Origin of the sequence: Intrasporangium sp. DVR, from assembly GCF_040365325.1 — a bacterium.
Taxonomy (GTDB): Bacteria; Actinomycetota; Actinomycetes; order Actinomycetales; family Dermatophilaceae; genus Intrasporangium.
Genome location: NZ_BAABZW010000003.1, coordinates 1 through 112,071, shown reverse-complemented (window position 1 = coordinate 112,071; position 112,071 = coordinate 1). Strand labels below are relative to the sequence as shown.

Genomic DNA, 112,071 nt, shown 5'->3' with positions numbered 1-112,071 from the left:
TGCCGAGGAGCGCTTCGACTCGGAGCTGCGCACGGCCTTCCGCCGCGCGCTGGCCGACGTGGGCCTCGAGGTGTTCCGCGGCTCCCCGGCGACCGACCCCGCGCAGGTCGCGGCGGTGGTGTGCTGGCTCGTCCTCAAGGCCAACGGCCTCAAGCCGCCGATGGGGCCGGTGACCCAGAAGGAGCTCACCACCCGCCTCGGGCTGGCGTCCTTCCCGACCTCGAGGGCGCAGGCGGTCATTCGGCTCCTCGGGGCCCCTCAGCCGCCGTGGGTCCGTCGGCCCCACGGGCTCATCGAGCTGGAGCCGCTGTCCCGGACGGACCTGCTCCTCTCGCGGACGCGGCGCGAGATCGTCTCCCTGCGTGACGCCGCTCGGGCCGCCGAGGCCCAGGCGGTCACTCGGGAGGCGCAGGCGCAGGACCTCGAGCTCCACCTGCGACACGTGTCATGACCCCGGTGCCCGCTCGGTGCGGCGCCGCGCGGCGCCCAGCCGGACCTCGCGCCCGTCGTCGACGGCGCACGCGATCCGCTCGCGGAAGTGCTGGCGCATCTCCGGCAGGGCGTCCAGCCGGAACCACCGAGCCTCGCTCGCCTCGTCGTCCCCGGGACGCGCCTCCCCCGACAGCCAGCGGCAGCGGAAGGTGTGGTCGAGATACTGCGCCACGTCGCCGTTGGGGTGTCGCACCGGCTGCCCGGCCGACACCCACACGAGGCGTTCGACCTCGACGACGACCGACGCCTCCTCCAGGGCCTCGCGCTCCGCCGTCACGTGCGGGTCCTCGCCGGGGTCGACGATCCCGGTGATCGGAGCCCACTCGCCGCTGTCGCTTCGCCTGATGAGCAGCACCTCCTCAGGGCCTCCGCGGCCGTCCGCCGTGGGACGCAGCACCACAGCGGTCGCCCCCGGCAGCCAGAGCAGCTGCTGCCCCACCATGGTCCGCAGGTGGGCGACGTAGGGCGGGACGGGCATGGAGCGACCCTAACCGCCCGCTAGGGTCTGGACTCGTGAGCAGCGAGATCTTCGACCCGAGCGAGTGGGACGTCGTCCCGGGCTTCGACTTCACCGACATCACCTACCATCGCCGCCGCCACGTCGAGGGTCGCCCGCGCCCGGAGTCGGGTGTGGTCCGGGTCGCGTTCGACCGTCCGGAGGTGCTCAACGCCTTCCGCCCTCACACGGTCGACGAGCTCTACCGCGCCCTCGACCACGCGCGGATGACACCCGACGTCGGCGTCGTCCTCATCACCGGCAACGGTCCCTCGCCGAAGGATGGCAAGTGGGCCTTCTGCTCGGGTGGCGACCAGCGGATCCGGGGCCGTTCGGGATACCAGTACGCAGCGGGTGAGACGTCCGACACCGTCGACGAGGCCCGCGTCAAGGCCCAGGGTGGGCGGCTCCACATCCTCGAGGTGCAGCGCCTGATCCGGACCATGCCGAAGATCGTCATCGCCGTCGTCAACGGCTGGGCGGCGGGGGGCGGGCACTCCCTGCACGTCGTCTGTGACCTGACGATCGCCTCGCGGGAGCACGCCCGGTTCAAGCAGACCGACGCCGACGTGGGCTCGTTCGACGGCGGCTACGGCTCGGCCTACCTCGCCAAGTCGGTGGGCCAGAAGTTCGCGCGCGAGATCTTCCACCTCGGCCGGACCTACACCGCCGAGGACATGCACCGGATGGGGGCCGTCAACATCGTCGCGGACCACGCGGACCTCGAGAAGGAGGCGCTCCAGGCCGCTTCCGAGATCATGGGCAAGAGCCCGCAGGCGCAGCGGATGCTGAAGTTCGCCTTCAACCTCACCGACGACGGGCTGATGGGCCAGCAGGTCTTCGCCGGCGAGGCGACGCGGCTGGCCTACATGACGGACGAGGCCGTCGAGGGCCGCGACCAGTTCCTCGAGAAGCGGGACCCGGACTGGACCCCGTTTCCCTGGTACTTCTGACGTCGCCGCCCACCGGGCGAAGGACGGGTGCCGCTGGCTCGCTCCCAGCGGCACCCTGCCTCCTGCGGGTGGCTCAGCTCGACGAGCCCCCGGTGTCGGGTCGGGCCAGCTCCTCGGTCGTGCGGCCGCTCAGCTCCTCCACCGACACCTGGCGGGTCGTTCCGTCGCGCAAGGTCACCGTGGCACCGGTGATCTCCGGTGCGGCGGCAGCGTTCTCCTTTGCTTCCGTCGTCGGGGCGTCCGGCCACCATGCCGCGAAGTGCCCCCCCGTGACGGTCGCGGTGACCGGCCCCTTGGCCACGCTGTCGAGCACCACCGCGACGACGTCCGAGCCCACGTCGCCCGTGACACCGCGGATGCTTCCGCCGGACGTGCTGTAGACGGCACCGAGGTCGCCGTGCAGCGAGTCCGCCGCGAGCGCCGGCAGCGGCTCGCTCGAGGCCGTCGCAGCCGAGCCGCCAGAGGCGACCACCTCTCCGTCCCTGACGTAGCACGTCACGGTGGAAGGGGCGGGCTTCGAGTCGGTGGCGTAGACGAGGACGAGCGACCCGCGCAGCTCGGTGATGACCGGGCGCAGCTCGGTGACGACCGGGCGCTGCTCTGCTGGGAGGTCGAGCCCCGCGGCGTGCTCCTGTGACTCGCGGATGCTGGCGTCACAGGCGGCCTCCGCCTCCTCGACCTGCTCCGCAGTCAGCGACTGCGGCTCGGCCGACCATGCCAGCGCTGTGCTCGCTCCGAAGAAGTTCGGTGCCACGACGGACCCGACGGCCAGGGCGGCGGCCACCGCGCCGACCGTGACCGCGCGACGGGCCACGGACTGCCGTCCCGACGTTCGGCCGTCGCGTTGGCCCCCGGCCCCGCCGCTCACCGGGGCCGGTGCAGGCGCCGCCTCCCGGGTCGCGACGATGCGCGCGAAGACGGTACGAGCGCGCTCGCTCCCTTCCGGGCCGACACGTGGTGACTGCGCTGCATCGAGGTCGCGCAGGAGGACGTCAACTGACTCGTTCCACTGGGTCTTGCTCATGAGGTGCTCCTCGGTGCTGCGGCTTCTGCCGCACGGACGGGCGTGGGATGGGGCAGGGACTGGAGATGGGCCCGGAGGGCCTTGCGGGCGCGGCTGAGGCGCAGCCGGTACGCCACCGGGGAGATGCCGAGGACCTTCGCGGCCCGCGGCGCGTCGAGCCCGTCCCAGACGGTCAGGGCGAGGGCCTCCTGGTGCACGGCGGACAGCCGCTTCCACGCCTGCGCGACGTCCAGCCGCCGGGCCATGAAGTCCACGTCGATCTCGGCGACGTGCTGCCCCAGCGGGTTGTCGGCGATCCGGACGGCCAGCACCTGCTGCCGCTGCTGGCCCCGCGCCCCAGCCATCAGCGTGCGTCGAGCGACGCCGAAGAGCCAGGCCCGAGCGTCGTCGAGGTCGGGCGGCAGCTCGTCCAGGCGGCGCCACGCGACGAGGAACACGTCGGCGACGACGTCCTCGGCGTGGCTGGGGTGGACGCGGCGCTCGACGAACCGCAACACCGGGGCGTAGGCGTGGTCGAACAGCCGCGCGAACCGTTGCTCGCGTCCCGGCGGTCCCGTCTCGTGAATGCTCATGCCTCCTCATGTCGCCTGAGGACACGAGTGTGTCGCACGAGGAGCCGCCCCGAGCGGGCAAGATGGCAGGGTGACCACTCCCAGCGACGGCCGGCAGCGCGAAGGTCCTGACGCGCCAGTGGGTGGACACGCGGCGAACCACCGCCAGCCGGCCCGCACGACGGCACTGCACGCGACGAAACTGGCCGGGCGCGGCATCGGCAGGGCGGCCGTCGCCGGTGCCAGGATGACGGCGGCGACCTCGCGCTACGCCACCGCGAGGTTCCACGCCTTCACCCACTCCGGCGGGGCGGGCGAGACCGGGCTGGCTCGGGTGACGGAGCTCCACGCGAGCCACACGGCGGGCGACGCGGCGATGATGCTGGCTCTGGCCGGGACGCTCTTCTTCAACCCGCAGACCGCCGAGGTGCGCAGCCAGGTCGCCCTCTTCCTCGTCCTGGCAATGGTCCCGTACGCCCTCGTCGCCCCGCTGATCGGACCGCTCCTCGACCGGTTCAGCCACGGCAGACGGTGGGCCATCGGCACGACCATGGCGAGCCGGGCGTTTCTCTGCTGGGTCCTCGCCGAGGCGATCTCCAACGACTCCAGCTGGCTCTACCCCGCGGCCCTCGGGTGCCTCGTCGCGTCGAAGGCCTACAACATCAGTCGCTCCGCTGCGGTGCCGCGGTTGCTGCCCGCCGGGATCTCTCTCGTCAAGGCGAACTCCCGAGTGTCCATCGCCGGTGTCATCGGCGCCCTGGTCGGGGGCGGGCTGGCCGCCGCGGCCCTGAAGCCCGGGCCCGAGTGGGCGCTGCGAGTCGGCTTCGTCCTCTTCGTCGTCGGCACGGTCCAGGCCATCCGGCTGCCCGAGGCCGTCGACAGCGCCGTCGGCGAGGTCTCCGTCGGCGACACCCAGCCGGTCGACCAGCCGGCGGGCCGGCGTCAGCGAGCCCAGCGGCATACGGCCACCCCATCGCGCGAGGGTGCGGCGCTCGAGGTCGACTCAGCAGGACTCGTCGGGCGCTTCCTCCGGCGGCTGCACGCCATCCCGTGGCCCGTGCGGCACGCCATGTGGTCCACCGGCGGGACGCGGCTGCTCACCGGCTTCCTGATCATGTTCATGGCGTTCCTCGCCAAGGAGCACCCGATCAGCGGGATGCGCGGGGAGCTCGTCCTGGCCTTCACCGTCGGCGCGATCGGCGTCGGCAACGCCCTCGGCAGCCTGCTCGGCAACACCCTGCGTGAGCATCGACCCGAGCGCGTCGCGATGGTCTCGGTCCTCGCCGCCACCGCGGTCTGCATCGCGACGGCGATCTGGTACGGCGTGTGGACGCTCGTCGCGCTCGGAGTCGTCCAGGGCCTCACGGCGCAGCTCTCGAAGCTGTGCTTCGACGCGCTCGTCCAGCGCGAGGTGGCCGAGAACGTCAGGGCGTCGGTCTTCGCGTGGTCCGAGACGATGCTCCAGATGCTCTGGGTCCTCGGCGGGGGGCTGGGCATCCTGCTGCCGCTCAACCCCTACGTCGGGTTCCCCGTGTGCGCGGTCATGCTCGCGTGGACGGTGATCATGGCGGCGCGCCAGCGGACGATCGGGCCGGGTGCCGTGCGCAGAGCCGGTCGGGTCGCGGGGACTGCCTCGGGGACTGCCTCGGGGACTGCGCGCTGACGCGCGCCGGCACGGCCGGGACCTTCGACTCTGGGCGCCGAGCCGGGACCGGACGACACTCCGCTCAGGCACCGAGCGAGGGGCTCCGGGGCCCAGCCTCCCGGGAGGGGGACATCCGATGACGACCGAGCCGCAGCATCCGGGTCAGCACCGACTGCACGACGGGCTGTTTCTCCGGGACTTCCTCGTCCTTCAAGGGGGATTCCTGCTCCTCCTGCTCATCGCCAGCATCAACGAGCCGCCCTCCCCCTACAACCCGGCGCCCGCCGCGACCCAGATGGCCCTCGTTGCGAGCCTGTGGGCCGTCACCGACGTCGCGACCCTCGCGATCCATGCACTCCGTCTCCGCGCGAGACGGGCCGCTCGGTGACGCGGCGCCGCCACCGCGGCCACCCCTCGGCGTCGCCCGACGTCACCGGCACAATGTGGCCATGACCCCGCCGCGTCCGTTGCCCGTCCCAGCAGGCCCGGACGCCCTGTCCGTCCTCACCGACCTCGAGGCCGCGCTGGCCGGACGGTCCCCCGTCGTCCCGTATGCCGCTGAGCTGGCTCCCCCGGTCATCCCTCCGCACGATCCGGCCGACCTCCCCGAGGGGCTGGCCCTGGCCGTGGGCACATCGGGCTCCACCGGCCGGCCGAAGCGAGCCCTGCTCACCGCTCCGGCGCTGACCGCCTCGGCGACGGCGACGCACCACGTCCTCGGCGGCAGCGGTTCGTGGCTGCTGGCCCTGCCCGCCCACCACATCGCAGGCCTCCAGGTCCTCCTGCGGTCGCTCATCGCGGGTACCCGCCCGGTGGCCCTCGACCTGCGCGGCGGGTTCACCGCGGCCGCGTTCGCCCGCGCCGCAGAGACGCTGACCGCGTCGCAGAGCTCGCCGAGCCGTTACACCTCGCTGGTTCCCACCCAGCTCAGCCGGCTCCTCGACGACGCCGCCGGTCTCGAGGCGCTCACCGCGTTCGACGGGGTGCTCGTCGGCGGCGCCGCCACACCCACGGCGCTCGCAGACCGGGCACGCGAGGCCGGAGTCGCGCTCCACCTCACCTACGGGATGAGCGAGACCGCCGGCGGGTGCGTCTACGACGGCGTCCCCCTCCCCGTCACCCGGATGCACATCGACAACGACCGGCACATCGTCCTCGGAGGCGACACCATCGCCCACGGTTACCTCGGCGAGCGGGAGCTGACGGCCGACTCGTTCTCGACGGACGTCGACGCGGTGCGCTGGTTCCGCACCGACGACCTCGGGCACATCGACGACGACGGTCGGCTCGTCGTCGACGGGCGCGCCGACGACGTCATCATCACGGGCGGGATCAAGGTGACCCCCGGCGTCGTCGAGGACGCCATCGCTCGCCACGTGCGCGACGTCGCCGACGTCGTCGTCCTCGGCATCCCCGACCCCGAATGGGGCGAGACCGTGTGCGCCGCCGTGACGCTGCTCGACCCGACCACCCACCTGACCGCGGGTGACCTGCGCACCCAGCTCAGCGGCATACTGCCCGACGCTGCCCTGCCGAAGCGGGTCGTCGTCCTTCCCACGATCCCCCTGCGCGGTCCCGGCAAGCCGGACCGGGCGGCCATCCGGCTGGCGGCCGAAAACCACGCATGATCGTTTCGTGACCCCGGGGTGGCAATATGGAGGGGTTACTTCCCGAAGGAGTCCCCGTGCCCCGCGTGATACTCGTCGCCCTCGTGGTTTTCGCGACGATCTACGCCCTCGTCGACTGCATCCAGACCGACGGCAGGCTGATGCGGGTCATGCCCAAGCCCGTGTGGCTGCTCGTCTGCCTCATCCCGGTCCTCGGCCCCATCATGTGGCTCGCCGCCGGCCGTTCGGACACTCCCGGCTCCCGGGGCCTCGGCCTCGGTCCCCGAGGTGGTGCGCCGCGGCGACCGAGGCCCTCGGCACCAGGCCCGCGCGGGCCTGACGACGACCCGGACTTCCTGCGCCGGTTGCGCAAGCCCAAGCCCTGACCCGCACCACCGACCCACAAGGACCCATGGCCACGCTCGCCCAGTGGATCGAAGGTGCGCGCCCTCGCACCCTGCCCGCCGCCATCTCGCCGATCCTCGTCGGCGCCGGAGCCGCCTACCAGACCGGTGAGTTCGTCTGGGGCTACGCCGCGCTCGCCGCGCTCGTCGCGCTGGCGCTGCAGGTCGGCGTCAACTACGCGAACGACTACAGCGACGGGGTCCGCGGCACGGACGAGGTCCGAGTCGGCCCGGTGCGCCTCGTCGGGCAGCGCCTCGCCGCGCCCCGGTCGGTCAAGGTGGCCGCCTTCACCGCCTTCGCGATCGCCGGAGTGCTCGGGCTGACGCTCGTCACCCTCTCCCGGCTGTGGGTCATGATTCCCGTCGGTGCGGTCGCCATCCTCGCTGCGTGGTACTACACCGGAGGCTCCCGCCCCTACGGCTACCTGGGCCTCGGCGAGGTCTTCGTCTTCGTCTTCTTCGGGCTCGTCGCGACGCTCGGCACCATGGCGACGATGACGTCGCTGACTGCAGCCGGGTGGTGGGGTGCCATCGGCGTCGGGGCGATCGCCTCAGCGATCCTCGTCGCCAACAACCTGCGCGACATCCCCACGGACTCCGTCACGGGCAAGCGCACCCTGGCCGTGCGTCTCGGCGACAGGCGGACCCGCATCTTCTACGTCGCCCTGATCGGGGTGGCGTTCGTCATGACGGCACTGGCGGCGCTGACGTCGCCCTTCGCGCTCCTCGCCCTGCTCGCCGCACCACTGGTCGCGCGGCCGGCCCGGGCCGTCCTCAGCGGCGCGACCGGTCGTGACCTCATCCCGGCCCTCGTCGGCACCGGGGTGCTCGAGCTGGCCTGGTCGGCCCTCCTGGCGGTCGGCCTCGCCCTGGGCCACCACTCCTGACCCATCCCTGACCTATCCCTGACCTATCCGCCTCTCCCCCGGCGTAGGCGGCCGCACCGTCCCCACCTCGAGTGGCCCCGTCGTCCACAGGGCAGGTGGGGACTGCGGGGCCACTCGAGTGGAAAGGCGCGCCGCTGGGTGGGGACTGCGGGGCCACTCGAGTGGAAACGCTCGCCGCTGGGTGGGGACTGCGGGGCCACTCGAGTGGGGGAGGGTTCAGCGCGCGGTGCCGGGCTCGCCCGTCGCGCCGGTGGCGCCGGTGCCGCCGGCTCCGTTGGCTCCGTTGCTCTCACCGGCCCCCTCGACCTCGGCGTCCTCGGCGGCCGCGTCGGCGGACCAAGCGTCGGCCGTGGCGCGACCCTCCTGCTTGGCCTGCAGCTTGGCCTCGTGCTTCTCCATCAGCTTGGCGGTCATCTCGTCACGCATGCCGCGCAACAACGCATAGGCGATGGCCGCGGACAGCACCGCGGAGAGCCCGACGAGCAGGACCGGGTTGTTCCGGATGCCGACGAGCCACACGGTCATCAGGACCCCGAAGAAGATGAGCAGCCGAAGAATGGTGTAACGGACCACGGGTCACATCCCCGAGTAGTTGTGCATGCCGACGAAGGTCGTCACGAGGTTGACGAGCGTGAAGTTGATGATGACGCAGGCGAAGCCGGCCAGCGCGATGGCGGTCGACTTGCGCAGGTCCATGCCGGCCGTCGCACGCCCGTGCATGTAGGCGGCGTAGACGGTCCAGATGACGAAGGTCCAGACCTCCTTCGGGTCCCACTGCCAGTAGGCGCCCCAGGCCTGCTTCGCCCAGATCGAGCCCGCGATGAGGGTGAAGGTCCAGAGGATGAACGCCACCATGTTGAGGCTGTAGGCGGTCCGCTCGAGCGCGGCTGAGGTCGGCAGTGACTCGATGAAACCCGGCTGGGCCGGAGGCTTCTCCTCACGGCGCAAGCGGATCAGGTACAACGCCCCGATCGCCGCGCCCAGCGTGAAGAACGCCACGGCGAGGAACGCGACACCGACGTGGATGGCCAGCCAGTACGACTTGAGCGCCGGCATCAGCTCGCCGGCCTCGGTGTAGAGCACGGCCAGGGACAGGCCGAGGACGAGCAGCACCGGCGTCACGACGAACACGCCGAGCCACTGCCAGCTGTTGCGCTTGGCCAGGACCGAGTAGGTCAGCCCGACGGCAGCGGCGGCCGCGGTGGCGAACTCGAACATGTTGCCCCACGGCGGCCGCCCCACCGCGAAGCCGCGCAGCACCACCGAGGCGACGAGCAGGGCCGTCGCGAGGTAGGTGAGCATGAGGGCGATGTTTCCCCGCTGCGACGAGGCAGCGCTCTCGTGGAACGCCGATGGGCCGGCCGGGCCGGCCGGCGAGGCCGGCGAGGCCGGCGAGGCCGCGGACCCCGGGGAGGCGGGGCCTTCGCCGGCGGAGCCGACGAGCACCGCCTCGCGGTCGACGGCACGCGCAGGGGCCATCTGGGCCGATCGGGCTGCGAGGTGCCAGGTGAACATCAGCATGGCGAGCGTGTAGACGATCATCGACGCGTAGAGCGCCATGTTGGCGTTGCTCGCGAGCGTGAGGTTCGCGGAGGCAGCTGGGGCGGCGAAGGTGGGTGTCACGAGCGGTCTGTCCGTTCTGGCTCGGGGTCGTGCACGGCTGCCCCGATCGACTGCACGATGGCGGCGAGCCCGGGGTCGGAGTCCTTGGAGAGGCCACCGACGGTGACCACGGTAGCGCTTTGACCGGGGCCCGCCTGGGCAGGAACGTGGCGGACCCGCACGAAGACGCGGCGGCGCTTGATGGTCAGCCCGAGGATGAGGCCGAGGGTGGCGAGGAGGGCGCTGACGAGGCTGATCGGGGCCCCTGGGTCCGTGCGGATCGACAGTCCGGCGAAGCGCTTGACCTCCTCGAAGGTGATCGACCCGCGGCCGTCCGGTAGGTCGTAGGTCTGGCCGGGCTTGAGTCGCACCAGGGCCGGCTGGCCGTCCGCGCCCGCCACCTGGGTCATCTGCTCGGTGTTGAGGGTGTAGACGGACTGCGGGGCGCCGCCCGGGAAGAGCGTCCCCTCCCAGATCGACAGGGCGAGCTCAGGGTTCTGGGCGTCCGGGAACAGTGAGACCGGGCCGTTGGTGAACGTCGGCTCGGCCGTCGGCAGGAAGAAGCCGGTGAACCCGAGCTGCTTGGGGCTGGCCGACGGGACCTTGACGACGCCGACCGACCGGTAGTTGCCGTCCTGCGCGAGGAACGGCGTCGCCTCGCGGTACAGCACCTCCCCCGCTGCATCCCGAACGGTGATCACCGGGGTGTAGCCGTTGCCGAGGAGGAAGACGTCGGCACCCTCGATGGTCAGTGGATGGTTGACGGCGATGTCGGCCTCTCGGGGCTGCCCGCCCGGCTCGTCGGCGACCGTCACGTGGGCGGTGAACTCCCGGGGCGTGCCGAAGGACCGTCCGGGTGTCTCGATGAACTGGACGTCGAGGTCGTCGAGCTTCATGACGAAGCCGGGGACCGCGTCGTCGCCGACGAGCGGTCCCGGCGAGAAGGTGTTGTAGGTCGTCGCGCTCGAGGCGAACTCCTCGCCCTCGGGCAGGATGAGGTCACCTCGCCAGCCGAAGAGGTGGCCGACGGCCATCCCGACGATGATGCCGGTGAGGGCCAGGTGGAAGAGCAGGTTGCCGGTCTCGCGGAGGTAGCCGGACTCGCCGCTGAGGGTGGTCGCATCGTGGCTGTGCACTCGGAAACGCTTGGCGCGCAGCGCGGTCCGGGCGGCGGCGAGAGCCTCGGCCGGCGGCAGCGAGGTGGTGACCTCCACGTGCTCGTCAAGCCGGGCCAGACGGGCCGGCGCCCTCGGCGGCGTCGACCGCAGCGACCGCAGGTGCTGGCGGCTGCGCGGGAGGATGCAGCCGACGAGCGAGACGAAGAGCAACAGGTAGATCGCCGAGAACCATGGCGAGGCGTAGACGTCGAAGAAGCCGAGCCGGTCGAGCCACGGCCCGGTCGTGGGGTTCTGGGCGAGGTAGTCGGCGACCCGGCCGGCGTCGATGGTGCGTTGCGGGAACACCGAGCCCGGGACGGCAGCGACGGACAGGAGCAGGAGGAGGAAGAGCGCGGTGCGCATGCTCGTCAGCTGCCGCCAGGCCCAGCGCGCCAGGCCGAGGGGACCCAGCTGGGGCAGCTGCGGCTCGCGCGGCGCCGTGGACAGGGACGACCGGGACGATGCCGTATGCCGGCGGGCGCGCTCCTCGTCGGCAGTGACCTGGGTGGTCGGCTCGGTCATCAGAGGGCCACCTGGAAGGTCGCGATGAGGTTGGTCTGGAGCCAGACGATGACCGACTCCCACAGGCCCGTCACCATGAGCAGCCCGACGGCGATGAGCATGAGCCCCCCGAAGGCCTGGATGGCGCCGTGGTGCCGTCGCAGCCAGGCGCTGGCCCGACCGGCCCGCTCCCAGAGGGCCGCCATGAGGATGAAGGGAAGGCCGAGTCCGAGCGAGTAGACGGTCGCCAGGATGAGACCACGGCCGATGGAGCCGGACTGTGCCGAGATGGGGGCCGCCATCGCCTGGATCGCCCCGAGCGTCGGCCCCCAGCACGGGGACCACCCCACGGCGAAGGCGGCGCCGAGCAACGGAGCCCCGAGCAGGCCGGCACGGGGACGCCAACCGAGCTGAGCGGCATACGACTTGCCGAGGCCGAGGAAGAGGACACCCATGACGATGACGACGGCCCCACCGACGCGCAGGAGGACGCTCTGGTGCTCGCGGAAGGCGACCCCGACCGCCGACAGCGCAGCTGCGGCGACGAGGAACACCACGGTGAAGCCGAGCACGAAGAGCAGCGCCCCCAGGACGAGCCGACCTCGGGACCGGCGCTCCAGGGACTCGTCGGACAGGCCGGTGACGTAGCCGAGGAAGCCGGGGACGAGCGGGAGGACGCACGGCGACGCGAAGGAGACGAGCCCGGCCGCCAGGGCGATGACGGAGGCGAGGACGAGCGAGCTTGTCGCGAGGTCGACGTTCACGGGAGGGTGCTGCTCACATCAGGCCTCGGCGAGCACGTCGTCGACGAGCGCGGTGAGCGTGCTCGTCGTGACCGGGCCCGACACGCGCGCGGCGATGCGGCCGGCTCGGTCCAGCACGAGGGTGGTCGGCGTGGCGGTGGCCTTGCCCTGGAGGGCGAGGATGGGCAGGCCACCGTCGTAGGCGAGCGACGGGTAGGTCACCCGGTTGGCCTTCTGGAAGGCGAGACCGGTCGCCGGGCTCTCCATCTTGTCGAGCCCGATGAACTCGACATCGAGGCCGTCTGCCTGGACCTGCTCCCACGCGCGCTGCAGGTCGGGGGTCTCCGCGATGCACGGGGGACACCACGAGCCCCACACGTTGACGACGAGGACGGTCCCGGCCCTGCTCCCCATGGACCACGGCTCACCCTCGAGCGTCGTGCCCTCCAGCCGCACGGGAGCGCCCCGGTTGTCGGGGGCGAGGCGCTCGATGGTGCCGTCGCCGGAGACGTAGTTCTTGCGGTCGCCGGCCTTGGCCTGGGCGGCGATGGAGCTCGGGTCCTCGGAACAGGCGGCGAGCGACGTCGCCAGGCCGCCCGCGAGGGCGATGGCCCCCCACCGCAGGGCGGAGCGTCGGTCGGGCTGCCGCATCAGGCGCCCACGCTCTTGCTGGCCCGGTGGAGCAGCGAGGCAGCCGGCTCCGAGTAGCTGACCGACTCGAGCTCGCCGTCCTCGTAGGTCAGTGACGTGAGCGAGGCGAGGGTGCACTCGCGCCGGCGCGGGTCGTGCCAGAGGCGCCGGCCCTCGAGCTGGTTGCGCACCGTCCAGATCGGCAGCTGGTGGGAGACGATGACGGCCTCGTGCCCGGCCGCCGCCCGCCGGGTGTCCTCGATGGCCGCGAGCATGCGGGCCGCGACGAGGTCGTAGGCCTCGCCCCACGACGGCTTGAGCGGGTTGCGCAGCATGTGCCAGTGGCTGGGGTGGAGCAGGTCCTTGGTGGTGACCTGCCGGCCCTCGAAGTAGTTCGTCGACTCGAGCACCCGCGGATCGGTGCGGACCTGGACGTGGTGCGAGGCCGCTATCGGCGCCGCCGTCTGCTGGGCCCGCTCGAGCGGCGACGCGACGACCACAGTGATGTCGTTGGGCTCGAGGTGGCGCGCGACGAGCTCTGCCATCTCCCGCCCGAGGTCGGACAGGTGATAGCCCTCGAGCCGGCCGTAGAGCACGCGCTCAGGGTTGTGCACCTCGCCGTGCCGCATCAGGTGCACCACCGTGCGCGTCGGCGCGGGCGCTGTCGAGTCTGCGGGCCGGGCGGTCATGGCCCCCAGTCTCTCAAACGCAGCGCCAACGTCCGAATCGGTGTTCGGTGTTCGGTGTTCGGTGTTCGCGGAGCGTGACACCCGATCAGTCCGGGGTCGCCGCCGCCCGCGCCGCGTGCGGGAGGGCCGCGAGGACGTGCGCCACGGCGTCGTCGTCGTGGGCCGCGGACACGAACCAGGCCTCGAACGAGCTGGGCGGCAGGTGGACGCCACGGTCGAGCATCGCGTGGAAGAAGCGCCGGAAGGCGTCGACGTCCTGCCCCTTCGCCTCGTCGTAGTTCCGGACCGGGCCCTCGCGGAAGAAGATCGAGAACATCGACCCCGCCCACTGGACGGTGTGCGGGACCGAGGCCGCGGTGAGCGCCTCGGACGCGGCGTCGGCGATCGCCCGGGCCGCGGCGTCGAGCCGTGCGTAGACGTCGTCGGTGCAGCCGCGGAGCGTGGCCAGCCCCGCTGCCGACGCGACGGGGTTACCGGACAGGGTGCCGGCCTGGTAGACGGGGCCGCCCGGTGCGAGCAGGGCCATCACCTCGGCCCGTCCGCCGAAGGCGGCGGTCGGGAAGCCGCCTCCCATGACCTTGCCGAAGGTGAACAGGTCGGCCGGCCCGGCGGCATACGGCCCCTCGACCCCGTAGAAGCCCGAACGGGAGCAGCGGAAGCCCGTCATCACCTCGTCGCTGATCAGCAACGCCCCGTGCTCCCGGGTCACCCGGCGCAGGCCCTCGGTGAATCCCGGGGCGGGCGGCACGACCCCCATGTTGCCCGGCGCCGCCTCGGTGATGACCGCGGCGATCTCCGACCCCCGCTCCGCGAACGCCGCCTCGACGGCGGCGAGGTCGTTGTAGGGCAGGACGATGGTCTCGGCGGCGCTCGACCGCGGCACGCCGGCCGAGTCGGGCAGGGCGAAGGTGGCGACTCCGGAACCAGCCGAGGCGAGCAGGGCGTCGACGTGGCCGTGGTAGCAGCCGGAGAACTTGACGATGACGTCGCGCTGCGTGTAGCCACGGGCGAGGCGGATCGCCGACATCGTGGCCTCGGTGCCGCTGTTGACGAGGCGGACCTGGTCGACGGGCTCGATGCGGTCGACGATCTCCTCGGCGAGCGCCACCTCGTTCTCGGAGGGGGTGCCGAAGGAGAAGCCCCGGGCGGCGGTCTCCTCGACCGCCCGGAGCACGTCGGGGTCGGCGTGGCCCAGGATCATCGGGCCCCAGGAGCAGATGAGGTCGACGTAGCGGTTCCCGTCGACGTCGGTGAGCCACGCGCCCCGGCCGGACGCCATGAACCTCGGCGTCCCGCCGACGGCGCGGAAGGCCCGCACAGGAGAGTTGACGCCGCCGGGGATCACCGCGCTCGCCCTGGCCAGGAGCGCCGCTGATGCCGCGAGCCCCTCGCCTGTCGCCGAACCCGGACCGGACACCGCGCGTGAAGTCATGGCGTCATTGTCCCAGCGCCCGTCCACGGACCTCAGGGCGGGTCAGGCGTCGGTGAGCCCGAGGGGGTCGAGGTGGTCACGGACGATGGCCATCGCGTCGCCGATCGCCTGGAACTGCTCAGGGGTCATGATGTCGACGAGGTTGTCGCGGACGCTCTGCACGTGGACCTTGGCGATCTCCTGCACGGCGTCGAGACCGATCGGCGTGAGGACGAGCTCGACGCCGCGGCGGTCGCCGAGGCACTGCTCGCGAGCGACCCACCCGCGCGCCTCGAGGCGCTTGGCCGTGTGCGTCAGCCGGCTGCGCGACTGGACGACCATCGCGGCCAGCTCGGACATCCGCAGGCGGTGCGAGGGGCTCTCGGAGAGCATGGAGATGATCTCGTACTCGCTCAGCTGCAGCCCCGAGTCGTGCAGGGCGTCGTCGAGGGCCGTCTCCAACAGTCGCGTCCCGCGGAGGATCGCCCGCCAGGACCGCTGCTCGGGCTCGGTGAGCCATGCCACGCCGTCGCTCTCGGACATCGCCTCGATCACCCCCTTCGACCAGATAGGAGCACGCCGGGACTGCTCGGCTGAGCCGATCCTAGTTGGCATGGTCCGCTGCACAGGTCATGACGTGCGGTAAGGAGGCTACCGAATCCCCGCAGCGCCCGTCGCACGTGGTCCGGCCGCTCAGCCGATCCAGTCCGCGGCATCGAGGGCGAAGTAGGTCAGGACGACCTGGGCGCCGGCCCTGCGGATGGACACCAACGACTCGAGCGCGGCCGCCCGCCGGTCGATCCAGCCGTTGGCCGCGGCCGCGGAGATCATGGAGTACTCCCCCGACACCTGGTAGGCCGCCACGGGAACCGAAGCCCGCTCGGCGGCTGCGGCGACGACGTCGAGGTAGGACATGGCCGGCTTGACCATGACGAGGTCAGCACCTTCGGCGAGGTCGAGGTCGATCTCGCGGAGCGACTCGATGACGTTGGCGGGGTCCTGCTGGTAGGTCCGGCGGTCGCCCTCCAGGCTCGACTGGACGGCGTCGCGGAAGGGGCCGTAGAAGGCCGAGGCGTACTTCGCGGCGTAGGCGAGGATGACGGTGTCGGTGAGTCCCGCCTCGTCGAGCGCCTCGCGGATCGCGGCGACCTGGCCGTCCATCATTCCGGAGGGGCCCACGACGTGGGCGCCGGCGCGGGCCTGGGCGACGGCCATCTCCGCGTAGATCTCCAGTGTGGCGTCGTTGTCGACGCGGCCGCGGTCGTCGAGGACGCCGCAGTGCCCGTGGTCGGTGAACTCGTCGAGGCACGTGTCCGCCATGACGACCAGGTCGTCCCCGACGGCCGCGCGGACCTGCTCGAGCGCGACGTTGAGTATGCCGCTGGGCTCGGTCCCGCCCGAGCCGCGGGCATCCTTCGTGGTCGGCACGCCGAAGAGCATGATCCCGCCAACGCCGGCGTCGACCGCCCGCCGAGCCTCACCGACGAGGCTGTCCAGGGTGTGCTGGACGACGCCGGGCATGCTGGCGATCGGCCGGGGGGAGTCCGCGCCCTCGGCGACGAAGGCAGGCAGGACGAGGTCCTTGGGGTGCAGGCGGGTCTCCGCGACCATGGCCCGCAGTGCAGCGGTCTGTCGCAGCCGCCGTGGTCGCTCGATCACCGTGGGGCTCCTGACGCCGTCAGCGGGCTCGGCGCCGGGAGGCCGGGCGCTTGTCGCTGGGTCGCTGGAGGGGCTGGCCGGTCTCGGTGGCCGCCACCGCGAGACCGACACCATGGCCCGCGAGAGCGTCGACGAGACTGAGGGCAGAGGCTTCGGGTGCGAGGACATCGACGCGCAGTCCGTGCTCCTCGGCGGTCTTGGCCGTGGCGGGCCCGATGCACGCGACGACGGTCGCGGGGTGCGGCTTGCCGGCGATGCCGACGAGGTTGCGCACTGTCGAGCTCGACGTGAAGAGGACCGCGTCGTAGTCCCCGCCCTTGATCGCATCACGCACGTGCTGGGCCGGAGGAGCTGCCCGGACCGTGCGGTAGGCCGTGACGTCGTCGACCTCCCAGCCGATGTCGCGCAGCCCGGCGACCAGGGTCTCGGTGGCGATGTCGGCCCGTGGCAGCAGGACGCGGTTGATGGGATCGAGGACCTCGTCGAACTCGGGCCAGACCTCGAGCAGGCCTGCGGCGGACTGCTCGCCGACCGGGACGAGGTCGGGGTTGATGCCCCAGTCCCGCAGGGCTTCGGCGGTGACGCCACCGACGGCGGCGACCTTGAGCCCGGCGAAGGCGCGCGCGTCGAGGCCCAGCTCCTCGAAGCGCTCACGGACGGCCCGCACTGCGTTCGTCGAGGTGAAGCCGATCCACTCGTAGCGGCCGGTGACCAGGCCGCGGACGGCCTTCTCCATCTGCTGCGGGGTGCGCGGCGGCTCGACGGAGATGGTCGGCACGACGTCGGCGACGGCGCCGTAGCCGGCCAGGCGCTCGATCATCGGGCCGGCCTGGGCCTGGGTGCGGGGGACGAGAACCTTCCAGCCGAAGAGCGGCTTGGTCTCGAACCACGAGAACTCGTCTCGCATGGCGACGTTGGGCGAGACAACCGCCGCCGAGACCGCTCCGGTGAGCCGGTCGAGCGCCGCCTCGGCGTCGCCGAGCGTCGTCGTCCACGAGGCCTGCCGGACCGTCGTGCCCTGTTCGACGATGGCGACCTGGGACTCTGCGGGGCGTCCGCACTCGAGCAGACCCGTCAGCGCGTCGCCGATCGAGCGGGGCGAGCCGAGGATGACGAGAGTGTCGTCGTCGGTGCAGTAGCGGGTGAGGTCGTGGCCGGCCTGGTCGGCGTTGAGGACGTGGACCGACGAGGTGCCCTTCGACGTGAGCGGCACTCCGGCATACGTGGCCACCGCGGTCGCGGCCGAGACACCGGGCACGACGTCATAGGTGATGCCGGCCTTGCGGCAGGCACGCACCTCCTCGACGAGGCCGTTGAAGGTTGCCGGGTCGCCATCCATGAGGCGCACGACGAGGCCGCCCGTGACCACTGACTTGGCGGCCTTGACGACGAGCTTGGCCCGCACGGCGTGGGTCAGCTCCTGGCCGTTCTCGCCGTGTGCGGCATCGACGAGCTGCACGTCCTCGCGGGTGTGCCGCAGGACGGCGTCCTCGCGCATCATCCCGTCGAGCACGACCACGTCAGCCGCGGCGAGCAGGTCGCGAGCACGCACCGTCAGCAGCCCGGGGTCGCCGGGGCCGGACCCGACGAAGGCGACGCGCGCCGGCGTGGTCGGGACCGTGGGGATCGTCGCCGTCTGCTCTGACGGCTGGCGTGTGCGAGTCACGAAACTGGCTCCGAGGGTCGGGATGCGGTGGTGGAGGGCCGATCGAGGTCGGCGGCGCCGTCCTCGAGCAGGATCTGGGCCAGTCGTCGGCCCAGCGCCTCAGGATCGTCATACCGACCCGTGAGGGACCGACGCAAGTCGATTCGTCCGTCCTCGGTCCCGGCGAAGGCCCGGAGCGACAGCTCGAGCCCCTGCTCGCCATCCACGACCTCGGCGAGCGCGCCCACCGGGGCCGTGCAACCGGCCTCCAGCGCGGCGAGGAGTGCCCGCTCGGCCGTGATGCTCGCGCGGGTGTCGGCGTCCTCGAGGATGCTGACCGCCTCGACGACGTCGGGCCGGTCGACGCGGCACTCGATCGCGAGTGCCCCTTGGCCGGGGGCCGGGAGGATCTGGATCGGGTCGAGCACCTCGGTCACGACCTCGAGCCTGCCGAGCCGCGCCAGACCGGCTCGGGCCAGGATCACGGCGTCGACCTGGCCCGAGCTCACCAGCCGGAGTCGGGTGTCGACGTTGCCACGGATGGGACGGATCTCGATGCCGAGGCCGAGCGCAGCGAGCTGCGCTGTGCGACGGGGGGATCCGGTGCCGACGATCGAGCCGACGGGCAGCTCGCCCAGCGTCAGCCCGTCCCGGGCGACGAGGACGTCCCTGCTGTCCTCCCGGACCGGCACGGCAGCCACGACGAGCCCGGGCTCCGGCGCGGTGGGCAGGTCCTTGAGCGAATGGACCGCGACGTCGACTCGCCCGTCTGCGAGCGCCTGCCGGATCGCCGCGGCGAAGACGCCGGTGCCGCCGATGGACGTCAGCAACCCGCCCGAGACGTCACCCTCCGTGGTGATCTCGACGAGCTCGACGTCGTGGCCGGCGGCCCGCAGCTGGTCGGCCACCCACCCGGACTGGGTGGTGGCGAGCGCGGAGCGACGGGTGCCGAGCCGCAGAGCCGTCATCAGGCACCTCGCTTGGGTGGGGAGGACACGTTGGCCACATCGGTGGGCTCGAGGTCGAAGAGCTCGCGCAGGGCTGCGGCGTAGTCGGGGCCGTTGGCGTCGACAGCGAACTCCTTGACGCGCGTCGTGGGGGTGTGGAGGAGCTTCTCCACGATGCGGTGGACGGCGCGACCGACCTCCGAGCGGGTCGACTCGTCGAGCGCGGGCAGCCGCTGGTTGAGCCGGTCGAGCTCGGCGGCGACGACGGCTGCGGCGCGGGAACGCAGGGCCGCGACCGTGGGGGCGACCCTCTTCTCGAGCCGGCGGGTGAGGTACTCGGCGACCTCGGCGGTGACGAGCTCACCGACTCGGTCGACCTGCTGGAGGTCGGCACGGCCGGCGAGTCGCTCGCCGAGCTCCTCGAGGTCGATGACCCGAACGCCGGGCAAATCCTGGGCCCAGGTGTCGGTCGGTGCGACGTCTCGGGGCAGGGCGAGGTCGATGAACACCTGCGGGCGGCCGTCCCGAGCCGTGACGGTGCGCACCAGCAGGTCCTCGGTGATCACGTGCCCCACGGCGCCGGTGCAGGTGATGACGAGGTCGCTCTCGGCGATGACGTCGTCGAGCGCCGCCCAGGGCCGGGCGCGCCCACCCACCGAGTCGGCGAGCCGCTCGGCTCGCGCCGGCGTCCGGTTGACCACGGTGAGGTCGGTGAGGCCCGAGCGCGACGCCGTGGCCACGGCGAGCCCGCTCATGGCTCCCGCACCGATGACGGCGGCGCGGCGGCTGCGCAGGTCGCCGAGGACCTTCTCGGCCTCCTCGAGGCCCATCTGCACCAAGGACAGCGAGTGCTGGTCGATGTCGGTCTCGGAGTGGGCCCGCTTGCCGACCCGCAGGGCGTGCTGGAAGAGGGAGTTGAGCGACTCCCCGGCCCGTCCGGTCTGCTGGGCCAGGGCGAGGGCGTCACGCATCTGGCCGAGGATCTGGGCCTCCCCGACGGCCATCGAGTCGAGCCCGCACGCGACGGTGAACGTGTGGGCCACGGCCCCGTCGTCGTAGCGGACGTAGAGGTGGTCGGCGATGCCCTCGGCCCGGACGGCGAGCTCCTCGGCCGGGTCGGTGGGATGGACGTCCATGCCGCAGGGCAGGCCCTCCGGGCGGGTGCCCGCCGCCATGGCGAGCGCCTCTCCGATGGCCGCGACGGCGGGGTGGAACGCGGGCACCTCTGCGTAGACCTCGAGGCGGTTGCACGTGGACACCACGACGACCTCGGTGGCGGTCGCCGACGAGAGGATCGCGGTGGCGATGTCGTGGGCGCGGTCCGGCGACTCGGCGAGACCCTCGAGCACGGAGAGGGGCGCAGTGTGGTGGGACAGGCCGATGACCAGCAGGCTCATGTCGCGACCGCCGTTTCCGTCGCCGTGCGACCGTCGAGGGCCCGAGCCGCTCCGACCGCCTGCAGGCCGCCGTCGGCGAGCACCTTCTGCTGGGCGTGGAAGGCGAGGATCTGCAGCTCGGTGGACAGGTCGACCCGGCGGACGTCGACGTCCTCCGGCACCGAGAGGACGGCAGGGGCGAAGTTGAGGATGGACTTGACGCCGACGTCGACGAGGCGGTCGCAGACCGACTGGGCCGCCATTGCCGGCGTCGCGATGACCCCGATGGCGATGGGGTCGGCGGAGTGGCGCAACGGCAGCTCGCGGAACGGTCGGATCGCTACCCCCTGCACCACCTCGCCCTGGAGCGACGGGTCGTCGTCGAAGAGCGCGACGATGCGGAAGCCCTTCGTCACGAAGCCGGAGTAGGAGGCGAGGGCGTGACCGAGATTACCCATCCCGACGATGGCCACCGGCCAGTCCTGGGTCAGCCCGAGGGCGCGTGAGATCTCGAGGGCCAGGGTCTCCACCTCGTAGCCGACGCCCCGGACGCCGTAGGAACCGAGGTGGCTGAGGTCCTTGCGCAGCTGGGCCGAGCGCACCCCGACCGCAGCCGAGAGCTCCTCGGACGACACCGACAGGACTCCCTCCTCCGCCAGTCGGGAGAGGGTTCGCAGGTACTCAGGGAGCCGCGCGACGGTGGCGTCGGGGATCTCGCGACGCACTGCTGGGTCGGCCGACACGCTTGGTCACCGGCTCCTCTCATCTGAGGCGGTCGGACCTGGGGCTGTGCCCGGGAGGCCACGAACGCGGAGCACGTGGGTACCTGTTCAGGCTAGACGTTTGTGAACCCATGCACAAAGTGAACGACCATTACCTCCGCCACATGGACAAACCGCCTCCGGGGTGCTGCGTGGCGCTGGGCCGGTCCGCGCCCTCCCAGCCCGTCCGCGGCCTTCCCAGCGGTCCAGGGCGGGCTACGACTCGAGCGCGGCGCGCAGCCGCGCCTCGTCGACACGCCAGAAGTCGTGGCGCCGCCCGTCGACCAGGGTGACGGGGATCTGCTCGGCATACGCCGAGCGCAGCTCGGCATCGTCGTCGATGGAGCGCTCCTCCCACGCGACTCCCAGCTCCGACGTGACCCGCTCGATGACCACCTTGGCCTCGTCGCAGAGGTGGCAGCCGGGTCGGCCGATCAGTGTGACGCGGGGCTCGGGTCCGTGCATGGCCCCATGCTAAGCCGGGCGCACAGAGCCGTCGTTCCAGCGCAGGATGGCCCCGATGCCGTCCTTGGCCTCGAACGGCTGGGCGATCAGGGACAGCTCGGCACCCACTGTGGCGAGCGCCCACAGGAGCGCGTCCTGGTCGTGGTCCTGCCTCGGCTGCTCGCTCGGGCTCTGCCGCAGCTCCTGGCCGCCGCCGGTGCCCCGCTCCGGCTGGCCCTCGTCGTCCCAGGCGTCGGGGCAGAGCAGCACGTGTGCCACCTGCGCCTTCGCGATCGCCGCCTGCACGGCCTCCCACCCCTCGACGGCCGACCCCGCGCCGGTCGCGTCCCCGAAGCGCTCGACGAGCTGCGCGTCCCGCTCTGCGCGACGTCGTGCGAGCTCCCGCTCGCGGGCCGCCACCTCGGCGGCCTCCGACGTCCCCGCCGCCCGACCACCGGTGCCGAGCCGGACGATCCGGTCGCCCAGCATGCCGGGCGCCTGCTCGACGAGGTACGAGGTCATGTGCTCCTCGCCCTCGAGGAAGACCACGCCGGGACGGACCCTGCGGACGAGGCGGTCGAGCTCCGCCGCGACCTGGGTCGCATTGTGCTTCCAGGAGTCCTCGGCGCGCGCCTGGAACCTCCGCTGCGACGCGCCCCCGGCGGCCACCTTGCGCAGCTCGTCGTGGTCGCCCGTCACGTCCGTTGCCGAGACGAGGGCACCCGTCGGGTCGATCACCTCGATGTCCGCGCCCTCGCGGTCGAGCTTCACCACCGCGTAGGTCTCCTTGCCGTCAAGGCCCCGGACGACGTCCATGAGCCTCGGCACGGCGCCGAACGACGACGCTTCCCGACGCGGCCGTCCGTCGAGACCCATGTCGAGCACGAGACTGCCGTTGCTGGCGCAGGCGACGTGCGTGCGCTCGCCGACGCCGTTGGCGCCCCCGGTCATCGCCTCCTCCAGGACCGCCAGCGTCGCCTCGTCGGCACCCGACCGCTCGAGCTCGCGGCGAGCCGAGCCCCACGAGGCCAGTCGATGGCTCCGACTGGTCGGGTCGAGGTTGCTCGCGTCGATCGTCGCGCAGGCGAAGGGCCCTTCGAGGTCCGCGAGCGGTTTGAGCCAGTCGAGCTGCATCGGTGCCTCCCACGAGTGCGTCACCAGTCGTCACGAGTTTGTCCCGAGTTGTCTGGGGCTCGTCTCCTCGAGCGTCTCAACGAAACGCTACCCCTCAGGGATGCCCCCCAAAAGGCCCGCGATGACGGGTCATCCGACCCAGAAGGGCGGGAGGGGACAGAGCCGCCGGCCCGACGGGAGCGAGCTCAGCGGCATACGCCCTGTTTGGGATCGGGCCGCCCGGGGCAGATGCGTCCATGGAACTCATCCAGGGAGGAACCATGACCAGCAACTCTGGCGAGGTGAGGCGCCGACCGGGTGCCCACCGATCAGTCGAGGGCGTCCACAGCCGGACCGCGGTGAAGACCGCCGCGAAAGCGGTGTCCATCGTCTTCCTGCTCGTCGGAGTGCTCGGCTTCATCCCCGGCATCACGACGGGCTACGACACCCTGACGTTCGCGGGCCACGAGTCCGAGGCCATGCTCCTCGGCGTGTTCCAGGTGTCGATCCTGCACAACATCGTCCACCTGCTGTTCGGGGTCGTGGGATGGACCGTGTCACGGACGGTCTCCGGCGCCCGCAACTTCCTCATCGGTGGTGGCATCGTCTACCTCGTGCTGACCGTCTACGGCTGGGTCATCGACAAGGAGTCCGCTGCCAACGTCATCCCGGTCAACGCAGCGGATGACTGGCTGCACCTGCTCCTCGGCCTCGGCATGATCGGCCTCGGCTTCGTCCTGCGACCGCATCCCCGTGACGTGCAACCGGGCTCCGGCACCGTGCGCTGACCCCGCATCCGGACTCGGCGACCGGGCCCGGGGGGTTGACAGGTCGGCGACACTGTCGGGATGCACGGCCCCCTGATGGCGCACCTCCGCCATCCCAGCCCCGCGGCGGTCGCACCGGCCGCGGCGCTGCTGGCTGCCCGGGGAGCGGCGACGACGTGGCTGCCCTCGTGGCGCACCGCCCTGGACCACCTCTGGGCCGCCGTCGAGGGGGACGGCACGAGTGGCTCCCTCGGGGCCGGTTGGGGCGGTGCCCCGAGGTCCGGGGAGCTGGCCGGCTCCGCCCCGGCGGGGCGGAGGGTCGGTGGGTCTGCCGGACGCGGCGCCCGGGACGAGGCTGTCCAGGCGCGGACCGAGGCCCTCGTGCGGCTCGCCCAGGACGGTGACCGAGAAGCCTTCGCCCAGCTGTACGACGCCTACGTCGACCTCGTCTTCCGCTACGTCCTCGTCCGGGTCGGCAACCGGCCCCTCGCCGAGGACCTCACGTCCGAGACCTTCATCCGGGCCATGCGACGGATCGACGGCTTCACCTGGCAGGGCCGCGACATCGCCGCGTGGTTCGTCACCATCGCCCGCAACCTCATCGCCGACCACGTCAAGTCCGCCCGGTTCCGCTTCGAGGTGACGACCGCTGACATGCGCGACGCCGACGAGCACGTCGAGGCCCCCGAGGCCGAGGTCCTCGCCCGCCTCCGTGACGAGCGGCTCGTCTCAGCCATCCGGCAGCTCGCCCCCGAACAGGCCGAGTGCATCACCCTGCGCTTCCTCCAGGGCCTCAACCTCGCCGAGACCGCCACGGTGCTGGGCAAGTCCGAGGGCGCCGTCAAGCAGCTGCAGCTGCGCGCCACACGAGCACTGCGCAAGTCCCTGGAAGGAGTGGAGCTGTGACCGCGTAACCCCGGGGCACCCGGCCTCGTTTCCCGAGCGCCGCTGCCCGCGACGGCGGAGCCCGACCCTCACCGCACCCCCCACCCCTGCTCCCACCCTCACCACCACCACCACCACGACCCCGACCCCGACAACAGCGACCAGACCTGGAGGAGCGCATGGACCTCGGCCCCGGCACGGACGCCGACCTCCTCCAGCGCGCCCTCGACGGGGAAGCGGTCGACCGCCCGGGCATCGTGGAGCTCGTCACCGTGCTCCACGCGGTCTCGTCCCTCGAGCGGGCTGGGCTCGCACCGCGCGACGAGTTCATCACGGACCTGCGGGCCCGCCTCCTGTCCGAGTCGCATCCGATCGCGGCGGGCAACGAGGCCGGCGAGGCCGAGCCGAGCGAGGCGGACGGCGGCGTGGGTGCGCCGGTCTCGGTGCTGCACCTCCCCCGGCCGATCCGCCAGCTGGCGGCCGCTGCGGCCGCGGTCATCCTGCTGGCCGGCGGGCTGGGGGTCATCTCGAGACAGACCGCCCCGGGTGACCTCCTCTACCCCATCAAACAGGTCCTCGACCGCGCTGCCGTACAGCTCGCCGACGGACCCCTCGAGGTCGGCCTGACCCACCTGGCCCAGGCCGAGCAGCACGTCGGCGAGGCCCGTGACCTGATCGACCGCGGCGACCCCGACCCGGCAGACCTCACGGTCGCCTTCGACGCCGCCGCAGGCTCGACGAGGACCGCCCAGTCCCTCCTGCTCGAGACCTACCGGAGCGAGCGGCGGGCGGTGGCCCTGACCGAGCTCGCCGACTTCGTCACCCGAGCGCTGCCACAGGTCGAGGCGATGCGTCCCGAGGTTCCGGAAGCCGCGCTTCCCGCCTGGCAACGGCTGCACGACCTGCTCGCCCAGGGTGAGCTCGAGGCGCTCCGCGAGCTCGCCTCCTGCTCGGTGTGCGGCGAGCGGGCGGCAGCCGCCCGGGAGTCGCTGGACCTCCTGCTCGCGCGCTCCACTGCCGCGACGGCCTCCCCGGACCAGAGCCTGCCGACCCCCTCGCCCACGGGCGCCACGTTCCCTGCACCGGTCCCCACGGTCCCCGGGCCCTCGGCGACCGACGCCGTGCCGGGGGTCGAGGTGGCGCCGCCGGCCGTCACGATCGGTTCCGCGACCGTGGGCCTGCCCGGGGCCGGCATCACGCCGAGCGACGTGAGCGTCGGTGGCGGCGGCGTCACCCTCCCGAGCGCGACGGTCAACCTTCCCTCGCTGTCCGTGTCGTCGACCGTGGCCGTCGGCGGTGGCGGCGTCACCCTGCCCGGGGCGACACTGCCGGCGCCGACCCTCTCAGCGCCGGCCCTCTCAGCGCCGACCCTCTCAGCGGGACTCGAGCCCACCCTCCCCTGACCAGGCGTCAGCGCCGGTCAGATGAACACCGACCGCCGCTGCATGAGCAGGCTGTACAGAGTCTGCTGGATGGTCTCTCGCACCTGGTCGGTGAGGTCGAACACGAGCATGGGGTCGTCTGCGGCCTCCGGGCCGAGCGTCGTCGTCTCGATCGGCGGCCCGAACTCGATGAGCCACTTGCTCGGCAGGGGGATCGCCCCGAGCGGCCCGAGCCACGGGAAGGTCGGGGTGATCGGGACATAGGGCAACCCGAGGAGCCGGGCCAGCGTCGGCATGTTGCCGATCATCGGGTAGATCTCCTCAGCGCCCACGATGGAGCACGGCACGATCGGCACACCGGCGCGCAGGGCGGCGGACACGAAGCCCCCTCGGCCGAACCGCTGGAGCTTGTAGCGCTCGCTGAACGGCTTGCCCACGCCCTTGAAGCCTTCGGGCCAGACACCGACGAGGTGCCCGTCGGACAGGAGGCGCTCGGCGTCCGTGTTTGCGGCGAGCGTCGAACCGGAGCGGCGGGCGATGGGCCCGACGAACGGTGTCTGGAAGACCAGGTCCGCCCCCAACATGCGCAGGTGCCGTCGGTTGGGGTGCTCGTCGTAGACGGCGACCTGAGTCATCATGGCGTCCAGCGCCACCGTGCCCGAGTGGTTCGCGACGACGAGCGCCCCGCCCGTGGCAGGGATGTTCTCGATCCCCTTGACCTCCACCCGGAACCACGAGGTGTAGAGCGGGCGCAGGATCGGCAGGTGGACATGGACGGTGTAGTCCTCGTCGAAGCCGAACTCGTCGACCGCGTAGTCACCCGTCAACCGGCGCCGCACGTAGGCGAGCGTCTCCGCGACCTGGCGCTCGACGTCCTCGGCGGGGACCCCGGCCGCGGTCGCCGCCGCGCGCAGCAGGTTGACGGCGAGCTCGACGAGCTCGGCGGGGCCGGGGCGGGCCTCGGAGGAGAACTCGGCGGCCTCGAGGACCGCGCCGACCAGCCGCTCAGCCGTCGTCTGGAGACCGGCGGCCAGACCCGCACCTCCCCCTCTGGGCTCCGCCGAGGTGTCCGTATGCCGCTGAGCTGGCTCGGCGGGCAGCGCGACCTGCTCGTCCGGCGGAGCTGGGGACGGCACGGGGCGCAGAGCCCGCTCGCGCGCTCGCAGCTCGCGGCGCTCCCGGATCGCCTTGCGGGGCGGGCGCCTCCGCGCGGGAGGCGCGCCGGTGCTCGCCTCCACGGTCGAGCTCTGCTCGGCAACACTTTCGCCTCGGGCCACGGGGCCTGCCGTCGCGTCCCGTCGGGCGGCACTGAGCTCCACCGGCTCCGCAGCCGAGATCAGGGGGGTGCCCGACCGGCGACGCCGTTCGCCGGAGGCCCGCGCGGCCCCTGCGGCGAAGGCGGTCCGGGAAGCAGGCACGGGGCGGACCGCCTCAGCGCTCGCGGTGGGATCCGCGGAGGGTCCGGCGACGGTCCCGTCCGACCTGGTGGGGGCGCTCCTGGCCTTGTCGACGGTCGCCGCCGCCCTCGAGTTGGTGCGGGGCGAGCGCTTCGCACCGGCACGTGGGGGCTTCGTGCGTGGCGGCTCGGTGCCTGGCGGCTTCGCAGCGGAGTCCTCCGGCGCGGCCTCGGTCGCGGCCGGCTTGCTCGCGCGGGCCTTGCCAGCCTCGGTGGCGGCCCGGGCGCGGTTCCTGCCCGGGGTCGTCGCGTCGTTGTTCGCGGTCACGGGTAGAGCCTCTCGAACACCCGGGCGAGGGCGGCGGCTCCACTGCCCGCAGCGCCACTGACCGCGCCAGTGACCGCGTCGCTGACGTCGTCGACGCCGGGCACGACGGAGTGGAGGCTGCCCGCGAAGCTCTCGAAGGTCTGCCGGGTCGTGTACTGCGGCTCGAAGGACAGGACCTTGCGCATCCGCGTCGTGTCCAGCCCGCGGCCGAAGGCGAGGAAGGCGACCTGGTCCGGGGAGAAGTCAGCCAGGCCGCTCCGCTTGACGAGGTTGCCGATGACACCGGCCGTCATCATCGGGACCGGAAGGACCGGCCGCCGGACGATGGCGAGGCACTGCAGGAGCGTGACGAAGCCGTCGCCGGCGACGTTGACGATGCCTGCCGAGGGCCCGGTCGTGGCCGTGACCATCGCAGCGATCGCGTCCTCCTCGTGGAGGAACTGGAGCCGGGCGTCGAAGCCGAGCGGGACGGGGATCACTGGGAGGCTGAAGTAGTCGGTGACCGCCGTCTGGATCTGGGGGCCGATGACGTTGGCCAGGCGCAACATCGTGATCTCGACGTCGGGCCGCCGCCGGGAGAAGCCCCGAACGTATCCCTCCACCTCGATGGAGTCCTTGCCGAAGCCCGTGCGCGGCGTCGACTTGGCGTTCATGTCCTCGGCGAACATCGCCGGATCCCGTGCGGACGAGCCGTAGATGGCCGAGGACGACTTGACGACGAGCCGCTGGACGGTGGACGACTTCTGGCAGGCAGCGAGCAGCTGCATGGTGCCGATGACGTTGATCTCCTTCTGCGTCACGCGGCCGCCGGTGTCCTTGGGGGTCGCGATGACGTTCATGTGCACGACGGTGTCGACCGCAGCCTGGTTCATGATCCGGCCGATCATCGGGTTGCGGATGTCGGCCCGGACGAACTCGGCCCGGCCGACGGAGTGCCTCGGAGGGATGACGTCGACGCCCAGGATCCGCTCGATTCCCGGCTCGGCGCTGAGCCGCCGCGCGTAGAGGCCCCCCAGGTAGCGGGACACGCCAGTGACGAGCACGACCTTGGCCATCGGCTCCTCCTGTCTGCACGTCCCGGCGGGAGGGGGCGACCAGCCCCCCGGCGGTCATTGCGTGGGCTTCGACCCCACCCTATCGACGTGGAGGTGGCAAGGCGGGAGGTGTGGGTGGTGACATCCATCAACCCGCTGGTGGGTCTCCCGGAGACGCGGACGAGCGAGGAGGAAAGCAGTCGACCCCCGCCGTTGGGACGAGGGTCGAGAAGTGCCGGGCCGAGCCCGCTGCCTGAACGTTTGTCAGATCACTTCTTGTTGCGACGCTGGTGACGCGTCTTGCGCAGCAGCTTGCGGTGCTTCTTCTTCGCCATCCGCTTCCGGCGCTTCTTGATGACAGAGCCCATGGTTGTCCTTGATCCGTTGACGGTGCTGGGTGCCGACCTGCGCCGACCGCCCGTCAATCGGGAGAGTCGACTCTTCGAGCCGAGCCGAGTGCCAAGCGTAGCGTGTCCGCGGGTCCGACCCCAAAAGCACCGGCTCGATCGACAGAGCAGTCTCTCCCCCTTCGCGCTCGGGTCACCTCGAGTGTCACGGGAAGAGACTGCTCTGTCGATCTGTCACGCGGTGTCGATGTATGACGTCTGCAGGTACTTGTGCACGGCGTCCTCCGGGACCCGGAAGGATCGCCCGACCCTGACGGCCGGAAGCTCGCCACTGTGGACCAGTCGATACACGGTCATCTTCGACACGCGCATGATCGAGGCGACCTCGGCGACGGTCAGGAACCGCACCTCGGCGAGCTGACGCTCATTCGACATGTGATACCTCGATCTCTCAGACACACGCATGTCGCCGGCTTCCCCTCCGGCGAAACATCACACGGGTGCAAAAGGCAACCTTAGGGGCTGATGTGACTGGAGGGGAAGGGTCCGAGCGCTCGAGGTCCTCTCGCGCAAGACGACACGCCGGTCAGTTGCCGGCGAAAAATCGTCCGTATGCCGCTGGGCTGGCCTCCGCGGGACGACACACCCGGCGTCGCCGGAGTCCACCAGCCTCCCCTCCACGGCGGCCGGGGTTGTCTCGAGGACCCCGAATCTCTTTTCGGGACAGCGTGGTTCATGGAAAGAGCCGCTGCACGTCCCGCGGGAAGAGCGTCACCTCCCGGACGTTCTCGGCACCGACCACGCGCGCCACCCACCGCTCCAGCCCGATGGCGAACCCTCCGTGCGGTGGCATGCCGTGCTCGAACGCGGCGAGGTAGCCGCGCAGCACCTCCGGGTCCTGGCCCACCCGCTCGAGGGCCGCGCGGTAGTCACCGGGGCGATGCAGGCGCTGCCCTCCGGTCGTCAGCTCCAGACCGCGGAAGAGCAGGTCGAAGCTGTTCGAACCCGCTGCCGGCTCTGCCCCCCGGACGCCCTCGGCGTCCGAGAGCGGCTGGGCTCCAGCGTGGGGGTAGCCCTCGGGCGCCGTGTAGAACGGCCGCTTGGACATGGGATATCCCTCCACCGCAAGGAAGTCGGAGCCATGGGTCGCACGGGCCCACTCACCGAGGGCGCGCTCGTGGGCCGGGCTGAGGTCCGGCTCGCCGGGGTCGGCGCCCACCAGGGCGAGCGCGTCCGTGAAGTGGATGACGGGGAACTCCTCGGGCACCCGGGGCAGGTCGACGCCGAGGAGCGAAGCGGCCTCAGCGGCATACGACTCGATGGCCTCGACCATCCCGGCGAGGGCAGCCCGCAGGACCACGAGCACGTCACGGTGGTCGCGGACGAACCCCAGCTCCGCGTCGAGTGACGTGTACTGGGCGAGGTGACGAACGGTGTCGTGCGGCTCCGCCCGGAACACGGGTCCCACCTCGAAGACGCGCTCGAAGACGCCCACGAGCATCTGCTTGTAGAGCTGGGGCGACTGCGCGAGGTAGGCAGGACGGCCGAAGTAGTCGAGGCCGAAGACGTTCGCCCCCGACTCGGTCGCCGTCCCGACGATCTTCGGCGTCGCGATCTCGGTGAAGTCCAGGGCGGTCAGGGCTGAGCGGAACCCCCGCATCGAGGCACTGGCGATCTCCCAGGCGGCTCGGCGCCGGGGATGGCGGAGCGTCACGGCGGCGTGGTCGAGCTGCGTCGGCAGTCCCGCGCCGAAGGTGGGTCGCCAGAGCTCGGCCGGCGCTGGGGCGGCCGGCTCGGTGAGGGCCGTGATGGTCGGCTCGACGAGCTCGGCACCTCCCGGGGCAGCAGGGTGGTGGAGGACCCGACCGGTGACCTCGACGACGGTCTCCTCCGGGACGTCGGCGAGGCCCGCGATGACTCCGGGGTCCCTGACCACGACCTGCGCCAGACCCGACCGGTCGCGAATGACGAGGAACGTCACCCTGGCGAGGGGCCGGCGGCGGTGGACCCAGCCGGCAAGGGTGGCGCCGGCTCCGTCGGGAAGCGTCGCGAGGTCACGCGTGAGGACGCGGGACGGGTTGCCGATGGACGGCCGTGGAGTCGTTGGTCGGACGGGCATTCCTTCACCTCCTGGGATGGTGCCCCGGAGGTGTGGGCGATGGGGAGAGTCGCTGTGCCACCACACCTTCGCCGCCGCGAGCTCGCGGTCGGCCTCTGGTCACGCTCGGCTCAGGATCGTCAGGCCCGTCGACGCCGTGCGACCAAGGGTAGGCAGCCGCGGTAGCGCCGGTCCATCGGGATTTCCGACCGCCCCACCGAAAGAGCACATCGCGATGATCGAAAGAGCACATCGCGACACGTCACCGACGAGGTGACGCAGCCACGAACCGGTGTCGCGAACTGCTCTCTCGATGGGTCGGCAGTCGGTGTCAGTCGAAGTGCACGTCCAGCCCGTGGTGCGGGAACACCGCGGACCTGGTCGCCATGATCGCTCGATCCACCTCGCTGGCCGGGTCGTATCCGAGGTCCCAGGAGCGCCACCACAGGGGCCCGTCCTGGGTGGTCAGATCACCCATCCGCAAGGGCGCGGGACGACCCGTCACCCGCTCGACGTGGTCCCGCCAGTCCTGCGGGATCTCCGTGCCGGTCGGGATCGGCCGGTGCGCCGCGATCGCGGTCAGGTGGGTCCACGTGCGCGGCACGACGCCGACGACCTCGTAGCCCCCGCCGCCCAGGGCGACCCACTTGCCCTCACAGACCTCGTGGGACAGGCGGTGCAGCGCGTCAGCAGCCGACCGCTGGGCATCCACCGTCATCGCGAAGTGCGCCAACGGGTCCTCGGCATGCGTGTCGCACCCGTGCTGCGTGATGAGGATCTCCGGCTTGAACGACCGGACGATCGGCATGACCGTCGCGTGGATCGCCCGGAGCCACCCGGCGTCGGAGAGACCGGGAGGGAGTGACACGTTGACGGCCGTGCCCTCGGCGTTCGGACCCCCGATGTCGGTCGGCCACCCGGTCCCCGGGAACAACGCCCGGCCGGTCTCGTGCAAGGAGATGGTCAGGACCCGCGGGTCGTCCCAGAAGATCCGCTCGACCCCGTCGCCATGGTGCACGTCCACATCGACGTAGGCGACCCGCTCCGCACCGTGGTCGAGCAGCCACCTGATGCCGACCGCGATGTCGTTGTAGATGCAGAAGCCGCTGGCCCGGTCCGGCATCGCGTGGTGCAGGCCCCCCGTGAAGTTCACGGCGTGGCTCGCCTCGCCCTCCCAGACGGCACGGACCGAGTCCACCGTTCCGGTGACGATGCGCGCACTCGACTCGTGCATGCCCTCGAAGGCGGGGTCGTCGTCGGTGCCGATGCCTCTGCCCGGGTCAGCCTGGTCCGGGTCGTCCGACGCCGCCTTGACCGCGGCGACGTACTCGGGGTCGTGCACCGTCTCGAGGAGCTCGTCACTGGCCGGCTCTGCACCGCGGACCTCGACGCCCGGCGCGTCGAACAGACCCAGGGCTTCGCAGAGGCGAGCAGTCAGGTCCAGTCGGATGGGCGCCATGGGGTGGGTCGGACCGAAGTTGTACTTCGTGAACGAGGGGTCCCAAACGATGCGGGCCTGGGTTGGCATGATTGAGACGCTATCGCGTCCTCCGTGGGCGCGGACTGTGGACGAAGGGAATCCCATGGCGCGGAACAAGCTGTTCGAGGACGACGTGCTCGTCATCGGCCTCGGACGTTTCGGCTCAGCCGTCGCCATGGAGCTGACCAAGCTCGGCCACCGCGTCATCGCCGTGGAGCGCAACAACGCCCTGGCCGAGACGTACGTCAACAAGTTCGCCAAGGTCGTGCACGCCGACATGGCCCAGTCGTCGGCCATCGACATGATCCGGGCCGCCGAACCCAAGATCGCCGTGGTCGGGATCGGCTCCTCGGTCGAGTCGTCCGTGCTGGCCTCGGCCAACCTCGTCGACGCGGGTGTTCCCTCCATCTGGGCCAAGGCGCTCTCGCAGGAGCACAAGAGGATCCTCGACCGGATCGGCGTGCACCACGTCATCTCCCCCGAGTCGGACGCGGGCCGACGGGTGGCGCACCTGGTCAACGGCCGGATGCTCGACTACATCGAGTTCGACGACGGTTTCGCCATCGTCAAGATCAAGCCGCCGTCGGAGACCATCGGCTTCACCCTGGAGCAGAGCCAGATCCGGCGGAAGTACGGCGTGACCGTCGTCGGCGTCAAGGCGCCCGGCGAGGACTTCACCTACGCCGTCCCGCAGACGAAGGTCTCGGCCCACCACATGCTCATCGTCAGCGGGCCGACCGAGCTCATCGAGCGCTTCGCCGCGCGGCCCTGACGCCTCAGACCCCGATGACGCCGGGGTCCTTGCCGAGCGGCAGGACCATGGCGATCTCCTCCTCGCCGTCCTCCTCCGAGGCGAAGCCCATGTGCCGCCGCTCGTCCGTCGGCCGGAAGCCCATCCCGCTGGCGAAGGCCACCGCGCGGCCGTTCTCCGTGCCGACCCAGTAGTAGAGATGACTCTGGCCCCGCCGCTGGGCGAGGGCTGCACCGCTCTTGACGAGGCTCGTGGCCACGCCGGTGCCGCGCAGGTCCGGCTTCACCCAGAGCCCGAAGAGCTCACCTGCGTCGGCCCCGTCGTCCGTCGCTGCGGTGCCCACGCTGACGACACCCACCGCTGTGCCCTCGCGCTCCGCGATGAGCCGGGCCGAGCGCTTCATCCGCGTGCGCCAGGAGTCCTCGTCGAGCGACTCCTCCTCCTCGACGGTCGCGGCAAAGGCCTCAGGAGATTCGCGTAGCGCCTCGAGCCGAACTGCTCGATAGTCCTGCCACTCGTCCTCACCCAGCGGACGCACGGTGATCTCGCTCATGAGACCACCTTTGCATGGTGCGACCGCCGGCCGCACGCGAGGGTCGGTGAACTCACGGTGACCCCGGTCGGTCCGGTCAGAGGCGGTGGACCATCTCGATCTCGTGGACGTCCTCGCGGCGCGGGTGGGGGTGCGTGGCACCGGTCCTGACGAAGCCGCACCGCTCGTAGAGCGCCACGGCCGCGCCGTTGTGGCTGCCGACCTCGAGCACGACCTCGCTCTTGCCGAGGCGCCTGGCCTCACGCACCACGGCATCGACCAGGGCCTCCCCCACGCCGAGGCCACGAGCACGCGGGGCGACGTAGAGGCCGAAGAGCGTGGCCGTCGTGGCTCGACCGGGCTCCCAGTGCGACCCGAGGCCCGCGCTGCCGACGACACCGGCGGCATCCCGCGCCTGCACGAGCCAGGCACCCTCGATCCGCTCCACCCAGTCCGCCTCGTCATAGACGGCCTCGTCGGCGTAGGTGAACCAGAACGCATCGGGCGCGTCCCGCAGCATCTCGAGCCGGATGTCCCGGTGGCTCTCCCAGTCGTCGGGGCGCACGACGTGCAGGTGCATCCGGGGAGGCTCAGTCATGCATCAAGCCTCCCACGAGACGTTCGAGTGGCGAGTGTCACAGCGCGACAGTAGGTTCGCGACCATGCGCGACCTGACCGGTCGCCATGCAGTCACCCCAGCCTCCCGATAGGAGCACCGTTGAAACCCACCCCCACCCGGACGCTCGCGGCCGCCGCCGCAGCAGCCCTGAGCCTGTCCGTCCTCGGCGCGACAGGCGTGGCCACCGCAGCCCCCACCGGCGCCGACACCACCTACCTCGTCCTCGCCCCCGAGGGCGCGTCGACCGCAGGAGCCTCGGCGCGCGTCGCTGCTGCGGGCGGCACCGTCGTCGCGGACTACGCGAAGATCGGTGTCCTCGTGGCCCGCTCGACCAACCCGAGCTTCTCGACGGACGTCAAGGGCCGCGGTGTCGACTCGGTCGCCTCCACCGAGGGCCTCGGCTCGATGCTGGAGGAGTCGGAGACGCTCGCGGAGATCTCGGTCGACGAGGCCACCGCCTCCGGCGACCCGACCGCCGAGCCCCTCTGGGGCCTCCAGTGGGACATGCCGCAGATCGACGTCCCCGAGGCGCACGCCGTCACGACCGGCTCCGACAGCGTGGTCGTGGGGGTCCTCGACAGCGGCATCTCGAGCACCCACCCCGACCTCGCGACGCAGATCGCCAAGGACAAGAGCGCCTCGTGCCTCGGCGGTGTCGCCGACACGAGCGAGGCCGCCTGGAACCCGACCACCTCCGACCACGGGACCCACGTCGCCGGGACCATCGCCGCGGCGATCAACGGCGTCGGGATCGCCGGCGTCGCCCCGGGCGTCAAGGTGGCCTCCGTCAAGGTCGTCAGCGACGCGGGCTACATCTTCCCGGAGGCGGCCGTCTGCGGCTTCATGTGGGCTGCCGACCACGGCATGAAGGTGACCAACAACAGCTACTACATCGACCCGTGGGAGCTGAACTGCCGCAACGACGAGCGGCAGCGTCCGGTGTGGCTGGCCGTCCAGCGGGCGATCCGGTACTCCCAGAGCAAGGGAGTGCTCAACGTCGCCTCCGCCGGCAACTCGAACTACGACCTGCAGAAGAAGAACCACGACGACGGCAGCCCCAACGACGGCAGCGCCCCCGTCGAGGACCGCGTCGTCAACTCCGCCTGCCTCGTGCTCCCCGGTGAGGCCCCCGGCGTCGTCACCGTCGCCTCCACCGGGCCGACGCAGGAGAAGTCGTACTTCTCGTCCTACGGCCAGGGTGTCGTCGACGTGACGGCTCCGGGCGGCGACGCCCGGTCTCGGACCGACGGCGCGACCGTGACCATCGAGGACGCGATCCTGTCCACGACGTTCAACACGAGGACGAAGACGAACGGCTGGGGCTACAAGCAGGGCACGTCGATGTCGGGTCCGCACGCCGCCGGCGTCGCTGCACTCGCGATCTCAGCCCACCCGAGCCTGGCGCCAGGCGCGCTCGCAGGGCACCTCGAGCGCACCGCGACGCCGCTCGCCTGCCCCGAGGGCGTCTACGACCCGGTGCCGCTGCTGCCGAACGGCAACGGCGCGCACTACCAGGCGACCTGCTCCGGCGGCCTGCGCAACTCCTTCTACGGCGCGGGTGAGGTCAACGCCTTCGCCGCAGTGAAGTAGCGGGTCGCACTCATCGAGGGTGCGGTCCGGGCCGACACCGGCCCGGGTCGCACCCTCGACGGCGTTCCGGCTGGCGCGGCTCAGACGTGCCCGGAGGCCAGCTGCCGGGACCGCGCCGCCGCGGCCTCCATCGCGTTGACGAACGCGGCGCGGACCTTGTGGTCGTCGAGCTGGCGGAGCGCCGCCACCGTAGTGCCGCCCGGTGAGCTGACCTGCTCGCGCAGCACCGTGGGGTGCTCGTGCGTCTCCTTGAGCATCGTGGCCGCGCCGTACAGCGTCTGCACCACCAGCTCGGTCGACGTCGCCCGGGGGAGCCCCAGCACCACGCCGGCCTCGATCATCGCCTCCACCACGTAGAAGATGTAGGCGGGACCGCTGCCGGAGATCGCCGTGACCGCATCGAGGTGCTTCTCCTCGAGACGCACCACCTTGCCGCAGGACGACAGGAGCGCCTCTGCCTCGACGAGGTGCTCCTCCGTGCAGTGCCGCCCCGGCGAGACCCCGGCCATGCCCTGGTCGACGAGCGCCGGCGTGTTGGGCATGACCCGCACCACGGAGGATCCCTCCGGCAGCCGGGCCTCGAGGAACTCCGTGGTGATCCCGGCCGCGAGCGAGACGACCGTGTTGCCCTCTCGGACGTGGTCGCGGATCTCGTCGAGCAGGCCCTCCATGTCCTGGGGCTTGACGACGAGGACCAACGTGTCGGCCAGGTCGGCGGCCTCGGCGTTCGACAGCACCCGCACGTCGTACTTCTGGGCGAGGGACGCCGCCCGGTCGGCGTTGCGCTCGGTGATGACGAGGTCCCCGACGTCGCGGCCCGATCGCAGCAGGCCCGACAGGAGGGTCTCGCCCATCACGCCGGCGCCGAAGATCGCAGTGGTTCCCATGGCTCAGCCTTTCGTCGCCAGGCCGCGGAGGAAGAACATGACGTTCGCCGGCTTCTCGGCCATCCGCCGCATGAGGTAGCCGTACCACTCCTGGCCGTAGGGGATGTAGACGCGCATCTGGTCGCCGCGGTCGGAGATCCGCCGTTGCTCGTCCGGCCGGATGCCGTAGAGCATCTGGTACTCGAACGACGTGGCCGCCCGGCCGGCCTGCGCGGCCAGCGCACCCGCGATCTCGATGAGGCGAGGGTCGTGGGTGGCCACCATCGGGTACCCCTGCCCGTGCATGAGGATCTTGAGGCAACGGACGTAGGACTTGTCGACGTCGGCACCCGACTGGAAGGCGACCGACTCCGGCTCCTTGTAGGCACCCTTGCAGAGACGCACCCGCGACCCTGCCGTCGCCAGGTCCCGGCAGTCGGCCTCGGTCCGATGCAGGTAGGACTGCAGCACCGCTCCGACCGTCGGGAAGTCCGCCCGCAGCTCCCGGACGGCGTCCAGCGTGAGGTCCGTCGTCGTGTGGTCCTCCATGTCGAGGGTCACCGTCGTGCCCGCGAGGTCGGCCAGGGTGCAGATCTCGCGGGCGTGCTCGAGGGCGATCCGGTTGCCGTCACCGGGCAGGGCCTGCCCGAGAGCGCTCAGCTTGAGTGAGACCTCGACGGCGCCGTTGTCGGTGAGGCCGTCGTCGCGCAGGGCGGTGAGCAGCTGGAGGTAGGCGTCTCGCGTCTGCTTGGCCCGGGTGAGGTCCGTCGTGTCCTCGCCGAGGTAGTCGATGGTCGCCATCCGACCGGTGCCCGCCATGTCCGCCGCGGCCCGCACGGCGTCCGCGTGGTCGGCGCCCGGCACGAACCGCCTCACCACCGAGCGGGAGACCGGCGCCTTCTGGATGACATCACGGATCGTCTCCTGCTTGGAGAGCTGAAGGAGTGAGTTGCGCAGCACGTCGCTGGCGTCCACTGGGACCTCCCGGTCTGTCGTCGGTCTTCGTCCGTCACGGTGGTGGCTGCCGCAAATCTACCGCCGTACGGCAGACTCACCGCATGGACGCTCGACTGCCCCTCGACGACCTCGGCACCGCCCTCGGCGAGGCCGCGACCGTGCTGCGCGCCAACGCCGTGGCGGCCGGGCTCGACGCGCCCGTCCCCACGTGTCCGGGCTGGACCGTGGCCCGCCTCGTCGCCCACGTCGGGATGGCCCATCGGTGGGCGGCCGGGCACGTCACCGGCGCCGAGATCGACAGCCCCGAGGCGATGGAGGCGGCGGCCCTCTCGCAGCCGGACCTGCTCGGCTGGTTCGACGACGGCGCCACCGCGCTGCTCCAGGCGATCGTGGACGCGCCCGAGGACCTTCGCGCGTTCGTCTTCCTCAAGAACGCCCCACCCCCCAAGGTCTTCTGGACCCGCCGCCAGTGCCACGAGACGACCATCCACGCCGTCGACGCCCTCGCGGCGCGGCTGGGCCGCGCCCCGCATCGCTCCGAGACGTGGATCGGCCCGGCCCTCGCCCTCGACGGCATCGACGAGCTGCTCAATGGCTTCGTCCCGCGCCGCAGCCAGGGCATCCACCCGCCCGAGGAGACCGTCGTCGTCGTCAGCCCGGACGGCTGCCCCGTGTCGTGGCGGCTCCGGATGGGACCCGACCACCCCGTCGACGTCACCGTCCTCGACGGAGCGAGCCCAGCGGCATACGGCACCATCGACCGCAGCCTCACGGGACACCCGGTGGACCTCTATCTCCAGCTGTGGAACCGGAGCGCCCAGCTCGACCCATGGTGGCACGATCTGGTCACCATCACCTGGAAGTGAGCTGCCATGCCAGCCCTGGACCACCTGGTCAAGGACGCCTACCCGCGGTCGACCAAGTACGACGCGACCTGGCTCGTCGACCTCGACATGGGGCCGCACCCGCTCTGGCTGCTCGAGGACCTCGCCGGTGACCTCGACCTGCGCCCCGGCATGCGCGTCCTCGACCTCGGGTCCGGGCTCGGCGCCACGTCCGTCTTCCTCGCCAAGGAGTTCGGCGTCCGCGTCATCGCGGCCGACCTCTGGGTCGACCCCACGGAGGCCGGCGAGGTGTTCCGCAAGGAGGGGGTCGACGACCGCGTGCTCGCGATGCGCGTCGATGCGGGGCAGCTGCCGTTCGGGGCCCGCTCGTTCGATGCGATCGTCAGCATCGACGCGTGGGAGTACTTCGGCACCGGCGACCACTACCCGCCGTACCTCGCCACGTTCCTCAAGCCCGGTGGGCAGCTCGGGGTCGCCACACCGGCCCTGACCACCGAGGTGCGCGAGCTCGGCGAGATCCCTGACCACATCGACAAGGTCGTCGGCGCCGAGACCGCCGCCTGGCACACCGCCGGCTGGCTCCGCAGCCAGTGGGAGTTCTCGCGGGCGTTCTCGTCGGTGACCGCCCGCGAGCAGGTCGACGGCTGCGCCAACTGGCTGCTCTGGGAGCGCGCCGTGATGGAGCTCAAGGGTCGGATGAGCTCGCCCGTCCAACAGATGCTCGAGGCGGACGGCGGAGCGTTCGTCACCTTCGCGATCGTGACCGGGAGGGTGCCGTGACCCTCGACGAGCGGGACCTGGGCTTCCTGCGACGCGCGGTCGACCTCGCCCGCCTCGCCCTCGAACGAGGCGACGAGCCGTTCGGGTCCGTCCTCGTCGGGGCCGGCGGCGAGGTGCTCTTCGAGGACCACAACCACGTCATCGCCGTCGACCCGACCCAGCACCCTGAGCTCGCCATCGCGCGCTGGGCCGGGAGCCACCTGGCCCCGGCAGAACGGGCCGCTGCGACGGTCTACACCTCGGGCGAGCACTGCCCGATGTGCAGCGCGGCGCACGGGTGGGTCGGCCTGGGGCGCATCGTCTACGCAGTGAGCTCGGCCCAGCTAGGGCAGTGGCGGGACGACTGGGGCCTTCCGGCCCCGCCGGTGCGTCCGCTGTCCATCCGTGACGTCGTGCCGGGGCTCGCGGTCGACGGGCCGGCCCCCGAGCTGGAGGACGAGGTCAAGGCGCTCCACGCACGCTGGGTACGGCCGACCTGACGGCAGCGGCCACAGCCGGCGTGGCCGCGAGATGGGTACGGGTGGAGGCACGAGGGCACCGTTCCGCTGAGGGCGAACAGGAGGTGGAACCTGAGGCGGACACGCTCAGGATGGGAACACTCACGCACGGGCTCGCGTTGTGCGGGGTGCCTGCTGACAGCGGGCGCGGATAGCATCGAGGTATCTCGATCAGGCAGGAGTAGACATGTTTGAACGGTTCACCGATCGGGCCCGACGGGTGGTGGTCCTGGCGCAGGAGGAAGCACGCCTGCTCAACCACAACTACATCGGCACCGAGCACATCCTCCTGGGTCTGATCCACGAAGGTGAGGGCGTGGCCGCCAAGGCTCTCGAGAGCCTCGACATCTCGCTCGAGGCCGTGCGGGCGCAGGTCCAGGAGATCATCGGCCAGGGCCAGCAGGCACCCACCGGCCACATTCCCTTCACGCCGCGCGCGAAGAAGGTCCTCGAGTACTCCCTCCGTGAGGCGCTGCAGCTCGGCCACAGCTACATCGGCACCGAGCACATCCTCCTCGGCCTGATCCGCGAGGGTGAGGGCGTCGCCGCCCAGGTCCTCGTCAAGCTCGGCGCCGAGCTCAACAAGGTGCGCCAGCAGGTCATCCAGCTCCTCTCCGGCTACCAGGGCCAGGGCGGCCAGGGCGAGAAGACCGGCGCCGGTGTCGGCCAGGCGACCGGAGAGGGCACGCCTGCCGGCTCCCTCGTCCTCGACCAGTTCGGCCGCAACCTGACGCAGGCCGCCCGCGAGGGCAAGCTCGACCCGGTCATCGGGCGCGAGAAGGAGATCGAGCGGGTCATGCAGGTGCTGTCCCGCCGCACCAAGAACAACCCGGTCCTCATCGGCGAGCCCGGCGTCGGCAAGACGGCCGTCGTCGAGGGCCTGGCCCAGGACATCGTCAAGGGCGAGGTGCCCGAGACCCTCAAGGACAAGCAGCTCTACACGCTCGACCTCGGGTCGCTCGTGGCCGGCAGCCGCTACCGCGGTGACTTCGAGGAGCGCCTGAAGAAGGTCCTCAAGGAGATCCGCACGCGCGGCGACATCATCATCTTCATCGACGAGATCCACACCCTCGTCGGCGCCGGCGCGGCCGAGGGCGCCATCGACGCGGCGAGCATCCTCAAGCCGATGCTCGCCCGTGGTGAGCTCCAGACGATCGGCGCGACGACGCTCGACGAGTACCGCAAGCACATCGAGAAGGACTCGGCCCTCGAGCGGCGGTTCCAGCCGATCCAGGTGCAGGAGCCGACGCTCCCCCACACGATCGAGATCCTCAAGGGCCTGCGGGACCGTTACGAGGCGCACCACCGCGTGACGATCACCGACAGCGCGCTCGTCGCGGCGGCCAACATGGCGGACCGCTACATCAACGACCGCTTCCTGCCCGACAAGGCGATCGACCTCATCGACGAGGCCGGCGCGCGACTGCGCATCCGCCGCATGACCGCGCCGCCGGACCTGCGTGAGTTCGACGAGAGGATCGCCCACCTCGTGCGCGAGAAGGAGTCCGCGATCGACGGGCAGGACTTCGAGCGCGCCGCGCGCGTGCGCGACGAGGAGAAGAAGCTGCGCGCCGAGAAGGCCGAGCGCGAGGCCCAGTGGAAGTCCGGCGACATGGACGTCGTGGCCGAGGTCGACGACGAGCTCATCGCCGAGGTCCTCGCGGCGAGCACCGGCATCCCGGTCTTCAAGCTGACCGAGGAGGAGTCGAGCCGGCTGCTCCACATGGAGGACGAGCTGCACAAGCGGATCGTCGGCATGAACGACGCCGTCAAGGCGCTGTCCCAGGCCATCCGCCGCACGCGGGCCGGCCTCAAGGACCCGCGCCGTCCCGGCGGGTCGTTCATCTTCGCCGGCCCCACCGGTGTCGGCAAGACCGAGCTGGCCAAGACGCTCGCCGAGTTCCTCTTCGGCAGCGAGGACGCGCTCATCCAGCTCGACATGTCGGAGTTCTCCGAGAAGCACACGGTGAGCCGTCTGTTCGGGTCGCCTCCCGGCTACGTCGGCTACGAGGAGGGCGGCCAGCTGACCGAGAAGGTCCGCCGCAAGCCGTTCTCCGTCGTGCTCTTCGACGAGGTCGAGAAGGCCCACCCGGAGATCTTCAACTCGCTGCTCCAGGTGCTCGAGGACGGTCGACTCACCGACTCCCAGGGTCGGATGGTCGACTTCAAGAACACCGTCATCATCATGACGACGAACCTCGGCACGCGAGACATCTCGAAGGCGAGCATGGGCTTCTCCGCCGGTCCGGACACGCGGTCGGACTACGAGCGGATGAAGGCCAAGGTCATCGACGAGCTCAAGCAGCACTTCCGGCCGGAGTTCCTCAACCGGGTCGACGACACCATCGTCTTCCCCCACCTGTCCAGGGACGAGATCATCCAGATCGTCGACCTCGAGATCGCCAAGCTCGACAAGCGGCTCAAGGACAAGGACATGGGCATCGACCTCACCCAGGCGGCCAAGGACCTGCTCGCCAAGAAGGGCTACGACCACGTGCTCGGTGCGCGCCCGCTGCGTCGCACCATCCAGCGCGAGATCGAGGATGCGCTGTCCGAGAAGATCCTCTACGCGGAGTTCACCTCGGGCCAGTACGTCAGGGTCGACACCGAGGGCGAGGGCAAGGACGAGAAGTTCACCTTCTCCGACATGGCCCACCCGGATCACCGGCCGGCCGACGACCTGCCGGAGCTGCCGGAGGGACCTGCCCTCGACGAGGCCCTCGGCGCCGAGTTCGTCGCGGTGCCCGACCCATCGCGTGACGTCACGGGCAGCGCGGGACCGGCCGCACCGTCAGGCACCGAGACCGCCTGACGTCGCGGCGGCAGCCGACAGCACGCAGACGAAGGGGCCGAGGACAGATCCTCGGCCCCTTCGTCTCCCCTGGTTCCTCCCCTGACCTTTCCCCCAAGGCGTCATACCCGGAACGGACGGCCCCGTAACGCGACCAGACAACCCACTCGTCCCACGCCTCAGGCTGCCCCGCCCCTCGGCTCGCATCCGCCGAGGTCGTCTACGGTGGCCCTGTGAGCCTCGGACCCACCCGCCCACGGCCCCTCGCCGTGCTCGCCGCGACGGCCGTCGCGGCGACCCTCCTCGCCTCCTGCACCGGTGAGCCGGCGCCGCCGAGGTCCACCTCGTCGGCTGCCGCCCCCAGCAGGTCGCCCGGAACGCCGGCCGCGCAGCCGACCCCCAGGGTGGCCGGCGCCCCGGCGCAGCTGCAGGCCCTCATCGAGCGGCTCTACTCCGGCTCGGACCTCGGCAAGGCCGCCAACGCCGACACGACGAAAGCGCTCACCGGCCGCACCTCCCGTGGCTCCGGTGGCTCCGGTGGCTCCGGTGGCTCCGATGTACCGCCCGGAGCCGAGGCCGCGCTCGGCTCGTGGTTCGGCACGCCCATCGCCGTGGTGACAGCGGGCAAGGACGTCAGCCTGGCGGTGGGTCCGACGTGGAAGCTCGTCGGCGGCTGGTGGCCCTCGCTCGGCGTGGACGAGGCCGTCGTGGGCGGTGGGCCGAGGTGGGTGCTCGCGGTCGGCTCGGACGCGCGCCGCGGCCAGAACCTCGAGCGGTCGCGGGCCGACACCCTCCAGGTGATTGGCACCGACGGCGCAGGCGGCGGTGGCGTCATGGGTATCGCCAGGGACCTCTGGGTGACGCTGAGCACCGGCGGCAAGGGCAAGATCAACTCGGCCATGTCCCTCGGGGGCCCGGAGGCCCAGCTGCGGACGGTGCGCACCGCGACGGGCCTGCCCATCGAGGGGTACGCCGTGATCGGCTTCGACGGGTTCATCCAGCTCGTCGACCACCAGGGTGGGATCCGCATCGTCGTCCCGGAGACGGTCGACGCCTCGCACGCTCACATCGTCATCAAGAAGGGGCCACAGACCCTGAGCGGCAAGCAGGCGCTCGCCTATGCGCGAGAGCGCAAGACGCTCCGCGACGGCGACTTCGGTCGGTCGAGGCACCAGGGCCAGCTGCTCCTCGCGGCCGCGGTGCAGGCCAGGCTGGCCGGCCCGGAGGCGGTTCCGGGGGCCCTGATCAGCTTCAGCGACGTGGGGGTCAGCGACCTGTCTGCCGAGCAGATGCTGACCTTCGCGGCCGGCCTCTACCGGCTCAACCCGACGAAGGTCGGCCGCGACGTCGCCGCCGGTCCGTTCGGTTGGGCCGGCGCGCAGTCGATCGTCGTCCTCGGGGAGCAGGCCCGCCGCCTGTTCGCCTCGTTCGAGGACGGCAACCTCTCGTGACCAGCCCATCACCGGACCTCGTCATCCGTCGGGCGCGCACGTCCGACATCCTCGGCATCCGCGCCCTCGTGGCCCCCCTCGCAGAGCGACGCGTGCTCGTGAGCAAGGAGGCCGTCACCTACTACGAGGCGGTGCAGGAGTTCCGCGTCGCCGAGCGCGAGGGCGAGGTCGTGGGGTGCGGCGCCCTGCACGTCATGTGGGAGGACCTCGCTGAGATCCGCACCCTCGCCGTCGCCGACGGCCTCCTGGGCACCGGGCTCGGCGGCCGCATCCTCGAGGCGCTCGTCGAGGATGCCCGTGAGCTCGGCATCCGTCGTCTCTTCTGCCTCACCTTCGAGGTGCCCTTCTTCACCCGGCACGGCTTCTCGGCCATCGAGGGGCAGGCCGTGTCCGCGGAGGTCTACGCCGAGCTGCTGCGCTCCTACGACGAAGGCGTGGCCGAGTTCCTCGACCTCGAGCGGGTCAAGCCCAACACGTTGGGCAACACGCGCATGCTGCGGACCCTCGAATAGCCCGTATGCCGCTGAGCTCGCTTCCAGCGCAAGCCAGCTCAGCGGCATACCCCCGTTGTCGGGTGTGCGGGCCTCAGGAGCCTGCGTAGATCCGGCGGACCACGTCCTCGATGTCGGGCTCCTCGATGGTCAGGTCCCGCACCGGAGCCCGTCGCGACACCTCGGCGAGAACCGCGGCTGCTGTGGTCCGGGCTGCGTCGAAGGCGAACCGCTGTCGCAGGCCGTCGGACTCGGAGGCCACGAGGCGCGCACCGGGGATCCCCTCGATCGGCGGGGTGGGCTCGGCCAGGTCGATGACGATGAGCCGCTCCACGCCGACGGTCGCGGCGAGACCCGCGAGAGTCCCGTCGAACGCGAGCCGCCCGTGGTCGACGACGAGGACCCGGTTGCACAGTCGCTCGATGTCTCCCATGTCGTGCGTCGTGAGGAGCAACGTCGTGCCGCGCTCCTGACGCTCCTCGACGAGGAACTCGCGCAGACGCTGCTTGGACAGGACGTCGAGGCCGATCGTTGGCTCGTCCAGGACGAGAAGGCGGGGCGAGTGCAGCAGGGCCGCGGCGATCTCGGCGCGCATCCGCTGCCCGAGCGACAGGGACCGGACGGGGGTGTCGAGCTGGGGACCCATCTCCAGCTGGTCGACGAGTCGCGTCGTCCGGGCGCGGGCGCGGGCCGGGTCGAGCCGGTGGATCGCGGCGAGGATGGTGAAGGAGTCGCGCAGCGGAAGGTCCCACCAGAGCTGGGAACGCTGGCCGAACACGACTCCGACCTGTCGGGCGACGTCGACCCGGTGGCGCATCGGGTCGAGACCACAGGTGCGGACCAGCCCGGACGTCGGGCGGAGGATGCCCATCAGCATCTTGATCGTGGTGGACTTCCCGGCGCCGTTGGCTCCGATGTAGCCGACCGCCTCGCCGGGTCGCACCGCGAAGGTCATGTGGTCGACAGCGCGGACGTGCCTGCTCCTGCGCCGGCGGCCGCCGTAGTCACGCACGAGGTCACGGGTCTCGATGATCGGCGCCGGGTCCTGGCTGGACGCTCGGCCCGGCTCGAGCGGCTGCATCGTCATCCGCCTGCTCCTTGGTAGTGACGGGTGCCGGCCCGCCAGCAGCCCGCCGCCATCAGCCAGGCGAAGCCGGCGGCGACGGGGCTGCACCAGGCGAGCCAGGTGGGGGCGAGGAACGCCCCGGGGAGGTCGAGGATGGTTACGGTCGGCAGGTAGGCGATGAAGGCCGTCGGCACGACGAACGTCCAGAAGATACGGAAGGGGTCGGGGAAGACGCGCTGCGGCTGCTGGGCGGCGTAGGAGCCGCCGTAGGTGAACGCGTTGGTGAACTCGGCGCCGTCGACGATGAAGAACTGGAGCCCTCCGGCCGTGGTGAAGAGCGCCGAGAAGATGGCTGTGCCGCTGACCAGGGTGAGCGCGACGAGCAGGACCGAGCCGGGCCCCCAGGTGATGTCCGCGACCGACAGCGCGACGACGAGCGTCACGAGTGCGACGGTGAGCCGCCCGATCCGGCGCAGGGAGATCTCGCTCGTCATGAACTGGGCCAGAAGGGGCAGCGGCCGCACATAGAAGGCGTCGACCGTGCCGGCCCGGATGTAGGTCGGCAGCTGGTCGAGGTGCCCGACGGCCATGTCGGCGAGTGAGAAGCAGACGTTCGACAGCGCGAAGACGAGAAGGGCGGCCGTGAAGTCGAGGCCCCCGAGGACGTCGACGTTGTGGAAGATGACCCACACCTCGGCGAGCTCGGTGAGACCCACTCCGAAGGTGCCGAGGATGTCGGTGGCGAACGAGGCGGGGTACTGCATCTGGGCCCGGATCCGGGACCGGAGGATGGCCCGGTAGGGCGTCAGGTCGGGCCGGTCAGCCACCCTGGACCTCCAAGCGACGTCGCCCGCGCTGGAGGACGGCTTGGCCGGCGATGAGCAGGGCCACGGCCCAACCGGACTGGGACGCGATCGTCGTCCAGATGGCGTTCCCGTCGACACGTCCGGAGAGGATGTCGAGAGGGTTCTGCAGCATCGCCGGGAACGGCGTCCACTGGGCGAAGGTCCGCAGCCAGTCGGGGAACCACGGGACGGGGACATAGAGACCACAGAGGAAACCGCTCGTGATCATCCACATCAGGCGGATGCCCCGCACCTCGACGATCCAGAAGGCCAGCAGGTTGACGATGAAGGTGCCGGCGAAGGCGACGACCACCGCGAGGACGATTGACACCAGACCGAGCACCCAGGAGTCGAGACCGGGCGGCCGGGCCAGGTCGAAGAAGAGCGCGCCGACCAGCAGGGCGGGAATCCCGCGCCCGATGACGTTGACGCCCGCCCGGCCGAGATCCTCGGCGAGGTAGACCAGCTGAGGCGGGACCGGTCGGAGGAAGTCGACGGCGATGTCGCCGCTGCGCACCCGGAGGCCGACCTCCTGGAACCCCCAGAGGTTGACGACACCGAGGAGTGCCTGGCCCCACCAGACGAAGGCGAGCACCGTGGGACCGTCGTAGCCGGCGATCTGGGCGCCGGCGGAGCTGACGGCTGCAACGAGGACCGAGGCGCGGATGAAGCCGAAGACGGAGTTGGTCGTCATGCCGGCCAGCAGGGCCAGCCGGTAGGTCGAGTGGCGCCGGAACCCCGCCCTGACGAGAAGGAGGAAGGTTCTCATCGGTCCGTGGCCAGCATGGTCGCCGACCCTACCGTCGGGGCGCCCCGGGGCCAAGTGGATGATGGTCGCGCGGTGATCCCGGAGTCTGCACCGAACGAGTCCGAAGGCGACCACGTCACCGCACCATGGTCCGGCTGCGCCGCAGCCGGCAGACCGTGAAGAACCGGGTAGCCCGAGGAGGCGTGCCGATGGCGCGGATCGAGGCCAACTGCTCACAGTGCGGTGGCGTGGAGTTCGAGGACGGTTTCATCGAGGACAACGGGCAGGGCTCCCAGGGCTACGCCCGGTGGATCTCCGGGCCGCTGCAGCGGGGTCCCTTCGGGGGCGCCTTCCGCTTCGGGGCGCCGCGCTGGGTCGTCGACGCCATCCGCTGCACCCAGTGCGACCACCTCGAGCTCTACGCCCGCGACCGCAGCTAGGACGACTGCGCGCGTCTCAGGCGGGAAGCCGAAATCGCTTGCGCGACAGGGGCTCCACCAAACCGTCGGCGACGAGCGAGTCCAGGCACCGGATGACCTGCGCGTGGTCGGGACCCGCCGCCTCGAGCGCTGTGAGAGGCACCGGTCGGTGCTGCTCCCGGAGCCGATGCAGGATCTCGCCTCGGACCTGACGATCCGTCCCGTGCCACGCCTGTCCACGTCGCGGCGGCCCCTCGTGGGCCGGACGCCCGGCGAGGTTCCAGGCGCAGAGGTCGGCGACCGGGCACACATCGCACCGCGGGCTGCGCGCGACACAGACGAGCGCTCCGAGCTCCATCGCGGCGACGTTCCAGACGTTCGCCTCCGCCCGCGCCGAGGGTGCCGTATGCCGCTGGGCCGGCATCGCGCGTCGCGCCAGGTCGGTCTCGGCCCGGGTGAGCGTGGGGTGCGCGAAGGCCTTGCCCTCCAATGCCCGCGCGAGAACCCGGCGGACATTGGTGTCGATGACGACCTCCGGGATGTCGAAGGCGAAGCACGCGACCGCGGCGGCCGTGTAGGCCCCGACTCCGGGAAGCTCGAGCAGCTCGGCGTGAGTCGCGGGGACCTGGCCGCCGTGTCGCTCGACCATGACGGTGGCCGCCTCGTGAAGGCGCAGGGCCCGGCGGGGGTAGCCGAGCCGACCCCAGGCGCGCACCGCCTCCCCGGGCGCTTCGGCTGCGAGCGCCCCGGGCGTCGGCCAGCGCACCATCCACTCGCGCCAGACCGGCTCCACCCGCGCGAGCGGGGTCTGCTGGGCCATCACCTCGGACAGGAAGACGCCCCACGGACTGCAGTCGGCCGCCCGCCACGGGAGATCGCGCCCAGCACGGGCATACCAGCCGTTGACGCGCCGGCGCAGCGCCTCCACGGCCATCCGGTCCAGCGCAGCGTGATCGTGCGCGTCCGTCGCCTCGCCGGTCATGCCCTGACTCAGACGTACCGCTCGAGAATCGACGACTCCGCGAGGCGCGAGAGACCCTCCCGCACGGCTCGGGCCCGACCCTCACCGACGCCGTCGACGAGCATGAGGTCCTCGATGCCGGCAGCCAGCAGTCGCTGGAGCGACTCGAAGTGGTTGACGAGGCGCTCGACGATGGCGGACGGCAGGCGCGGCACCTTGGTGAGCAGCCGGTAGCCCTGGGGGCTCACCGGCGCATCGAGGCTGTCGCCGACGATCGAGAAGCCCACCGCCCGAGCGCCGGCGGACAGGTCGAGCAGCTCGACCGAGTTGAGCGCCTCGAGGTTGGCGAGCGCGTCGTCCGCGGTGAGGTCGGACTTGGTCGAGGGCAGGTAGTCACGGATGACCAGCTCGCGGTCGTTGCCGAGGCCGCCGACGAGCTCCTCCAGCTGGAGGCTGAGCAGCCGGCCATCCGTGCCGAGCTCGACGACGTAGTCCTGGATCTCTGCGGAGATGCGCCGGACCATCTCCAGACGCTGGAGCACCGAGGTGACGTCGCGGATGGTGACGAGATCCTCGATCTCGAGGGCGGACAGGGTGCCGGTCACCTCGTCGAGTCGAGCCTTGTAGCGCTCCAGGGTCTGCAGGGCTTGGTCCGCTCGGGACAGGGTCGTCGGGGATCCCTCGACGACGTGCCGCTTGTTGCGGACGTAGAGCGCAACCACGCCCATCGACTGGCTCACCGAGATGACGGGGAAGCCGGTCTGCTTGGCGACGCGCTCGGCGGTGCGGTGCCGGGTGCCGGACTCCGAGGTGTCGATGCTCGAGTCGGGGACGAGCTGGGTGGCAGCGCGCAGGATGCGGGTGCCCTCACGGTCGAGGACGACCGCGCCGTCCATCTTGCACAGCTCGCGGACCCGGGTCGCCGAGAACTCCACGTCCAGCTGGAAACCGCCCGTGCAGATGGCGTCCACCACCCGGTCGTAGCCGAGCACGATGAGGGCCCCGGTGCGACCCCGGAGGATCCGCTCGAGGCCGTCACGCAGCTCCGTGCCGGGAGCGACCGCGCCGAGGGCCGCGCGAAGCAGCAGCTCGTCGTCGTTCCTGTCCATCACATCCCGTTCAGCTGGTGGGCGCCGCTGGTCGGCCCTTCGCCGCCCCTGTGTCGATGTCGGTGGGATCGCCTGACCACACCGAGGTGTCCCGAGGTTGAAGAGGTCGGTGGTCCGCAGTCTAGGCGGTGTCGCGCGCCAATGCGGGCGTCGGCTGCGCGACGGCGAGGCGACGCATCGTCTCGATGGCCTCGGCGACGTTGCTCACCTCGATGACGTCGATTCCGTCGGGGACCGCGGAGTCGGCCCGGCTGCCCTGCGGCACGACGGCGTGACGGAAGCCGAGCCGGGCAGCCTCGGCGAGGCGCCGGCCGATGCCCGTCGCCCGACGGACCTCCCCCGCCAGTCCGACCTCACCGATGGCGATGGCGTCGACCGGCAGCGGTCGGTCGAGCACCGACGACGCGAGCGCACACACGAGGGCCAAGTCGGCTGCCGGCTCGGTGACGCGCACTCCCCCGACGGTCGCGGCGAAGATGTCCTGGGCGCCCACCGGTGCGCCGGCCCGCTTGTCCAGCACGGCGATCACCATGGCCAGCCTCGACGCGTCGAGACCGCTGGAGGTGCGTCGAGGGGAGGGGAGGGTCGACGGTGCGACGAGCGCCTGGACCTCCGTGACCAGCGGGCGACGGCCCTCCAGGGTGACGGTGACGCACGTGCCGGCGACGGCAGTGACCCGGTGGGACAGGAAGAGCCCGCTCGGGTCTGGCAGCCCGATGATCCCCGCCTCCGAGAGGTCGAAGCACCCGACCTCATCGGTCGGGCCGTAGCGGTTCTTGACCGCGCGCACCAGTCGCAGCCTCGAGTGTCGATCACCCTCGAACTGGACGACGACGTCGACCAGGTGCTCGAGCACCCTTGGCCCGGCGATGGACCCGTCCTTCGTGACGTGGCCGACGAGGAGCACCGCGATCCCCCGGTCCTTCGCCATCCGGATGAGGCTCGCAGCCACCTCGCGGACCTGGGAGACGTTGCCCGCCTGCCCGTCGACCTCGGCGCTCGCGATGGTCTGCACCGAGTCGACGACGAGGAGCTGAGGGGCGCTCGCCTCGACGTGGCCGAGCACGGTGGCCAGGTCGGTCTCGGCCGCCAGGTAGAGCGAGTCGGCGAGCGCGTCGATGCGGTCAGCGCGGGCCCGCACCTGTGCTGCGCTCTCCTCGCCGCTGACGTAGAGGGTGGCGGCGCCCTGGCGCGCCGCCCGCGCGGCCACGTCGAGCAAGAGGGTCGACTTGCCGATGCCGGGCTCCCCCGCCACCAGAACGACGGCGCCGGGCACGAGGCCGCCGCCGAGCACCCGGTCGAACTCCGCCACCCCGGTCGGGCGGGCCGCGGCGCTCGTCAGGTCGACCTCGCCGATGGGTGTCGCCGGCCGCAGCACCTGACCCGGCGACGTGCGCGGCGCGGAGGCGCCGGCTGCCTCGGCGACCGTCCCCCAGGCCTGGCACTCACCGCAGCGGCCGACCCACTTGACCGCGGTCCAACCGCACTCCGCGCAGCGGAAACGTGATGATTGCCGGGCAGTCGACGTGGTGGCCATGCCGTAACCGTAGAGGGGCGCAGCGACAGTGACGGTTGACAACGCCGACGAGCCGCCATCCGGTGAGGCGTGGGATCATGGGACCCATGCAATCGGTCCTGCCCTACGTCCTCGCGCTCCTCCCGACGGTGGGCGTCACCTGGCTCTTCTTCGTCATCATCCGCAACATTCTCGAAGGCGACCGGAGGGAACGAATTGCGGTTGCCAAGTGGGAGGCGGAGCGTGAGGCAGAAGCTCCGAACAATAGTGGCGACAAAAGCCAGCAGCATACCTGACCCGCTCCCGTCCTTGATTCATCCACAATTGTTATCTCCATTTCCGCTGGAATGCTGATTGCGTGTAAATTGGCTGGCGACGCGAATGCCGGGCATTCACGCCGCACCAATTACCATCACGACACCAGATGGAGAAACATGGCTCAGCGAGTCGAAGTCGTCCTCATCGACGACGTTGACGGCGGTCCCGCCGACGAAACCGTCAGTTTTGCGATCGACGGGGTCTCGTACGAGATCGACCTCAGTGACAAGAATGCCAAGAAGCTGCGCGAGGGAATGGCCTCCTGGACCGGCCACGCCCGTCGCAGCGGGGGGTCGCGGGGGGGACGGCGCCGTTCCTCCGCCGGAGGCGGGGCGAAGCGCAGCGATCTCGCGGCCGTCCGTGAGTGGGCCCGCGCCAACGGTCACCAGGTCTCCGACCGTGGCCGGATCTCCGCGGAGATCCAGGCGGCCTACGACAAGGCCCACTGACCGGCGTTCGTCAGCCAGCCGAGGGGCCACCTCCCACGTGGAGGTGGCCCCTCGCGGCTGTCCGGCCCCAGCTCCACCCGAGCTCCACCCGCTCCCCTTCGATGGGTCAGCCGGAGGGGGACGGCCCGGCGATCTCGGCGGCGAGGTCTCCCACATCGGCGACTCGGTCCAGGACCTCCTCCGACCGAAGCTGTCGGAGCTCGGCGCCCTCGATCCCGGCCTCGACCTCGTCCCAGCTGCGCGGTGCGGCCACGGTGGGCTCGTCGCGACCGCGCAGGGAGTAGGGGCAGATCGTCGTCTTGGCCGCGACGTTCTGGCTCCAGTCCAGGAAGATCCTGCCCGGCCGCAGGTCCTTGGCCATCTTCCAGACGATGAGCTCCGGGTGCTGCTTGGTCAGCTCCTGGGCCAGCTGGTGGACCGTGTCTCGGATCTGGTCACTCGTGTGTGCCCCGCCGGGCAGTCCGGCGTAGAGCTGCATGCCCTTGCTGCCACTGGTCACCGGCAGCGTCGCGAGCCCGATCTCGGCGAGCCGGTCCCGGACGATCAGCGCCACGACCGAGACCTGACGCAGGCCGGTCCCGGGCCCCGGGTCGAGGTCGATGACGAGCCGGTCGGGGTTGAGGGGCACGGCGTCGCGGCCCTCCCCCTGGAAGCGCCATTGGGGCACGTGGAGCTCGAGAGAGTTGAGATTGGCGAAGAACGTGAGCCCGGCGAGATCGTCGATGAAGGGGAACACCGGATCGCGACCGGCCCGCCGAATCCAGTCGGGGGTGCCCGCCGGCACGTTCTTCTCGAAGAACTGCATGTCTCCCACACCGTGCGGATACCGGATCCGGGTGACCGGGCGATCAGCCAGGTGCGGCAGCAGCACCGGGGCGATCCGGGCGTAATAGTCGATGACCTGCGCCTTTGTCGTGCCGGTCACTGGATACATCACCTTTTCGAGGCTGCTCAGCCTCATCCGCCGGCCGTCGACCTCAACGGTCACCCTGGGACCGCTGGCCTGCCGCGGGGAAGCCGGCATCACTCATCCCCGCCGAAGAGGTCCTCGACGTCTTCGGGGGTCAGGTCCTCGCGAAGTCGCTTGAACGCCGGCTGCCGCAGCCGTCCCTGGTGGCCCAGCCCGAGGGACTCGACGTCTGCGACGACGACCGGGTGCACCCAGCGCGCCTCGAGAGCGTCCTCCCTCGGGACCTCGGTCGCGAACGGCGGGCGGTCCACCTCCAACGGGGCAAGGATCTTCCGGAGGGCGTCGCCCGCACGCCCGGCCAGGCCGGCCCCGACCCGCCCGACGAACCGCAGGCCCTCCGGTCCGGGGACGCCGACGAGCACGGCTCCGAGCCGGTCGCGGACCGTGCCGGTGGACTCCGGCCGCCACCCGCCGATCACGACGGACGCGCTCCCCCGGTGGGGGGACTTGAGCCAGTCCGGCGAGCGCACCCCGGGACGGTACAGCGAGCTGATGCGCTTGCTGACGATCCCCTCGAGCCCCTGCTCGCGGGTGGCGGCGTGGAGCACCTGCCCGTCCTCGAAGGTCGGTGGAGTCTGCCAGCGCGGACCGTCGAGCTCGAGACGCTCGAGCGTGGCACGACGGTCGCTCCAGGCCCGGCCGAGCAGCTCGACACCGTAGAGGCGGAGCAGGTCGAAGGTCATCAGGGTGACGGGGCTCCGCTCGGAAAGCAGCAGGGCGCGCCTCGGGTTGGTCACGTGGAACCGCTCCGCCAGCAGGCCGAAGGATGGTTTGCCGGCGTCGAGGCAGACGATCTCGCCGTCGAGCAGCATGTCGGCGTACTCGCCCGACAGCGCGGAGAGCTCCGGGAACGCGACCGTGACGTCCCGTTCGGTGCGTGATGTCAGCCGAAACGAACCCTCACTGACATCCGCCAGGATGCGCATCCCGTCCCACTTCACCTCATGAACCCAGGCGTCACCCGACGGAATGGTCGGTGTCGGCGTCGCGAGCATGGGGCGCATGGGTGCATTCTGGTTGTCATGCGAGCCATCTGGAAAGGCGCAGTGTCCTTCGGACTCGTCAACGTGCCGGTCCGCCTCTTCTCCGCGACCGAGAATCACGACGTGCAGTTCCGACAGGTCCACGTGAAGGACGGAGGGCGCATCAGATACCAGCGGGTGTGCTCGATCGACGGCGAGGAGGTGCCCTATTCCGACATCGCCAAGGGGTACGAGACCGCAGACGGACAGATGGTCGTCCTCACCGACGAGGAGATGAAGACGCTTCCCTCGCGCTCGTCGAAGGAGATCTCCATCGAGAAGTTCGTCCCGGCGGACCAGATCGATCCCCTCGTGTTCGACCGCTCCTACTACCTCGAGCCGGACAAGACGGGCCTGAAACCCTACGTCCTGCTGCGCGACGCCCTGGAGAAGGCCGACCGCATGGCGCTCGTGACCGTCTCGATCCGCACCAGGATGACGCTCGCGGTGCTCCGGGTGCGTGAGGGCGTCATCGTCCTGCAGACGCTGCTGTGGGCGGACGAGGTCCGAAAGCCGGAGTTCGACTTCCTCTCCGAGGACACCCACGCAACCGACAAGGAGCTCGCCATGGCCTCGTCCCTCGTCGACTCCCTTGCCGGGGACTACGAGCCGGAGGAGTTCGAGGACGACTACTCCGAAGCGGTGGAGGCGCTCGTCGCGAGCAAGATCGAGGGCGGCGAGATCAAGGAGGCGCCGGCGGCGCGCGCCGAGGAGACCGAGGTCGTCGACCTCCTCGCGGCCCTCCAGCGCAGTGTCGACAAGGCCAAGGCGGCCAAGTCGGGCGGCACCTCGACGAGCGAGATCCGGAAGGAGACCGAGGCGGCGGAGGAGCCGGCTCAGCCCGCCGAGAGGACGTCGTCGGCGAAGAAGACCACGGCCAGGAAGGCCGCTGCCAAGGCTCCCGCGAAGACGTCCGCCGCCAAGCAGACGGCCACCAAGAAGTCGACGACGAAGAAGGCAGCCGCCAAGCGCAAGGCCAGCTGACCGGTTCGCCGAGGACAGCACGGGGGTCGCCGCCGCGGTCGGGCGTCCGTCGGCAAGGATGTGGTCATGCAGACCGTCTCCGTCGAGGAACTCAGCTCCAGGGTCCAGTCACTCCCGCCGAACCCGCGCATCGTCTGCTCCGGGAACATGGCCATTCCCTGGGACGCCGTCACGGTGCTCGACCAGGCTCTGCCGTCGTACATCCTCCACGCGCTCAACGCCCCACCGGGTCTGCCCGAGCGCGAGGGGGTCACGGTGGAGACGTGCTTCGTCGGTGCGGGGATGCGCCGTCACCCACGGCTGCGCTACGTCCCCTCTCGCCTCTCGCTGGTGCCGCTGCTCTACACGCGGACCCTCCTGCCCGACGCGGTTCTCATCCACTGCGCCCCACCCCGCGACGGCCAGCTGAGTCTTGGTGTGGAGGTCAACGTCCTCCCGGCTGCGATCGAGGCCTGCCGGGCGCGCGGTGGCCTCGTCATCGCGGTCGTGAACGACCGGATGCCCTACACCTTCGGCGATGCCCAGGTGCCGGTGGACCACGTCGACCTCGCGCTCGAGGTCGACACTCCACTCGTGACACCCAAGCCCGTCGCACCCGACGACGAGAGCTCCGCGATCGGCGAGCGCGTCGCCTCGATGGTCCTCGACGGCTCGACGATGCAGCTCGGCATCGGAGCGGTGCCGGACGCGACCCTCAACGCGATCATCGGCCGCAAGGGCATCCGCGTCTGGACCGAGATGTTCTCCGACGGCATCCTCGCTCTCGACGCCGCCGGGGCGCTCGACCGGGACCACCCCCTCGTCACGTCGTTCGTCTTCGGCAGCCAGGAGCTGTACGACTGGGTCGACGGGAACCCCTGGGTGCGGATGCTGCGCACCGAGAAGACCAACGACCCCGGCCTCATCGCCCAGCAGCGCCGGATGACCTCCGTCAACACCGCGCTCGAGGTGGACCTCTTCGGGCAGGCCAACGCCTCCCGGATCAACGCCCGCATCCACTCGGGGTTCGGCGGGCAGACGGACTTCATCGTCGGGGCACTGCACTCCCCCGGCGGGCAGTCTTTCATCGCCCTTCGCTCCTGGCACCCGAGGGCCGACGTCTCGACCGTCGTGCCCCTCGTCGACGAGCCCGTGACGAGCTTCCAGCAGAGCGCCATCGTCACCGAGAACGGCGTCGCCCTGCTCTGGGGCCGCGACGAGCGCGAGCAGTGCCGCGACCTCATCGACGAATGCGCCCACCCGCGGGTGCGGGAGGAGCTCTGGGAGGAGGCGGCAGCCCTCGGGCTCGCCTGAGAGCCAATCCCCTTCGGGAGCAGACGTATGCCGCTGAGCCGGCTCAGCGGCATACGACCCTTGTCGTCCGGCCGGGGTCGTACTCTGGGGGCCATGACCGTCCCCGCCCGTCCCGACAGGCCCGTCGCCGTGGTGACCGGAGGGACCAGGGGCATCGGCCGAGCCATCGCCGAGGACCTCGCCCCGCGCCATCACGTGGTCATCGGCGGCCGCAGCGAGGAGTCGGTGGACCGGGTCGCCCAGGGGCTGCCCTCCGCCGAGGGTTTCGTCGCCGACCTGCGCGACTGCGGCCCCGGTGGGTCGCTGGACTCCGCCCTCCGCGGCCTCGTGGAGCGCCTCCCGCGGGTCGGCGTGCTCGTCCACTCCGCGGGCGTGCTCCACCGGGGACGGATCGCCGACCTGTCCGTGGACGACTGGGACACGGCCATGCGCGTCAACCTGATTGCCGTGGCGGCGATCACGCGGGCGCTCCTGCCGGCGTTGCGGGCGGCCCACGGGCTCGTGGTGGCCATCAACTCGGGCGCCGGGCTCACCTCAGCACCGACCATGGGCCCCTACAGTGCGTCGAAGTTCGCACTCCGCGCGTTCACGGATGCGCTCCGAGAGGAAGAACGGTCGAGCGGCGTGCGGGTCACCTCGATCCACCCCGGCCGCGTCGACACTGACATGCAGCAGGAGATGATCGACTTCGAGGGCGGGTCCTACCGGCCCGATGACTACCTCCGCGTCGAGTCCGTCGTGAGGGCGGTCCGGCTGGCGGTGGACGCAACCGACGAGGCGTGCATCGACCAGGTGAGCGTCCGGCCGCGAGGCTTCCCCGGCTGAGGACTTCGTTCCTCGAGGATCAGATGCGGCTCGCCCCGCGGGTCGGCATGATGGCGAACTGGGCGAAGGCGAGCGCCTCCACCAGCGCCGCCTCCCGGCGGTCCGGAGCCATCTTGCGGGTCCCGACCTCAACGATGACGTCCCCCGACCAGGCGGCCTCGACGAGGTGCTCGAGGACCTCCGAGCACGGCTGGGTGCCGCGGCCGGGCACGAGGTGCTCGTCCTTGAACGAGCCGAGGCCGTCGGCGAGGTGCAGGTGCGCGAGGCGGCTCCCGAGCTCGCGGACCATGTGCAGGGCGTCGGACCCCGCCGTGGCGGTGTGTGACAGGTCGATCGTCACGTTGTCGTACGGCTGGTCGACCGGGTCCCAGTGCGGCAGGTAGGCGAGCATCTCGCGGCGAGCGGTCCGCCAGGGGAACATGTTCTCCACGGCGAGGCGGATCCCCGTGTCGTGCTCGCGCAGGGCGATGCCGTCGACGAAGGTCGCTGCGTAGTCGCGCTGCCAACGGAACGGCGGGTGCAGCACCACCGTCCCTGCGCCCACCTCGAGAGCCAGCTCGATGGAACGGTCGACCTTCTCCCACGGGTCGGTCCCCCAGACGCGCTGGGTCAGCAACAGGGTCGGAGCGTGCACCGACGCGATGGGCAACCCGTGGTGCTCACTCAGGGCGCGCAGGGCTCCCGGCTCCTGCGTGACCGGGTCCGTCCAGACCATGACCTCGACCGCCTCGTAGCCGAGCCGCGCGGCCGTCGCGAACGCCGTGGCCGCGTTGTCGGGATACATCGCGGCCGTGGAGAGCCCGATGCGGATGGTCATGGGGATCATTCTGCGGCACGGCGCCCAGCCCGACGCGGTGAGGGCCGCAACGGCCGCGCCTATCCGGGTCCGAGATGGTCCAGGCGGCGCAGGATGAGACCCTCCCGCAGCGCCCAGGGACAGATGTCCAGGCGGTCGACGCCCAGCAGGTCCATGGCAGCCTCCGCGACGAGCGCCCCGGCCAGCAGCTGGTGCGCTCGGGCCGCCGAGACCCCCGGGAGCGAGGTGCGGGCTGTGACGTCGAGGCCCTTGAGCTTGTCGACGATGGTGCCCAGGTCGGACCGGCGCAGCTCACGTGGGACGAACGGACCGTCGTCACGCGGCGCCGCCCCGGCGATCCGGGCGAGCGAGCGCATCGTCTTGGACGTCCCCACGGCCCGGTCCGGCGTGCCGGCCTTGAGGAGCGGGCGCACCTGCTGGGCCAGGGAGGTGCGGATGTAGGCGCGGACGGTGCGGGTCTCATCGGGGCTCGGCGGGTCACCGGCCAGCCGTTCCCGCGTCAGGCGGCCGGCTCCGAGCGGGAGGCTGATCGCCACGTCGGGCTCCTCGTCGATGCCGCTGGCGAGCTCCAGGGAGCCACCACCGATGTCGATGACGAGGAGGCGGCCGCTCGACCAGCCGAACCAGCGCCGGACGGCGAGAAAGGTCATCCGCGACTCGTCCACACCGCTCAGCACCTCGAGGGAGACGCCGGTCTGCTGGCGGACCCGGTCGATCACCGCCTCGCCGTTCGGAGCCTCGCGCATGGCCGACGTGGCGAACGCGAAGAGGTCCTGCACGCCGTGGTCCTCGGCGATCTCGAGGCACTCCAGGATGAACTCGACCAACGCCTCCACGGTGCGCTCGCCGATGAGGCCCTCCGGGGTGATGTTCTCGGACAGCCGCAGGTCGATCTTGTGCGAGGACGCCGGGAGCGGATGGGCGCCCGGGTGCGCGTCCACCACGAGGAGGTGGACCGTGTTGGACCCGATGTCGATGACGCCCAGGCGCATGCCTCGACCCTACCCGCAGGGCCCCTCAGCGAGCCGTCGCACACCGGCCCCCGTCAGGGCGTGCGACGGCTCAGCGTGAGCGACGCGAGAGCCAGGGCGAGGACGATGAACCCCACGACGATGGCCATCGACCAGAGGCCGGCGCTGGTCGCCTCGGCATGGGTGGTCACCTCCTTCATCGCGTCGACGGCGTAGGACAGGGGCAGCACGTCGGAGACCAGGCCGAGCACGTCGGGCAGCTGGTCGCGGTCGACGAGAAGGCCGCAGAGGAGGAACTGCGGGGTGATGAACGCCGGCAGGAACTGGACCGCCTGGAACTCGGTGCGGGCGAACGCACTCGCCAGCAGCCCGAGTGACGTGCCGAGCACCGCGACCAGCACCGCGACGAGCACGAGCATCCACAGCGGGCCGACGACGTCGAGGTCACAGACCCAGATGGCGAAGGACGTGGCGAGGAGGGCCTGGACGACCGCGAGGGCACTGAACGCTCCGGCGTAGCCGAGCATGAAGTCGGCCTTGCCCATCGGCGTGGTGAGCAGCCGCTCCAGGGTGCCGGACTGGCGTTCCCGCAACGTGGCGACGGAGGTGACGACGAACATCACGATCATCGGGAAGACGCCGAGGAGGGCCGGCCCGATGGCGTCGAAGACCGGCGTGTTGTCGTAGATCCACGCGATCAGGCCGATGGAGACCATCGGGACGATCATGATGAGCGCGATGGTGCGGTGGTCGGTGCGGATCTGCCGGAGCACGCGCTCAGCAGTGGCCAGCGTCAGTCCGGGGTTCACCAGGTCTCCTCTCCACCGGTCGACTCGACGAGGGCGAGGAAGGCCGCGTCCGCATCGGTCTCACCGGTGCGCTCGAGCAGCTCGGCCGGCGTCAGGTCGGCGAGGACCCGGCCACGGCGGAGCAGCACCAGGCGATCGCACCGCGTGGCCTCGTCCATGACATGGCTCGACACGATGAGCGAGCAGCCCTGCTCGGCGAGCTGCCGGAAGTGGCCCCACAGGTCGCGTCGCAGGACCGGGTCGAGGCCGACGGTGGGCTCGTCGAGCACGAGGAGACTGGGGCGCCCCACCAGAGCGCACGCCAGCGAGACCCGTGACTCCTGCCCTCCCGAGAGGTTGCGGATGAGGACGTCGGCATGGTCCTCGAGGTCGACCTCGGCCAGGGTGCGGGCGACCGCGTCGCGCAGGACGCGTCCGGTGCGGCCCATGGCCCGGCCGAGGTAGGAGATGTTCTCGCGGATCGTCAGGTCCGGGTAGACGCTCGGCGACTGCGACACGTAGCCGACCTGGTTGCGCAGCTCCGCCGCACCGGCTTCATGGCCGAGGACGGTCACCGAGCCGGACTCGATGACCTGGACCCCGACGATCGACCGCATCAGGGTGCTCTTGCCGGAGCCTGACGGACCGAGCAGACCCACCACCTGACGGGCGGGGATCTCCAACGACATCGCCGGAATGACCTGCCGTCCACCACGCACGACGCGGAGGTCGCGGATGAGGACCGCGGGCCCTGCCTCGGTCTCGGTCATGCCCCGAATGTACTGGTGCGCCGCTCCCGTCACCGAGTTCCACGGCAACGGGTCCGCCACACCTTGACGTGATCTTGACGGCACGTTGACCCCCACGCCGAGCAGATCGACAATCGAGGTGTCCGGTCCGCCTCGGATCGACGGACCCCGTGTGTGAAAGAGGGTCGATCCCACCATGAAGCGAGGGATGCAACTCCAAGATCTGCTGCCCCTCATTGCCGGCGTCTACGCCTTCCTGTCGCCGATCTGGACGACGACAACCGACCGCGCAACCATGACGATGGTTGCCCTCGGCATCCTCACCGCGCTGGCTGCGATCGCGGAGCTGGTGCGGCCGGATGCCATCCCCCTCGAGGGGCTCCTCGTCCTGCTCGGCGTGGCGTTCTTCGTCTCGCCCTGGGTGATGGGGTTCAGCGACACCGTGGCGATGGCCTGGACGGCCTGGATCGTCGGTGCCGTGACGTTCCTCGTCGGCGCAGCTGACATCCAGCTGACACGTGTCCACCACCGGGACGCGATGGCAGCGCAGCACTGAGGGCCGGCCGACCCGGAGCACCTGCGGGCGGGAGCCCCGTCGCAGGTGCTCCGACCGTTCCGCGGACGGTGCCCGACAGGTCCGCACCACGACGTAAGGTGTGGCGGTGGCCGAAGCATCGCTCGATCTCCCCCGTGTCTGGGTCGAGTTCACCGACCCCGCGGATTCGGGTCAACGGTTCCGGTGCGACCTGACCTGGCTCACGAGCAGCTGGACGTGCATCTTCGGCAGCGGCTGTCCGGGGATCTATGCCGATCGTCCCGACGACGGCTGCTGCACGCTGGGGGCCCACTTCACGGACAAGGACGACCTCGAGCGCGTCGCCGCGGTCGCCGCGGAGCTCGGTGCCGACGAGTGGCAGTACCGTGACATCGGCACCGCGACCGGGCGCCGGGCCGACTGGGTCGAGAAGGAGGACGGCGCGCGCAAGACCCGCGTCGTCGACGGGGCGTGCATCTTCCTCAACCGTCCCGGGTTTCCGGCCGGCGCCGGCTGCGCCCTGCACCAGCACGCCGTCCTGACCGGGGTCCAGCCGCACACGGCCAAGCCCGATGTGTGCTGGCAGCTGCCGCTGCGCCGCTCCTACCGCACCGTCGAGCTGCCCGACGAGACGAGCTACCTGGAGATCACCATCACGGAGTACGACCGGCGCGGCTGGGGGCCCGGTGGCCACGACCTCGACTGGTACTGCTCGGGCAACCCGGATGCGCACGTGGGGCGCGAGCCGGTCTATCGCTCCAGTGCCCCCGAGCTCATCGAGCTGATGGGCCAGGCAGCCTACGAGGAGCTCGCCATCCGAGCCGAGGCCCATCTGACCCAGGTCAGGGCGGTGCGCGCCCGTGGCGCGCACCAGCTGCTCCCGCTCATCGTGCACCCGGCGACGCTCGCGGCACCCCGCGCGAGGCGGTCCACGGCATGAGCGACGTCATCCCCTCCCCCAACATCTGGGACACGCCTGACGTCTACGAGATCGAGAACCGCGGCGTCGACCGGGCCGGTGTCATCGAAGCGGCGATGCTCTCGATCCACGACTGGGCGGGGCACGACGTCGTCGACATCGGGTGCGGCACCGGCTTCCACCTGCCGATCTTCGCCGCCACGGCCCGCTCCGTGCTGGGGGTCGAGCCACATCCACCCCTGGCCGCCCTTGCGGCACAACGAGTCTCCGGCCTACCGCAGTGCTCCGTCCGCGAGGAGAGCGCTGCCTCGATCGGTGTCGCCGATGCGTCGTTCGACGTTGCTCACGCACGGTGGGCCTACTTCTTCGGGCCGGGCTGCGAGCCGGGGCTGGCCGAGCTCGAGCGGGTCATGCGACCCGGAGGCACGGCCTTCGTCATCGACAACGACGCGTCCCGCTCGACCTTCGGGACGTGGTTCCGGCGCGCCCTGCCATCGTACGACCCGCGAGCAGTGGAGCGGTTCTGGCAGCGTCACGGCTGGTCTCGCGAGCGCCTCGACATCCGCTGGGACTTCGACTCCGAGGATGACTTCGAGGCCGTGGTCCGCATCGAGTTCGCGCCGGACCATGCCGACCTCATCCTCGCGGAGCACCCGAGAGCGACCGGCATCGACTACGCCGTCAACGTGTGGTGGCGCCGCTACTGAGGTCCCTGCCGCAGCACCCTCCGGTCGGCGGTCCCCCGGTCGAGGCGCCGGCGCTGCAGCGCAGACCCCGACCCGACCTCGACGGCAGGACTCACGCGGGACCGAGCCCAGCGGCATACGGCCGCCTCCGGTGTCCGACGCTCAGTCGACGAGGTCGAGCGCGAGGTCGATGATCGGCGAGCTGTGCGTCAGGCCCCCGACCGAGACGAAGTCGACCCCGGTGGCCGCGTAGTCCGCCACGACGTCGAGCGTCATCCCGCCCGTCGCCTCGATCTCGACCGGCTCGCCCGCCGCCCGGAGCAGCTCGACCGTCTCGCGCAGGACGGGCACGGACATGTTGTCGCACATGATGAAGCGCGCGCCGGCCGCATAGGCCTCGCGTGCCTCCGCCGGCGTCTCGACCTCGACCTCGATCGTGACGTCCGGGAACCGCTCACGCACGAGGCGGTAGGCCTCGCCCACCGACCCCGCGGCGAGCTTGTGGTTGTCCTTGATCATCGCGACGTCGTAGAGGCCGAGGCGCTTGTTGGTGCCGCCCCCGGTGCGGACGGCGTACTTCTCGAGCAGCCGCATCCCGGGAGTCGTCTTGCGCGTGTCGAGCACCATCGTGCCCGTCCCCTCGAGGGCATCGGCCCAGCGCCGCGTGTGGGTGGCCACCCCCGAGAGCCGGCACAGGATGTTGAGGATGGTGCGCTCGGCCATCAGGACGACGCGGGTCGGCCCCTCGAGCCGGGCCACGACGTCGCCCCGGTCGAGGCGGGTGCCGTCGGCAGCGACGGTCTTGACCGTCGGGAGGTCGGCGCCGAGCAGCCCGGCCACCGCCTCGAGCACGATCTCGATCGCCGGACCCCCGGCGATCACGCCGGGTTCCCGGGCCACGATCTCGCCGACGCGGACCTGCTCCTCCGGAATGGTTGCGAGCGTCGTCACGTCGAGACCGTCGGGACCCAGGTCCTCGCGCAGGGCCCTCGCGACGAGCTCGCGGGCTGCGGCCTCAGGGAAGTCGTTCATGCTGCTCCTCGGGGTGCGGCTGGTCGAGGTCGAGCCCGGCGAGGTTCGCGGCCGGAACGGGCTCGATGGTGACGGTGAGGTCGCCGTCATCTCGGCGGCGGATCACCGTGTGGTGCAGGAAGCTCTGGTCGTCGCGCTCCGGGAAGTCCTCTCGCACATGGCCGCCCCGTGTCTCCTCGCGCAGTGACGCGACCAGCGCGAGAGCCTGCCCGAGGTGCAGGAGGTTCGTCGTCTCCCAGCTCCGGGGGCTGCCCTTCCTGCCGTCGTCAGCGGCAGCCAGCTCGGCAAGCCGGGCCTGGGTCTGGGCCAGGGACTGCGCTGACCGCACCGAGCCCGCGCCCGCCGTCATCGCGCGCTGCACCGCCAGGCGACGCTTGCCGCGGATCAGGGCGGGTCGGTCCGACGCGAGCGCGGGCACCTCGACAGGGTCCGGCTCAGGGAGCTCTCCCGCGGCGAGGCGGCGAGTCAGGTCCTCGGCGATCCGACGGGCGAAGACCAGTCCTTCGAGCAGCGAGTTGCTGGCCAGCCGGTTGGCGCCGTGGACACCGGTGCACGAGGTCTCACCGCACGCGTACAGCCCCTCGAGGCTGGTCCGGCCGAGCAGGTCGGTGCGCACGCCTCCGCTGGCGTAGTGCTGGGCAGGGGCCACGGGCAGCAGCTGCGTGGCCGGGTCGAAGCCGAGCTCGCGGCACCGCTCGACGATGGAGGGGAACCGCTGCTCGAGGAAGGCGGCCCCGAGGTGGCGGCAGTCGAGGAAGACGTGGTCGGTGCCCGTCGCGCGCATCCTCGCGATGATCGCGCGGGCCACCACGTCGCGGGGTGCCAGGTCCGCGAGCGGGTGCAGGCCCTCCATGACGCGGCGGCCCTCCGCGTCGACCAGGAAGGCCCCCTCCCCGCGCACCGCCTCGGAGATGAGCGGCTGTTGTCCCGTCGACCCGTCACCGAGGTAGAGGACCGTGGGGTGGAACTGCACGAACTCGAGGTCGGCCAGCTCCGCGCCGGCCCGGAGGGCGGCGGCCATGCCGTCGCCGGTGGCGACGGCCGGGTTGGTCGTGGACGCGTAGATCTGGCCGAGCCCGCCGGTGGCGAGGACGACGGCTCGGGCATGGGCGGCGCCGACGCCGTCGACCTGCCCTTCGCCGATCACGTGCAGCGTCACCCCACAGACGCGGCCGCCCGCGTCGGAGAGCAGGTCGACGACGAGCGCGTGCTCGATGACCTCGATGCCGGGGTCGTCACGCACCCGGTCGAGCGCGGCGATCAGGGCCCGGCTGATCTCACGACCGGTCGCATCTCCCCCGGCATGAAGGATCCGGTCGCGATGGTGCCCGCCCTCCCGGGTCAAGGAGATCTGCCCCGTCTCACTCCTGTCGAAGTCCGCGCCGATGGCGATGAGGTCCCACACGGCATCGGTGCCCTCGGTGACCAGGGCCCGAACGGCCTCCACGTCGCAGAGCCCGACACCCGCGACGAGCGTGTCGTGGATGTGCTCCTGGGGGCTGTCGTCCGGCGACATGACGGCCGCGATGCCCCCCTGGGCCCAGGCGGTCGACCCCTCGTCGAGCACCGTCTTGGTGACGAGCAGCACCCGCGCCACCCGACGTCGGAGGCGCAGCGCGGTGGTCAGTCCGGCGATGCCGGAGCCGACGACGATGACGTCCGCGGTCGTCGTCCAGCCGGGGGCAGGCGCACGGAGGCGTCGCGGGATGTGGATGCCACTCGCGCTCATGCCGCCCTCTCGCTGCTCCGTCACGCCCATACCGTATGCCGCTGGGCCCGCTCGCGCTCAGACCGTTCACTCCGCCCCCACCGACCGTCTCACCTGTCGTCGGACCCTGTCGTCGGACCCTGTCGTCGGACCCTGACGCAGGTGCCGGACCTCGGCGCCCGGGCTCCGGATGTCGTCAGGTCCCGGGTCAGGGCTGGTAGTCGTGGTGACGCTGGGTGACGGCCGAGGTCTTCAGGCCGAACCCGTCCGGCACGTCGCCGGCGTCGTGCCCGACCTCGACGAGGCGGTTCTGCCGGTCGACGAAGACGACCTGCGCCTCGTGCGACCGGGCCTCCTCGTCGTCCATGCAGGCGTAGGCGATGATGATCACCGTGTCGCCCGGGGAGATCAGCCGGGCGGCTGCGCCGTTGATGCAGAGGATGCCGGAGCCCCGCTCCCCCTCGATGGCATACGTCGTCAGCCGGTTGCCGTTGTCGACGTCGACGACGTCGACCTGTTGGCCGGGCCAGAGGTCAGCCGCGTCCATGAGGTCGCGGTCGATGGTGAGCGAGCCGACGTAGTGCAGGTCCGCCTGCGTCACCGTCGCCCGGTGGATCTTGGAGTGGAGCATGAATCGCTGCACGGTGGGATCAGTCCTTGCGTCGGGCCCCGAAGGGTCAGTCGTGGGTGAAGATCTCGAGGGGCCCGCCGCCGGGCCCGACCAGGACGGGCAGGTTGTCGATGAGGCGCGTCGTACCGATCCTGCCAGCCACCGCGAGGAGCGCCTCCCCGCGATACCACTCGGGCACGTCCTGGAGGGTCTCGGGATGGACCAGGACGAGGTAGTCGACCAGCGCCAGGGGCTCGTGGACCAGGACCTCGCGGGCCGCGCGGCGGATCGCCGAAGGGCCTTCGGCAGCTGCGGCAGCGCCGGCCCGGAGCGCAGCGGACAGGCACAGCGCCGTCTCGCGGTCGGAGGAGGTCAGGTAGGTGTTGCGGCTCGACATCGCCAGGCCATCCGCCTCGCGCACCGTGGGGACGGAGACGACGCGGACGGGGAAGTCGAGGTCGCGGACCATCCGTCGGATGAGGAGCAGCTGCTGGGCGTCCTTCTGCCCGAAGTACGCCGAGGTGCATCGGGTCACGTGCATCAGCTTGGCCACCACCGTGAGCATGCCGTCGAAGTGACCGGGCCGAGACTGGCCCTCGAGGACGTCGCCGAGCGGCCCGGCAGAGATCCGCACGCCCGGGTCGCCGTCGGGGTAGATCACGTCCGGGGTGGGAGCGAAGACCAGGTCGACGCCGGCGGCCGCGCAGATCTGCAGGTCGGCGTCGAACGTGCGCGGGTAACGCGAGAGGTCCTCCTTCGGCCCGAACTGGAGCGGGTTGAGGAAGATGGTCACGACGACGTGGGCGTGGGTCTCCCGGGCGCGGCGGATCAGCGTGGCATGCCCGTCGTGGAGCGCGCCCATCGTCATGACCACTGCCACGTCCCCGTCGTCCAGGGCGGCCCGGGCAGTGCGCAGCTCGTCTCGGGTGCGGGCGAGAGCCGGGCCCCCGGCCGACGCGCCTCGGGGATCGGCGGGGGCAGCGGCAGTGTCCGTCGAGTCCGTGGTCACGGGTGGTCCTCCTCATCGGCGAGCAGTTCGAGCAGCGGCTCTGCCGCGGACGGCTTCAGCCGGCCGCTGAGCAGCGCCCGCTGGGCCGTCGCCCGGGCGAGCGCCAGATACGTCGGTCGGATGTCGGGGGCGACGTCCCGGAGCAGCGCCACGTGCCCGGCAACGGTACCGGCATCTCCCCGAGCGACCGGCCCGGTGAGGGCTGCATCACCCTGCTGAAGGGTGTTCGACAGGGCCGCGGACAGGAGCGGCTCGAGAACCCGAGCCGGTTCGTCGATGCCTGCGGAGCGGAGCAGGTCCATGGCCTGGCTGACGAGAGTCACCAGGTGGTTGGCTCCGTGCGCGAGGGCCGCATGGTAGGCGAGGCGCTCGTCCTCAGGCACCCACACGGGATCGCCGCCCATCTCGATGACGAGGGCCTCGGCCAGCGGTCGAGCCATGTCCACGGTGGTGACGCCGAAGCAGCAGTCGTGGAGGCGCTCGAGGTCGACGAGGGTGCCGGTGAACGTCATGGCGGGGTGCAGCGCGAGCGGCACGATGTCCCGCTCGGCCGCCGTCTCGAAGACGGAGATGCCGTGGGCTCCCGAGGTGTGCATGACGAGCTGGCCAGGGGTGAACGTCCCGGTCGTCGCGAGCCCGGCGATCACGTCGGCCAGCGAGTCATCCGGAATGGCGAGCACGACGAGGTGGGCGCCGGCGACGACGTCGGGGATGGGCTTGACCGGCACCTGTGGGAGCAGGGCTGCCGCACGTGCCCTGCTCTGCTCACTGACGGCGGAGACGCCGGTGACGTGGTGCCCCGCCCGGAGGAGCGCTGCTCCGAGGACGGCGCCCACGCGCCCTGCGCCCACGACGCCGACGTCGAACCGCGCGGGGCGTTCCTGCGGAGTGCTCATCCACGGCACCGTATCGCCTACAGTCCGAGTCGTGGATCCCGTTCCCTGGCCCGTCGCGTGGCAGCAGGCGCTGTATGCCCCTGACCGGGGCTTCTACGTCACCCGCGGTGGCCCCTCGGCCCACTTCACGACCGCAACGCACGGAGTGACGGGTGCGGTCATGGCCGACGCACTGCTGCGCCTGTGGCACCGGGCTCACGGGGACTCGCCCCCGGCCGTGGTGGTGGACGTCGGCGCCGGCCGTGGCGAGCTCGCCACGCATGTGGTCAACGTTCTCGACGCCAGGGCGCTCGATGCCGACCCGCTCGCCCGGGTCGGCCCGGGACAACGGCTCGAGCAGTCCCCGTTGGTGACGGCACCCCCGGACGTGCTCGCCGTCGACGTCGTCGCCCGGCCGCCCGGGCTGGATCCGCGGGTCGCCTGGCTGCAGTCTCCCGGCGGAGCAACGCTTCCCGAGGCACTGGCCGGGCTCGACCAGGCCCTCGTGATCGGGCACGAGTGGCTCGATGTCGTCCCCTGCACCATCGCCGAGGTCGCCCCCGGCGGCGAGCTGCGTGAGGTCCTCGTTGACCCTGCCACCGGCGCGGAGCGCCTTGGTGGTCCCCTCGAGGCACGCGACGCTGCCTGGGCCGCCGCGCACTGGCCCGGCACGGTCCCGGGTGACCGGGTCGAGGTCGGGGTGGCCCGCGACGCCGCCTGGGGTGACCTGGTCAGCCGGGTCCGGTCGGGCCTCGTCGTCGCCGTCGACTACGGGCACGTGACAGCGGCGCGACCGCGACGGGGAACTCTCGCGGCGTACCGGTCCGGCATGCAGACGGATCCCGTCCCGGACGGCAGCTGCGACATCACCGCTCACGTGGCCATGGACACGCTGGGCGCCGACGACGTCGCCACCCAGCGCGACGTGCTCCGCGGCCTCGGGATGCGCGGGTCCACGCCCGAGCACGCCTTGGCGCTCCGGGACCCGCTGGCCTACGTGCGAGCCCTCGAGCGAGCGTCCGCGGAAGCGGAGCTCATCCGGCCGAACGGTTTCGGCGACTTCTGGTGGGCGATCCAGCACGTCCGCGTCCCCCACGTACCCTGAGCGCATGCGCCGGTTCGTCCTCGTCCTGCTCGCCCTCGGCGCCGCTTTCGGCGTCACGACACGACTGCTCGTCGGGACGCCACCCACCGCGTTCGCGCACGACGTCCTCGAGAAGACGACCCCCGGGGAGGGGACGACGGTCGCGCGGCTGCCTGCGGAGGTCGTGCTGGTCTTCAGCCAGGAGCCCCTCGAGATCGGGCTCCAGGTCATCATCACGGGGCCGACCGGCAACGTGGCTCAAGGCGCTGCCGTCATCGAGGGCCGCGAGGTCCGCCAGGCACTCTCATCGGCAGCAGCAGCCGGCGACTACACCGTGGCCTACCGAGTGACCTCGCAGGACGGCCATCCGCTCACGGGATCGTTCCGGTTCTTCGCCACCACAGGGCTCGACGGATCCACGGCGACGACCGGGCCCTCCGTCGCGGTTGCCGCCCCCGCCGATCCCGAGGCCGAGAGCGCCAAGGACTCGCAGCTCGTGCCGGTGCTCCTCACCGCGGCCGGCACCGTCATCGCCCTGGCCCTCATCGCGTACGTCATGGTCAAGCTGCGCCGGAGGGGCGCCTGAGGGGCTCCTGAGGGGGCTTCTGAGGGCAGGCGGTGGCGTTCAGACGGTACGCCGACCGGGCCGCCCTGCCGACCCGGACTGACGTCGAGGGCGGGCGGAGGTGCATCAGTGAGACTCGGCTGACACCGGCCCCTCCGGCACGGTGGGGACACGGCATACTCGACCCATGACCGAGACGACCATGTCGCACCGTTCTTCGCGTCAACGCGCCCTCACCGTGGGCGTCGGCGCCGGAGGTCTCGCCACCGCGGACATGGTTCTCAACATCGGCCCGCAGCACCCTGCGACCCACGGCGTCCTCCGACTGCGCATCGTCGTCGACGGCGAGCGGATCGTCACGGCGGAGCCGATCATCGGCTACATGCATCGTGGCGCCGAGAAGCTGTTCGAGGTCCGTGACTACCGTCAGGTCGTCGTCCTGGCCAACCGGCACGACTGGCTCAGCGCCTTCTCGAACGAGCTGGGCGTCGTCCTCGGCGTCGAACAGATGCTCGGCATGGAGGTCCCCGTGCGCGCTGTCTGGGCGCGCACCGCCCTGGCTGAGCTCAACCGCGTGCTGAGCCACCTGATGTTCCTGGGCAGCTACCCGCTCGAGCTCGGCGCCATCACACCGGTGTTCTACGCCTTCCGCGAGCGCGAGGAGCTGCAGTCAGTGCTCGAGGAGGTCTCGGGCGGCCGGATGCACTACATGTTCAACCGGGTGGGTGGCCTCAAGGAAGACCTGCCGGCCGGCTGGCTCGGCCGGGTCGACAAGGCCATCGTCAACGTCCGGAAGCGGCTTCCCTCCCTCGAGCACCTCCTCGTGGGCAACGAGATCCTCGAGGCCCGGACGAAGGGGGTCGGCGTCCTGCCCCGGGAGACGGCCCTCGCCTACGGAGTGTCCGGCCCGATCGCTCGGGCGAGCGGGATCGACGTCGACCTGCGTCGCGACACCCCCTACCTCGCCTATGACGAGCTCTTCACCCCGGGCGGCCCCGGGCGCGTCGTGACCCGCCAGACCGGTGACAGCCTGGCCCGCCTCGAGGTGCTCCTCGAGCAGACCCGCGTGAGTCTTGACCTGGCCGAGGCCTGCCTCGACCGGCTGATCCAGCTGCCGCCCGGCCCGATCAACGTCAAGCTGCCCAAGGTGCTCAAGGTCCCCGAGGGAGAGATCTACTGCGCCACCGAGAACCCGCTCGGTTTCAACGGCTACTTCCTGGTCTCGCGTGGCGACAAGACCCCGTGGCGGCTCAAGCTGCGCTCGGCCTCCTTCAACAACGTCGCCGTGCTGACCGAGATGCTGCCGGGACAGCTGATCTCGGACATGGTCTCGATCCTGGGCTCGATGTTCTTCGTCGTCGGCGACGTCGACAAGTGACCTCTCGTATGCCGCTGGGCGCGCTCACGCGCGCCCAGTTCCTCCGTGCCACGGCCGTCGCAACCATCACGGGCTCGATCTGGGCGGCTGCTGCCTGTTCGGACGAGGACGTCGTCGACACGATCCCGCCCCCGCGACCCAACCGCACCAGTACCTCCACGACGAGCACGCCCACCACCGGGACCGTGCCCACCGGCTCGCCAGGGACCGCGACGGCGACCCTGCAGTGACCTCGTGCAGACACCCTCGTGGGTCGCGACGTGGGTCTCGCTGCAGGGCGCGCTAGCCACCCGCATCGTCCTCAGGAGGCCGGGACTCCCAGGTGACGCGGCGCACCAGAGGCGATGTCGATGACCACGCGCTCACCGAGCGGGTGCGCGAGGCGGAGGACGCTCGGGGCCAGCAGATACTGCATCGTGCACACCGTGCCCGGGTCGGGAGGGGTGTGCGTGCCCCCGACGACGACGAGGTCGGCGAACTCCACGGCGTGGCCCGTGAGGTCGCGGTCGCACGCCCCGTGGCCGATCTGGACGGTGATCGTGCTGTCTGACGCGGCGACGAGCGCATCGGCCGAGCTGAGGCCCGGCTCCGCGGAGGGGAGCCCCGGCACCGGGGTGGGCGGGACCGGCCGCTCGAGGACGCCTCGGGCCGTGGCGACGACGACGATGGGGCGCGAGAGCCCCTTCACCGCGAAGGACCACGCCGGCACGGTGGCCTCCCCCTCTGTCGTGGTGACCTTGGCCATGGTCAGAGTGGCCTTGGTGAGGGTCAGCTCGCACTCGTCTGCCGGGATGCCGGCGCAGTCTCCGCGCTCACCCTCGAGAGCCCGTTCGACCGCCGCGCGTGCCGCGATGACGTCGACGGGCCGCTGCGAGCCGTCCGGGAGCGTGAGGGTGGAGACACCGATCTCGTCGCCCCGGACCCCCGACGTGAACACGACCTCCCCGGCATTCCAGGCGACCTTCTGGGCGTCTCGCTCGAACGGCAGGTCGACGGCCCAGGGGCTCAGCAGCACGGGGCCCGCCGGCTGAGTCGGGAGACCCGCTTTTCGGACCGCGGCCGCCACCGCCTGGGCCCGTTCGACGAAGGCCCGCGGAGGCGGTCCCGCCGGCACCGTGGTGGCCGGCTCGGTGGTGGCCGGCAGGTCGCCCGGCGCCGTCCCGGGTTGGCGTCCCGTCTGCGGCTCGGTCAGCACCGGCACCGTCGACCCGGTCGCTCCCGGCTCGGGCGCCTGCACCTCACCGCAGGCTGCGAGCGACGCGGTCAGGCCGCTGATCAGCAGCAGCAGGAGGGATCGGTGGATGCTGCCTCGAGTCGGGAACGCCATGCCATGGAGACCCCGGGACCGCCCCGATCGTTGCATCAGCGGTCCTCCACGTGCCCGTTCAGGTGGTCCATCTCGTCGTCGGCGCCCTCGTCGCGCGGTCGCACTCTGCACCAGTGCTGGACGACCAGGCCGGCAACCGCCAACGCGACCGCGACCGCCACGTGGAGGGCGAACGGCCAGATGCGGCTGCGCTGCGACTCGACGTCGGCATCGGGGAGAAGGACGAGCACGATCGCGGCGTACCAACCGGTGAGAGCCGCGCCGGTCAGGGCCGCAGCCTGCCCGAGCACGAGCGTGCGCGCGGCACGAAGCGCGGACATGGACGGCAAGGGCGCTCCGTCGCGAAACTTGCGCACCTGCCAGCCGGCGATGAGCACGCCGCCCCCGAGGAAGAGCATCGCGGCCGCGCCGACCCAGCCGGGATCCGGCATCGTCGCCCCGGACCCCTCCACCCAGCGCATGACGAGCCAGGCCAGCACGAGAACGACGAGCCCGGTGAGAACGAGCGTCGTTGCCCGGATGCCGGTGTGCGGCCTCACCACGTCCCCCATTCAGGTCCTGGGCGGATGCCCGACGTGTCCAAACCGTCGAGGAGCTCTCGCAGGGGACGAATCCGGGGGTCCTCAGGAGCCGGCCGGAGGTGCCCGTCGGGCTCGGCTGTGGCCCACGGGACGATGACGAAGGCGCGCTCGGCCGCCCGTGGGTGCGGGAGGGTGAGTGAGTCGTCCGCGCTCACGACCTCGTCGGCCGAGCCGGGTGTCCCGAACTGGATGAGATCGAGGTCCAAGGTGCGCGGGCCCCAGCGCACTTCCCTCGTTCGACCGTGGGCGGACTCGATCCGGTGCAGCGCCTCCAGCAGCTCGGTGGGGTCGAGGGTGGTCCGTCCCACGACGACGGCGTTGAGGTACGGCGGCTGGTCCGGCCCACCGACGGGATCGGTCTCGACCATGGGGGACACGGCTGTGACGGTGAAGCCCGGCAAGGCGCGCAGGGCGTCGACTGCGAGCGACAGGGTGCGACCGCGGTCGCCGAGGTTGGACCCGAGGGCGATGACGGCGCGCGGGCCGCTGCTGCGTCGGATCCGGACCTCCACATCGGTGAAGGGGTGGCCGACCGGCGCCTCCGGCTTGTGGACCACGACCTCGACCGCATCGACGAGGGGAAAGGCCAACACGTCGTCGGCGATGACCTCGGCGAGCCGCTCGATGAGATCGAACGCGGGGCCGGTGACGCGGGCCACGACGGCCGACGCCACCTCCGCGTAGTTGACCGTCGCCGCGAGGTTGTCGCTGCGTCCTGCACGGGACAGGTCGAGAGTCAGGTGGACATCGACCACGAAGGTCTGCCCGTCCCGCTTCTCGGCCTCGAGCACTCCGTGGTAGCCGTGCGCGGTCACACCGCGCAGCACGATCTCGTCGCTCACTGTGCTTCCTCGCCCCTGGTGGCTCCGGCCACCGGGTCGCCGCTCTGGCCGGCCTCCCCCGGGAGCTGGTCGAGCGCGGCAGCCACGACCGCCAGAACGCGCTTCGTGGACGCGACGTCGTGGACCCGGACGCACCAGAGACCTGCCATGGCTGCCATGACGGACGTCGCCGTGGTCTCGAGGTCACGCTCGGCGGGCGGACGAGGCGGCGCACCGGGCACGTGCCCGACCCGTCCGAGGAACGTCTTGCGAGAGGCCCCCAGCAGGATGGGGTGGCCGAGCTCATGCAGCTCCGGCAAGGCGGCCATGAGAGCCCAGTTGTGCTCGGCGGTCTTCGAGAAGCCGAGGCCGGGATCGAGGACCAGCAGGTCCGGACTCAGCCCCGCGTCCAACAGCTCGTCCCTGCGAGAGGCGAGCTCACGGCATACGTCCGCCACGACGTCGTCGTAGACGGCGAGGGACTGCATGTGGGAGCTGTGTCCGCGCCAGTGCATCGCGACGTAGGGAACGCCGGCGCGCACGACGAGCGGCACCATCTCCGGGTCGGCCAGCCCGCCCGAGACGTCGTTGACGATCCCTGCCCCAGCGTCGAGGGCGGCGGCGGCGACCTCGGCCCGCATGGTGTCGACCGACACGACCGCACCCTGGCCAGCCAGGTCGCGGACGACCGGCAGAACGCGACGCAGCTCCTCCTCGACGGAGGGTCGGTCCGCACCCGGACGCGTGGACTCGCCGCCGACGTCGACGATGTCGGCCCCCGCAGCGAGGACCTCACGACCGTGGGCGAGCGCCGCCTCCGGCTCGAACCAGACGCCCCCGTCCGAGAACGAGTCAGGCGTGACGTTGACGACCCCCATGACCAGGGTCCGGTCTCGCTCCAGGAGGAGGGCGGCGGCGGCGAGCGCTGCGGCGTCGGTTGCGGTCATGACCGCCATTCTGTCGTCAGGACGTCGAGACCGCTCACTTGTTGCCTTCGAGCATGAGCGCCATGGCCTCTGCTCGAGTGGCCGGATCCCGCAGCTGGCCACGCACTGCCGAGGTGATGGTGGACGCGCCGGGCTTGCGGATGCCGCGCATCGACATGCAGAGGTGCTCGGCCTGGATGACGACGATGACGCCTTGGACAGCGAGGTGTTCGACCAGGGCATCGGCGATCTGGGTCGTCAGGCGCTCCTGCACCTGCGGACGGCGGGCGTACACCTCGACGAGCCGGGCCAGCTTGGACAGACCGGTGACCCGCCCGTCCTTTCCGGGGATGTAGCCCACGTGGGCGACGCCGTGGAACGGAACGAGATGGTGCTCGCACGTCGAGTACAGCTCGATGTCCCGCACGATGATCAGCTCGTCGTGCTCGATCTCGAACGTCTTGTCCAGGACGTCCTCGGCCCTCATGTCCAGGCCGGCGAAGATCTCCGCGTAGGAGCGGGCAACCCGGGACGGGGTGTCGACGAGCCCGTCCCGCTGCGGGTCCTCCCCGATGGCGAGCAACAGCTCACGGACGGCGGCCTCGGCCCTCGCCACGTCGATCGCCATCGATCACGCCTTCTCGTCGGGGTTCACCGGACGGTCGTCGGGGACCTCGACGACCTCCACCGGCGGGTGCTCCTCTGCAAGAGGGTGCGCTCCGACGGATGCGGCCTCGTCGATCTTCTCCTCGAGCTCCGGATTCGGCGGGGCCGGCGGCGCGAGGTGGCCGTTCTGCTGAGCAGCGACCTCTGCGGGCGTGAGAACGGGCGGTCGGTCGCCAGGGACTCGGGCCTGCGAGGAGAGCCACGTCGGGCGCACGGGCAGCTTGACGATGTCGTGGAAGACCTTCGCGATCTCCGCCTGGTTCAAGGTCTCCTTCTCGAGCAGCTCGAGGACGAGACGGTCGAGCACGTCGCGGTTGGTGTTGATGGCTTCGTACGCCTCGTCGTGAGCACCCTCGATGAGCTTGCGCACCTCCTCGTCGACGATGCCCGCAATCTCCTCCGAGTAGTCCCGCTGGTGCCCGTAGTCGCGCCCGAGGAAGACCTCACCCTGGCTCTGACCCAGCTTGATCGCGCCGATCCGCTCACTCATGCCGAACTCGGTCACCATCTTGCGGGCCATGCCGGTGGCCTTCTCGATGTCGTTCGAGGCGCCCGTCGTGGGCTCGTGGAAGACGATCTCCTCCGCAACCCGACCACCCAGGGCATACGAGAGCTGGTCGAGGATCTCGTTGCGGGTGGTGGAGTACTTGTCGTCGACCGGCATGACCATGGTGTAGCCGAGGGCACGGCCGCGGGGCAGGATGGTCACCTTGGTCACCGGGTCGGTGTGGTTGAGGGCCGCAGCCACCAGGGCATGGCCGCCCTCGTGGTAGGCGGTGATCTTGCGCTCCTTGGCCGACATGATGCGGCTGCGCTTCTGCGGCCCTGCGATGACCCGGTCGATCGCCTCGTCGAGCGCCCTGTTGTCGATGATCTTGCGGTCGCTCCGTGCGGTGAGCAGCGCCGCCTCGTTGAGGACGTTGGCGAGGTCCGCTCCCGTGAATCCAGGAGTGCGGCGCGCCACAGCGAGCAGGTCGACGTCGTCGGCCATCGGCTTGCCTTGGCTGTGCACCTCGAGGATGCGGTGTCGGCCGATCATGTCCGGCGCCTCGACCGCGATCTGCCGGTCGAACCGACCCGGCCGCAGCAGCGCCGGGTCGAGGATGTCAGGGCGGTTGGTGGCAGCGATGAGGATGACGTTGGTCTTGACGTCGAAGCCATCCATCTCGACGAGCAGCTGGTTGAGCGTCTGCTCTCGCTCGTCGTGCCCGCCACCGAGGCCGGCGCCGCGGTGGCGACCGACGGCGTCGATCTCGTCGACGAAGACGATCGCCGGGGCATTGGCCTTGGCCTGCTCGAAGAGGTCGCGGACCCGGCTCGCGCCGACGCCGACGAACATCTCGACGAAGTCCGAACCGGAGATCGAGTAGAACGGGACGCCCGCCTCACCGGCGACCGCGCGCGCGAGCAGCGTCTTGCCGGTGCCGGGTTGCCCGTAGAGGAGCACGCCCTTGGGAATCTTCGCTCCGACAGCGAGGAACTTCGACGGCTCCTGGAGGAACTCCTTGATCTCCTGCAGCTCCTCGATGGCCTCGTCGCAGCCAGCGACGTCAGCGAAGGTGACCTTGGGCGTGTCCTTGGAGGCCAGCTTCGCCCGGGACTTGCCGAACTGCATGACCCGGTTGCCGCCTCCCTGCATCTGGCCCATGAGGAACCAGAACAGGGCGAGGATGATGATGATCGGCAGGATGGAGACCAGCAGCGTGCCGATCCAGCTCGGCTCCTCGATGAAGTCGGTGTAGTTCTTCGGCGGCATGTGCTCGTTGAGCGCGTCGACGACCTCGTTGCCCCGGGCCTCGACGTAGTAGGCGAAGACCGACTTCGCGTCCTTCACCGTGCCGTCCGCCGACGTGTAGGGCGTCTTGAGGGTCAGCTCCATGCGCTCGTTGTTGAGCAGCTTGGCCGACTCGACATTGCCGGAGGTGATCTGCTTCATCGCCTCGGAGGTGTCGATGCGCGGGGCACCGGCGTCCGAGAACATCATGCCGAAGACGAGCGCGCTGATGAGGACCATGATCCACACCAGGGGGGTGCGCAGAATCCGCTTTGCGTCCATGTACGTGCGGGGCCAAGGGCCCCGGTCCTCCTGCTCGTCAACGGGTGGTGCACGATCGTGTGCACCGGATCAACGTCCGGCGAACTACCAGTGTTCCGCATCCGGGCCCACCGTGCCCAACCAGCCCATCACGAACCGGGAGCCCGACGCCACGTCGCGGCGCCACCGGGCACGCGACCGGGCCGCGCCCGGGCCTCAGCTGATCCGTGTACCGCTCGGCGGGCCGGCCCGGTCGCCGGGCCGTAGTCCGGGTCTGCGACGAGATCCGGGTCGACGGCATCGTCGACGGGCAGGTCGCTCGTGGTCGTCCACTCCCGGACGTCCCACTCGCCGATGTCGATGGTCGCGAGGTAGCTCGCCATCGGCTCATCGGCCTCCCACGTGAACGTGCGCCAGTCACCGGACGTGGCCTGGGACGCGAGGAGGCCGCGACGACACCCACGTCATCCGGCACGGTGACGGTGAACCGGTAGGACGCCTTGTCGAGGGAGTGGTCGTCGACCGGGAACCAGCCTGCAGCGACGTCCGGATCCCCCGTTGCCGGCGAGCGGGAAGTACGGGTCGCCGATACCGGCGGCTCTCGCCGTGAACCGGCCGGCAACGGGTGCAGCCCGACCGGAGGATGCCGTCTCGGCGGAGCACCCGGCGTGACCGGCGACTCAGCGGGCGGGGTCGCCCGCCGCCGCGCGCAGAGCGGCGAGGACACGGCGGTCGATCCCGCCGGGGGCGAGGCGGGACTCGTAGTTCACCTCGCCCGCCCAGGCTGCCAGGGCGGCCTCGACACCGTCGTCTCCGGGCTCGTGACCCAGCCGCGTCAGCAGGCGGCGGACCTCCGAGGCGAGGTGGTCCTCGAGCGGCTGGACGTCCTCCGGCCGACCGAAGTACATCTCCCACTCGTCGAGCAGGCGGCCCAGCTCGCGGACCGGCTCGGTGTGGTCGTCGACGCGCAGGTCGGCGGCCACCCCGCAGCGGTCGTAGCCCGCACCGGGCTCGACCGCGTAGATCGCCGCGCTCTGCCGACCACGCGAGTCACCACCGGCGGCATCACCGGCGGCGAGGGCCGCGAGGAGCCGCTGGGGAAACGTGGCCCGGGCTGACCCCAGCCAGGCCCGTTCCATCTCGTCGACGACCTGCGGCCCGACGAGGATGTTGCCCTGGATGGCGTAGGCGGTCTCGCCGCCCGCGTCGGTGCGGGCCAGGCCGCCACACCACGGGACGCACTCGTCGCCGGTGAAGGTGGCGGCCGAGGCGCGGCCGACGACGCCGACCTGACGGGTCGCCCGCCCCGGGTCCATGGCCGTCACCGACTCGACGGCCGAGTCCGCTGACTCGCCGGCCTCGAGGCGGGCGAGCAGGTCCGGGATGTAGGCGACCCGCGCCCACGACTGGGTCGCGACGGCCCCCACGCCGACCCGCGCCCCTGGGACGACAGCGCCGACGGCGAGGAACTTGCTGGCCACTGCGACCCCGTAGGCCTCGCCCTGGCGGGCGACGATCGAGAACGTCATGAGCACATCCTGCCGCGCGAGGATCGGCGGTCAGGCGTAGACGTGCGGGGACAGTGTCCCCACACAGCGCAGGTTGCGGTAGCGCTCGGCGTAGTCGAGGCCGTAGCCCACGACGAACTCGTTGGGGATGTCGAAGCCGACGTACTTGACGGGGATGTCCACCTTGACGACCTCGGGCTTGCGCAGCAGCGTGCAGATCTCGACGGACGCCGGTTTGCGAGACTCGAGGTTGGCCTTGATCCAGGAGAGGGTCAGGCCGGAGTCGATGATGTCCTCGACGATGAGGACGTCCTTGCCGGTGATGTCGACGTCGAGGTCCTTGAGGATCCGCACGACGCCGGAGCTCTTCGTGCCGGACCCGTAGGACGAGACCGCCATCCAGTCCATCGGAGCGGTGCCCGGCAGCGCCCGCATGAGGTCCGCCATGACGACGACAGCGCCTTTGAGGACGCCGACGAGGAGCAGGTCCTTGCCCTCGTAGTCCCTCCAGATGTCGGCGGCAAGCTCGGCCAGCCGGCTCTGGATCTGCTCCTCGGTGAGGAGGACCTTGGCCAGGTCATCTCCCATGTGCTCGCGGTCCACGAAGACTCCTTGGTGGGGACGGTTGGGGACGGTTGGGGACGGGTGGGGACGGCCCGTGACGTTGCGTGGCGGATGGGTGAGGTCCGCCCTGCGGCCCTATTCAACCCCACGATCCCGCGCGGCACGGACCGACCGCGCGCCGCCACGCACTCAGCGGGGACGCTGCCCCAACGCGAGCCCGGCGCGGCGCGGGCCGGACAGGACCACCCGGGCAACACCGCTCAACGGGCGTCGGCGGTCTCGCGGATGGGGCTGAAGCGGATGGTGTCGCCGGTGCGGGCCACGGCGATGCCTCCTGGCACGTGGAGCGGGCCCTGGCCGTGCCAGGAGGTGAGCAGGGCGTCCAGGGACTCGACGTGCGCGGCGGTGACGTCGGAGATCGGCGCGCCGGCCTCCGCCGCGAGGATGCGCCAGACGCGAGTTCGAATGGCCCGAGGGAGGGCAGCAAGCGCCTCGAGGTCCACGCCCGGGTCGCCGGCCGTCGCCGGCAGCTCGGCCCGGGCACGGACCGCGAGGCTCTCCAGATAGTCCGCGTCCTCACGGAGCAGGTCGGCGGAGCGGGCCAGAGCGGCAGCGAAGCCGGGCCCGAGGTCGCCCTCGAGCGACTCGAGCAGACGTCGAGCGCGAACTCGCCGGAACGAGGGATCGGCGTTGTGGGGGTCGTGCCAGGGCTCGACCCCCAGCGCCTGGCAGGCAGCGATCGTCGTGGCCCGCGGGAGGGCCAGGAGCGGTCGGACGAAGCGGCCCCGACGCAGCGGCATCCCGCTGAGGGAGCGGGCGCCCGAGCCCCTCGAGAGCCCGAGGAGGACCTGCTCGGCCTGGTCGTCGCGCGTGTGACCGAGCAGCACGAGGCTCGCTCCGAGCCGGTCGGCCACCGCGTCGATCACCTTGTACCGCGCGGTGCGCGCATCCGCCTCGAGCCCCGAGCCGGTGACGCGAACCTCCGCAGCAGCGACCTCGATCGGGTTCAGACCGAGGTCGCGACAGGTCCAGGCAGCCTTCTCGGCGACGACGTCGGATCCCTCCTGGAGCCGGTGGTCGACGACCACTGCCCCGCCGCGCAGCCCGGCGCGAGGGGCCTCGAAGGCGAGGGCCGCGGCGAGGGCGAGCGAGTCCGTGCCCCCGGAGCATGCGACCAGGACCAGTCCACCCTCTGGGACATCGGCGAAGTGCTCACGCACGGCGAGTCGGGTTGCTGCGACCGCTGGGTCCGGTCCGGTCATCTCGGTCAGCGCCTCCTGCTCACCCGTGGACCCGGCGCACCCATGCGCCGGGGTCGAGGATCTCGGTGGCCTTGGGAAGGGTATCGGGTGACGACCACACGGCGTTGAACCCCTCCCGGCCGAGCTCGTCGGTGACCGCACGGACGAAGACTGCCCCGTCCCGGTACTGCCGCATCTTGGCCTCGATGCCGAGCAGCTTGCGCAGGAGCCGGTCGATGCCGACGGCTCCGCTTCGTCGGGCGTTGAACTTGCGTCGGATCTCGTCGACGGTCGGGATGACGCTCGGACCGACGTCGTCCATGACGACGTCCGCGTGGCCTTCGAGCAGCGACATGACCGCCGTGAGCTCCGCGATCTGGGCCTTCTGCTCCGGCGTGGCGAAGAGCTGACCGAGCCCCTCACCAGAGGAGATCACCTCGGGAAGCTTCCGGGCCAGCTGGTCGAGCCGCTTGCCGACCTCCTCCGGGGTGGGGGCCAGATCAACGGCGAGCGCCTGTGACCTGGCGATGAGGTGGTCCCGGAGCCAGGGGACGGCCGTGAACTGGACGCGGTGCGTCTCCTCGTGCATGGCGACCCAACGCCGGAAGTCGCGTGGAGTGACGCCCAGCTTGCGCTCGACCTCGACGATGTTGGGTGCGACGAGGAGGAGCCGGGGTGTACCGCCCGGCGCGAGGTCGTACTGCCCGAGGATCTTGCTCGACAGGTAGGCGAGCAGGCCGCCCATCTCGGCTCCGGTGACCTTGCCCCCGATGGCCTGGGCGGTCGCGCTCTCCGCGCCCTTGCGCGATGCGACGAGCTTGTCGACGACAGGGTCGATCATGGCCTTGAACGAGTCCACGTTGGCACTGATCCAGCCCGCCCTGTCGACGATGAGCGGGGCAGGTGCGTCCTCGGGTGCGCGCAGTCGGCTCGTCGCTGCCACGGGCTCCTGGGCTTCCGCCGCCGCTGCCCGCAGGTCCGCGACGATCGCGTCAGCCTCGTCGCTCGTCACCTGCGGACCGGGTTTGACGACCGTCCGGCCGGTCCACTTGGCGAACTCGTAGTCGACGTATGCCGCTGAGCTGGCCCCCGGCCGGACGCCTGGTTCGCGGGACGGCTGGGAAACGCGGCGGTCCGGAGCCGGGTCGTGCCTCGAGTCCTGTGCGGAGTCGGTCATGAGTGCCCTTTCAACGGGGACGGGGCCACTTCCCCACCCAACGCCCGCTCTGTCCTGAACGTTCCCTGACGTGTACCCACGCAACCAGCCGCTCTTCACCTCGTCCGTCGACGAGTCAGGCATGCGGCCGTGGCGGCATCGCGGCGTCAGGCCCGCCGGGTTCAGCGACAGCCACAGGCGGCGACGGCCGAGACGAAGGCATCCAGCGCGGACCGCGCCGGCTCCGTCGGGGCCCCCGAGACCAGGCCGGCGAAGACGAGCAGGCGCCCGTCGTCGTCGACGACGGATCCAGCGAGCGCATTGGCGCCGGTCAGGGTGCCGGTCTTGGCGCGGGCCCTGCCCGCCGCAGCCTCCGGCTCCCCATCGGCGATGAAGCGACCGGCGAGGGTGCCGCTCAGGCCGGCGATCGGCATGCCCTCGAGCGCCGTGCGCAGGACCGGGTGCTGCCCGTCGTAGCCCAGGACGAGGACATCAGTGAGCAGTCTGGCCGTGACGAGGTTCTCCCGCGACAGGCCACTCGCGTCCACCAGGGTCGCCCCTCGCGTCTCGATGCCGAGCGTCGCCACCTGGTCGATGATCCAGGCGCCGACCCCGTCGAAGCCCGCGGCGGCGCTCTCTCCCGCTGGAGCGGCGCGAAACGCGGCCTGCCGAGCCAGGATCTCGGTCAGGGTGTTGTCGGAGTCGGTGAGCGCGAGCGCCAACTGGTCGCGGACCGGTGCCGACTCGATCGACCCGAGGACTCGAGGATCGGGGGTGGGTGTGCCGGTGGGCGGCCCCGTGCTCCCGGGCGTCGGCCGGGCACCGGGACCCCCTGGAGCCTGACCGGGCCGCTCGACCGCGGTGACCTGGATGCCGCGGTCCTCGAGCAGGGCCGCGAAGGCCGCCGCCGTCGACCCGACGGGGTCGAGCGGCGCAGCCTTGTCGAGCTCGGCCCGCTCGGAGCTCAGGCCCAGCATCGCCACCGTCCCCACGATGCCGAGCGCCTGGAAGGACTCGCCCCATGTCGCCGCCCGAGGGGGACCGGGCGCGTACGACTCGTCCACCGACAGGGTGACCCGCAGGGTGCCGTCGTCACGCAGCGCCCGCGCGACCTGGTCGGCGAGGTCGGCGAGACCCGCGCGGCCGGCGACCGCGGTCGGATCACCGTCGCCGGGGTCGATGAGGCTGTCTCCCCCCGCGACGAGGACGATCTCGTCGGCCCGACCGCCCAGACGCACCTCCGTGGTGAGGGTCTCGTCAGGGGCGAAGGCCTGCCCGACCGCTGCCGCGGTGAGCAGCTTCGTCGTCGATGCCGGTATCCGTGTCGTCGAACCGCCCTGGTCGAAGAGCACGGCGCCCGACTGGGCGTCACGGACGACCAGCGAGGCATCGGCGAGGGCCGGCATTCGGATCACGCCGGCCAGAGCCGCGCGCAGCCCCGGTGGGCTGGGAGCTGCGCTGTCCCCGGCGAGCGAGCCCAGCGGCATACGGATCGACGTGGACGGGGTCGGTTGTGGCACGACAGGCAGAGTTCGGGTGCCCGGCGTCTCCGTGGGGGGTGGCGGCGGCACCGGGCGCGTGGTCAGCACTCCCGGAACGAGATCGGCCGTGTCGAGTCCTGCGTACCCCACGGCGAGCACGCCGCAGACCGTCAGGGCCGCGGTCAACCGCTTCACGACGAGGCCCCTTTCGTGTCCGCGGGATGGCTGCGTTTTCCCGGATCGGTGCCACCTACGCGACACTGTTGACCAGGATTCTGTCAGGAACGGCCCCGGGGACCATCCCGGGGTGAGCCAGGAAAGGGCACAGTCGTGGACTTCGACGTCACCATCGAGATCCCCAAGGGGTCGCGCAACAAGTACGAGGTCGACCACGAGACGGGGCGGATCCGGCTCGACCGCTTCCTCTACACGTCGATGGCCTACCCGGGCGACTACGGCTACATCGAGGGGAGCCTCGGCGAGGACGGCGACCCGCTCGACGCCATCGTGCTAATGCCCGAGCCGACCTTCCCCGGCGTCCTCATCCACGCCCGCCCCATCGGCGTCTTCCACATGGAGGACGAGGCCGGAGGGGACGACAAGGTCCTCTGCGTCCCGGTCGACCCACGGATGGACAACATGAAGGACGTCCGTGACGTCGCCGCCCACAAGCTCGACGAGATCAAGCACTTCTTCGAGCGCTACAAGGACCTCGAGGCCGGCAAGCACGTGGCGGCTGCCGACTGGAGCGACCGGGCGACTGCCGAGCGGGTCGTGCGAGAGGCGATCCAGCGGGCCACGGACCAGGGTCACACGACGCACCGGTGGGCACCGCACGGCTCACACTGACGTCGTCGGGCAGCCCGCCAGGACGCAAGAATGCCGCCCACTCCGAGGGAGTGGGCGGCATTCTTGCGTGTGCGGGTCGGTCAGACCGGCTGCTTCTCGGCTGCGACCGGCTCGCTGTGCAGCGACGACTCGCGCCGCTTGGAGACGAGGACGGCTGCGACGATGATGACCACCGCAACCGCGGCGATCGCGTAGCGCACCAGGTCGTTGGCCGCGTCGCCCACCGACAGCGTGACGATCGCGGGGGCGATGAGCAGCGACACGAGGTTCATCACCTTGAGCAGCGGGTTGATCGCCGGGCCGGCCGTGTCCTTGAACGGGTCGCCGACGGTGTCGCCGATGACTGTTGCCTCGTGGGCCGGCGAGCCCTTGCCGCCGTGGACGCCGTCCTCGACGATCTTCTTCGCGTTGTCCCACGAGCCACCGGAGTTGGCCAGGAAGACGGCCATCAGGGTGCCCGTCGCGATGGTGCCCGCGAGGTAGCCGGCGAGCGGGCCGACACCGAGGCCGAAGCCGACCGCGATCGGCGCGAACACCGCAAGCAGGCCGGGAGTGGCCAGCTCGCGGAGGGAGTCACGCGTCACGATGTCGACGACCTTGCCGTACTCCGGTTTGCCGGTGCCCTCCATGATCCCGGGGATGTCGCGGAACTGGCGACGGACCTCCATGACGACCGCACCGGCCGCGCGGGCGACGGCGTTGATGGCCAGCCCGGAGAAGAGGAAGACGACCGAGGCGCCGATGAGCATCCCGACGAGGGTGCCGGGCGAGACGACGTTGGCGACGAAGAAGCCGGTCACGGCCTGCCCTGCCTCGCGCAGCGCCTGTCCGATCGCGTCGGAGTAGGAGCCGAACAGCGCGGTCGCGGCCAGGACCGCCGTCGCAATGGCGATGCCCTTGGTGATGGCCTTGGTGGTGTTGCCGACCGCGTCGAGCTCGGTGAGGATCGCGGCGCCCTCGTCGGACACCTCGCCACTCATCTCCGCGACGCCCTGCGCGTTGTCGGAGACCGGGCCGAAGGTGTCCATCGCCACGATGACACCGACGGTGGTGAGCAGGCCACAGCCCGCGAGGGCGACCGCGAAGAGGCCCACGATGATCGAGCCGGAGAGGAGGAAAGCGCCCCAAACCGCGCCGGCGATGACCAGGGCCGTGTAGACCGCGGACTCGAAGCCGACCGAGATGCCACCGAGGATGACCGTGGCCGCGCCGGTGAGCGACGACCGCGCGACGCCCTGCGTCGGCTTGGTCTCCGTGCCCGTGAAGTAGCCGGTGAGCCAGAGGATGATCGCGGCGAGGACGATGCCGATGATGACCGCGACGGTGGCGATGAGGGCCGGGTTGCCCGCCTCGGTCGCGACCGACTCGACTCCGAGGTCCGCGAAGGACGTGGGCAGGTAGGTGAAGGCGGCGACAGCCGAGAGGACCGCGGAGATCACCGCGGAGATGTAGAAGGACCGGTTGATCGTGACGAGCCCAGGCTCGCCTGCGCGCGCCTTGGTGATGTAGACGCCGACGATCGCGGTGAGGACGCCGATGGCCGGGACGATGAGCGGGAAGATCAGGCCCTTCGCACCGAAGGCCGAGCTGCCGAGGATGAGCGAGGCGACCAGGGTCACGGCGTAGGACTCGAAGAGGTCGGCAGCCATGCCGGCGCAGTCGCCGACGTTGTCGCCGACGTTGTCCGCGATGGTGGCTGCGTTGCGCGGGTCGTCCTCGGGGATGCCCTGCTCGACCTTGCCGACGAGGTCGGCGCCCACGTCGGCGGCCTTGGTGAAGATGCCACCACCGACACGCATGAACATCGCGAGCATCGCGGCGCCGAAGCCGAAGCCCTCGAGGACCTTCGGGGCCTCGCCGGCGTAGACGAGGACGACAACCGATGCGCCGAGGAGGCCGAGGCCCGTCGTCGCCATGCCCACTGCGCCTCCGGTCCGGAAGGCGACCTGCATGGCCTTCTCGCGACCGCCGTCGCCGTTGGCGGCCGCCGCCACCCGGACGTTGGCCCGCGTCGCGAGCCACATCCCGAAGTAGCCGATCGACGCCGAGAACGCGGCTCCGAGCAGGAAGAAGATGGACCTGCCGATGCGCTCGCCCGTCGTCGCTGCCGGGAGCGCGAAGAGCAGGACGAAGACGATGACGACGAAGATGCCCAGGGTGCGGAACTGGCGAGCCAGGTAGGCGGCCGCACCCTCCTGCACCGCTGCCGAGATCTCCTGCATCTTGGGCGTGCCCTGGCCCGCCGCCAGCACACCGGCTCGCAGCACGAAGGCGATGACGAGCGCGACCAGCGCGACCACCGCTACGCCTATGACGATTCCTCGGTCAGTGCCGGTGACGGCGATTTCCGCCGCTGTTAGGGAAGACATCGAACTCCTGATCCATGCAGCCTGCATATTCCTGGGACCGGTCAACCCGTTGCGGACCGGCACTGGTCGAACGCGTTTCGCGTCGGTTGGCCCGACGTGACGCTGCGTACTCTAGGGCATGGTGCGCGGGTGGCGACCGGTGACTCAGGTCACGATGGCCGACACGATTTCGACGACGGAGACGAGCACGAGGGCGGTCGTGACGAGCGCCGGGAGAGCGCCGTCGTGCAGGTGCGGTCCCTGATGGTGCCGGATGTGACGCTCCCGCAGGGCTGCGAGGACCACCCAGAGGCCGGCGCCCGCTGCGAGGACGGTCGGAAGCAGGACCCCCGGACCCACGCCGGTGACCGCGAGACGGCCGACGAACAGGGCCGACACGACGATCGCCAGGCCGGTCCGCAACCAGGCGAGCGCAGTCCGCTCGGTGGCCAGACCCCGGTCCCGAGGTGTCCCGGCAGCCGGGTCGGGACCGGCGACTGGCGGCTGGGTGGGCATGAGCTCAGCGCATCAGGGCAGCGACGACGAGGCCCACCGCGACGGCGGCCACGGCAAAGGCCACGACCGCCGCGAACGGCGCACTGGGCAGCGGGGCGCCGGTCCGCATGGCCCGCTCGGTGCGGACCCAGCCGCGCCACGCCTGGACCGCTGCCAGCAGGGCGACGAGTGCCAACAGCAGGGCGACGACTCGCTGGAGCTCGTCGGGCATCGGCAGGTCGAGCGCATCGAGCGCGGCCGCTCCGGCAAGCAGCGCCAGAGTGGTCCGGATCCAGGCGAGGAAGGTCCGCTCGTTGGCCAGGCTGAACCTCGGGTCCGGTTCCTCGCCGGCGCCGTAGACGGACCTCGGCCAGCGCTGGCGCGCGGGCTTGTCCCCACTCTCCGAGGGCCCTGTCACCGCGTCGCCTCGCGGACCGCCTCGATGGCCTGCTGGTCGACCGGGTCGATGATGTCGTCCCAGTCGTGATGGCTCTTCACGTACTTCGCCACGTAGGGGCAGACGGGGACGACCCGCAGCCCTCCGGCACGGGTTGCGTCGAGCGCCCGGCGCACGAGGACACCGGCCAGTCCCTGTCCGGAGTACGCGTCGTCGACCTCAGTGTGGAAGAAGATGCGCCGGCCGCCCCGTTCCGTGTACTCGGCGAGGCCGGCGCGAACGCCGTCGACCGCGATCTCGAAGCGGCTCCGCTCCCGGTTCTGCGTCACGACCTGGGTGCTGTCGTCGCTCGCGGTGCCCGCGAGGCTCGACTCGCGGCCGGTGGTTGCGGTCGCGTCCTGGCCGGTCTGGGGATCTGTCGCCATGGCCCGAGTCTGCCCGACCGGGCTAGCGTGGTCGAGGTGAGCAACCCAGAGAAGAACCCGGCCGAGCTGGTCTGCGAGGGTGGCGAGGGTGGCGACGGTCGACCCACGGGTGCTGCCGTCGTGCTGCCCTACCGAGAGGTGCCGCTCGGCGGTCCCCGGGCCATGCCGGTGCGTCGCAGCCTGCCCCAACGCGAGCGCTCGCTCATCGGGGCATGGTGCTTCGTCGACCACTACGGGCCCGACGACGTCTCGGACACCGGCGGCATGAAGGTCCCGGGCCATCCCCACACGGGGCTGCAGACGGTCTCATGGCTCTTCACGGGTGAGATCGAGCATCGCGACACCACGGGGGCCCATGCGATGGTCGTGCCTGGACAGCTCAACATCATGACCGCCGGCTCCGGGATCGCACACTCGGAGTTCTCGACCGAGGCGACCACCCTGCTGCACGGCGCGCAGCTCTGGGTCGCCCTCCCCGACGAGCACCGTTTCGTCTCACCGGCCTTCGAGCACTACGAGCCACCGGCCATCGACGTCGACGGCGCTCGGGTGCTCGTCTTTCTCGGCACGCTGTTCGGGGAGACGTCCCCGGTCTCGATGTACTCCGACCTCGTTGGGGCCGAGGTCAACCTCCGGCCCGGACAGCGGCTCGAGATCGCGGTCAACCCCACCCATGAACACGGGTTTCTCTGCGACACAGGAACGCTCACGTCTCATGGCGCGGTGGCGAAGCCGGGCGAGATCATCTTCCACCCCCTCGGCGCCGACCGGATCACCGTCGAGGCGAGTCCGGCGGAGGTGACGAGGCTGCTCCTGCTCGGGGGAACGCCGCTCGGGGAGCAGATCGTCATGTGGTGGAACTTCATCGGGCGGAGCCACGACGAGGTGGTGCGCTTCCGCGACGCGTGGCAGCGCGAGCGTGACGCTCGTGGCGGGGTGCAGTTCGGCGCTTTCGCGGACGCTTGGCCGGACACCCTGCCAGCCCCCGCCCTCCCGAACGTCCGCCTCCGCACCCGGGGCTGAGTCCGCGGCCGGCCCCTCCTGCCAACCGAACCGGCAACCCCGCAGCAGTATGCCGCTGAGCGGCGTTCCGCTGCCCTCGGACCTCTCGATGCGGTACGAGAGGAGGGACCAGCCCGACCTGTTGCACTGTGGTGGGCACGCGCCCGGGTCCCATCCACGGCCTGCTCCTCGCTGACCTTGGCGGGACGACGGACGGGACGAGTCTGGTCTGTAGCCCCATGGTGAGCACGCGGGGCGGGTCTCGTCCCGTCAGACGTCCCAGACTGACGGCGATCCGGGAACCACGTGACACGACGCCTCAGTGGAAGGTGACGTTCTTGCCGGCCTGCATCGCTGCATACGCCTCCGGGTCGGACTCCAGGGCCGCCCGGCGGGTCTTGCGGCGGTAGCGCCAGATCTGGGCCAGACCCAGCGCCCAGACCGGGAACTGGATCGCCATCGCCGCCCGGAAGGCGTCCGTGTCCCACGTCGACGGCCCCGCCGGAGCGACCCGGTCGAGGACGACGCCGACGAGCGCCACCGCGGTGAGAGTGGCGATGAAGCCCCCGGTGTTGACGATGCCCGAGGCGCTGCCGAGTCGCGTGGGTGGGTTGAACGTGCGAGCCATGTCGAAGCCGATCATCGACCCCGGCCCGCCGACGGCGATGGTGACGACGAGGACGGCGAGCAGCCAGAGCGGAGCGCGTCCCGGCCACACCAGCACCGCCGCCCACGCAGCCATGCCCGCCACGACGATCCACATGACGAGGGTGCTGCGCGAGAAGGGATACCGCATGACGAGCGTGCCGACGAGCGGACTGGTCGCCATCGACGTGGCAGTCATCGTCATGAGCAGGATGCTGGCGGTCTGGGCGGAGAGTCCCTGACCGGAGACGAGGAACGGGAAGCCCCACAACATCGTGAACATGTTCGCGGCGAACTGGGACGTGAAGTGCGTCCACAGCCCGAGCCGGGTCCCCGGTACCAGCCAGGCCTGTCTCAGGGTCCGAGCCAGGGCGGCGAGCCGCAGCTCCTCCCGGTGCTGGTCGGCGTAGGGGCTGTCCTTGACGATCGCCACGAGGATGACACCGGTCACCACGCCGAGCGACGCCGCCACGGCGTACGACGGGGTCCAGCCGAAGGTGTTCAACGCGGCCGCCAGCGGACCCGCCGCGGCCAGGGCGCCCAGCTGGCCGAGCAGACCGGTGAGCTGGGTGACCATCGGCGTGCGTCGGGGCGAGAACCAGAGGGCGGCCAGCCGGAGCACCGCGATGAAGACCATCGAGTCACCCATGCCGAGCAGGACCCGACACGCCAGCGCCGCCGCGAACGAGTCGACGAAGGCGAAGGCCAGCTGGGCGACCGTGACGAGGGTCAGGCCGACACCGAGGAGCCGCTTGGAGCCGAAGCGGTCGAGCAGGGCGCCGACGGGCAGCTGCATCGCCGCATAGACGAAGACCTGGACGATGGTGAAGGTGGACAGCTCGGCGGAGCTGATGCCGAACCGTTCAGCCGCCTGCAGCCCGGCCACGCCGAGCGAGGTGCGGTGGAACACCGCGAGCACGTAGACGGAGATGGCGGCCAGCCAGACCGCCCACGCACGGCGCCCGTCGAGCGCGAAGCGAAGCGCCGGCCGCAAGGGGCCGGACGCGTGGTCGCGCGTCACCGGTTCACGTCCGCTCACCCCTCGGCGTCAGGAGCCTTCGTCACGCAGTCGACGATCGCCTTGGCGACCGTCTTGCTCATGTCGGGGTGGAAGACGCTCGGGATGATGTAGTTCGGGTTGAGCTGCTCGTCGGTGACGACCGAGGCGATCGCCTCCGCCGCCTTGATGAGCATCTCCGTCGTCACGTCGCTCGCCCTGGCGTCGAGCAGACCGCGAAACACACCGGGGAAGGCGAGGACGTTGTTGATCTGGTTGGGGTAGTCGCTGCGCCCGGAGGCGACGACGGTCGCGTGCTTCGTCGCCTCGTGGATGTCGACCTCCGGGTCGGGGTTGGCGAGCGCGAAGACGACCCGCTTCGGCGCCATCTCGTCGATCCACCGGGGGTCGAGGATGCGGGGCGCGCTGACCCCGATGAAGACGTCGGCGCCCTGCAGACCCGCTCGCAGGTCACCGGTGAGCCCTCGGGGGTTGGTCTTCTCGGCGAGGGTGCGCCAGGCCGGGGTGAGCCGTTCGTCCTCGCGGTGGAGCAGGCCGATCCGGTCATAGACGGTGACGTCGGCGGCACCGGCCGCGAGCAGGAGCTGCACGATGGCCGAGCCGGCCGCCCCGCCGCCGGAGACGAGGATGCGGGCGTCGGGCAGCCGCATGTCGATGCAGCGCAGCGCGTTGGTCAGCGCAGCGAGCACGACGATCGCGGTGCCGTGCTGGTCGTCGTGGAAGACGGGGATGTCGAGCCGCTCGCGGAGCTTGGCCTCGATCTCGAAGCACTTCGGGGCGGCGATGTCCTCGAGGTTGATGCCGCCGAACCCGGGGGCGATGAGCTCGACGGTTCGGACGATCTCGTCCACGTCGGTCGTGTCGAGGCAGATCGGCCACGCGTCGATCCCGGCGAACCGCTTGAACAGCGCCGCCTTGCCCTCCATGACCGGCAGGGCCGCCTTGGGACCGATGTTGCCGAGGCCGAGGACGGCGGTGCCGTCGGTGACGACGGCGACCGAGTTGCCCTTGATCGTCAGGCGCCGCGCGTCCTCGGGGTGCTCGGCGATGGCCATGCTGACGCGACCCACGCCCGGGGTGTAGGCCATGGCGAGGTCTTGTCGGTTGCGGAGGTTGACCTTCGACTCGACGCTGATCTTGCCGCCGAGGTGGAGCAGGAAGACGAGGTCGGACACCTTGTGGACCCGGACGCCGTCGAGGGTCTCCACCGCCTGGACGAGCTCGGTGGCGTGGTCTCCGTCGGCGGCCGACGCCGTGAGGTCGATGACCAGCGAGTCGGGGTGCGAGTCGACGACGTCGAGTGCCGTGGTGATGCCGCCGCTCTCGGCCACCTTGGTCGCGAGCTCGCCGATGACGGCCGGGTCGGTGCCCGTGTGGAGTCGCATCGTGATCGAGTAGGAGGCGGTGGTGGCCCGGGCACGCTGGATCGACTCAGTCACCTGATCATGGTCCCACGACCGGCCGGGTGCCCCGGTGGTCGTCCGAGGAGCGACCGCGCCGTCGTCGCGTCCCGTCATGCCTCGCCCTCGACCGGCTCGACGATGCCGTATGCCGCTGGGCTCGTTCCGCCGGAGCCGTCCCTTCCCAGCCGGGCTGGGTCCGCGGGTTCTCCGAGGAGCCGGCCCGCCGGCATACGACAATGAGGCGGTGACGACCACCGGGGAAGCGCACACCGACCACGTGACGGGGCTGACCAGCGGCCAGGTGGCTGAGCGGGTTGCCCGCGGGGAGGTCAACGAGGTCGGTGAGCGGACCTCCCGCTCGATCGGGGAGATCGTCCGGGCCAACGTCCTCACCCGGTTCAACGCCATCCTCGGTGCCCTCTTCGTCCTCGTCATGACGACCGGGTCCGTCGCCGACGGCCTCTTCGGCATCATCCTCGTCCTCAACTCGGCCATCGGGATCACCCAGGAGTACCTCGCCAAGCGCAAGCTCGACCGGCTCGCGCTGCTCCACGCCCCGACGACGAGGGTGGTGCGGGACGGCCGAGCCGCCGACATCCCGACACGCGAGGTCGTCCTCGACGACCTCATCGAGCTGCGGGCGGGGGATGAGGTGCCGGCCGACGGAGTCCTCCTCACCTCGGAGGGCCTCGAGCTCGGCGAGGCCAACCTCACCGGCGAGTCCGACCCGGTGCACCACCCAGCGGGCGACGAGATCCTCTCGGGGACCAGCGTCGTGGCCGGGTCCGGGCGCTACCACGCCAAGGCGGTGGGTCGGGATGCCTACGTCAACCGGATCGCGGCCGAGGCGACGAGGTTCACCCGGACGCGCTCCGAGATCCAGTCGTCGATCAACACGCTGCTGCGCTACATCACGTGGATCATCGCCGTCGCCCTGCCCCTGCAGATCTGGTCGCAGTGGAGCGTCCTCGGCGAGCAGGGCTGGCAGTCGGTGGTCCTGCGCTCCGCCGCCGGCGTGGTCGGCCTCGTCCCCGAGGGGCTGGTCCTGCTCACCTCCGTCGCCTTCCTCCTGGCCGCGGTCTCGCTGACCCGGGACCAGGTCCTCGTCCAGCAGCTGCCCGCAGTCGAGGGCCTCGCCCGCGTCGACGTCGTCTGCCTCGACAAGACCGGCACGCTGACCGTGGGCGAGATCGCCTTCGAGGACGCCCGACCCGTGCGAGGAGCCGACGCCGAGGAGGTCCGCTGCGCCCTGGGCGCCCTGGCGGACGACCCGAACGTCAACGGCACCCTCGCGGCCGTGGGGGCGGCCCTCCAGCCGCCCGGGTGGCGCCGCACCGCCGCCGTGCCGTTCACCTCCGACCGGAAGTGGAGCGCGGCGTGCTTCGAGGACCACGAGACGTGGGCCCTCGGCGCCCCCGAGGTGCTCCTGGCCGAGGACGACCCGCTGCGGGACGAGGTGGCCGTGCTGGCCCGGAAGGGCCGCCGCGTCGTCCTGCTGGCCCGCAGTTCCGAGCACCTCGAGGAGCCGGTCCTGCCCGCAGACCTCACCCCGGCCGCCCTGGTCACCCTCACCGAGCAGATCCGCCCCGACGCCCGCGAGACCCTCGACTACTTCGAGGAGGAGGGCGTCGCGGTCAAGATCATCTCGGGCGACAACCCACAGACGGTGGCAGCGGTCGCCCGCGAGGTCGGGCTCGACCCGGGCGAGCCCGTCGACGCCCGGACGCTCGGCGACGACCCGGAGCAGCTGCGGGAGGTGCTGGCCCGGGCAACGGTCTTCGGTCGCGTCTCCCCGGAGCAGAAGCGCGCCTTCGTCCACGCGCTCCAGGCGGACGGGCACGTCGTCGCCATGACCGGGGACGGAGTCAACGACGCCTTGGCGCTCAAGGATGCCGACATCGGGGTGGCCATGGGCAACGGCGCGCAGGCCACCAAGGCCGTCGCGGAGCTCGTCCTGCTCGATGGTCGCTTCGCGCACCTGCCGAAGGTGCTCGCCGAGGGGCGCCGTGTCATCGGCAACGTCGAACGCGTCGCCAACCTCTTTGTCGCGAAGAACGCGATGAGTCTGCTCGCCATCCTCGCGGCCGCGTTCGCCGCGCTGCCGTTCCCGTTCCTCCCACGCCACCTGACGCTCGTGTCCACCCTCACCATCGGGACACCCGCGTTCTTCCTCGCCCTGGGACCGAACAGGCGACGCTACCTGCCCGGCTTCCTCGGCCGGATCCTCCGTTTCGCAGTGCCCGCGGGCACCATCGCCGGGCTCGCCGTCATCGCCTCGTACGTCCTCAGCGGACGGCGCTACGGCGTGCCCCCGGAGGAGTTCTCGGCTCGATGCGAGATCGTCCGACCGGGCGCCACCGTCGACCTCGCCTGCATCCAGCCCAGCACGGGCGCGACGATCACCCTGCTCGTCGTCTTCTTCTGGATCCTCGTCGTCCTGGCTCGTCCGCTGCGGTGGTGGAAGGCGGTGCTCATCGGGACCATGGCCCTGCTCGCCCTGCTCGCCTTCGTGCTGCCGGTCGCCAACGCGTTCTTCGGGTTCCACGCGCCCGGGGCGCTGGTCTGGCAGTCCCTCGGGATCGGGTGCGTCGGCGCCGCGCTCGTGGAGGTCGTTCACCGGTGGGCGCTGCACTGGCGCCGGGGAAGCACCGGCGGGCCCGCGTAGACTGACCGCAGCAAAGGGCCCTGGCGCACCTGTTGGGCGGGAAGGTGTGCGCTCTTTCGCACACCCCAGGAGCTGCCCGTGTCGCCCCTCGACTCCTACCGTCGGCTGTTCGGCCTGACCGGCCCGGCCTACGTCGTCGTCGCCTTCATCGCTCGGCTCCCGTTGGCGATGAGCCAGCTGGGCACCCTGCTGCTCGTCTCCGGCACCACCGGCAGCTACGGAGCCGGGGGCGCCGCGGCGGGTGCGCTGGCCGTCGCCAACGCGGTCGGCGCCCCGGTCTGGGGCGGCTGGGCAGACCGCTTCGGCCAGCGCCGCGTCATCGCCGTGCAGTCCGTCGTCGGCTCCGCAGGGTTGACGGCCCTGCTGTTGATCGCGAACTCCGCTGCGCCATGGGGCTGGTCCGCAGTGGCGAGCGCCGTCACCGGCCTGTTCCTCCCGCAGGTGGGACCGATGGCCAGGGTCCGGTGGCGCCCCATCGCCTCTCGAGCCGGACGCGCTCAGCCTCGGCTCGTGGAGACCGCCTTCTCCTACGAGGGGGCGGCGGACGAGGCGTCGTTCGTCCTGGGGCCGGCGGTGGTCGGACTCGTCATCTCCGTCGCCAACCCGACCGCAGCACTGGGGGTGGCGGCAGCCCTGCTCGCGGCGTTCGGCACGTGGTTCGCCCTGCACGACACCGCCGTGCTCGCCCACGCCGTGGCCCGACACGGTGGACCACACGAGCGAGGGCGGCTCCTCACGGCCGGGCTCGTGCTGCTCTGCGCCAGCCAGTTCGTCATCGGCACGGTCTTCGGCTCGGTGCAGACCGGCACCTCGGTGCTCGCGACAGACGATGGCCAGCCCGGCCTGACCGGTTACCTCCATGCGCTGCTCGGGGTCGGCAGCGTGCTCGCGGGCCTGGCCATGGCGGCGCTGCCCCCGACCTGGGCCCTGCCCAGTCGCCTGCGCTGGCTGGCCGTGCTCCTGCTTGCGCTGTCGGTCCCCCTCCTTCTCGTCGGGTCCGTCGGCACGCTCGTCCCGGTCCTCCTTGCGCTCGGCGTCTCCGTCGCCCCCTACATGATCACGACCTTCACGCTCGGTGAGCGGATCACGCCGCCGACCCGGGTCGGTGCCGCGATGACCCTGCTCGCCGCCGCGACCGGGCTCGGGTACGCGGTCGGCGCGGCCGTCGCGGGGCGGCTCGCGGACTGGGGCGGGCACACCCCCGCCTACGCCGTCACCGTCGCGGCCGGAGCGCTCGCCGTGGCGATCTCCTGGTCGGGCGCTCCCCTCCTGGGGCGCCAGCCCATCGCATCGGGCGGGAGGGCCCGGACGCCGGCTGCCCCGGAGAGCCGGCCCAGCGGCATACCCCTGGACTGAGCGCAGTGACGCCTGGCTGGGCCGCTCCCTCGGCGTCGGCCAGCCGGCCTCAGGAGGCGGGCGCGTCCTGGCGCAGCTCGCGCTTGAGGATCTTGCCGGACGCGTTGCGCGGCAGCGACTCGACGAAGGTGATGCGCTTGGGGATCTTGAAGGAGGCGAGCGAGCCGCGGACATGGGCGATGAGATCGGCCTCGGTGACCTCCGCCTTGGGCACGACGAAGGCGGTCACGGCCTCGACCCACTTCTCGTCCGGGGCTCCGACGACCGCCACCTCGGCGACCGCGGGGTGCGTGTAGAGGGCGTCCTCGACCTCGCGGGACGCCACGAGCACGCCACCGGTGTTGATGACGTCCTTGATCCGGTCGACGACGAAGATGTAGCCCTCCTCGTCGATGCGCACGAGGTCGCCGGAGTGGAACCAGTCCCCCGCGAAGGCCTCCTCGGTGGCCTCCCGGTTGTTCCAGTAGCCGTCGCAGAGCTGCGGGGACCGGTAGACGATCTCGCCCGTCTCGCCGGGTCCGACGTCGTTGCCCTCCGGGTCGATGACCCTGGCCTCGACGAAGAGGATGGGCCGCCCGGCGGAGTCCGGTCGGTCGGCGTGCTCCTCCGGACGCAGGACCGTCGCGAGCGGCGCGACCTCGGACTGGCCGAAGCAGTTGTAGAAGCCCAGCGATGGCGCCTTCGCCTGGATCCGCTGGAGGACGGGCACGGGCATGATCGATGCACCGTAGTAGGCCTTGTGCAGCCCGTCGAGGTCGCGGCTCTCGAAGTCCGCGTGGTTGGCCATCGCCACCCACAGCGTCGGCGCCGCGAAGAAGGCCCGGTGGCCGTCGTGCTCGATGCGCCGGAGGATCTCGGCCGGGTCCGGGACCTCGAGGATGGTGTTCGTCGCGCCGACGGCGAGCCACGGGACGAGGAAGACGTGCATCTGCGCGGAGTGGTAGAGCGGCATGACGTGGAGCGGGTTGTCGTCGGCGGCGAGGTCGAGCGCGACGATGCACGAGACGTACTCGTGGACGAGCGCCCGGTGGCTCATGATCGCGGCCTTGGGGCGGGAGGTCGTGCCGGAGGTGTAGAGGAACTGTGCCGTGTCGCTGTCGGCGACCTCCACCTCGACCTCCGGGACGGGTCCGGCCAGGGCGACGTCGACGAGCGACCCTTCGGCGTCACGGAGCGGGATGCGGTGCTCCAGCAGGTCCGCCGCCTCGGGCTCGAGCAGGTCCAGGTGTCCGGCGAGGCCCGGGTCGTGGAGGATGGTGCGGCTGCCCGACTGGGAGACCAGGTAGCTGAGCTCCGGGCCGGTGAGGTTGTAGTTGAGCGGCACGTGGACGAGTCCCGCCCGGGCGCACGCGAGGAACCCGATGAGGTAGGCGTCGGAGTTCTTGCCGTAGGCCGCGACCCGGTCCCCCTTGGTCAGGCCCAGCCCCAACAGGTGGGCCGCAGCACGGGAGACCGCTTCGTCGAGGGCGGCGTAGGTCAGCGTTCGACCCTCGAAGATCGTGGCCGGTCGGTCCCGGAAGGTCCGGGCGCTGCGGCGGATGATCCCGTCGACGGTGCTGCTGCGCGTCATGAGCGACATGCTCTTCTCCTAGGCTCGGTGCATCAGCGGTTGACGAAGCGCTCGATGCGCTCCTGGGCCTCCGGCGACGCCACCGCCGCGGCGATGGTCTCGACCTCGTCCACGGCGCTGTCGCCGCGGCTGCCCTCCCACGCGGTCCGGATCAGCCGCTTGGCCTGCCCGAGAGCGCCGGGCGGTCCGGCCGCGCCCGCAGCGACGGCCTCGGCCAGGGCGACGGCCCGGTCGGCGAGACCCTCGTCGTCGACGACCTCGGTGACGAGGCCCCAGTCGGCGGCCTCGTCCGCGGCCAGGACCCGTCCGGTGAGCGCGAGCGCGAGAGCGCGCTGCTGGCCGATGGCGCGCGGGAGCAGGTAGGAGACACCGCAGTCGGGGGTGAGCCCGATGCCGGCGTAGGCCATCGTGAAGCGCGTCGACCGGGCTGAGACGACGATGTCGGAGTTGAGCAGGAACGCGAGGCCGGCCCCTGCCACACTCCCCTGCACGGCAGCCACGACCGGCAGCGGCAGCTCGGACAACCGGCGCAGCTCCGCCTCGAGCGCGGTCGCCAGCTCGCGCAGGTAGCCTGGCTGGTCGTCGGCTGCGACGAAGGAGCGGACGTCGCCGCCGGCGCAGAAGCGCGGCCCTTCGCCGGTCAGCAGCACGGCCCCGATGGCTGACCTGCGGGCGTCGGACTCCGCCTGGTCGAGGGCGGCGCCCAGGGACCGGGCCGCAGGCAGGTCGAACGCGTTCGACGCCTCTGGCCGCGCCAGGGTGACCCGCCCGAGTCGGCCGACCCGCTCGTAGCGCACGCCACGCGGCTCGTTCGGCGCGCCGTCACCCATGATCACCAGCCCCTTCCGGACGTCGCCGGAGGCGACGCCTGGCCCGATCGTAGGACGTCCATACATCTGGGGGACACAGGCGGTCCGACTCGTGGACCCGGGGACCCGGGGACCCGGGGACCCGGGGACCCGGGGACCCGGGGTCCCGCCCCTCAGCGGGTGAGCCGCATCCGCATCGCCGGCCAGGCGGTCACAGCGAAGCCGAGGTGCTCGTAGAGCCCGGCGCCCTCGCCGGTCGCGAACAGCTCGAGCGTCGACGCCTCCGTCTCGTGTTGGAACCAGTCGAGGACGCCGATGACGCACGCCCGCGCCAACCCCTGTCGCCGCGCGTCGGGGACGGTGGCGACGTTGCTGAGCAGCCCCGACACGCCATTGGGGTTGAGCGGGGACGGCATCTCGGTCCGGAGCGACCCCATCGCTCCGGCGAGCACCTGACCGTCGCGTTCCGCGATGACGGCGCACGTATGCCGCTGGGCCGGCTCCCCCTGGAACCATCGGACCGCAGCCTCCCGCCAGCCCGGGGCATCGACTCCGGCGACCCCCATGGCCGAGAACATCAGGGCGCGCAGCTCGATGACCGCCTCGGCATCCGCGGGAGCGGCACGCCGCACGACGACGTCACCGGGCGTCAGCGGCCTGTGGTCCGCGGATCTGCTTCTTCGGCTCATCCCTCAAGGGTAGGCGGCGCGGCGACGGCGCCACGGGCTCGGGACGGCCCTGCCTGAGAACCCAGGAAAGCGCGCTGGGTTGCCTTGCAGCGCAAGGCAACCCAGCGGCATACGACGAGCTGTGAAGCGAGCCGGGTGGGCTCGCACCTCAGTCAGGAGGTCACTGGACCTCTTCCTCGTGGTCGTGCTCGGCGTGGAGGCCGCCGCCCTCGCCGCCCGCGCCCGTGCCGTTGACCTCGGCGGGCGGGTTGGTGAGCGGGGTCTTGGCGAAGTCGTGGTTGGCGTAGGTGAGCACGGCGTGAGCGACGCCGTCGCTCATCTCGTCCAGGCCCTTCTGGTTGACGTTGGCGAAGCTGTCGCAGAAGAGGTGGTAGCAGGCGTCGTAGGCCGAGCCGGCGATGCCGCCGAAGTCAGCCGCCTGCTGGGCGGTCTTGAGACCCTCGGCGCCGGTGAAGAGGCCACCGGCCGGGATGCCCTTGGCGATGAACGGCCCGTAGTCGGACCGCCCGCTGAACGGGGTCTGCGCGCTCTTGAGGCCGACTGCCTTGAAGTAGTCGTGGAAGAGCGCCTCGACCGCGCCGGAGCCGTCCGGGCCCTTGGCCGCACCCGGTCCGACCGGGAAGGCCGAGTTGTCGCCGTCGTAGACGAACCGGACGTAGTTCGGCGAGCCGATCATGTCGAAGTTGAGGTTGAGCTTGATCGTGCTCAGCTCCTCGTCGGAGAGGCTCGCGACGTAGTGGTTGGAGCCGAGCAGGCCGAACTCCTCAGCACCCCACCAGACGAAACGCACCTTGCTCTTGGCCTCACGGCCCTGAGCGGCGAAGACCTCGGCCACCTCGAGGATCGTGGCCGACCCGGAACCGTTGTCGTTGATGCCGGGACCGCGCGGGACGCTGTCGAGGTGGGCGCCGACGACCACGACGTTGTCGGGGTCGCCCGTCGCCGTCTCCGCGATGACGTTGTACGTCGTGCGCGTCTCGTTGACGCGGTCGACCTTGACGCGGACCGTGGCGCCGGGAGCAGCGAGGTCGACGCCGACCTGCGGAATCGTGCCGACGACCGGAATGGTGATGCCGGTGCCTCCCAGGGTGCCGTTGAGACCGCCCGGCACGTTGTTGAAGACGACCACGGCACTTGCGCCGGCCGCCTGGGCGTTCGCGGCCTTGGCGTAGAAGGTGCACGCGCCTCGGCTGACGACGGCGACGGTGCCGGCGGGGAAGCCGGCGAAGTCGCTGGCGTCGCAGCCGGGCGTGGCGTCGCCGGCGCCGACGATGGTGGCCGCAGCAGTGACGTCACCGTTGCCGCTGTAGGTCATCGACGCGAAGTCGGTGCCGTCGGCGTAGGTGATCCCTGAGGGCATGACCCGCTGGAGAACCGCGGGGGTCAGATCGGCGTTGTAGACGAACTCGAACGGTTGGAGCTCGACGTCGTAGCCCGCCGCGACGAGACGGCTCTTGACGTAGTCGACCGACTTGTTGAAGTTGTCCGTGCCCGACACGCGGTTGCCGTCGGCAGCGATGTCGTTGAAGGCCTTGAGGTGCTCGTTGATGCCTTGGACGGTGACGCCCTTGCGGAACCCCTTGCTGATGGCGAAGATTCCGTCGTCCGCTGGTTTGCCGGCGGCGTTGGCCGAGGGTGCCAGAGCGCTGGCGGCCACGACCCCCGCGATGGCCACGGTGGCTCCGACACCGAACGTGCGCATGCGACGCTGCGTGCTGCCTCCCTATCTGTGAGTACCGCGGTGCCCGGCGGATCACGCCGGGCACCGCGGTGATGAGCTGCTGTGAGACCCCGGCGGGCGCCGGGCCACGGCACAGACTAGGGGCGGAGGCCGTGACTGGGAAGGCCTGGCGGCCGTGAACGTCGGGGGTCAGCGCAGGTCAAAGCGGTCCAGGTTCATCACCTTGTCCCAGGCGGCCACGAAGTCACGGACGAACTTCTCGCTCGCATCGTCGGCGCCGTAGACCTCGGAGATCCCCCGCAGCTGCGAGTGCGAGCCGAAGACCAGGTCGACCGCCGTCGCCGTCCACTTGAGCTCCCCGGTGGACCGGTCGCGGCCGTCGTAGACGTTCTCGGCGCTCTCGGACGTGCGCCACTCGGTGCCCATGTCGAGCAGGTTGACGAAGAAGTCGTTGGTCAGCGCGCCCGGACGCTCGGTGAGCACGCCGTGGGACGTGCCGCCGACGTTGGCGCCGAGGGCCCGCATCCCGCCGATGAGGACCGTCATCTCGGGAGCGGTCAGTCGGAGCAGGTTCGCGCGATCGAGCAGCAAGGTCTCCGGGGGCAGCTTCTCCCCGGAGCGCAGGTAGCTGCGGAAACCGTCCGCCTTGGGCTCCAGCACCGAGAACGACTCGACGTCGGTCTGCTCCTGGGTGGCATCGGTGCGGCCCGGCGAGAACGGCACCGTGACCTCATGGCCGGCGTTCCGCGCCGCCTGCTCGACGGCCGCGCAGCCACCGAGGACGATGAGGTCCGCGAGGGAGACCCGCTTGCCCCCGGACTGGGAGTCGTTGAACTCCCCCTGGATCCGCTCGAGCGTGCCCAGCACGGTTGCCAGCTCGGCCGACTGGTTGACCTCCCAGCTGCGCTGCGGCTCGAGCCGGATCCGCGCGCCGTTGGCCCCGCCCCGCTTGTCCGTGTCACGGAAGCTGGCCGCAGCTCCCCACGCGGTCAGCACGAGCTGCGGGATGGACAGCCCTGACTCGAGAACCTTCGCCTTGAGGCTCGCGACGTCGGCGGCGGAGACCAGCTCGTGGTCCACCGGGGGCACCGGGTCCTGCCACAGCTGCGGCTCGGCGACCCACGGGCCGAGGTAGCGCGCGACCGGGCCCATGTCACGGTGGAGGAGCTTGTACCAGGCCTTGGCGAAGGCGAGCTGGAACTCGTCGGGGTGCTCGAGGAAGCGACGCGAGATCTTCTCGTAGACCGGGTCGACCCGCAGCGCGAGGTCGGACGTGAGCATGCGCGGCTCGCGGCTCGACGCTCCCTCGACGGCCGGGGGCACCATGTCCGACCCGGCGCCGTTCTTGGGGCGCCACTGGTGCGCGCCGGCAGGCGACTCCGTGAGCTCCCACTCGTACGCGAAGAGGATGTGGAAGAACTCGTTGTCCCAGCGGATCGGGTGGTAGGTCCAGGTGACCTCGAGCCCGGAGGTGATGGTGTCGGCCCCCTTGCCGGTGCCGTGGCGGTTCTTCCAGCCCAGGCCCATGTCCTCGATCGGCGCAGCCTCGGGCTCGGGCCCGATGTTGTCGTCGGCGGGCGCGGCCCCGTGGGTCTTGCCGAAGGTGTGGCCACCGGCGATGAGCGCGACGGTCTCCTCGTCGTTCATGGCCATCCGGCGGAAGGTCTCGCGGATGTCGCGGGCCGACGCCAGCGGGTCCGGGTTGCCGTTGGGTCCCTCCGGGTTGACGTAGATGAGGCCCATCTGGACGGCCCCGAAGGGTCCGGTCAGCTCCCGCTCGTCGCTGTAGCGCTCGTCACCGAGCCAGGTGTCCTCGGGTCCCCAGAAGATCTCCTCGGGCTCCGCGATGTCCTCACGGCCGAAGCCGAAGCCGAACGTCTGGAAGCCCATGGACTCGAGGGCACAGTTGCCCGCGAAGACGAGCAGGTCGGCCCAGGAGATGGCGCTCCCGTACTTCTTCTTCACGGGCCACAGCAGACGCCGCGCCTTGTCGAGGTTCGCGTTGTCGGGCCAGCTGTTGAGCGGGGCGAAACGCTGGGAGCCGTCGCCCGCGCCGCCGCGGCCGTCCTCGATCCGGTAGGTGCCCGCGGCGTGCCAGCTCATCCTGATGAAGAGCGGCCCGTAGTGCCCGTAGTCCGCCGGCCACCAGTCCTGCGAGGTCGTCATCACCTCGACGATGTCGCGCTTCAGGGCCTCGACGTCGAGACGCTGGAAGGCCTCCGGGTAGGTGAAGTCGGCGCCCAACGGGTTCGACAGCGGGCTGTGCTGGTGGAGGACCTGGAGGTTGAGCTGGTTGGGCCACCAGTCCTGGTTGGTGCGGGGTCGGTGAGGACTCGGTGCCGGGGCCTCGATGACCGGGTTCTCGCTCTCGCTGCCGCGTTCAGTCACGTCGATCCTCCTGAGGTCGTGGACCTCGCACCTCGAGGTCCGGGTGGTCTCGTCGCCACGCATCAGTCTGCATTGGCGACGCAGGGGCATCAACCAATGTGACGCACCAGTCTCGCGTTGGACCGCCCGAGCTCTCGGGAGGAGAGGTCAGGTGAGGTCGGCGAAACGGGTCACGGCCGTCGCGGCCCCGGAGACGACGATGATGTCGTCGGGGCCGAGACGGGTCTCGGCGGTGGCATAGCTGAACGCACCGCCGGCCGGCTTGATCGCGACGACGGTGACCCCGTATCTCGCGCGGATGCCCGACTCCCCGAGCGACTGGCCGGCCAGGGTCCGCGGAACCGCTGTCTTGATGAAGGCGAAGTCCTCGTCGACGGCGAGGAAGTCGAGCATGTGGCCGGTCACGAGGTGGGCGAGCCTGGCTCCCGCCTCGTGCTCGGGGAGGACCACGTGGTGGGCGCCCATGCGTTTCAGGATCCGCCCGTGCTGTTCGGAGGACGCCTTCGCCCAGATGTCGGGGATGCCGAGGTCGGAGAGCAGCGAGGTCGCCAGCACGCTGGCCTCGAGGGCCTCCCCGATGGCCACGACGGCCCGCCCGTAGGAGGGCAGGTCGAGCTGGCTCAGCACCTCGGGGTCGGACGCGTCGGCGACGATGACGTTGGGCAGGGTCTCGGAGTACGTCTGCACGACGTCGGGCCGCACGTCGATGGCGAGCACGTCGACCTCCCGGCCGACGAGCGCAGTGGCCAGCGAGCCGCCCATCCGGCCCAGCCCGATGACGACGACGCGGGGTCTCTCAGCCGACAATGGTCCTCTCCTCCGGGTACTCGAAGCGGCGCGGCCTCGCCCGGAGGGCGAGGGAGGCTCCGACGGTCAGTGGTCCGAGGCGACCGATGAACATCAGGGCGGTCAGCACCAGCTGGCCGTGGGTGGGCAGGCTCGCGGTGATCCCGGTCGACAGCCCGACGGTGCCGAAGGCCGAGGTGACCTCGAACAGCACGACGTCGAGCGAGAAGGCGGTGGTGGCCAGCAGCAGCCATGTGGAGATGATGACCGTGGTCACGGCGAAGAAGGCGATGGTCAGGGCCTGGCGCTGGACGTCGGACGGGATGGTTCGCCGTAACGCGACGACGCGGCGCTCCCCGCGCAGCTCGGCCCACATGACGTAGCCCATCAGCACGAAGGTGGTGACCTTGATCCCGCCGGCGGTGCCGGCGCTGCCCCCGCCGATGAACATGAGCAGGTCGCTGGCGAGCAGGCTCTCGGAGCGCAGGTCGCCGGTGGGCAGGCTGTTGAAGCCGGCTGTCCGGGTGTTGACGGCGTGGAAGAACCCGGCCAGCACCTTTCCGGGCGCCGGGAAGGCCCCCATCGTCGCCTCGTTGCCCCACTCCGCCAAGGTGATGACACCGGTGCTGATGACGAGGAGGAGGGTTGTTGCTCCCACCGTGATCCGGCTGTGCAGGGACCAGGTGTTCGGCCGTCTCCATCGGCGCCGCAGCTCCCACAGCACGGGGAACCCGAGTCCGCCGCAGATGATGGCCCCGGCGATGACGAGGGAGACCACGGGGTCGAGCGCGAACCGCTCGATGCTGTCGGACCAGAGCGCGAAGCCGGCGTTGTTGAAGGCGGACACGGCGTGGAAGACCCCGAGATAGACCGCCCGCCCGGGACTCTCGTCGTAGCTGAGGGCGAACCGGAGGATGAGCACGACGGCGACGGCCGCCTCGAAGAGCAGGCTGGTCCGCACGACCCCGACCACGACCTCCCGGGCGCTCATGCCGGCCGTGTTGCCGTGTCGAGCCTCGGCGCCGGATAGCAGGCTCGCTCGGACGCCGATTCGCCGGCCGATCAGCACCGCGAGGACCGAGGCGAGCGTCATGATGCCCAGACCCCCGATCTGGATGAGCAGCAGGATGACGCCCTGACCGAAGCCGGACCAGTAGCTCCCGGTGTCGACGAGGACGAGGCCCGTCACACAGACCGCTGACGTCGCGGTGAACAGAGCGGTGACGAGACCCGGGGCCTCGCCGCTCGCGGTGGCGAGTGGGGCGCTGAGCAAGAGCGTGCCGATGAGGATGGCGGCGGCGAACGCGGCGACGACGACGCGGATCGGGTGGCTCAGGGCCTGCCCCACCCGCGACCATGCGCCGACCGGCGCCTCCATCGAGGCCATGCCGAAACGCTATCCGGCAGGCGCCGCCCTCCTGCAGAGGGTGCGTTAAGGAGACGTCAAGATTGTGCTCATTCCGCTGAGGTATGCCGCTGAGCCCGGTGCCGCCGGAAGCGCGGACCCAGCCCTCCCGCAGTCCCACGTCGCCCACGTCGCCCCGTCGTCGGACCGACCCGGGGGTTGACAGTCACCCATCCGTAAGAGAATGCTTACCGTTCGTGAATACTAACCAAGCGGCCGACGGATGGACCGCGCTCGGTGATCCCACCCGTCGGGCCATCGTCGAGTTCCTGAGCGAACGCCCCCGCGCCGTCGGTGAGCTGGCGGCCGAGCTCCCTGTGAGCCGGCCAGCGGTGAGCCAGGCGCTGAAGGTGCTCAAGGATGCGGGTCTGGTCACCGAACGGGTGGCCGGGACGCGCCGGATCTACCGCCTCAACCCGGTTGCCGTCGCCGCGCTGCGGGACCAGCTCGACACCTTCTGGAGCCGGGCGCTGGCCAGCTACGAAGAGGCCGTGGGATCGCCCGCGGCCGAGGAGCAGTCGAAGGAGTCGTCATGACAGAGACAACAGCCACCGTGGTCCGCAGGGCCGTCGTGGTCCCGGCATCGGTGGAGAAGGCGTTCGCCGTGTTCACCGAGCGGTTCGGGGACTTCAAACCACCCGAGCACAACCTGCTCGGCGCGCCGATCGCCGAGACGGTGTTCGAGCCGCGCGTGGGAGGCCACATCTATGATCGTGGGGCCGATGGCACCGAGTGCCGCTGGGCTCGCGTCCTCGTCTTCGAGCCGCCGCGGCGGGTGGTGTTCAGCTGGGACATCGGCCCGACCTGGCAGCTCGAGACCGACCCGGAGAACGCCAGCGAGGTCGAGGTCGTCTTCGTCGCGGAATCGGCTGAGCGCACCCGCGTCGAGCTCGAGCACCGCAACCTGGACCGGCATGGCCCGGGCTGGCAGTCGCTCGCCGCCGGCGTCGGCCACGACGAGGGCTGGCCGCTGTACCTGGAGCGCTACGGCAGCCTCTTCAGCCAGTCCCGCTAGCGCACTGCGGGCCTGCACACCTCCCCGTCACACCGTCAGCGGCACGCCGGTCTCCCGCTCGGAGACCCGCCACAAGGTCTCGATGGCCCGGTCCGCCCCGGGACGGAGCAGTGGCAGGCGCACCGCGGGGCCCGTGTTGCCGAACCGGGGTCCGTAGAACTCCCCTCCCCCGGCCCCCGGGTCGGTGGCGGCCCGGATCTGTGGCATGGCGCCCCGTTCGACCTCCATCCCGGCGCGCTCGGTCAGCCAGGCGAGGATGGTAGCGAGCGGGCCGCCGCCGCCTTCGCGCACCGTTCTCGTCTGCAGGTCGCTGCGGGTCAGCCCGGGGTGCGCCAGCAGGCTCTGGGCCTCGACTCCGGCTCGCTCGAAGGCGCTCTGGAGGCCGATCGCGAAATGGTAGTTGGCGAGCTTCGACTGCCCGTAGGCGCGCCACGGCTCGTAGCGGCCGTGCAGGTGGGGGTTCTCCGGGTCGACCGGCCGCCCGAAGTGGTGTGCGGTGCTCGTCACGGTGACCACCCGGGCGGCCGGCGCGGCCAGCAGGGCCGGCATGAGCAGGGCGGTCAACGTCCAGTGCCCGAGGTGGTTGACGCCGAACTGCATCTCGTAGCCGTCTGCCGTGCGTCCCTCGGGCGTCGCCATGAGGCCGGCGTTGTTGACGAGGATGTCGATGGTGTCGTGGTTGCGGAGCACCTGCCCTGCCGCGGTCCGGACCGACGCCTGAGAAGCGAGGTCGAGCTCGACGACCTCGAGCGACGCGCCCGGGACCTCGCCAGTGATCGTCTCGACGGCCTTGGCGGCCTTCGCCTGGTCGCGTACCGCCATCACGACGTGAGCCCCCTTGGCGGCCAACACCATGGCGGTCTGCAGCCCGAGGCCGCCGTTGGCTCCGGTGATGACGGCGGTTCGGCCAGTCAGGTCAGGCACGGCGCGAGACGTGTACGTCCTCACGTTCTCCCCTTCACATAAGGTGCGGCCTGTGAAGCCGCATCACGGACAAGGCTTCGTCCGAGCCTTTCACGCCCGGCCTGCCCGAGGTGCACCGTGACGACCCGCCTCGGTCGTGCATGGCCCCGGTGGGTTGCCATCGCGGTGATGTCGCTGGGCGTCGTCATCATGGTGGCACTGTGGAGGACCGACGTGTACGTCCCTGAGAGGGGCAACAGTGACGGGCCATCGTTCTGCGGCTCGGCCTATGACGTCATTCTGTTCAAGAGGGACGGCTACATGGGTGGTGAGATGCCACCCAACCAGGACGCGATCGACCGTGCGTGCCACGAGAAGTCGCTGGGCCCGGTCCGCGAGGGTGCCGTTGCCGGGGTGACCGGGCTCGCCCTCGGTGGGCTCGTCGTCGTCATTGGCGGCCGCAGGTCGCGGTCCGAAGGTAGGCCGTGACCTTCGGGAAGGCCGCCGGCCCGGCGGCGTCGTCCGTCCCGCAGGTTGGTCCGCCGACTTCCTCCTCAGTTTGGCCGTAGTCGAGACGCACGCTGGACGTCGACCGAGGACCTGACGGGCGGCATCTCCGAGGAGGGCTTGGTGGCGTATGTCGCCCACGTACGCGACGACGAAACCGTGCTGGTCATCCAGAACGTGCTCTCCCGGGAGGCCCTCGGTCGTGGGTACCCGCACCACTGCCACGCTCAACGACGAGGGCAAGGGTCTCGAGGGCGTCTTCTCCGACGGCTGAGACGAGCCGCGCTCGACCGGGCGGAGGTGCACGTGCCGGCGCAGGTCCGCATCGACCCGCGCAGCAGAAACGCCCCCGACCGGAGTCGAGGGCGTCTTCTGAGCCGCCTATCGGAATCGAACCGATGACCTATTCATTACGAGGGTCTTCGGTCGTCATTTCGGCGTCAGCGGAGGGCAGAGAACCGCGCCATTCGTAGGAATCGCGGTTGGACGGCTCGGCCGGATTCGGCGGTCATGTGCCCAAAATGTGCCCACGACGGGGAGGCTGTGCCTCCCACAGCCGGCCCTTGTGGGGCATCTCCTCGTGTCGGCGCGCCAGCCGTGATCGCGCCTGTCTCGGGGGTGCAAGCCTCCTGCGCTGGGACCCGGCCATCCGCCTGTGCGGCTAGCACAGGTGGCTATGTCAACCCCACCTGGCCCCACGGTGACGGCTTGACCTGGCCCCATCTGTAGTCGGGCCGGGCCGGTGCTGCCGCCATTCGGGGGATGAGCTGGACTTGCCAGCGGAGCCAAAGACACGGCCTGCGACGGCCAGGACACCGGCCGTGACATGGGACGCGCCACTCGATACCCCTCGTCAGTGTGTGTCGAGAACGAATGCGTCCGAGCCCACCACCCAGGTCCCATCTGGGGTCGGGAGGAGGAAAATAGGTAGCTCGCTGGCGCCCGCTGCGGGAACGTGCCTGAGGCTGCCGTCCGCTGCCGCCGCGTAAACCGAGATCCCGCCGCTTGTGCCGGACTTGGACAGCCAAAGCTCGGATGTGACGAAGGCGATTGCGGTGAGCTCGGCGCGGCCAAGGTGCAGGTCAGACCAGTGCCGACCCTGGATCGATGAGAGTAGGACCTCGGAGCCTTGTGGAATCTGCTCACTGTCAAGTCGTGTGAGGCCGAACGCGATGTCCTGGCCGTTGACTGCAACGTCAACGATGTTGGCCGGGCCGCGCCAGGTGTGCTCGTGCAGGGCATTCGGCCGACCCCAGACCACCGTGCTCTGGTGTGGTGTGGCGAAGACGGCAGCGATGGAGGTGGGATCGGCTGCGAGACCGGTGATGCGACCAGCACGTTCGAGCAGCGGCTCAAGCCGCGCGCCTTTGACGGCTGCGACGACGGAGTGGCCGTGGCGGCCTGTCATGCCCACCACGATCCGGTCGCCCCATACGTGCAAGGCAACGATCTCGGTGGTGCTGTCCGGGAGGGCGACCTCGCTCGTGGTCCCTCCGGCACTGTTCACGCTAAGGAGCCGCGTGCCTGCTTCGCCGACCCCTGCCCACCAGAGACTGCCCCCGGCGTACGCGATCGCGGCGGTGTCGTAACCCGAGGGGATCGTCCATGCCTGCCTTGATGTGCCGCCGCTGATGACCCACACGGCCGAGCCAGCGGCCACCAGCAGGTTGCACCCGTCGATGGCGACCACGGCAGCCACCGGCGTCGGCACACGTACACGCTTGGGGCTGGGGCACGGCACGGGGGTTAGCGGGCCCCAGGCCCCGCTTGAGGGCGGGGTTGGGGAGCCCGTGTCGGTGGTCGGCGTGGACACGGCAGGGGCCGAGGATGCGTGACCGCTGCTGCCCGTGGTGGTGCACCCGGTCAACGCGACCAAGAGCGCGGCGACGCCGCAGGTGGCCCGCCAGTGCGTGACAGGCCCCTCGGTCACCGGACGGATCCGGTGACCGGGTCGATGGTCCAGGTGCCTCCGCTGGCGTCGGTCACCACAACACCGGTTGAGTCGGCTGTGGTGATCCTCAGGGCGTGCGCACCCGGGATGTCGATCGTCATCGCTGAGGCCAGGTTCCCGTCAGGACCCGAGTGCGCGAGCAAGACGCGGCCTTGGCTCGAGTCAGGGCCGTGCTGTCCCGCATAGATGGCAACCTGGTCACCGCTGCTCAAATGCCCAACCCACAAGGTGCTCGCAGCGAAGTCGGCACTGGAGGCGGGCGGTGCTTCCGGAGAGGTGAAGAGCCCTTCTTCCCACGAAGCTGCTGCGGCTGCCGGGTCAGCCGCAGCGGGGCCGGCAGCGGCCTGCTTGGCGGCGACCTCAGCGGCTGCCGCGTCGGGCGACGCCGCCTTGGCTTCCAGAGCTTGGTGGAGCAGGGCGTCTTGAGCCTCCATCGCTGCCTTCTCAGGCAGGCCGGTGTCGGCGAACTGGTTCGTGCTGACGGGATCATCCGCGTGCGCCGCGGTGATCGCCCCGGTGATCAGCAGCGTCGCGCACACCGACGTCACTAGCGCTCGTTTCATCGGGAATCCCCCTTACTTCCAGCGGATGTCGGTCGGCCCGTCGGGCGTCGTTGCCGTACGGCTGTCGGAATTGACCGCTGTGTTCAGCTGGCTCCAGCCCGTCGAGGCGGAGTTGTTGGTACCGCTGCACCCGCCGGATTGGGCGCAGGCACCGGACTGGGTCATGACGCCCTTGAAGGTGAACTTGCTCCCGTGGTTCAGGTACGAGTAGAGCGATAGGTACTTCCACTGCGACGCTTGCGTGCCCGACGTGGTGTAGATCTCCGGCAGAGGGTACGCAAGCCCGCTCCACGAGACTCGCCAGATCGTCTCGGCCGGGAACACGGAGTTGCATCCGCCGGAGGACGGAACGGATGCCGTCGGGCACCCGTCGGCGCCGCCGTAGTTGACGAAGAACACCTTGTTCGTCGCACCGTTGTACCCGTCGATCCAGGCCCGCGCCGCCGACGCGGAGACGGGCGTGCAGTTGGAACCAACCCAGGATTCGAAGTCGTTCGCCCCGATCACGAACCCCTGCGACCACCCGTTGTTCTGGACGTTGTTCCATCCCGTGTAGGCCTGTGCTGCCATCGCGGCGCCCGCCGACGATGTGATCGTCCCAGTGCAGTTGTTCGTGCCCATTGCGACATAGACCGTGGAGGAGAGATCGGCCTCCGTGCAGATCCAGTAGCCCTTCACGAACTGCTCGGCCATGACCCGTGCTGATGCCAGGGAGACATCGGTTCCAGTGAACATGCCCACCATCCACGTGCCACTGGACGACAGGTACAGCTTGCCGAAGTCGAGTACCGCGACGTGCTTCTGGGTGCCGGCTGTGTTCTTGTCCTGCGTCCCCAGTGCGCACCCCTCGTTGTACGCCCAGGTTGTGCTGTATCCCGTCACGTAGTAGCTCTTGGCTGACGGGGGCGCGGCCCATGCGGGCTGGTCCACAGCATCGACGCCCAGCACAACCAGTGTCGTGAGCAGACTTGCTACGGCGACGCGCCGCCAGAACGAGGGTTTCAAACTCTTGCTTGGTGTGCGGACCATTGCTGCCCCTGTCCCCTGCGGGTCCGCGACTGTGTGGACCCGTCTCATTCGCACGATCCTCGGGAGACCGTCACATAGTCAAGAGACCCCGACTGGCTTCGGAGGTGTGTCTCGGGAGCGTTTGTCAGTCAAATCCAGCAACGCTTCACGCTGCTACCGGCCAGAAATGTCGGTGAATGTCAGAAAGACCAGGTCACTCAGGTCGCGACGCAAGGCGGATGCCCGCCGCCAGACAGGGGGACAGGCGACGGGCATCCAGGGGAGCGCTCACGAGGAAGCGTAGGGCTCAGCGGCTTGTGTGGATAGTGGGCCTCGCCGGTCATCGCGGGCGCGTTACTCCTTGGCTCATTCACGCCGTCAGTGGTGAAGGGTCGCCACGTATCTAGCCGTTTGGCCCGATATCCGCTTCAGGGTGTTCGTCCCGACCTGCCCGGGGCGTTGTTAAAGAGTTCGTAAAGCGGCTCATCACAGACGAGGGTGTAGTTGGGGTCTGAATCCGCCGGCCTCGAGTAGGCATCGGGCGATGTAGTTGGTCAGATTGCGGAACCCGAGGGCGGAGCCGCGGAGGTGCTCGAGGCGTCCGTTGATCGCCTCGGTGGGGCCGTTGGAGGTGCCGGGCCGGTCGAAGTAGGCCAGCACGTCGGCGGCCCTCTTCTTCAAGGTGCGTCCAAGGGTGATCAGCTCGGTCAACGCGGCGGGGACACCGGAACTGACCGACTCGATGACCGCGGCCATCAGCTCGCGCCCGCGGGTCCGGTCGGGTTCGCGGTAGGCGGCGATCATCCGCTGGTAGATGCCCCAGGTCGCCTCGACCTCGACGTGCTCCCCGCGGTCGAAGAGGTTCTTCAGGCGGCTGGTCTGCTTGTCGGTGAGCAGGTCGGCGCCGGTGTGCAAGGTCCTGCGTGCCGTGTAGAGCGGGTCGCCCGAACGGCCGCGGTGACCGTGGATGTCCTGCTGGACCCGGCGCCGGCAGCGATCCAGGGCGTCACCG

113 protein-coding genes (1 of these 113 only partly in view) are annotated in these 112,071 nt (G+C 71.0%); 38 read left to right on the top strand and 75 right to left on the bottom strand.

Annotated features, from left to right (window positions below; translation table 11 throughout):
- On the top strand, positions 1-451 hold the 3' portion of the coding sequence (locus tag ABWV20_RS03450; protein ID WP_353353402.1) for a hypothetical protein. It extends 425 nt beyond the left edge of the window; only the last 451 of its 876 coding nucleotides appear in the window; the start codon falls outside the window, past its left edge; it ends in the stop codon at positions 449-451.
- Here ABWV20_RS03450 and ABWV20_RS03445 read toward each other — a convergent pair.
- Entirely contained in the window at positions 446-970 is a 525-nt protein-coding gene (locus ABWV20_RS03445; RefSeq protein WP_353353401.1) for an NUDIX hydrolase, read from the bottom strand. The two genes, ABWV20_RS03450 and ABWV20_RS03445, sit on opposite strands and share 6 nt — an antisense overlap.
- A gap of 35 nt (positions 971-1,005) precedes the next feature.
- On the opposite strand from ABWV20_RS03445, the gene ABWV20_RS03440 reads away from it, so the two are divergent.
- On the top strand, positions 1,006-1,941 hold the full coding sequence (locus tag ABWV20_RS03440) for a 1,4-dihydroxy-2-naphthoyl-CoA synthase (RefSeq protein ID WP_353353400.1): 936 nt from the start codon (positions 1,006-1,008) through the stop codon (positions 1,939-1,941).
- A gap of 73 nt (positions 1,942-2,014) precedes the next feature.
- Here the strand turns inward: ABWV20_RS03440 and ABWV20_RS03435 are convergent, their stop codons facing one another.
- Both ABWV20_RS03435 and ABWV20_RS03430 read right to left on the bottom strand, forming a co-directional pair.
- Positions 2,015-2,965 carry a hypothetical protein gene (locus ABWV20_RS03435; RefSeq protein WP_353353399.1) on the bottom strand — a complete coding sequence of 317 codons (951 nt, stop codon included), beginning with the start codon at positions 2,963-2,965 and terminating at the stop codon, positions 2,015-2,017.
- On the bottom strand, positions 2,962-3,537 hold the full coding sequence (locus tag ABWV20_RS03430) for an RNA polymerase sigma factor (RefSeq protein WP_353353398.1): 576 nt from the start codon (positions 3,535-3,537) through the stop codon (positions 2,962-2,964). Before ABWV20_RS03430 ends, ABWV20_RS03435 begins: the two co-directional genes overlap by 4 nt.
- Positions 3,538-3,607: 70 nt before the next feature.
- Between ABWV20_RS03430 and ABWV20_RS03425 the strand changes: the two genes are divergently transcribed.
- The 5 genes from ABWV20_RS03425 to ABWV20_RS03405 all read left to right on the top strand — a co-directional run bounded on the left by ABWV20_RS03425 (position 3,608) and on the right by ABWV20_RS03405 (position 8,059).
- Positions 3,608-5,179, top strand: a complete 1,572-nt coding sequence (locus ABWV20_RS03425; RefSeq protein ID WP_353353397.1) for an MFS transporter — start codon at positions 3,608-3,610, stop codon at positions 5,177-5,179.
- Positions 5,180-5,297: 118 nt separating this feature from the next.
- Positions 5,298-5,549: a hypothetical protein gene (locus ABWV20_RS03420; protein WP_353353396.1), complete on the top strand. Its 252-nt coding sequence runs from the start codon at positions 5,298-5,300 to the stop codon at positions 5,547-5,549.
- 61 nt (positions 5,550-5,610) lie between these two features.
- A complete protein-coding gene (gene menE, locus ABWV20_RS03415; protein WP_353353395.1) occupies positions 5,611-6,789 on the top strand; it encodes an o-succinylbenzoate--CoA ligase in 1,179 nt (392 codons plus the stop codon).
- A 56-nt stretch (positions 6,790-6,845) separates the two neighbouring features.
- Positions 6,846-7,154: a PLD nuclease N-terminal domain-containing protein gene (locus ABWV20_RS03410; RefSeq protein WP_353353393.1), complete on the top strand. Its 309-nt coding sequence runs from the start codon at positions 6,846-6,848 to the stop codon at positions 7,152-7,154.
- Between the two features lie 26 nt (positions 7,155-7,180).
- Positions 7,181-8,059 (top strand): 1,4-dihydroxy-2-naphthoate polyprenyltransferase, encoded by an 879-nt coding sequence (locus ABWV20_RS03405; protein WP_353353392.1) that lies wholly within the window; start codon positions 7,181-7,183, stop codon positions 8,057-8,059.
- A gap of 216 nt (positions 8,060-8,275) precedes the next feature.
- Here the strand turns inward: ABWV20_RS03405 and ABWV20_RS03400 are convergent, their stop codons facing one another.
- The 15 genes from ABWV20_RS03400 to ABWV20_RS03330 form a co-directional block, all read right to left on the bottom strand.
- A complete protein-coding gene (locus ABWV20_RS03400; RefSeq protein WP_353353391.1) occupies positions 8,276-8,632 on the bottom strand; it encodes a DUF4229 domain-containing protein in 357 nt (118 codons plus the stop codon).
- 3 nt (positions 8,633-8,635) lie between these two features.
- Entirely contained in the window at positions 8,636-9,682 is a 1,047-nt protein-coding gene (gene ccsB / locus ABWV20_RS03395; RefSeq protein WP_353353389.1) for a c-type cytochrome biogenesis protein CcsB, read from the bottom strand.
- Complete coding sequence (gene resB / locus ABWV20_RS03390; RefSeq protein WP_353353388.1) at positions 9,679-11,340, bottom strand: cytochrome c biogenesis protein ResB; 1,662 nt, start codon at positions 11,338-11,340, stop codon at positions 9,679-9,681. Before resB ends, ccsB begins: the two co-directional genes overlap by 4 nt.
- The gene (locus ABWV20_RS03385) at positions 11,340-12,083 is read right to left on the bottom strand and encodes a cytochrome c biogenesis CcdA family protein (protein ID WP_353353387.1); all 744 of its coding nucleotides are present in this window, start codon (positions 12,081-12,083) and stop codon (positions 11,340-11,342) included. The genes resB and ABWV20_RS03385 overlap by 1 nt, the downstream gene beginning before the upstream one ends.
- Positions 12,084-12,101: 18 nt before the next feature.
- Complete coding sequence (locus ABWV20_RS03380; RefSeq protein ID WP_353353386.1) at positions 12,102-12,713, bottom strand: TlpA family protein disulfide reductase; 612 nt, start codon at positions 12,711-12,713, stop codon at positions 12,102-12,104.
- Positions 12,713-13,381, bottom strand: a complete 669-nt coding sequence (locus ABWV20_RS03375) for a histidine phosphatase family protein (protein WP_353353385.1) — start codon at positions 13,379-13,381, stop codon at positions 12,713-12,715. The genes ABWV20_RS03380 and ABWV20_RS03375 overlap by 1 nt, the downstream gene beginning before the upstream one ends.
- A gap of 85 nt (positions 13,382-13,466) precedes the next feature.
- Positions 13,467-14,813 (bottom strand): glutamate-1-semialdehyde 2,1-aminomutase, encoded by a 1,347-nt coding sequence (hemL, locus tag ABWV20_RS03370; RefSeq protein ID WP_353353384.1) that lies wholly within the window; start codon positions 14,811-14,813, stop codon positions 13,467-13,469.
- Between the two features lie 42 nt (positions 14,814-14,855).
- Positions 14,856-15,335 (bottom strand): MarR family winged helix-turn-helix transcriptional regulator, encoded by a 480-nt coding sequence (locus ABWV20_RS03365; protein ID WP_353353383.1) that lies wholly within the window; start codon positions 15,333-15,335, stop codon positions 14,856-14,858.
- Positions 15,336-15,485: 150 nt separating this feature from the next.
- Positions 15,486-16,451: a porphobilinogen synthase gene (hemB, locus tag ABWV20_RS03360; RefSeq protein WP_353353381.1), complete on the bottom strand. Its 966-nt coding sequence runs from the start codon at positions 16,449-16,451 to the stop codon at positions 15,486-15,488.
- A gap of 19 nt (positions 16,452-16,470) precedes the next feature.
- Positions 16,471-18,117 (bottom strand): bifunctional uroporphyrinogen-III C-methyltransferase/uroporphyrinogen-III synthase, encoded by a 1,647-nt coding sequence (locus ABWV20_RS03355; protein ID WP_353353380.1) that lies wholly within the window; start codon positions 18,115-18,117, stop codon positions 16,471-16,473.
- Positions 18,114-19,064 carry a hydroxymethylbilane synthase gene (gene hemC / locus ABWV20_RS03350; RefSeq protein WP_353353379.1) on the bottom strand — a complete coding sequence of 317 codons (951 nt, stop codon included), beginning with the start codon at positions 19,062-19,064 and terminating at the stop codon, positions 18,114-18,116. The genes ABWV20_RS03355 and hemC overlap by 4 nt, the downstream gene beginning before the upstream one ends.
- Positions 19,064-20,440, bottom strand: a complete 1,377-nt coding sequence (gene hemA, locus ABWV20_RS03345) for a glutamyl-tRNA reductase (RefSeq protein WP_353353378.1) — start codon at positions 20,438-20,440, stop codon at positions 19,064-19,066. Before hemA ends, hemC begins: the two co-directional genes overlap by 1 nt.
- Positions 20,437-21,162: a redox-sensing transcriptional repressor Rex gene (locus tag ABWV20_RS03340; RefSeq protein WP_353353377.1), complete on the bottom strand. Its 726-nt coding sequence runs from the start codon at positions 21,160-21,162 to the stop codon at positions 20,437-20,439. The genes hemA and ABWV20_RS03340 overlap by 4 nt, the downstream gene beginning before the upstream one ends.
- A 234-nt stretch (positions 21,163-21,396) precedes the next feature.
- The gene (locus ABWV20_RS03335) at positions 21,397-21,645 is read right to left on the bottom strand and encodes a glutaredoxin family protein (RefSeq protein ID WP_353353376.1); all 249 of its coding nucleotides are present in this window, start codon (positions 21,643-21,645) and stop codon (positions 21,397-21,399) included.
- A gap of 9 nt (positions 21,646-21,654) precedes the next feature.
- Entirely contained in the window at positions 21,655-22,758 is a 1,104-nt protein-coding gene (locus ABWV20_RS03330; protein WP_353353375.1) for a baeRF2 domain-containing protein, read from the bottom strand.
- A 260-nt stretch (positions 22,759-23,018) separates the two neighbouring features.
- On the opposite strand from ABWV20_RS03330, the gene ABWV20_RS03325 reads away from it, so the two are divergent.
- The 3 genes from ABWV20_RS03325 (at position 23,019) to ABWV20_RS03315 (ending at position 25,792) form a co-directional block, all read left to right on the top strand.
- Positions 23,019-23,525, top strand: coding sequence for a DUF4383 domain-containing protein (locus tag ABWV20_RS03325; RefSeq protein ID WP_353353374.1), 507 nt, complete (start codon positions 23,019-23,021; stop codon positions 23,523-23,525).
- 60 nt (positions 23,526-23,585) lie between these two features.
- Positions 23,586-24,410, top strand: coding sequence for an RNA polymerase sigma factor (locus tag ABWV20_RS03320; protein WP_353353373.1), 825 nt, complete (start codon positions 23,586-23,588; stop codon positions 24,408-24,410).
- Between the two features lie 158 nt (positions 24,411-24,568).
- Entirely contained in the window at positions 24,569-25,792 is a 1,224-nt protein-coding gene (locus ABWV20_RS03315) for a DUF5667 domain-containing protein (RefSeq protein ID WP_353353372.1), read from the top strand.
- A gap of 17 nt (positions 25,793-25,809) precedes the next feature.
- On the opposite strand, the gene ABWV20_RS03310 is transcribed toward ABWV20_RS03315, so the two are convergent.
- The 6 genes from ABWV20_RS03310 to ABWV20_RS03285 form a co-directional block, all read right to left on the bottom strand.
- Positions 25,810-27,495: a lysophospholipid acyltransferase family protein gene (locus ABWV20_RS03310; RefSeq protein ID WP_353353371.1), complete on the bottom strand. Its 1,686-nt coding sequence runs from the start codon at positions 27,493-27,495 to the stop codon at positions 25,810-25,812.
- Positions 27,492-28,550, bottom strand: a complete 1,059-nt coding sequence (locus tag ABWV20_RS03305; RefSeq protein WP_353353369.1) for an NAD-dependent epimerase/dehydratase family protein — start codon at positions 28,548-28,550, stop codon at positions 27,492-27,494. Before ABWV20_RS03305 ends, ABWV20_RS03310 begins: the two co-directional genes overlap by 4 nt.
- A 248-nt stretch (positions 28,551-28,798) precedes the next feature.
- Positions 28,799-28,897 (bottom strand): 30S ribosomal protein bS22, encoded by a 99-nt coding sequence (locus tag ABWV20_RS03300; RefSeq protein WP_003792170.1) that lies wholly within the window; start codon positions 28,895-28,897, stop codon positions 28,799-28,801.
- A 213-nt stretch (positions 28,898-29,110) separates the two neighbouring features.
- Positions 29,111-29,311, bottom strand: coding sequence for a helix-turn-helix domain-containing protein (locus ABWV20_RS03295; RefSeq protein WP_353353368.1), 201 nt, complete (start codon positions 29,309-29,311; stop codon positions 29,111-29,113).
- Between the two features lie 298 nt (positions 29,312-29,609).
- A complete protein-coding gene (gene aspS / locus ABWV20_RS03290; RefSeq protein ID WP_353353367.1) occupies positions 29,610-30,995 on the bottom strand; it encodes an aspartate--tRNA(Asn) ligase in 1,386 nt (461 codons plus the stop codon).
- 310 nt (positions 30,996-31,305) lie between these two features.
- Positions 31,306-32,502, bottom strand: coding sequence for an acetoin utilization protein AcuC (locus ABWV20_RS03285; RefSeq protein WP_353353365.1), 1,197 nt, complete (start codon positions 32,500-32,502; stop codon positions 31,306-31,308).
- Positions 32,503-32,557: 55 nt separating this feature from the next.
- Here ABWV20_RS03285 and ABWV20_RS03280 point away from each other — a divergent pair, with 55 nt between their 5' ends.
- Positions 32,558-33,226 (top strand): potassium channel family protein, encoded by a 669-nt coding sequence (locus ABWV20_RS03280; protein ID WP_353353364.1) that lies wholly within the window; start codon positions 32,558-32,560, stop codon positions 33,224-33,226.
- A gap of 4 nt (positions 33,227-33,230) precedes the next feature.
- Here ABWV20_RS03280 and ABWV20_RS03275 read toward each other — a convergent pair whose 3' ends face one another.
- Entirely contained in the window at positions 33,231-33,758 is a 528-nt protein-coding gene (locus ABWV20_RS03275; RefSeq protein ID WP_353353363.1) for a GNAT family N-acetyltransferase, read from the bottom strand.
- A 76-nt stretch (positions 33,759-33,834) separates the two neighbouring features.
- The gene (locus tag ABWV20_RS03270; RefSeq protein ID WP_353353361.1) at positions 33,835-34,335 is read right to left on the bottom strand and encodes a GNAT family N-acetyltransferase; all 501 of its coding nucleotides are present in this window, start codon (positions 34,333-34,335) and stop codon (positions 33,835-33,837) included.
- 120 nt (positions 34,336-34,455) lie between these two features.
- Between ABWV20_RS03270 and ABWV20_RS03265 the strand changes: the two genes are divergently transcribed.
- On the top strand, positions 34,456-35,946 hold the full coding sequence (locus ABWV20_RS03265; protein WP_353353360.1) for a S8 family peptidase: 1,491 nt from the start codon (positions 34,456-34,458) through the stop codon (positions 35,944-35,946).
- An 80-nt stretch (positions 35,947-36,026) separates the two neighbouring features.
- Here the strand turns inward: ABWV20_RS03265 and proC are convergent, their stop codons facing one another.
- Entirely contained in the window at positions 36,027-36,833 is an 807-nt protein-coding gene (gene proC, locus ABWV20_RS03260; RefSeq protein WP_353353359.1) for a pyrroline-5-carboxylate reductase, read from the bottom strand.
- 3 nt (positions 36,834-36,836) lie between these two features.
- Positions 36,837-37,787 (bottom strand): proline dehydrogenase family protein, encoded by a 951-nt coding sequence (locus ABWV20_RS03255; protein WP_353353358.1) that lies wholly within the window; start codon positions 37,785-37,787, stop codon positions 36,837-36,839.
- 83 nt (positions 37,788-37,870) lie between these two features.
- Between ABWV20_RS03255 and ABWV20_RS03250 the strand changes: the two genes are divergently transcribed.
- From ABWV20_RS03250 to ABWV20_RS03225, 6 genes are all read left to right on the top strand, one after another.
- A complete protein-coding gene (locus ABWV20_RS03250; protein ID WP_353353357.1) occupies positions 37,871-38,635 on the top strand; it encodes a maleylpyruvate isomerase family mycothiol-dependent enzyme in 765 nt (254 codons plus the stop codon).
- A 6-nt stretch (positions 38,636-38,641) separates the two neighbouring features.
- A complete protein-coding gene (locus ABWV20_RS03245) occupies positions 38,642-39,394 on the top strand; it encodes an SAM-dependent methyltransferase (RefSeq protein ID WP_353353356.1) in 753 nt (250 codons plus the stop codon).
- Positions 39,391-39,873 carry a nucleoside deaminase gene (locus ABWV20_RS03240; RefSeq protein WP_353353355.1) on the top strand — a complete coding sequence of 161 codons (483 nt, stop codon included), beginning with the start codon at positions 39,391-39,393 and terminating at the stop codon, positions 39,871-39,873. Before ABWV20_RS03245 ends, ABWV20_RS03240 begins: the two co-directional genes overlap by 4 nt.
- A 205-nt stretch (positions 39,874-40,078) precedes the next feature.
- Complete coding sequence (locus ABWV20_RS03235) at positions 40,079-42,703, top strand: ATP-dependent Clp protease ATP-binding subunit (protein ID WP_353353354.1); 2,625 nt, start codon at positions 40,079-40,081, stop codon at positions 42,701-42,703.
- A gap of 212 nt (positions 42,704-42,915) precedes the next feature.
- Entirely contained in the window at positions 42,916-44,133 is a 1,218-nt protein-coding gene (locus ABWV20_RS03230) for an LCP family protein (protein ID WP_353353353.1), read from the top strand.
- A complete protein-coding gene (locus tag ABWV20_RS03225) occupies positions 44,130-44,645 on the top strand; it encodes an amino-acid N-acetyltransferase (RefSeq protein ID WP_353353352.1) in 516 nt (171 codons plus the stop codon). The genes ABWV20_RS03230 and ABWV20_RS03225 overlap by 4 nt, the downstream gene beginning before the upstream one ends.
- Before the next feature lie 73 nt (positions 44,646-44,718).
- Here the strand turns inward: ABWV20_RS03225 and ABWV20_RS03220 are convergent, their stop codons facing one another.
- From ABWV20_RS03220 to ABWV20_RS03210, 3 genes are read right to left on the bottom strand one after another with little or no spacing between them, the layout of a single operon-like run.
- On the bottom strand, positions 44,719-45,711 hold the full coding sequence (locus ABWV20_RS03220; RefSeq protein ID WP_353353351.1) for an ABC transporter ATP-binding protein: 993 nt from the start codon (positions 45,709-45,711) through the stop codon (positions 44,719-44,721).
- Positions 45,708-46,517 carry an ABC transporter permease gene (locus ABWV20_RS03215; protein WP_353353350.1) on the bottom strand — a complete coding sequence of 270 codons (810 nt, stop codon included), beginning with the start codon at positions 46,515-46,517 and terminating at the stop codon, positions 45,708-45,710. The genes ABWV20_RS03220 and ABWV20_RS03215 overlap by 4 nt, the downstream gene beginning before the upstream one ends.
- Entirely contained in the window at positions 46,510-47,304 is a 795-nt protein-coding gene (locus ABWV20_RS03210; RefSeq protein WP_353353349.1) for an ABC transporter permease, read from the bottom strand. The genes ABWV20_RS03215 and ABWV20_RS03210 overlap by 8 nt, the downstream gene beginning before the upstream one ends.
- A 188-nt stretch (positions 47,305-47,492) precedes the next feature.
- On the opposite strand from ABWV20_RS03210, the gene ABWV20_RS03205 reads away from it, so the two are divergent.
- Positions 47,493-47,723, top strand: coding sequence for a hypothetical protein (locus ABWV20_RS03205; protein WP_353353348.1), 231 nt, complete (start codon positions 47,493-47,495; stop codon positions 47,721-47,723).
- A gap of 16 nt (positions 47,724-47,739) precedes the next feature.
- On the opposite strand, the gene ABWV20_RS03200 is transcribed toward ABWV20_RS03205, so the two are convergent.
- The 3 genes from ABWV20_RS03200 to radA form a co-directional block, all read right to left on the bottom strand.
- On the bottom strand, positions 47,740-48,636 hold the full coding sequence (locus tag ABWV20_RS03200; RefSeq protein ID WP_353353545.1) for an iron-sulfur binding domain-containing protein: 897 nt from the start codon (positions 48,634-48,636) through the stop codon (positions 47,740-47,742).
- A 56-nt stretch (positions 48,637-48,692) separates the two neighbouring features.
- Positions 48,693-49,772 (bottom strand): DNA integrity scanning diadenylate cyclase DisA, encoded by a 1,080-nt coding sequence (gene disA, locus ABWV20_RS03195; protein ID WP_353353347.1) that lies wholly within the window; start codon positions 49,770-49,772, stop codon positions 48,693-48,695.
- A 121-nt stretch (positions 49,773-49,893) separates the two neighbouring features.
- Positions 49,894-51,309, bottom strand: a complete 1,416-nt coding sequence (gene radA / locus ABWV20_RS03190) for a DNA repair protein RadA (RefSeq protein ID WP_353353345.1) — start codon at positions 51,307-51,309, stop codon at positions 49,894-49,896.
- Between the two features lie 86 nt (positions 51,310-51,395).
- Here radA and ABWV20_RS03185 point away from each other — a divergent pair, with 86 nt between their 5' ends.
- Both ABWV20_RS03185 and ABWV20_RS03180 read left to right on the top strand, forming a co-directional pair.
- Complete coding sequence (locus ABWV20_RS03185; protein WP_353353344.1) at positions 51,396-51,584, top strand: hypothetical protein; 189 nt, start codon at positions 51,396-51,398, stop codon at positions 51,582-51,584.
- A gap of 138 nt (positions 51,585-51,722) precedes the next feature.
- Complete coding sequence (locus ABWV20_RS03180) at positions 51,723-52,055, top strand: histone-like nucleoid-structuring protein Lsr2 (RefSeq protein ID WP_353353343.1); 333 nt, start codon at positions 51,723-51,725, stop codon at positions 52,053-52,055.
- 106 nt (positions 52,056-52,161) lie between these two features.
- Here the strand turns inward: ABWV20_RS03180 and ligD (ABWV20_RS03175) are convergent, their stop codons facing one another.
- Entirely contained in the window at positions 52,162-53,016 is an 855-nt protein-coding gene (gene ligD, locus ABWV20_RS03175) for a non-homologous end-joining DNA ligase (protein WP_502901753.1), read from the bottom strand.
- A gap of 62 nt (positions 53,017-53,078) precedes the next feature.
- Positions 53,079-54,029 (bottom strand): non-homologous end-joining DNA ligase, encoded by a 951-nt coding sequence (gene ligD / locus ABWV20_RS03170; protein ID WP_353353341.1) that lies wholly within the window; start codon positions 54,027-54,029, stop codon positions 53,079-53,081.
- A gap of 18 nt (positions 54,030-54,047) precedes the next feature.
- On the opposite strand from ligD (ABWV20_RS03170), the gene ku reads away from it, so the two are divergent.
- The 3 genes from ku to ABWV20_RS03155 all read left to right on the top strand — a co-directional run bounded on the left by ku (position 54,048) and on the right by ABWV20_RS03155 (position 57,149).
- Entirely contained in the window at positions 54,048-55,031 is a 984-nt protein-coding gene (gene ku / locus ABWV20_RS03165) for a non-homologous end joining protein Ku (protein ID WP_353353340.1), read from the top strand.
- A 66-nt stretch (positions 55,032-55,097) separates the two neighbouring features.
- A complete protein-coding gene (locus ABWV20_RS03160; protein WP_353353339.1) occupies positions 55,098-56,324 on the top strand; it encodes an acetyl-CoA hydrolase/transferase family protein in 1,227 nt (408 codons plus the stop codon).
- A 93-nt stretch (positions 56,325-56,417) separates the two neighbouring features.
- On the top strand, positions 56,418-57,149 hold the full coding sequence (locus ABWV20_RS03155; RefSeq protein WP_353353338.1) for an SDR family oxidoreductase: 732 nt from the start codon (positions 56,418-56,420) through the stop codon (positions 57,147-57,149).
- A gap of 19 nt (positions 57,150-57,168) precedes the next feature.
- Here ABWV20_RS03155 and ABWV20_RS03150 read toward each other — a convergent pair whose 3' ends face one another.
- Genes ABWV20_RS03150 through ABWV20_RS03135 form a run of 4 tightly spaced genes read right to left on the bottom strand, consistent with a single transcriptional unit; the run spans position 57,169 to position 60,495 of the window.
- Positions 57,169-57,966, bottom strand: a complete 798-nt coding sequence (locus ABWV20_RS03150; RefSeq protein WP_502901750.1) for a sugar phosphate isomerase/epimerase family protein — start codon at positions 57,964-57,966, stop codon at positions 57,169-57,171.
- A gap of 59 nt (positions 57,967-58,025) precedes the next feature.
- A complete protein-coding gene (locus ABWV20_RS03145) occupies positions 58,026-58,958 on the bottom strand; it encodes a Ppx/GppA family phosphatase (RefSeq protein ID WP_353353336.1) in 933 nt (310 codons plus the stop codon).
- 53 nt (positions 58,959-59,011) lie between these two features.
- Positions 59,012-59,746: an ABC transporter permease gene (locus ABWV20_RS03140; protein ID WP_353353335.1), complete on the bottom strand. Its 735-nt coding sequence runs from the start codon at positions 59,744-59,746 to the stop codon at positions 59,012-59,014.
- Positions 59,743-60,495, bottom strand: a complete 753-nt coding sequence (locus ABWV20_RS03135) for an ABC transporter ATP-binding protein (RefSeq protein ID WP_353353334.1) — start codon at positions 60,493-60,495, stop codon at positions 59,743-59,745. Before ABWV20_RS03135 ends, ABWV20_RS03140 begins: the two co-directional genes overlap by 4 nt.
- A 187-nt stretch (positions 60,496-60,682) precedes the next feature.
- Between ABWV20_RS03135 and ABWV20_RS03130 the strand changes: the two genes are divergently transcribed.
- From ABWV20_RS03130 to ABWV20_RS03120, 3 genes are all read left to right on the top strand, one after another.
- Positions 60,683-61,030, top strand: coding sequence for an SPW repeat protein (locus ABWV20_RS03130; protein WP_353353333.1), 348 nt, complete (start codon positions 60,683-60,685; stop codon positions 61,028-61,030).
- A gap of 106 nt (positions 61,031-61,136) precedes the next feature.
- Positions 61,137-61,949, top strand: coding sequence for a DUF3109 family protein (locus tag ABWV20_RS03125; protein WP_353353332.1), 813 nt, complete (start codon positions 61,137-61,139; stop codon positions 61,947-61,949).
- Positions 61,946-62,635, top strand: a complete 690-nt coding sequence (locus ABWV20_RS03120) for a class I SAM-dependent methyltransferase (protein ID WP_353353330.1) — start codon at positions 61,946-61,948, stop codon at positions 62,633-62,635. Before ABWV20_RS03125 ends, ABWV20_RS03120 begins: the two co-directional genes overlap by 4 nt.
- 141 nt (positions 62,636-62,776) lie before the next feature.
- Here ABWV20_RS03120 and nadC read toward each other — a convergent pair whose 3' ends face one another.
- From nadC to ABWV20_RS03095, 5 genes are all read right to left on the bottom strand, one after another.
- Complete coding sequence (gene nadC / locus ABWV20_RS03115; RefSeq protein WP_353353329.1) at positions 62,777-63,646, bottom strand: carboxylating nicotinate-nucleotide diphosphorylase; 870 nt, start codon at positions 63,644-63,646, stop codon at positions 62,777-62,779.
- Positions 63,630-65,405 (bottom strand): L-aspartate oxidase, encoded by a 1,776-nt coding sequence (locus ABWV20_RS03110; RefSeq protein ID WP_502901749.1) that lies wholly within the window; start codon positions 65,403-65,405, stop codon positions 63,630-63,632. Before ABWV20_RS03110 ends, nadC begins: the two co-directional genes overlap by 17 nt.
- Positions 65,406-65,562: 157 nt before the next feature.
- Positions 65,563-65,997 carry an aspartate 1-decarboxylase gene (gene panD, locus ABWV20_RS03105; protein ID WP_353353328.1) on the bottom strand — a complete coding sequence of 145 codons (435 nt, stop codon included), beginning with the start codon at positions 65,995-65,997 and terminating at the stop codon, positions 65,563-65,565.
- Positions 65,998-66,031: 34 nt separating this feature from the next.
- Positions 66,032-66,973, bottom strand: coding sequence for a pantoate--beta-alanine ligase (gene panC, locus ABWV20_RS03100; protein ID WP_353353327.1), 942 nt, complete (start codon positions 66,971-66,973; stop codon positions 66,032-66,034).
- Positions 66,970-67,869, bottom strand: a complete 900-nt coding sequence (locus tag ABWV20_RS03095) for a Rossmann-like and DUF2520 domain-containing protein (RefSeq protein WP_502901748.1) — start codon at positions 67,867-67,869, stop codon at positions 66,970-66,972. The genes panC and ABWV20_RS03095 overlap by 4 nt, the downstream gene beginning before the upstream one ends.
- A 31-nt stretch (positions 67,870-67,900) precedes the next feature.
- Here ABWV20_RS03095 and ABWV20_RS03090 point away from each other — a divergent pair, with 31 nt between their 5' ends.
- The 4 genes from ABWV20_RS03090 to ABWV20_RS03075 all read left to right on the top strand — a co-directional run bounded on the left by ABWV20_RS03090 (position 67,901) and on the right by ABWV20_RS03075 (position 71,105).
- The gene (locus tag ABWV20_RS03090; protein ID WP_353353325.1) at positions 67,901-68,953 is read left to right on the top strand and encodes an SAM-dependent methyltransferase; all 1,053 of its coding nucleotides are present in this window, start codon (positions 67,901-67,903) and stop codon (positions 68,951-68,953) included.
- Between the two features lie 4 nt (positions 68,954-68,957).
- Positions 68,958-69,518, top strand: coding sequence for a copper resistance CopC family protein (locus tag ABWV20_RS03085; RefSeq protein WP_353353324.1), 561 nt, complete (start codon positions 68,958-68,960; stop codon positions 69,516-69,518).
- Positions 69,519-69,684: 166 nt separating this feature from the next.
- A complete protein-coding gene (locus tag ABWV20_RS03080; RefSeq protein ID WP_353353322.1) occupies positions 69,685-70,875 on the top strand; it encodes an NADH-quinone oxidoreductase subunit D in 1,191 nt (396 codons plus the stop codon).
- Positions 70,872-71,105 carry a hypothetical protein gene (locus tag ABWV20_RS03075; RefSeq protein WP_353353321.1) on the top strand — a complete coding sequence of 78 codons (234 nt, stop codon included), beginning with the start codon at positions 70,872-70,874 and terminating at the stop codon, positions 71,103-71,105. The genes ABWV20_RS03080 and ABWV20_RS03075 overlap by 4 nt, the downstream gene beginning before the upstream one ends.
- Positions 71,106-71,176: 71 nt before the next feature.
- Here ABWV20_RS03075 and ABWV20_RS03070 read toward each other — a convergent pair whose 3' ends face one another.
- From ABWV20_RS03070 to ABWV20_RS03015, 12 genes are all read right to left on the bottom strand, one after another.
- Positions 71,177-72,202 (bottom strand): hypothetical protein, encoded by a 1,026-nt coding sequence (locus tag ABWV20_RS03070; protein WP_353353320.1) that lies wholly within the window; start codon positions 72,200-72,202, stop codon positions 71,177-71,179.
- Positions 72,203-72,237: 35 nt separating this feature from the next.
- Positions 72,238-72,744 (bottom strand): DUF3180 domain-containing protein, encoded by a 507-nt coding sequence (locus ABWV20_RS03065; RefSeq protein ID WP_353353319.1) that lies wholly within the window; start codon positions 72,742-72,744, stop codon positions 72,238-72,240.
- The gene (folK, locus tag ABWV20_RS03060; protein WP_353353318.1) at positions 72,738-73,625 is read right to left on the bottom strand and encodes a 2-amino-4-hydroxy-6-hydroxymethyldihydropteridine diphosphokinase; all 888 of its coding nucleotides are present in this window, start codon (positions 73,623-73,625) and stop codon (positions 72,738-72,740) included. The genes ABWV20_RS03065 and folK overlap by 7 nt, the downstream gene beginning before the upstream one ends.
- Positions 73,622-74,551, bottom strand: coding sequence for a dihydropteroate synthase (gene folP, locus ABWV20_RS03055; protein ID WP_353353317.1), 930 nt, complete (start codon positions 74,549-74,551; stop codon positions 73,622-73,624). The genes folK and folP overlap by 4 nt, the downstream gene beginning before the upstream one ends.
- Positions 74,552-74,585: 34 nt before the next feature.
- Positions 74,586-75,158: a GTP cyclohydrolase I FolE gene (gene folE / locus ABWV20_RS03050; RefSeq protein ID WP_353353316.1), complete on the bottom strand. Its 573-nt coding sequence runs from the start codon at positions 75,156-75,158 to the stop codon at positions 74,586-74,588.
- Positions 75,159-75,161: 3 nt separating this feature from the next.
- Positions 75,162-77,252, bottom strand: a complete 2,091-nt coding sequence (gene ftsH / locus ABWV20_RS03045) for an ATP-dependent zinc metalloprotease FtsH (RefSeq protein ID WP_353353315.1) — start codon at positions 77,250-77,252, stop codon at positions 75,162-75,164.
- A gap of 128 nt (positions 77,253-77,380) precedes the next feature.
- The gene (locus ABWV20_RS03040; RefSeq protein WP_353353313.1) at positions 77,381-77,614 is read right to left on the bottom strand and encodes a hypothetical protein; all 234 of its coding nucleotides are present in this window, start codon (positions 77,612-77,614) and stop codon (positions 77,381-77,383) included.
- Positions 77,615-77,911: 297 nt separating this feature from the next.
- Positions 77,912-78,760, bottom strand: a complete 849-nt coding sequence (locus ABWV20_RS03035) for a DUF1028 domain-containing protein (protein ID WP_353353311.1) — start codon at positions 78,758-78,760, stop codon at positions 77,912-77,914.
- Between the two features lie 30 nt (positions 78,761-78,790).
- Positions 78,791-79,342, bottom strand: a complete 552-nt coding sequence (hpt, locus tag ABWV20_RS03030; RefSeq protein WP_353353310.1) for a hypoxanthine phosphoribosyltransferase — start codon at positions 79,340-79,342, stop codon at positions 78,791-78,793.
- Between the two features lie 221 nt (positions 79,343-79,563).
- The gene (gene tilS, locus ABWV20_RS03025) at positions 79,564-80,565 is read right to left on the bottom strand and encodes a tRNA lysidine(34) synthetase TilS (protein WP_353353309.1); all 1,002 of its coding nucleotides are present in this window, start codon (positions 80,563-80,565) and stop codon (positions 79,564-79,566) included.
- A gap of 19 nt (positions 80,566-80,584) precedes the next feature.
- Complete coding sequence (locus ABWV20_RS03020; protein WP_353353308.1) at positions 80,585-81,721, bottom strand: Rv3626c family coenzyme F420 biosynthesis-associated protein; 1,137 nt, start codon at positions 81,719-81,721, stop codon at positions 80,585-80,587.
- Between the two features lie 161 nt (positions 81,722-81,882).
- Positions 81,883-83,376 (bottom strand): D-alanyl-D-alanine carboxypeptidase/D-alanyl-D-alanine-endopeptidase, encoded by a 1,494-nt coding sequence (locus ABWV20_RS03015; RefSeq protein ID WP_353353306.1) that lies wholly within the window; start codon positions 83,374-83,376, stop codon positions 81,883-81,885.
- Positions 83,377-83,511: 135 nt separating this feature from the next.
- Between ABWV20_RS03015 and ABWV20_RS03010 the strand changes: the two genes are divergently transcribed.
- The gene (locus ABWV20_RS03010) at positions 83,512-84,030 is read left to right on the top strand and encodes an inorganic diphosphatase (RefSeq protein ID WP_353353305.1); all 519 of its coding nucleotides are present in this window, start codon (positions 83,512-83,514) and stop codon (positions 84,028-84,030) included.
- 80 nt (positions 84,031-84,110) lie between these two features.
- On the opposite strand, the gene ABWV20_RS03005 is transcribed toward ABWV20_RS03010, so the two are convergent.
- From ABWV20_RS03005 to ABWV20_RS02990, 4 genes are all read right to left on the bottom strand, one after another.
- Complete coding sequence (locus ABWV20_RS03005; protein ID WP_353353304.1) at positions 84,111-86,399, bottom strand: sodium-translocating pyrophosphatase; 2,289 nt, start codon at positions 86,397-86,399, stop codon at positions 84,111-84,113.
- 144 nt (positions 86,400-86,543) lie between these two features.
- On the bottom strand, positions 86,544-86,894 hold the full coding sequence (locus ABWV20_RS03000) for a DUF202 domain-containing protein (RefSeq protein WP_353353303.1): 351 nt from the start codon (positions 86,892-86,894) through the stop codon (positions 86,544-86,546).
- Between the two features lie 4 nt (positions 86,895-86,898).
- The gene (locus ABWV20_RS02995; RefSeq protein ID WP_353353302.1) at positions 86,899-87,291 is read right to left on the bottom strand and encodes a YidH family protein; all 393 of its coding nucleotides are present in this window, start codon (positions 87,289-87,291) and stop codon (positions 86,899-86,901) included.
- Positions 87,288-87,695 carry a GNAT family N-acetyltransferase gene (locus tag ABWV20_RS02990; RefSeq protein WP_353353301.1) on the bottom strand — a complete coding sequence of 136 codons (408 nt, stop codon included), beginning with the start codon at positions 87,693-87,695 and terminating at the stop codon, positions 87,288-87,290. The genes ABWV20_RS02995 and ABWV20_RS02990 overlap by 4 nt, the downstream gene beginning before the upstream one ends.
- A gap of 36 nt (positions 87,696-87,731) precedes the next feature.
- Here ABWV20_RS02990 and ABWV20_RS02985 point away from each other — a divergent pair, with 36 nt between their 5' ends.
- A complete protein-coding gene (locus tag ABWV20_RS02985; protein WP_353353300.1) occupies positions 87,732-88,718 on the top strand; it encodes a pirin family protein in 987 nt (328 codons plus the stop codon).
- Between the two features lie 298 nt (positions 88,719-89,016).
- On the opposite strand, the gene ABWV20_RS02980 is transcribed toward ABWV20_RS02985, so the two are convergent.
- Positions 89,017-90,363, bottom strand: coding sequence for an MFS transporter (locus ABWV20_RS02980; RefSeq protein ID WP_353353299.1), 1,347 nt, complete (start codon positions 90,361-90,363; stop codon positions 89,017-89,019).
- 14 nt (positions 90,364-90,377) lie between these two features.
- On the bottom strand, positions 90,378-91,799 hold the full coding sequence (locus ABWV20_RS02975) for an NAD-dependent malic enzyme (RefSeq protein WP_353353298.1): 1,422 nt from the start codon (positions 91,797-91,799) through the stop codon (positions 90,378-90,380).
- A 208-nt stretch (positions 91,800-92,007) separates the two neighbouring features.
- Between ABWV20_RS02975 and ABWV20_RS02970 the strand changes: the two genes are divergently transcribed.
- On the top strand, positions 92,008-94,428 hold the full coding sequence (locus ABWV20_RS02970) for an HAD-IC family P-type ATPase (RefSeq protein ID WP_353353297.1): 2,421 nt from the start codon (positions 92,008-92,010) through the stop codon (positions 94,426-94,428).
- Between the two features lie 78 nt (positions 94,429-94,506).
- On the top strand, positions 94,507-95,784 hold the full coding sequence (locus ABWV20_RS02965; protein WP_353353296.1) for an MFS transporter: 1,278 nt from the start codon (positions 94,507-94,509) through the stop codon (positions 95,782-95,784).
- Positions 95,785-95,833: 49 nt separating this feature from the next.
- Here the strand turns inward: ABWV20_RS02965 and ABWV20_RS02960 are convergent, their stop codons facing one another.
- The 7 genes from ABWV20_RS02960 to ABWV20_RS02930 all read right to left on the bottom strand — a co-directional run bounded on the left by ABWV20_RS02960 (position 95,834) and on the right by ABWV20_RS02930 (position 105,094).
- Positions 95,834-97,363, bottom strand: coding sequence for a fatty acyl-CoA synthetase (locus ABWV20_RS02960; protein ID WP_353353294.1), 1,530 nt, complete (start codon positions 97,361-97,363; stop codon positions 95,834-95,836).
- Between the two features lie 23 nt (positions 97,364-97,386).
- Positions 97,387-98,250, bottom strand: coding sequence for an enoyl-CoA hydratase/isomerase family protein (locus tag ABWV20_RS02955; RefSeq protein WP_353353293.1), 864 nt, complete (start codon positions 98,248-98,250; stop codon positions 97,387-97,389).
- Positions 98,251-98,336: 86 nt separating this feature from the next.
- Positions 98,337-98,852, bottom strand: a complete 516-nt coding sequence (locus tag ABWV20_RS02950) for a GNAT family N-acetyltransferase (protein WP_353353292.1) — start codon at positions 98,850-98,852, stop codon at positions 98,337-98,339.
- Positions 98,853-99,012: 160 nt separating this feature from the next.
- Positions 99,013-100,554 (bottom strand): M20/M25/M40 family metallo-hydrolase, encoded by a 1,542-nt coding sequence (locus ABWV20_RS02945; protein ID WP_353353291.1) that lies wholly within the window; start codon positions 100,552-100,554, stop codon positions 99,013-99,015.
- Between the two features lie 168 nt (positions 100,555-100,722).
- A complete protein-coding gene (gene katG / locus ABWV20_RS02940; RefSeq protein ID WP_353353289.1) occupies positions 100,723-102,984 on the bottom strand; it encodes a catalase/peroxidase HPI in 2,262 nt (753 codons plus the stop codon).
- An 84-nt stretch (positions 102,985-103,068) separates the two neighbouring features.
- Positions 103,069-103,728, bottom strand: a complete 660-nt coding sequence (locus ABWV20_RS02935; RefSeq protein WP_353353288.1) for a potassium channel family protein — start codon at positions 103,726-103,728, stop codon at positions 103,069-103,071.
- The gene (locus tag ABWV20_RS02930) at positions 103,718-105,094 is read right to left on the bottom strand and encodes a TrkH family potassium uptake protein (protein WP_353353287.1); all 1,377 of its coding nucleotides are present in this window, start codon (positions 105,092-105,094) and stop codon (positions 103,718-103,720) included. Before ABWV20_RS02930 ends, ABWV20_RS02935 begins: the two co-directional genes overlap by 11 nt.
- A gap of 215 nt (positions 105,095-105,309) precedes the next feature.
- Here ABWV20_RS02930 and ABWV20_RS02925 point away from each other — a divergent pair, with 215 nt between their 5' ends.
- Together ABWV20_RS02925 and ABWV20_RS02920 are read left to right on the top strand one after the other, a co-directional pair.
- Positions 105,310-105,648 carry an ArsR/SmtB family transcription factor gene (locus tag ABWV20_RS02925; RefSeq protein ID WP_353353286.1) on the top strand — a complete coding sequence of 113 codons (339 nt, stop codon included), beginning with the start codon at positions 105,310-105,312 and terminating at the stop codon, positions 105,646-105,648.
- Positions 105,645-106,127 (top strand): SRPBCC family protein, encoded by a 483-nt coding sequence (locus ABWV20_RS02920; protein ID WP_353353285.1) that lies wholly within the window; start codon positions 105,645-105,647, stop codon positions 106,125-106,127. Before ABWV20_RS02925 ends, ABWV20_RS02920 begins: the two co-directional genes overlap by 4 nt.
- Positions 106,128-106,154: 27 nt before the next feature.
- Here ABWV20_RS02920 and ABWV20_RS02915 read toward each other — a convergent pair whose 3' ends face one another.
- On the bottom strand, positions 106,155-107,075 hold the full coding sequence (locus ABWV20_RS02915) for an oxidoreductase (RefSeq protein ID WP_353353284.1): 921 nt from the start codon (positions 107,073-107,075) through the stop codon (positions 106,155-106,157).
- A 93-nt stretch (positions 107,076-107,168) separates the two neighbouring features.
- Here ABWV20_RS02915 and ABWV20_RS02910 point away from each other — a divergent pair, with 93 nt between their 5' ends.
- Positions 107,169-107,519: a hypothetical protein gene (locus ABWV20_RS02910; protein ID WP_353353283.1), complete on the top strand. Its 351-nt coding sequence runs from the start codon at positions 107,169-107,171 to the stop codon at positions 107,517-107,519.
- A gap of 871 nt (positions 107,520-108,390) precedes the next feature.
- Here the strand turns inward: ABWV20_RS02910 and ABWV20_RS02905 are convergent.
- The 4 genes from ABWV20_RS02905 to ABWV20_RS02890 all read right to left on the bottom strand — a co-directional run.
- A complete protein-coding gene (locus tag ABWV20_RS02905) occupies positions 108,391-109,248 on the bottom strand; it encodes a hypothetical protein (RefSeq protein ID WP_353353282.1) in 858 nt (285 codons plus the stop codon).
- 215 nt (positions 109,249-109,463) lie between these two features.
- Positions 109,464-110,051 carry a hypothetical protein gene (locus tag ABWV20_RS02900; protein ID WP_353353281.1) on the bottom strand — a complete coding sequence of 196 codons (588 nt, stop codon included), beginning with the start codon at positions 110,049-110,051 and terminating at the stop codon, positions 109,464-109,466.
- A gap of 12 nt (positions 110,052-110,063) precedes the next feature.
- A complete protein-coding gene (locus ABWV20_RS02895) occupies positions 110,064-111,080 on the bottom strand; it encodes a hypothetical protein (protein WP_353353279.1) in 1,017 nt (338 codons plus the stop codon).
- A 465-nt stretch (positions 111,081-111,545) separates the two neighbouring features.
- Positions 111,546-112,071, bottom strand: a 526-nt coding sequence (locus tag ABWV20_RS02890; RefSeq protein ID WP_353353278.1) for a transposase, incomplete at its 5' end; no start/stop codon positions are given.

Excerpts from the sequence above, each read along its gene's own strand:
- ABWV20_RS03445 (WP_353353401.1), bottom strand. The coding sequence starts at position 970 with ATGCCCGTCCCGCCCTACGTCGCCCACCTGCGGACCATGGTGGGGCAG.
- ABWV20_RS03435 (WP_353353399.1), bottom strand. The coding sequence starts at position 2,965 with ATGAGCAAGACCCAGTGGAACGAGTCAGTTGACGTCCTCCTGCGCGAC.
- ABWV20_RS03430 (WP_353353398.1), bottom strand. The coding sequence starts at position 3,537 with ATGAGCATTCACGAGACGGGACCGCCGGGACGCGAGCAACGGTTCGCG.
- ABWV20_RS03420 (WP_353353396.1), top strand. The coding sequence starts at position 5,298 with ATGACGACCGAGCCGCAGCATCCGGGTCAGCACCGACTGCACGACGGG.
- menE (WP_353353395.1), top strand. The coding sequence starts at position 5,611 with ATGACCCCGCCGCGTCCGTTGCCCGTCCCAGCAGGCCCGGACGCCCTG.
- ABWV20_RS03405 (WP_353353392.1), top strand. The coding sequence starts at position 7,181 with ATGGCCACGCTCGCCCAGTGGATCGAAGGTGCGCGCCCTCGCACCCTG.
- resB (WP_353353388.1), bottom strand. The coding sequence starts at position 11,340 with ATGACCGAGCCGACCACCCAGGTCACTGCCGACGAGGAGCGCGCCCGC.
- ABWV20_RS03380 (WP_353353386.1), bottom strand. The coding sequence starts at position 12,713 with ATGCGGCAGCCCGACCGACGCTCCGCCCTGCGGTGGGGGGCCATCGCC.
- ABWV20_RS03375 (WP_353353385.1), bottom strand. The coding sequence starts at position 13,381 with ATGACCGCCCGGCCCGCAGACTCGACAGCGCCCGCGCCGACGCGCACG.
- hemL (WP_353353384.1), bottom strand. The coding sequence starts at position 14,813 with ATGACTTCACGCGCGGTGTCCGGTCCGGGTTCGGCGACAGGCGAGGGG.
- ABWV20_RS03365 (WP_353353383.1), bottom strand. The coding sequence starts at position 15,335 with ATGTCCGAGAGCGACGGCGTGGCATGGCTCACCGAGCCCGAGCAGCGG.
- hemC (WP_353353379.1), bottom strand. The coding sequence starts at position 19,064 with ATGACGGCTCTGCGGCTCGGCACCCGTCGCTCCGCGCTCGCCACCACC.
- hemA (WP_353353378.1), bottom strand. The coding sequence starts at position 20,440 with ATGAGCCTGCTGGTCATCGGCCTGTCCCACCACACTGCGCCCCTCTCC.
- ABWV20_RS03335 (WP_353353376.1), bottom strand. The coding sequence starts at position 21,645 with ATGCACGGACCCGAGCCCCGCGTCACACTGATCGGCCGACCCGGCTGC.
- ABWV20_RS03330 (WP_353353375.1), bottom strand. The coding sequence starts at position 22,758 with ATGCAGCTCGACTGGCTCAAACCGCTCGCGGACCTCGAAGGGCCCTTC.
- ABWV20_RS03325 (WP_353353374.1), top strand. The coding sequence starts at position 23,019 with ATGACCAGCAACTCTGGCGAGGTGAGGCGCCGACCGGGTGCCCACCGA.
- ABWV20_RS03320 (WP_353353373.1), top strand. The coding sequence starts at position 23,586 with ATGCACGGCCCCCTGATGGCGCACCTCCGCCATCCCAGCCCCGCGGCG.
- ABWV20_RS03315 (WP_353353372.1), top strand. The coding sequence starts at position 24,569 with ATGGACCTCGGCCCCGGCACGGACGCCGACCTCCTCCAGCGCGCCCTC.
- ABWV20_RS03305 (WP_353353369.1), bottom strand. The coding sequence starts at position 28,550 with ATGGCCAAGGTCGTGCTCGTCACTGGCGTGTCCCGCTACCTGGGGGGC.
- ABWV20_RS03300 (WP_003792170.1), bottom strand. The coding sequence starts at position 28,897 with ATGGGCTCTGTCATCAAGAAGCGCCGGAAGCGGATGGCGAAGAAGAAG.
- ABWV20_RS03295 (WP_353353368.1), bottom strand. The coding sequence starts at position 29,311 with ATGTCGAATGAGCGTCAGCTCGCCGAGGTGCGGTTCCTGACCGTCGCC.
- aspS (WP_353353367.1), bottom strand. The coding sequence starts at position 30,995 with ATGCCCGTCCGACCAACGACTCCACGGCCGTCCATCGGCAACCCGTCC.
- ABWV20_RS03285 (WP_353353365.1), bottom strand. The coding sequence starts at position 32,502 with ATGCCAACCCAGGCCCGCATCGTTTGGGACCCCTCGTTCACGAAGTAC.
- ABWV20_RS03280 (WP_353353364.1), top strand. The coding sequence starts at position 32,558 with ATGGCGCGGAACAAGCTGTTCGAGGACGACGTGCTCGTCATCGGCCTC.
- ABWV20_RS03275 (WP_353353363.1), bottom strand. The coding sequence starts at position 33,758 with ATGAGCGAGATCACCGTGCGTCCGCTGGGTGAGGACGAGTGGCAGGAC.
- ABWV20_RS03270 (WP_353353361.1), bottom strand. The coding sequence starts at position 34,335 with ATGACTGAGCCTCCCCGGATGCACCTGCACGTCGTGCGCCCCGACGAC.
- proC (WP_353353359.1), bottom strand. The coding sequence starts at position 36,833 with ATGGGAACCACTGCGATCTTCGGCGCCGGCGTGATGGGCGAGACCCTC.
- ABWV20_RS03250 (WP_353353357.1), top strand. The coding sequence starts at position 37,871 with ATGGACGCTCGACTGCCCCTCGACGACCTCGGCACCGCCCTCGGCGAG.
- ABWV20_RS03245 (WP_353353356.1), top strand. The coding sequence starts at position 38,642 with ATGCCAGCCCTGGACCACCTGGTCAAGGACGCCTACCCGCGGTCGACC.
- ABWV20_RS03235 (WP_353353354.1), top strand. The coding sequence starts at position 40,079 with ATGTTTGAACGGTTCACCGATCGGGCCCGACGGGTGGTGGTCCTGGCG.
- ABWV20_RS03220 (WP_353353351.1), bottom strand. The coding sequence starts at position 45,711 with ATGACGATGCAGCCGCTCGAGCCGGGCCGAGCGTCCAGCCAGGACCCG.
- ABWV20_RS03210 (WP_353353349.1), bottom strand. The coding sequence starts at position 47,304 with ATGAGAACCTTCCTCCTTCTCGTCAGGGCGGGGTTCCGGCGCCACTCG.
- ABWV20_RS03205 (WP_353353348.1), top strand. The coding sequence starts at position 47,493 with ATGGCGCGGATCGAGGCCAACTGCTCACAGTGCGGTGGCGTGGAGTTC.
- ABWV20_RS03200 (WP_353353545.1), bottom strand. The coding sequence starts at position 48,636 with ATGGCCGTGGAGGCGCTGCGCCGGCGCGTCAACGGCTGGTATGCCCGT.
- disA (WP_353353347.1), bottom strand. The coding sequence starts at position 49,772 with ATGGACAGGAACGACGACGAGCTGCTGCTTCGCGCGGCCCTCGGCGCG.
- radA (WP_353353345.1), bottom strand. The coding sequence starts at position 51,309 with ATGGCCACCACGTCGACTGCCCGGCAATCATCACGTTTCCGCTGCGCG.
- ABWV20_RS03185 (WP_353353344.1), top strand. The coding sequence starts at position 51,396 with ATGCAATCGGTCCTGCCCTACGTCCTCGCGCTCCTCCCGACGGTGGGC.
- ABWV20_RS03180 (WP_353353343.1), top strand. The coding sequence starts at position 51,723 with ATGGCTCAGCGAGTCGAAGTCGTCCTCATCGACGACGTTGACGGCGGT.
- ligD (WP_502901753.1), bottom strand. The coding sequence starts at position 53,016 with ATGAGGCTGAGCAGCCTCGAAAAGGTGATGTATCCAGTGACCGGCACG.
- ligD (WP_353353341.1), bottom strand. The coding sequence starts at position 54,029 with ATGCGCCCCATGCTCGCGACGCCGACACCGACCATTCCGTCGGGTGAC.
- ku (WP_353353340.1), top strand. The coding sequence starts at position 54,048 with ATGCGAGCCATCTGGAAAGGCGCAGTGTCCTTCGGACTCGTCAACGTG.
- ABWV20_RS03160 (WP_353353339.1), top strand. The coding sequence starts at position 55,098 with ATGCAGACCGTCTCCGTCGAGGAACTCAGCTCCAGGGTCCAGTCACTC.
- ABWV20_RS03155 (WP_353353338.1), top strand. The coding sequence starts at position 56,418 with ATGACCGTCCCCGCCCGTCCCGACAGGCCCGTCGCCGTGGTGACCGGA.
- ABWV20_RS03150 (WP_502901750.1), bottom strand. The coding sequence starts at position 57,966 with ATGACCATCCGCATCGGGCTCTCCACGGCCGCGATGTATCCCGACAAC.
- ABWV20_RS03145 (WP_353353336.1), bottom strand. The coding sequence starts at position 58,958 with ATGCGCCTGGGCGTCATCGACATCGGGTCCAACACGGTCCACCTCCTC.
- ABWV20_RS03135 (WP_353353334.1), bottom strand. The coding sequence starts at position 60,495 with ATGACCGAGACCGAGGCAGGGCCCGCGGTCCTCATCCGCGACCTCCGC.
- ABWV20_RS03130 (WP_353353333.1), top strand. The coding sequence starts at position 60,683 with ATGCAACTCCAAGATCTGCTGCCCCTCATTGCCGGCGTCTACGCCTTC.
- ABWV20_RS03120 (WP_353353330.1), top strand. The coding sequence starts at position 61,946 with ATGAGCGACGTCATCCCCTCCCCCAACATCTGGGACACGCCTGACGTC.
- nadC (WP_353353329.1), bottom strand. The coding sequence starts at position 63,646 with ATGAACGACTTCCCTGAGGCCGCAGCCCGCGAGCTCGTCGCGAGGGCC.
- ABWV20_RS03110 (WP_502901749.1), bottom strand. The coding sequence starts at position 65,405 with ATGGGCGTGACGGAGCAGCGAGAGGGCGGCATGAGCGCGAGTGGCATC.
- ABWV20_RS03095 (WP_502901748.1), bottom strand. The coding sequence starts at position 67,869 with ATGAGCACTCCGCAGGAACGCCCCGCGCGGTTCGACGTCGGCGTCGTG.
- ABWV20_RS03085 (WP_353353324.1), top strand. The coding sequence starts at position 68,958 with ATGCGCCGGTTCGTCCTCGTCCTGCTCGCCCTCGGCGCCGCTTTCGGC.
- ABWV20_RS03080 (WP_353353322.1), top strand. The coding sequence starts at position 69,685 with ATGACCGAGACGACCATGTCGCACCGTTCTTCGCGTCAACGCGCCCTC.
- ABWV20_RS03070 (WP_353353320.1), bottom strand. The coding sequence starts at position 72,202 with ATGGCGTTCCCGACTCGAGGCAGCATCCACCGATCCCTCCTGCTGCTG.
- folP (WP_353353317.1), bottom strand. The coding sequence starts at position 74,551 with ATGACCGCAACCGACGCCGCAGCGCTCGCCGCCGCCGCCCTCCTCCTG.
- folE (WP_353353316.1), bottom strand. The coding sequence starts at position 75,158 with ATGGCGATCGACGTGGCGAGGGCCGAGGCCGCCGTCCGTGAGCTGTTG.
- ftsH (WP_353353315.1), bottom strand. The coding sequence starts at position 77,252 with ATGGACGCAAAGCGGATTCTGCGCACCCCCCTGGTGTGGATCATGGTC.
- ABWV20_RS03040 (WP_353353313.1), bottom strand. The coding sequence starts at position 77,614 with ATGGCGAGCTACCTCGCGACCATCGACATCGGCGAGTGGGACGTCCGG.
- ABWV20_RS03035 (WP_353353311.1), bottom strand. The coding sequence starts at position 78,760 with ATGACGTTCTCGATCGTCGCCCGCCAGGGCGAGGCCTACGGGGTCGCA.
- tilS (WP_353353309.1), bottom strand. The coding sequence starts at position 80,565 with ATGACCGGACCGGACCCAGCGGTCGCAGCAACCCGACTCGCCGTGCGT.
- ABWV20_RS03020 (WP_353353308.1), bottom strand. The coding sequence starts at position 81,721 with ATGACCGACTCCGCACAGGACTCGAGGCACGACCCGGCTCCGGACCGC.
- ABWV20_RS03005 (WP_353353304.1), bottom strand. The coding sequence starts at position 86,399 with ATGTCTTCCCTAACAGCGGCGGAAATCGCCGTCACCGGCACTGACCGA.
- ABWV20_RS03000 (WP_353353303.1), bottom strand. The coding sequence starts at position 86,894 with ATGCCCACCCAGCCGCCAGTCGCCGGTCCCGACCCGGCTGCCGGGACA.
- ABWV20_RS02990 (WP_353353301.1), bottom strand. The coding sequence starts at position 87,695 with ATGGCGACAGATCCCCAGACCGGCCAGGACGCGACCGCAACCACCGGC.
- ABWV20_RS02960 (WP_353353294.1), bottom strand. The coding sequence starts at position 97,363 with ATGTCGCTCATGACGCGCAGCAGCACCGTCGACGGGATCATCCGCCGC.
- ABWV20_RS02955 (WP_353353293.1), bottom strand. The coding sequence starts at position 98,250 with ATGTATGGACGTCCTACGATCGGGCCAGGCGTCGCCTCCGGCGACGTC.
- ABWV20_RS02950 (WP_353353292.1), bottom strand. The coding sequence starts at position 98,852 with ATGAGCCGAAGAAGCAGATCCGCGGACCACAGGCCGCTGACGCCCGGT.
- ABWV20_RS02945 (WP_353353291.1), bottom strand. The coding sequence starts at position 100,554 with ATGCGCACGTTCGGTGTCGGAGCCACCGTGGCCATCGCGGGGGTCGTG.
- katG (WP_353353289.1), bottom strand. The coding sequence starts at position 102,984 with ATGCGTGGCGACGAGACCACCCGGACCTCGAGGTGCGAGGTCCACGAC.
- ABWV20_RS02930 (WP_353353287.1), bottom strand. The coding sequence starts at position 105,094 with ATGGCCTCGATGGAGGCGCCGGTCGGCGCATGGTCGCGGGTGGGGCAG.
- ABWV20_RS02920 (WP_353353285.1), top strand. The coding sequence starts at position 105,645 with ATGACAGAGACAACAGCCACCGTGGTCCGCAGGGCCGTCGTGGTCCCG.
- ABWV20_RS02900 (WP_353353281.1), bottom strand. The coding sequence starts at position 110,051 with ATGAAACGAGCGCTAGTGACGTCGGTGTGCGCGACGCTGCTGATCACC.
- ABWV20_RS02895 (WP_353353279.1), bottom strand. The coding sequence starts at position 111,080 with ATGGTCCGCACACCAAGCAAGAGTTTGAAACCCTCGTTCTGGCGGCGC.